This window comes from Pseudomonas sp. OF001 (assembly GCF_904426495.1).
In the GTDB taxonomy this organism is placed as follows: Bacteria; Pseudomonadota; Gammaproteobacteria; order Pseudomonadales; family Pseudomonadaceae; genus Geopseudomonas.
In genome coordinates this window covers 226,335-308,801 of the sequence record NZ_CAJGBM010000023.1, presented here as the reverse complement: position 1 = coordinate 308,801, position 82,467 = coordinate 226,335, and the positions used below count along the sequence as shown (strand labels likewise).

At 68.6% G+C, this 82,467-nt stretch carries 69 protein-coding genes and 1 pseudogene (1 of these 70 cut by a window edge); 36 read left to right on the top strand and 34 right to left on the bottom strand.

Translation table 11 applies throughout. From position 1 onward, the window contains the following. The first annotated feature begins 265 nt into the window (after positions 1–265). From RA210_RS14695 to RA210_RS22215, 16 genes and pseudogenes are all read left to right on the top strand, one after another. The gene (locus tag RA210_RS14695; RefSeq protein ID WP_201487017.1) at positions 266–1,711 is read left to right on the top strand and encodes a hypothetical protein; all 1,446 of its coding nucleotides are present in this window, start codon (positions 266–268) and stop codon (positions 1,709–1,711) included. A gap of 173 nt (positions 1,712–1,884) precedes the next feature. Continuing rightward, a complete protein-coding gene (locus RA210_RS14690; protein WP_201487016.1) occupies positions 1,885–2,400 on the top strand; it encodes a KilA-N domain-containing protein in 516 nt (171 codons plus the stop codon). A 19-nt stretch (positions 2,401–2,419) separates the two neighbouring features. Continuing rightward, positions 2,420–2,923: a hypothetical protein gene (locus RA210_RS14685; RefSeq protein WP_201487015.1), complete on the top strand. Its 504-nt coding sequence runs from the start codon at positions 2,420–2,422 to the stop codon at positions 2,921–2,923. Continuing rightward, complete coding sequence (locus RA210_RS14680; protein ID WP_201487014.1) at positions 2,923–4,644, top strand: hypothetical protein; 1,722 nt, start codon at positions 2,923–2,925, stop codon at positions 4,642–4,644. The genes RA210_RS14685 and RA210_RS14680 overlap by 1 nt, the downstream gene beginning before the upstream one ends. Before the next feature lies 1 nt (position 4,645). Continuing rightward, entirely contained in the window at positions 4,646–5,098 is a 453-nt protein-coding gene (locus RA210_RS14675) for a hypothetical protein (protein WP_201487013.1), read from the top strand. Next, positions 5,095–6,903, top strand: coding sequence for a hypothetical protein (locus RA210_RS14670; protein WP_201487012.1), 1,809 nt, complete (start codon positions 5,095–5,097; stop codon positions 6,901–6,903). Before RA210_RS14675 ends, RA210_RS14670 begins: the two co-directional genes overlap by 4 nt. Positions 6,904–6,912: 9 nt before the next feature. Beyond that, complete coding sequence (locus tag RA210_RS14665; protein WP_201487011.1) at positions 6,913–8,043, top strand: hypothetical protein; 1,131 nt, start codon at positions 6,913–6,915, stop codon at positions 8,041–8,043. A gap of 77 nt (positions 8,044–8,120) precedes the next feature. Beyond that, positions 8,121–8,375: a hypothetical protein gene (locus RA210_RS14660; protein WP_201487010.1), complete on the top strand. Its 255-nt coding sequence runs from the start codon at positions 8,121–8,123 to the stop codon at positions 8,373–8,375. Continuing rightward, entirely contained in the window at positions 8,372–9,373 is a 1,002-nt protein-coding gene (locus RA210_RS14655; RefSeq protein WP_201487009.1) for a phage major tropism determinant, read from the top strand. Before RA210_RS14660 ends, RA210_RS14655 begins: the two co-directional genes overlap by 4 nt. Before the next feature lie 4 nt (positions 9,374–9,377). Continuing rightward, on the top strand, positions 9,378–9,737 hold the full coding sequence (gene avd, locus RA210_RS14650) for a diversity-generating retroelement protein Avd (protein WP_201487008.1): 360 nt from the start codon (positions 9,378–9,380) through the stop codon (positions 9,735–9,737). A 317-nt stretch (positions 9,738–10,054) separates the two neighbouring features. After that, positions 10,055–11,074 (top strand): reverse transcriptase domain-containing protein, encoded by a 1,020-nt coding sequence (locus tag RA210_RS14645; RefSeq protein WP_201487007.1) that lies wholly within the window; start codon positions 10,055–10,057, stop codon positions 11,072–11,074. After that, positions 11,049–11,321, top strand: a complete 273-nt coding sequence (locus RA210_RS14640; RefSeq protein ID WP_201487006.1) for a hypothetical protein — start codon at positions 11,049–11,051, stop codon at positions 11,319–11,321. The genes RA210_RS14645 and RA210_RS14640 overlap by 26 nt, the downstream gene beginning before the upstream one ends. Continuing rightward, a complete protein-coding gene (locus RA210_RS14635) occupies positions 11,318–11,581 on the top strand; it encodes a hypothetical protein (RefSeq protein WP_201487005.1) in 264 nt (87 codons plus the stop codon). Before RA210_RS14640 ends, RA210_RS14635 begins: the two co-directional genes overlap by 4 nt. Positions 11,582–11,643: 62 nt before the next feature. Next, complete coding sequence (locus RA210_RS14630) at positions 11,644–12,186, top strand: glycoside hydrolase family 19 protein (RefSeq protein ID WP_201487004.1); 543 nt, start codon at positions 11,644–11,646, stop codon at positions 12,184–12,186. Then, positions 12,183–12,644, top strand: a complete 462-nt coding sequence (locus tag RA210_RS14625) for a hypothetical protein (RefSeq protein WP_201487003.1) — start codon at positions 12,183–12,185, stop codon at positions 12,642–12,644. Before RA210_RS14630 ends, RA210_RS14625 begins: the two co-directional genes overlap by 4 nt. Then, a pseudogene (locus RA210_RS22215) lies at positions 12,568–12,765 on the top strand (hypothetical protein); the annotation flags it as partial. The gene RA210_RS14625 and the pseudogene RA210_RS22215, both read left to right, overlap by 77 nt. 495 nt (positions 12,766–13,260) lie before the next feature. Here the strand turns inward: RA210_RS22215 and RA210_RS14620 are convergent. The 7 genes from RA210_RS14620 to RA210_RS14590 all read right to left on the bottom strand — a co-directional run bounded on the left by RA210_RS14620 (position 13,261) and on the right by RA210_RS14590 (position 17,265). Continuing rightward, positions 13,261–13,497, bottom strand: coding sequence for a helix-turn-helix domain-containing protein (locus tag RA210_RS14620; protein WP_201487002.1), 237 nt, complete (start codon positions 13,495–13,497; stop codon positions 13,261–13,263). Further along, positions 13,494–13,721, bottom strand: a complete 228-nt coding sequence (locus RA210_RS14615; RefSeq protein WP_201487001.1) for a hypothetical protein — start codon at positions 13,719–13,721, stop codon at positions 13,494–13,496. Before RA210_RS14615 ends, RA210_RS14620 begins: the two co-directional genes overlap by 4 nt. Positions 13,722–13,739: 18 nt before the next feature. Next, a complete protein-coding gene (locus tag RA210_RS14610; protein ID WP_201487000.1) occupies positions 13,740–14,150 on the bottom strand; it encodes a hypothetical protein in 411 nt (136 codons plus the stop codon). A 340-nt stretch (positions 14,151–14,490) separates the two neighbouring features. After that, positions 14,491–14,913 carry a hypothetical protein gene (locus tag RA210_RS14605; RefSeq protein ID WP_201486999.1) on the bottom strand — a complete coding sequence of 141 codons (423 nt, stop codon included), beginning with the start codon at positions 14,911–14,913 and terminating at the stop codon, positions 14,491–14,493. Between the two features lie 943 nt (positions 14,914–15,856). Further along, complete coding sequence (locus RA210_RS14600) at positions 15,857–16,105, bottom strand: hypothetical protein (RefSeq protein ID WP_201486998.1); 249 nt, start codon at positions 16,103–16,105, stop codon at positions 15,857–15,859. A gap of 39 nt (positions 16,106–16,144) precedes the next feature. After that, the gene (locus RA210_RS14595; RefSeq protein WP_201486997.1) at positions 16,145–16,504 is read right to left on the bottom strand and encodes a hypothetical protein; all 360 of its coding nucleotides are present in this window, start codon (positions 16,502–16,504) and stop codon (positions 16,145–16,147) included. Between the two features lie 257 nt (positions 16,505–16,761). Beyond that, on the bottom strand, positions 16,762–17,265 hold the full coding sequence (locus RA210_RS14590; protein WP_136488586.1) for a hypothetical protein: 504 nt from the start codon (positions 17,263–17,265) through the stop codon (positions 16,762–16,764). Between the two features lie 283 nt (positions 17,266–17,548). Between RA210_RS14590 and RA210_RS14585 the strand changes: the two genes are divergently transcribed. Further along, the gene (locus tag RA210_RS14585) at positions 17,549–18,697 is read left to right on the top strand and encodes a PilT/PilU family type 4a pilus ATPase (protein ID WP_201486996.1); all 1,149 of its coding nucleotides are present in this window, start codon (positions 17,549–17,551) and stop codon (positions 18,695–18,697) included. Positions 18,698–18,756: 59 nt separating this feature from the next. On the opposite strand, the gene RA210_RS14580 is transcribed toward RA210_RS14585, so the two are convergent. The 3 genes from RA210_RS14580 to xthA all read right to left on the bottom strand — a co-directional run bounded on the left by RA210_RS14580 (position 18,757) and on the right by xthA (position 21,448). After that, positions 18,757–19,035 carry a peptidylprolyl isomerase gene (locus RA210_RS14580; protein ID WP_201486995.1) on the bottom strand — a complete coding sequence of 93 codons (279 nt, stop codon included), beginning with the start codon at positions 19,033–19,035 and terminating at the stop codon, positions 18,757–18,759. 132 nt (positions 19,036–19,167) lie between these two features. Further along, positions 19,168–20,535 carry a substrate-binding domain-containing protein gene (locus RA210_RS14575; RefSeq protein WP_201486994.1) on the bottom strand — a complete coding sequence of 456 codons (1,368 nt, stop codon included), beginning with the start codon at positions 20,533–20,535 and terminating at the stop codon, positions 19,168–19,170. 100 nt (positions 20,536–20,635) lie between these two features. Beyond that, positions 20,636–21,448 (bottom strand): exodeoxyribonuclease III, encoded by an 813-nt coding sequence (xthA, locus tag RA210_RS14570; RefSeq protein WP_201486993.1) that lies wholly within the window; start codon positions 21,446–21,448, stop codon positions 20,636–20,638. Positions 21,449–21,664: 216 nt separating this feature from the next. On the opposite strand from xthA, the gene tpx reads away from it, so the two are divergent. Next, on the top strand, positions 21,665–22,162 hold the full coding sequence (tpx, locus tag RA210_RS14565; protein WP_136488582.1) for a thiol peroxidase: 498 nt from the start codon (positions 21,665–21,667) through the stop codon (positions 22,160–22,162). A 144-nt stretch (positions 22,163–22,306) separates the two neighbouring features. Beyond that, positions 22,307–23,128: a polyphosphate kinase 2 gene (ppk2, locus tag RA210_RS14560; protein WP_201486992.1), complete on the top strand. Its 822-nt coding sequence runs from the start codon at positions 22,307–22,309 to the stop codon at positions 23,126–23,128. A gap of 68 nt (positions 23,129–23,196) precedes the next feature. Here the strand turns inward: ppk2 and arcC are convergent, their stop codons facing one another. From arcC to RA210_RS14535, 5 genes are all read right to left on the bottom strand, one after another. Then, entirely contained in the window at positions 23,197–24,123 is a 927-nt protein-coding gene (gene arcC, locus RA210_RS14555; protein WP_201486991.1) for a carbamate kinase, read from the bottom strand. Between the two features lie 13 nt (positions 24,124–24,136). Continuing rightward, complete coding sequence (locus tag RA210_RS14550) at positions 24,137–25,147, bottom strand: ornithine carbamoyltransferase (protein WP_136488579.1); 1,011 nt, start codon at positions 25,145–25,147, stop codon at positions 24,137–24,139. 86 nt (positions 25,148–25,233) lie between these two features. Further along, complete coding sequence (gene arcA / locus RA210_RS14545) at positions 25,234–26,487, bottom strand: arginine deiminase (protein WP_442963401.1); 1,254 nt, start codon at positions 26,485–26,487, stop codon at positions 25,234–25,236. A 130-nt stretch (positions 26,488–26,617) separates the two neighbouring features. Further along, positions 26,618–28,354, bottom strand: coding sequence for a SulP family inorganic anion transporter (locus RA210_RS14540; RefSeq protein WP_201486990.1), 1,737 nt, complete (start codon positions 28,352–28,354; stop codon positions 26,618–26,620). Positions 28,355–28,600: 246 nt separating this feature from the next. Next, positions 28,601–28,957, bottom strand: a complete 357-nt coding sequence (locus RA210_RS14535) for a bacteriocin (protein WP_201486989.1) — start codon at positions 28,955–28,957, stop codon at positions 28,601–28,603. A 252-nt stretch (positions 28,958–29,209) separates the two neighbouring features. On the opposite strand from RA210_RS14535, the gene RA210_RS14530 reads away from it, so the two are divergent. From RA210_RS14530 to RA210_RS14500, 7 genes are all read left to right on the top strand, one after another. Then, positions 29,210–30,550: an MdtA/MuxA family multidrug efflux RND transporter periplasmic adaptor subunit gene (locus RA210_RS14530; protein ID WP_201486988.1), complete on the top strand. Its 1,341-nt coding sequence runs from the start codon at positions 29,210–29,212 to the stop codon at positions 30,548–30,550. After that, on the top strand, positions 30,547–33,639 hold the full coding sequence (locus tag RA210_RS14525; RefSeq protein WP_201486987.1) for an MdtB/MuxB family multidrug efflux RND transporter permease subunit: 3,093 nt from the start codon (positions 30,547–30,549) through the stop codon (positions 33,637–33,639). The genes RA210_RS14530 and RA210_RS14525 overlap by 4 nt, the downstream gene beginning before the upstream one ends. A 130-nt stretch (positions 33,640–33,769) precedes the next feature. Further along, positions 33,770–36,877 carry an efflux RND transporter permease subunit gene (locus RA210_RS14520; RefSeq protein ID WP_201486986.1) on the top strand — a complete coding sequence of 1,036 codons (3,108 nt, stop codon included), beginning with the start codon at positions 33,770–33,772 and terminating at the stop codon, positions 36,875–36,877. Beyond that, positions 36,874–38,349 carry an efflux transporter outer membrane subunit gene (locus tag RA210_RS14515; protein WP_201486985.1) on the top strand — a complete coding sequence of 492 codons (1,476 nt, stop codon included), beginning with the start codon at positions 36,874–36,876 and terminating at the stop codon, positions 38,347–38,349. Before RA210_RS14520 ends, RA210_RS14515 begins: the two co-directional genes overlap by 4 nt. A 110-nt stretch (positions 38,350–38,459) precedes the next feature. Next, complete coding sequence (locus tag RA210_RS14510; RefSeq protein ID WP_201486984.1) at positions 38,460–40,916, top strand: patatin-like protein; 2,457 nt, start codon at positions 38,460–38,462, stop codon at positions 40,914–40,916. Between the two features lie 173 nt (positions 40,917–41,089). Continuing rightward, complete coding sequence (locus tag RA210_RS14505) at positions 41,090–42,781, top strand: autotransporter assembly complex protein TamA (protein ID WP_236574755.1); 1,692 nt, start codon at positions 41,090–41,092, stop codon at positions 42,779–42,781. Continuing rightward, on the top strand, positions 42,778–46,443 hold the full coding sequence (locus RA210_RS14500; protein ID WP_201486982.1) for a translocation/assembly module TamB domain-containing protein: 3,666 nt from the start codon (positions 42,778–42,780) through the stop codon (positions 46,441–46,443). The genes RA210_RS14505 and RA210_RS14500 overlap by 4 nt, the downstream gene beginning before the upstream one ends. A gap of 16 nt (positions 46,444–46,459) precedes the next feature. Here the strand turns inward: RA210_RS14500 and RA210_RS14495 are convergent, their stop codons facing one another. From RA210_RS14495 to RA210_RS14485, 3 genes are read right to left on the bottom strand one after another with little or no spacing between them, the layout of a single operon-like run. After that, the gene (locus tag RA210_RS14495) at positions 46,460–48,562 is read right to left on the bottom strand and encodes a putative bifunctional diguanylate cyclase/phosphodiesterase (RefSeq protein ID WP_201486981.1); all 2,103 of its coding nucleotides are present in this window, start codon (positions 48,560–48,562) and stop codon (positions 46,460–46,462) included. Then, entirely contained in the window at positions 48,559–48,996 is a 438-nt protein-coding gene (locus tag RA210_RS14490; protein WP_136488370.1) for a response regulator, read from the bottom strand. The genes RA210_RS14495 and RA210_RS14490 overlap by 4 nt, the downstream gene beginning before the upstream one ends. 7 nt (positions 48,997–49,003) lie before the next feature. Then, positions 49,004–51,283, bottom strand: coding sequence for a sensor histidine kinase (locus tag RA210_RS14485; protein WP_201486980.1), 2,280 nt, complete (start codon positions 51,281–51,283; stop codon positions 49,004–49,006). A gap of 140 nt (positions 51,284–51,423) precedes the next feature. Here RA210_RS14485 and RA210_RS14480 point away from each other — a divergent pair, with 140 nt between their 5' ends. Beyond that, a complete protein-coding gene (locus RA210_RS14480) occupies positions 51,424–51,591 on the top strand; it encodes a hypothetical protein (RefSeq protein WP_168772458.1) in 168 nt (55 codons plus the stop codon). Between the two features lie 23 nt (positions 51,592–51,614). Here the strand turns inward: RA210_RS14480 and ftsH are convergent, their stop codons facing one another. The 4 genes from ftsH to RA210_RS14460 form a co-directional block, all read right to left on the bottom strand. Beyond that, positions 51,615–53,432, bottom strand: coding sequence for an ATP-dependent zinc metalloprotease FtsH (gene ftsH / locus RA210_RS14475; RefSeq protein WP_136488371.1), 1,818 nt, complete (start codon positions 53,430–53,432; stop codon positions 51,615–51,617). Between the two features lie 278 nt (positions 53,433–53,710). Beyond that, positions 53,711–54,829 (bottom strand): CapA family protein, encoded by a 1,119-nt coding sequence (locus RA210_RS14470; RefSeq protein ID WP_201486979.1) that lies wholly within the window; start codon positions 54,827–54,829, stop codon positions 53,711–53,713. A 59-nt stretch (positions 54,830–54,888) separates the two neighbouring features. Continuing rightward, a complete protein-coding gene (locus tag RA210_RS14465; RefSeq protein WP_201486978.1) occupies positions 54,889–57,309 on the bottom strand; it encodes a Lon protease family protein in 2,421 nt (806 codons plus the stop codon). Between the two features lie 181 nt (positions 57,310–57,490). Next, positions 57,491–58,030, bottom strand: coding sequence for an Hsp20/alpha crystallin family protein (locus RA210_RS14460; protein ID WP_201486977.1), 540 nt, complete (start codon positions 58,028–58,030; stop codon positions 57,491–57,493). Positions 58,031–58,272: 242 nt separating this feature from the next. Here RA210_RS14460 and fdhF point away from each other — a divergent pair, with 242 nt between their 5' ends. From fdhF to RA210_RS14445, 3 genes are read left to right on the top strand one after another with little or no spacing between them, the layout of a single operon-like run. Then, positions 58,273–60,369, top strand: coding sequence for a formate dehydrogenase subunit alpha (gene fdhF / locus RA210_RS14455; protein WP_201486976.1), 2,097 nt, complete (start codon positions 58,273–58,275; stop codon positions 60,367–60,369). Next, on the top strand, positions 60,356–61,393 hold the full coding sequence (locus tag RA210_RS14450) for a 4Fe-4S dicluster domain-containing protein (protein WP_136488377.1): 1,038 nt from the start codon (positions 60,356–60,358) through the stop codon (positions 61,391–61,393). Before fdhF ends, RA210_RS14450 begins: the two co-directional genes overlap by 14 nt. Further along, positions 61,381–62,223 (top strand): FAD/NAD(P)-binding protein, encoded by an 843-nt coding sequence (locus RA210_RS14445; protein ID WP_136488378.1) that lies wholly within the window; start codon positions 61,381–61,383, stop codon positions 62,221–62,223. The genes RA210_RS14450 and RA210_RS14445 overlap by 13 nt, the downstream gene beginning before the upstream one ends. 37 nt (positions 62,224–62,260) lie before the next feature. Here RA210_RS14445 and RA210_RS14440 read toward each other — a convergent pair whose 3' ends face one another. Further along, complete coding sequence (locus tag RA210_RS14440) at positions 62,261–62,749, bottom strand: CBS domain-containing protein (RefSeq protein ID WP_201486975.1); 489 nt, start codon at positions 62,747–62,749, stop codon at positions 62,261–62,263. Between the two features lie 202 nt (positions 62,750–62,951). Here RA210_RS14440 and RA210_RS14435 point away from each other — a divergent pair, with 202 nt between their 5' ends. Then, positions 62,952–63,620: a dienelactone hydrolase family protein gene (locus RA210_RS14435; protein WP_201486974.1), complete on the top strand. Its 669-nt coding sequence runs from the start codon at positions 62,952–62,954 to the stop codon at positions 63,618–63,620. 87 nt (positions 63,621–63,707) lie between these two features. On the opposite strand, the gene phaC (RA210_RS14430) is transcribed toward RA210_RS14435, so the two are convergent. The 4 genes from phaC (RA210_RS14430) to RA210_RS14415 form a co-directional block, all read right to left on the bottom strand. Continuing rightward, positions 63,708–65,417: a class I poly(R)-hydroxyalkanoic acid synthase gene (gene phaC / locus RA210_RS14430; RefSeq protein ID WP_201486973.1), complete on the bottom strand. Its 1,710-nt coding sequence runs from the start codon at positions 65,415–65,417 to the stop codon at positions 63,708–63,710. A gap of 346 nt (positions 65,418–65,763) precedes the next feature. After that, on the bottom strand, positions 65,764–67,470 hold the full coding sequence (phaC, locus tag RA210_RS14425; protein ID WP_201486972.1) for a class I poly(R)-hydroxyalkanoic acid synthase: 1,707 nt from the start codon (positions 67,468–67,470) through the stop codon (positions 65,764–65,766). 82 nt (positions 67,471–67,552) lie between these two features. Further along, positions 67,553–68,731 (bottom strand): acetyl-CoA C-acetyltransferase, encoded by a 1,179-nt coding sequence (locus RA210_RS14420; protein ID WP_201486971.1) that lies wholly within the window; start codon positions 68,729–68,731, stop codon positions 67,553–67,555. 86 nt (positions 68,732–68,817) lie between these two features. Continuing rightward, positions 68,818–69,567, bottom strand: a complete 750-nt coding sequence (locus RA210_RS14415; RefSeq protein WP_136488384.1) for a beta-ketoacyl-ACP reductase — start codon at positions 69,565–69,567, stop codon at positions 68,818–68,820. A gap of 478 nt (positions 69,568–70,045) precedes the next feature. On the opposite strand from RA210_RS14415, the gene phaP reads away from it, so the two are divergent. Beyond that, positions 70,046–70,615, top strand: coding sequence for a TIGR01841 family phasin (gene phaP / locus RA210_RS14410; protein ID WP_201486970.1), 570 nt, complete (start codon positions 70,046–70,048; stop codon positions 70,613–70,615). Between the two features lie 212 nt (positions 70,616–70,827). Here phaP and phaR read toward each other — a convergent pair whose 3' ends face one another. Further along, on the bottom strand, positions 70,828–71,361 hold the full coding sequence (gene phaR, locus RA210_RS14405; RefSeq protein WP_136488385.1) for a polyhydroxyalkanoate synthesis repressor PhaR: 534 nt from the start codon (positions 71,359–71,361) through the stop codon (positions 70,828–70,830). A 355-nt stretch (positions 71,362–71,716) separates the two neighbouring features. Here phaR and RA210_RS14400 point away from each other — a divergent pair, with 355 nt between their 5' ends. After that, a complete protein-coding gene (locus RA210_RS14400) occupies positions 71,717–73,009 on the top strand; it encodes a tyrosine-type recombinase/integrase (RefSeq protein ID WP_201486969.1) in 1,293 nt (430 codons plus the stop codon). 44 nt (positions 73,010–73,053) lie between these two features. Here the strand turns inward: RA210_RS14400 and RA210_RS14395 are convergent, their stop codons facing one another. Beyond that, entirely contained in the window at positions 73,054–73,503 is a 450-nt protein-coding gene (locus RA210_RS14395; protein WP_201486968.1) for a YMGG-like glycine zipper-containing protein, read from the bottom strand. 183 nt (positions 73,504–73,686) lie between these two features. On the opposite strand from RA210_RS14395, the gene RA210_RS14390 reads away from it, so the two are divergent. Beyond that, positions 73,687–75,132, top strand: a complete 1,446-nt coding sequence (locus RA210_RS14390; protein ID WP_201486967.1) for a SulP family inorganic anion transporter — start codon at positions 73,687–73,689, stop codon at positions 75,130–75,132. An 80-nt stretch (positions 75,133–75,212) separates the two neighbouring features. On the opposite strand, the gene RA210_RS14385 is transcribed toward RA210_RS14390, so the two are convergent. Next, positions 75,213–75,827 carry a TetR/AcrR family transcriptional regulator gene (locus RA210_RS14385; protein WP_201486966.1) on the bottom strand — a complete coding sequence of 205 codons (615 nt, stop codon included), beginning with the start codon at positions 75,825–75,827 and terminating at the stop codon, positions 75,213–75,215. Positions 75,828–75,910: 83 nt separating this feature from the next. Here RA210_RS14385 and RA210_RS14380 point away from each other — a divergent pair, with 83 nt between their 5' ends. Then, positions 75,911–76,957, top strand: coding sequence for an efflux RND transporter periplasmic adaptor subunit (locus RA210_RS14380; RefSeq protein WP_201486965.1), 1,047 nt, complete (start codon positions 75,911–75,913; stop codon positions 76,955–76,957). Next, positions 76,954–80,046: an efflux RND transporter permease subunit gene (locus RA210_RS14375; RefSeq protein WP_201486964.1), complete on the top strand. Its 3,093-nt coding sequence runs from the start codon at positions 76,954–76,956 to the stop codon at positions 80,044–80,046. The genes RA210_RS14380 and RA210_RS14375 overlap by 4 nt, the downstream gene beginning before the upstream one ends. Before the next feature lie 86 nt (positions 80,047–80,132). Here the strand turns inward: RA210_RS14375 and RA210_RS14370 are convergent, their stop codons facing one another. From RA210_RS14370 to RA210_RS14355, 4 genes are all read right to left on the bottom strand, one after another. After that, entirely contained in the window at positions 80,133–80,927 is a 795-nt protein-coding gene (locus RA210_RS14370) for an SDR family NAD(P)-dependent oxidoreductase (RefSeq protein ID WP_201486963.1), read from the bottom strand. A gap of 36 nt (positions 80,928–80,963) precedes the next feature. Beyond that, positions 80,964–81,668 carry an NAD(P)H-dependent oxidoreductase gene (locus RA210_RS14365; RefSeq protein ID WP_201486962.1) on the bottom strand — a complete coding sequence of 235 codons (705 nt, stop codon included), beginning with the start codon at positions 81,666–81,668 and terminating at the stop codon, positions 80,964–80,966. A gap of 96 nt (positions 81,669–81,764) precedes the next feature. Beyond that, positions 81,765–82,121: a 2Fe-2S iron-sulfur cluster binding domain-containing protein gene (locus RA210_RS14360; RefSeq protein ID WP_201486961.1), complete on the bottom strand. Its 357-nt coding sequence runs from the start codon at positions 82,119–82,121 to the stop codon at positions 81,765–81,767. Continuing rightward, positions 82,118–82,467: the 3' portion of a tautomerase family protein gene (locus RA210_RS14355; protein WP_201486960.1), read on the bottom strand. It continues 79 nt past the right edge of the window; 350 of the gene's 429 nt are visible here — the last part of the coding sequence; the start codon falls outside the window, past its right edge — the gene reads right to left on this strand; its stop codon occupies positions 82,118–82,120. The genes RA210_RS14360 and RA210_RS14355 overlap by 4 nt, the downstream gene beginning before the upstream one ends.

Sequence of the window (82,467 nt, the reverse complement as noted above, 5' to 3'; positions counted from 1 at the left end):
AGAACCAAGGTGGCGGCCTCGCGCTTGAACTCTGCGGAGAACGTACGTCGCTGTCTGCTCATCGAACACCTCTCTAATGGCGATGATTTTCGCCTAAATCGGTGTCCGGGATCAGTAGACCACTACAGGCGGTGCAAAGGATTTTTTCGAGCAGATTGCGCCGAAGGTTGGGCTGACGGCCGAGCAGTTCAAGAACCTGAGCGGGCCGGACGCCCTTCAGCTCTATGTGCGCGGCTTGGAAAAGGCCAATCTCACGCAGGATCAGATGATCTTCTATCTGGAGTCGCTGGCGAGCGACTCGAGTCTCCTGCTGCCCCTGCTGAGGGATAGCGGCGCTCAGTTGGAGGAGATGGGCACGCAGGCCGAGAGGCTTGGGCGCATCCTCGACGAGAAGACTACCCAGAACATCAAGGCATTCAACGGCGCGCTGAAGAACCTCGATAGCGCATCGGAGACGTTCAAGCAGCAGGCGACCGGCGTTGTCGGCCAGCTCGATACCATGACCGGGGCGTCGAATACTGCTGCCGGCTCTATTGATCGCCTCTCGCGCGGATTGAACAAGGTGTCATCTGCGGAGGCGCCTGGCTGGGTTGATCGATTCCTCAATACCTTCAAGTTACTGAGTGCGGCCCCCGTGCTTGATGCAGCATGGGGTGGAGACGCCTACAAGAAGCCCGCTGACTCGGCCAAGAAGTCCGCCAGCACCATTATCGATTCGGCCGCTGCCGTGGAAGAGGCAAATCTTCGCCTTGCCAAGTTGACCGCAGAGCGCTCGGAAGCCATGAAGGGCGAATATAAGCGACTCGCGGACTACGCCAAGGCCAGGCTGGCCGAGCTTGGCCGCGCAGAGCGCAACGCCGTTGTTGATCTGGAGAAGATCAGGTCTGACAGGCTCGCGATAGAGCAGCGCTACCAGCAGGCAATCGCCGGGCTGCAGGGTGGCGGTGGGGCCACTTATGGGGCTGCGGAGGATCTCAGGATCAAAGCGCGTCAGGCGCTGGCAGCTGGCGACATCACCGCCGCCAAGGCAAATGCGCAGGCCGCGCTCAAGGTGATCCAGGACCTGGCCGCTGCCGGGGAGAACACATACGGCTTCGAGGGCTTCATCAAGTCCCTGCAGCAGATCGAGCTGGCGGCCAACGGCGTCGAGCAGACCGCGGCCGAGGAAAAGATCCAAGCGATCAGGGCAGAGCTGGAGCACACGAAGAAGTACGCCGACCAGCTAAAGAAGATCGACATCAAGACCGAGCTGGATGCCGAGGCCATCGCCGCCACCCAGGCGCAGATGGAGCAGCTTGCCAAGCAGCTCGGCGCAACCATGCGAATCCCTGTTGTCCCAGTGGTTGCCGGTACGCTTGAGCCTATCGCGCAGAACACCAACGATGTGAGCGGGTACGCCACCGGCGGCTACATCCGCGGCCCCGGCACCGGAACCAGCGACAGCATCCTGGCCCGCCTGTCCAACGGCGAGTTCGTCATGCGCGCCGCTGCGGTCAAGCACTACGGCCCGCAACTGCTCTCGATGATGAACGGCCTGCAGCTGCCCAAGTTCGCCGACGGCGGCCTGGTCGGCAGCCTGGAGCCGTCCATGCCGCACCTCGGCAGCCTCGACCTCAACCTGGGCGGCCAGACGACCACCGTCTACGTCGAGAGCGGCGGCGCGCTCGACCTGCGCCGCCTGGCGATGAAGAAGGGCCGCACGCAACGCTGATCCAGCCCGCTCTGACGGGCTTCGCGCCGGTAACCGCAACTGCTCCACCACCAAGCCCTGGCATCCGCCGGGGCTTTTTCGTTTCAGCAGCCTAGGGCCGATCACCCGAACGGCCGGTGTCCGCTCATGCGCCGGCCTGGCTGCGCCCATTCGGCCATGAGCGAGGTATCGATATGAGCAACGTGATTCCGTTCCGTTACCGTGGGCAGCCGGTGCGCTTCAACACCGATGGCTGGATCAACGCTACCGAGGCGGCCAAGCACTTCGGAAAGAAGCCTGCCAAGTGGCTTGAGCTGCCGAGCACGCAAAGCTATATGGCGGCGCTGGCAAGCGCTCTCGGCCTTGCGAGCAATGTCCGAAATTCGGACTTTGGTCTTGTCAGGTCTCAGCGTGGCGGCAAGACCCCGGGCACTTGGTTGCATCCCAAATTGGCCGTGGCCTTCGCTCGCTGGCTGTCCGACGAATTTGCCGTCTGGTGCGACCTTCAGATCGACGCGCTGATTCACGGCGACGTGCCGGCGCAGCAGCAGTTCAACCGCGCGTGCAAGGCCCTGGCCGACGGGCATGCAGCCGCCAGCATCAGCGGCCAGAAGCTGGCCGAGTGGCGCTGGCGGAAGCCGGGGCTGGCGCGCGAGGTAGAGCACTGGCGCGAGCAGCTGCAGATGACCCTGGCGCTTGACGCTTCCTGATACTCGCCCGGAGCACCCCATGACCCACCCCCGAATCACCCTCGGCGGCGTGCCGATCGTGCTGCATGCCGGCGCGCCGACCGAGAGCATCGAGCCCATCGGCGGCGCGACCGTCCTGCGCATGAGCGACGGCGCCGCGCTCAAGCAGCAGCACTGGGAGCGGCTGGCCGGCAGCATCAGCGCCGAGGGCTGGATGCCGCCGGGGCTGTCCGGCCTCGACTACAGCGGCCCGCTCGAACTGCGCTCGACGCAGGTGCTCAACCTGGTCGGCCCGGGCCTGGTGTTCGAGCTGCCCGGCACGCCGCGGCCGGACGTTGCACCCTGGGGGCACGCCATGGTCGGTGACCAGTGGGTGCGCACCGCCTGCACCTACGCCGCCGGCGTGGCCACCCTGACCGCCGTCGCCGGCGCCACGCTGTACCAGGCCTGCTGGATGCCGCTGCTGTCGGTGTTCGCCAGCCGCCCGGCCCAGAGTCAGGGCGGCGGCGGGCACGGCTGGTCGATCAGCTGGGAGGAGGCGTGATGCTCAACGGCTCAACGCTCAACGGCTCCGCCCTCAACGGCCCCAGCGCCCGCCGTGCGCCGGCCGAGGCGGTGCGCGGCCAGGCCTACACTTGGCGGTTGCGTCTGCTGGTCGGCGGCGATGACCTGACCGCCCAGCTCACCGGCGGCGTCGACATCGACCGGGAGGAGGGCGCGGCCGGGGTCGCGGGGTTCGCCCTCTACCTGCCGCCCGGCGAGCCGGTGGTGCCGACCGACTGGGTCGGGCGCAGCGTGTCCATCGACTACATCAGCCGCAACCGCGCCGGCATCGTCACCGAGTCGCGGCGCTACACTGGCCGGCTCGAACTCCCGGCCTGGGACCCGATCAACCGCCTGCTGCGCTGCGAGTGCAGCGACGGGCTGCAGCAGCGCGTCGAGGGCATGAGCGTCGAGGCCATCGATGCGCTGGTCGGCGGCGCCTGGTCGGCCGACCTGTTCGAGCCGGCCGACGGCCGCTCGCGCTGGGACTACGCACTGGAGCGCCTGGAGAGCCGGCCGGCCAGCCTCGACTGCTCGCCGGCCGGCGCGCTGCGGGTGACCAGCTGGTACGCGCAGCCCGTGCCGCACTTCATCTTCGGCGCCGGCACCGTGATCGACGGCAGCCTGCAGATCGAACTGCAGCCGCTCGGCTCGATGACCAACTGCGTCGAGATCGAGGTCGGCTACCGCTATCCGCGGCTGTGGCAGTACAACCAGTCGTGGAGTTGGGAACACCCGGAGTACGGCAGCGACGGCCTGCAGGGGTTCTGCCTGTGGCGCGTGTGGGCGACCGAGCTGCCCACCACCGACATGATCGAGGGCGCCGTCAGCGGCGCCGGCATGCAGCTGGTCGGCGGCATCGACGGCTACCGGCTGCCGCTGACGATGGCCAACCCCTGCGGCGACGGCAACCCGTGGATCAACAGCTTCGACAACCTGTGGCTGTCGGTCGAGGTCACGGGCGCGCGCCGCTGGGTGCAGACGGTCACCGAGCAGTACACCCTGACCGTTACCGCCCCGGGAGGCGAGGCCGAGGCGACGCGGATCATCGCCCGTGACTCTGCCAGCATCGAGATCGATAGCCAGCGCGCGGACGACTGGCCTGACAGCACTCCCGGCGGCAGCCCGGGCGCGCAGGATCTGTCCGACGAGAGTCGCCGGCAGGCCGCGCTGAGCTGCCTGCTGCAGGGCGCGGCCACGACGTTGATCGCCGCGCACCGCGGCACCACCGTCAGCTGGCAGACGCCGACCGACCTCGCCCTGGGCGTGGACCTGACCCACACCCTGCGGCTCGATGACAGTGTGCGCGCCCGCGGCAAGTGCCGGCGCATCGTGGACGCCTTCGACTTCGCTGCCGGGACGGCGATCACCACCCTGAGCGTCGCCGTGATGCGCGGCGGCGGCGCCTCCGACCCGCTGGTCGTGCCGGATGCGCCTGCGACGGGCCTTGCGCCACTGTCGCCGGGAGACAGCGTGTTGCCCACGCAGCTCGGCGGACGCCTCAACCACCCGATCACGGGCGAGCCGATCCCGCCTTACGACGAGGAGCTGGCCGGGTTCAGCGGCAACTGGGACGCCAACGACGACCCGGTGGCCGATGATTTCCCGCGCGAGTTCGTGCTCGACGCTGTCGAGATCCCCGCCGAGTACACCGACGAGCGCATCGGCGAGACGGCTGCGGCCTATGCCGTGGGCATCCCCAACGACCTGCTGGAGCTGTGACATGAGCAACCAAGAGGATCGCCGCCGGGCTATCGGGCGGCGGCTGACGGACGAGCGCCGCGCCATCGGCCAGCGCCTGGTCGATGAGCGCAGGGCCATCGGCCAGGCGATGATCGATCGGCGCACCGGCCAGTCGCAGGCCGACGAGATCAACGCGCTGATCCGCGAACCCAGGAAGCGTCCCGGCCTGCGCACCCCGGAGCCGCGCGGGGCCATCGCTGCGCAGCGCGGGCGCGGAATCTACGACCCCGTGGCGGCCGGCCACTCGGGCGGCGGCGGCATCGCCAGCCCGCTGACGGAGGGCGACTATGCCGCGCGCACATACTGGGGAGAGCGGTCGATCACCAGTAGCGACGGCCTGCTGACGATCAGGGTCAAGGCGATCAAGGCCCTCACCATGACCGATGCCAGCGGCGCGGAGGTCATCCAGAAGTTTGCGGAGCCGCCGGCATGATCGAATCCCCACTGGATGGCGGTGAAGTGGTGCGCGTCGGGAATACCCTGCACGGGCTGATGAACGCGACGACCCAGCGTGTCGCGATCGGCGGCGTCGAGCGTCCGCTCCCCGACGCCTACCAGGCATGGCGCGACTTTTCCGGTTCGGCTGGCATTCAGGGGGCTGACTTCGGCGACACGCACCTGGTTCGCGTGCCTGGCGTCGCCCCGCTCGGCATGAGCCTGGAGGAACTGGCGGCCGAGCTGGCGGCGGGCCGCGCGTGGCAGAACTATGCGCTGCTTTCCGGGCCGCACCAGATGGTCTTCGGTCACCCGCTGTCGGGCTGGATCTACATCGACGAGGCCGGCGGCCGCTGGCTTGTCCGCCAGTCGGGTGGGCCGAGCATCATCAACTACGGGCAGGTCGGCGTCGCCCAGTCGCTCGGGATCACGCTGTCGATCACGCCGTTCGGCGACATCGGAGCCGAGCCGGTCAGTCCGATCCACGTCCAGGCGTCGCTGGCCGATATAGGTCAGGCAAACCCGCCCGGCGTCACCGCCGAGCGCGGGGACGTGCTGCATCTTCGCGTCACCAGCATCAGCAGCCATGGCCGGCGGGCGATCATCGCGCTCTATCCGCTGCGCATCGCCGGCACGCAGATGATCGACTACGACCCGCGCGACCTGCCGTATGGCTGGCTCAGCCTCGAGCTGTCTGGCAGCGGCCAGGCAATCGCGGCCACCCTGGCAGTGCTCCGCACGCGGACGCAGGCGCTCGGCCAGCGCATCCGTTCGACGCCGGTATCCCAGCCCCTCAAGGCCGCGCTGACCCTGACCGGAGGGTGCAGCATCAGCGGTGACCGAGTCGTCGGAAGCTGGTCGGCATCCGCCGAGCTGGTCCCGCACGGCGCCGGCCTGCCGAGCTTGATCGGCACCGACACGGGCTACTTCTACAACCACCAGCTGGAAAACAGGGACGAGTTGGATCACCGGATCGTGTGCCTGGTCTTCGACGATGCAGACGATGTGCGGGAGATATCGGTGACTGCCACAGCGGTCACGCTCGAGGTCGCATCGACGGAGCTGTCGGCCGGAGGCAGCTACGCCATCGACAGCGTCCTGATCAACGGCGTCCCGGTTTCCGGCCGGCCGGTGACCGGATCGGTATCGCTGTCGATCACGCGCGGGATTCAAAGGGATACCGAGGTCTCCATGGCGATCATGATCGACGGGGTGATCGTGGATTCCTACTCGGTCGAGTCGACAGAGTCTGCCGTCGAGTCGTACTCGGTGGAGCTGGGCAGCGAGTTCAGCGGCACCCCGGCGCAGATGTACGGCCACTACTTCGGCGGATCGGTTTTCTACGACATCAACTCCGGAACGGCAACGGACATGCGCGGCGTAAACGCCTACACCGACGCCATCCCGCCATCGCTGTTCGAGAGGGAGACGGTCGTTTCGCACGGCCAGTCGATCATCGACGCCCACGCAGACCTGGCCAGCACGCAGATCGTCGGCATCAGTGCGCCGTTCTCGCGCGTCGGGATCCGGCACAGCCGGGACGGGCTGGCGATCGAGATCATCATGCAGCGGCTGTGCAATCAGCTGCTCATGCCGCGCATCGAGCGATTCGTTGGCGCGGCATCGACGCCGTCCAGCGCCGAATCGTATGCAGTGATCACCCCGCACGGGGCAGAGTTGGCCGCGCAGCCGGGCGGCATCAGCCGGCGCCTGGTGCGTGGCAGCTACGAGCCGATCATGCGGCGGCTCTACGCGGGGCATTCCAACGACCAAGGCCAGCTCGGCTGGCACCTCTGGATATAGGGAGCATGCATGCAGCTATTCATCAACAACTGGTCGGCCTCGCTGCTGCAGCCGCTGGCAGCTGATGCGACGACACTCGCCGTCGATCCCGCCGCCGCCGTGCGGCTGGACGGACTTGGCAACGGCGACCACTACCTGCTGACGCTGGCATCGATAGACGATTCGGGGCGGGAGTCGGCGTGGGAAATTGTCAGGGCGATAGCCGCCGCGGATGGGGAAATCTCCATCGAGCGCGGCCTGGAGGGCACATCCCCGGAAGCCTGGCCGGCCGGCACGGCGATTTCGGCGCGGCTTACCGCAGGCTCAGTGGCAGCGCTGGCCGGTGGCGGCGCCGCCCGGATTGACATCGGTCGGCTGGTGACGCAGGCGCCGGACCTGGGCTACTACTTCGACGCAGACGTCGGATACGCCTTGTGGGCACCGTTCAGCGCGCTCGCCGGACTGGGCGCCTATCAGGGCCAGCCGGCGGCGGTACTCGGCGATCCCAACAGCATCGCTTGCGCGGTGGTACGGGGCGCCACAGCGGTCGACGGTGCATCCGGCGTGGTGGTGCAGGTGCCGACGGACCCGGAGAGCGAGACCTACGCAGGCACGCCAGCCCTCGTGTCCTACGGCAACCCGCTGATGGCCAGCCCGCACGCCTCCGCGGCGGTGTTCCCGGCGGACGCGGTGTACTCCAGCATCGACATGCGCGCCACCTTCGGCTACAGCGCACCGCTACCGGACGATATCGCGTTCTCGCTGTCGTTCTCGCTCGCCGGGCACAGCTTTGATCTGAGAAAGTCGGACGGGCAGTCGGCGTGGGTGATCGGCTACACGGACGAACTGGGCGACTACGTCGAACTCCCGGTACTGCCGGCCACGATGTGGAGCGGCAGCACAGTGGCCTTCCGCGCGCTGGGCTCCACAGACGGTGCCGACCCGATCAGGATCAACTGGACGATCTACCGCGACACGCTGTCGTCCGACTCCGTGGTGTCCGAGGAGGTTGCCACGCTGGCCACCGTCGATCCGGGCAGTAGCACCGACCAGCTGTGGCGCCCGAACGTCAGCGCCACGCTGATGCGCGGCGTGGACGTCACCAGTGGCGTGTTCACGTGGCGCATGCAGAGCTTCTTCATCGAGGCAATTCTCGCCTGATCCGCGCCTTCGCAGCCGTGCGCCAGTCGTTCCCCAGTGCCCGCCCCGCGCGGGCTTTTTCATGCCCGGAGAAACCCATGATCTTCGCCGACAAGACGCAATTCACCAGCGACCCTATACCCCTGCAATACCAGTTCGCCACCGAGGCCTACGTCACCGTTACCGGCCCCGGTCCCGTCTACATCGAGCTGTACGAGGAGGATGGGCAGTGGCGCCGCTTCCCCGAGCTGACTCTCTACGGCCCGACTGCCCAGCGCGTTGATCTGCCGCGCGGCGAGTTCCGCGTTGTCGTAGATGCGCCGGCGCCGACCACCGTAGGAGTGCGCGTATGACCAGCGTATCCCGCCCGGTGTCCGGCATCACCGGCCCGAGCCTGCCGCTGCTGGCCCGCTCGATCTTCGCGAAGAGCGACTCGATGCAGCCGGCATTCCAGCCATCCGGCGCCCAGCTGGTCACAACCCAGACTCTGGCTGCAACCGTCGCCGACCGCGTCCACCAGTTGCCCGCCGGCGCCGCCGTTACCCTGCCGGCGCTGGTCGCCGGCAGCGACTACGCGATTTACCTGACCCGCGATGGCCGTCTGCTCGCCGACCTCAACTGGTCGGCACCCAGCGGCGAGCCGGCCGGCTCCACCCGCCAGCTGGGCGGCTTCCATGTCGCGCTGACTGGCGAGATCTTCCGCTACTCGTGCTGGGATCTGGCCTGGCGCCCGAAATGCCCTGACCCCCGCGGCATGGTCTGCATCAACGGCATGTTCTGGGCGGATATCTACCTGCTCGGCGTCAACCACCACGTCGACGGCACCAGCCGCGCAGGCGCGACCATCGCCGACGGCAGCAGCCCGCCGAAGATCCCGGCCGCCTACAACGGCGATGGCTCTGCGGCCTACCCGAACCTCACCTGGTTCGTCGCCCAGGACGTGCTGCAGAGCCACGGCAAGCGCTGCCCGAGCTGGGCGGAGTTCTCGATGCTGGCCTTCGGCGTGACCGAGGCAACCTCGGTCGGAGCCGATCCGGTCACCACCAAGCACGACTCAGCGAGGCGCAGCCGGTGGGGAGTCGAGCAGGCGACCGGCAACATGTGGGTCTGGGGCGCAGATATCCAAGGGGTGACCGGCGAGACCGTGGCCACTGCGTATCAGGCCATCACTGGAGGCCGCGGCTCTGTCTACGCCGGCACGACGCGTGCCGTCCTGCTCGGCGCCTGCTGGTACAACGGCGCCGCCTCGGGCTCCCGCGCGGCGAGCTGGTCCGGCTCGCCCGGCAACTCGAGCGACATCATCGGCGGGCGCGGCGTCTGTGACCACCTGCGCCTGAGCGCGGAGCGATAGCGACGTGAGCGGAAACGGGTATTCGGGAAACACCAATGCGCTGGCCATCGTCGAGCGCTACGACCAGGCCGTGAACTACCTGTACCCGATCATCCAGAACCTGCCCCGCAGTCACGGCCAGTTCCGCGATCGCCTGCTGGGCACGCTGTTGGCGGTGCCGGGGCAGCTGTACACGGCCGCCAAATCCAACCAGGCCAGTCGCATCTACGTTGTGGATGCATCGCTGGCCGAACTGCGCTGGCTGCTGCGCTTTGCCGTGCACGCCCAGCGCAAGTTGATAACCCCGCACCAGCATGAGGTGGCCAGCGTCCACCTGGCTGAGACGGGAAAGATGCTCGGCGCCTGGATGAAATCCAAGCGCTGAACATGGGTAGCGCTCGGATCGATGCCGTCCTGCTCGGCGCCAACTGGAACAACGGCGCCAACTCGGGCTCCCGCGCGGCGAACTGGAACAACTCGCCCAGCAACTCGAACAACAACATCGGCGGGCGCGGCGTCTGTGACGACAGAGCAACACCACCGCTGGCTCCGTTATGGCGGACCAGGGCGACCCATGTGGTCAGCCGTGCGCTACCTCCTTCGGGGAACACACGACCAGGTCCGCGAGAGCGGGGCGTAGTGAGCCGGCAACGGCAACATCGAGACCCGCGCGCGGCGCCTCTCACAGGGACAGGGAAAGACGTGGGAAAGCGACACCGCAACCTGATCGAGCAGATCCTCGATCCCGACAACTTCCGCGAGGCCTACCGCAAGGCAGCCCTCGGCAAGCGACGCACGGCGGGATACTTGGCATTCAAGGAGCACAGCGCCGCGCATCTGGCGCACCTGCGCGAGGCCATCCGCGAGCGCCGTTACCGGCCGGCACCACCGCGCCAGTTCTGGGTCTACGAGCCCAAGCCGCGGCCGATCACCGCGCTGCAGTTCCGCGACCGCATCGTCCAGCACGCGCTGGTCTCCGTCATCGGCCCGATCTTCGAGGCGGCCATGCTGCCGCAGTCCTACGCCTGCCGCCCCGGGCGCGGCACCCATGCCGGCGCCATCCGGGTTCAGGCCATGATCCGCCACCTGGAGCGCAGTGGCCGCCCGGTCTATGCCCTCAAGACCGACTTCTCCAAGTACTTCTACAGCATCGATCGCGCCAGGCTCTGGCGGCGCATCGAGGCCAAGGTCAGCTGTCGCCACACCCTCTGGCTGATCGAGCAGTTCACCCCGCGCACCGGTGACGGCCTGCCGATCGGCAACCTGACCAGCCAGCTGTGGGCCGGCGTGTACGGCACCCAGGTCGACCGCTTCCTGTGCCAGACGCTGAAGATCCCGACCTTCGCCCGCTACATGGACGACATCGTCGTGCTGCACAACAGCCGCGCCGTGCTCGAGGGCCTGCGCGACTTCCTGGAATGCTTCTGCCTCAACCATCTGCGACTGGAGTTCAGCCGCTGGTCGATCCTGCCGGTCGAGCAGGGCATCAACTTCCTCGGCTACCGCATCTTCCCCGGCCACAAGCTGCTGCGCCGCGACAGCGTCCGTCGCGCCAAGCGCCGCATCCGCGCCCTGACCAAGGCTCGCGACAGCGAAGCCCTCAAGCGCTTCCTCGGCGCCTGGCTTGGCCATGCCCGCTGGGCCGACAGCCACAACCTCATCCGCCACCTGGCGGCAACTCGCAAGGAGATCCTGCATGCAAATCGTGCAAACCGCCCATGACCTGGAGGCGCTGCGCGCCGCCAACCCCGTCGCCTACCGCGAACAGCTGGAGCGCCTGCTGGGAGCCAGCGTTGTGCGCAGCAACGTCGCCGAGTACCCGGATGACTACGACCACAGCCTGCAGCCCGGCGACGCGGGGTACATCGCGCCGCAGTGGCAGGACCATGATGATCTGGCGGTGATCCAGCGCTTCGGCTTCGCCGATCGCGACGCCCTCGAGGTCGCCCTGGCCGAGGCGGAAGCATGATCCGCCTGGCACTGATTATGACCGCAGTGATGCTCGCCGGCTGCGACCAGTTCGACCCCGATCCGCCCAAGCGCGTCACAGACGTGTCGACCATCACCATCGACGTTGACCCACAGCTCGAGACCCCAGGCTGGGCGGAGTGGCGCGGCAACGTCTGCCGCATCACCCTGCGCCGCTACCCGGAGTGCCTGGCCCACGAGGTCAGGCACTGCTTCGAGCACGACTGGCATCCGGGGCGTAGGACTGGCGAGGACTGTTGAGCGCCACGCAACGCCAATCAGGCCGCCCATGAGGCGGTTTTTTCGTTTCTGGAGATCAACCCATGCAGATCACCGAACAGCAGCTGCGGCAGATCATGCCGCTGGCTCGCGGCCGCGCGGCCGTGTTCCTGCCGCACCTCAACGCTGCGATGGCCCGCCGCCAGATCAACACCCCGCGCCGCGCCGCGGCCTACCTCGCCCAGATCGGTCACGAGTCCGGCCAACTGCTCTACGTGCGCGAGCTGGCCAGCGGCGCCGCCTACGACACCGGCGCCCTGGCTGTGCGCCTGGGCAACACCCAGGCGGCCGACGGCGACGGCCAGCGCTACAAGGGGCGCGGCCTGATCCAGATCACCGGCCGATCCAACTACCGCAGCTGCAGCCTCGCCCTGTTCGGCGACGAGCGCCTGCTGCAGCACCCCGAGCTGCTCGAGCAACCCGAGTGGGCGGCCGAGTCGGCGGCCTGGTTCTGGGAGTCGAAGGGGCTCAACGCGCTGGCCGACGCGATGGACTTCAGCCGTATCACCCGGCGCATCAATGGCGGCCTGAACGGCCTGGCCGACCGCCTGGCGTTGTGGGGCAAGGCGCGCGAGGTGCTGGCATGACCCTAGCCAGCCTGCGCCCCCTGCTGGCGGCCGCGCTGCTGTTCGCCGCCGGCGCCGCGCTCACCTGGTGGGGGCTCGCCCCGCGCATCGATCTCCAGTCCGATCGCGCCGATCGGGCGGAGCAGATGGCCACCGATCGCCAGCAACTGATCGACCTGCAGGCTGGCGTGCTCGCCGAGCAGCAGCGGCAGATCGGCGCCGTCACCGACCTCGAGCAGCAGATGCGGCAGCTCGGGCTGACCGTCACCCGTAACGCACAGGCGCAGAGCCGCGCCATCGAGGAGCTGAAACGCCATGACCGGGAAACTGCCGAATACCTGCGTGCTGCTGTGCCTGCTGCTCTCGGCCGCCTGTACCAGCGCCCCGAAACCACCGACCCCGCCGCCTACCGTGGCCCCGATCCGCTGCCCGCTGACCCCGTGCCGCCTGCCGGCGCGGCCGCCGCTGGTGGTCAATGACGACTGGAGGAGGGCGGTCGACGAGCTGGAGGGCGAGCTGCTGGGCTGTTCTGCCCAAGTGCTTGACTGCATTGAGCGGCAGGGGGGTGGTCAGCCCTCGCCAGGCGATGCTAATCGCTGATTTCGCCCTGCGAGCATCCAGGCGTTTGCGCGCACGCCCCATCCTGGCGGCTTGGGTGCAGACGCTGCTCGTAGCAGTGCGGATCTTGTGCTCGGGTGCGCGAGCTTGCCGCGCTTGCTGGCTGCCATCTTGGCTCTGCTCTCCGGCTCTGCAGCGGCCTTCCGGCCCCGTGCGGCGGCGTCTGCCGGCACCCCAGTCCGCTCCTGTAGCAGTCGGCGCGTGCCGGAGGTCACTCGCCCAACGCCGAGCGCCTGGCGCCATCGCCAGACCGTGACCGGACCGACACCCCACCAGTACTGGATGGCCTCACTGCTCTCCGTCTGCACGGCGCGGATCAGGTCGCCTGCCAGGATCGGCGAGTGTTTCCCGGTCTTCTTGCGGCGCGGCCATGGGGTGGGCGCAGAGGTCCATCCTCCTACCTCAAGGAGTCCGTCGACAGCGTCATCGAGCCAGCCGCTTGAGCAATCTGGCGGCGAGTATGGACCTCCAAGCAGCTCAGGCTTTCTCGTCAGCATGCTCAAGATGACTGGCTTCGGCCAAGCGCTCAAGGGCGTACTGGTCAGGGTAGCGCCACCTTGAGCGGCCCTTCTGCCAGTCGCGGAGACTGGTAAAGCTGACGCCGATTTGCTGCGCGACAGCCCTCTGACTCAGGCCGTGGGCCTCCTGAGCCTTGGCAACAAGCCCGGCGATGTACTCCGGACTGTCGTTGTAGCGGGTTGCGTCTGGTGTCATTTGATCCTCATCAGTTCGCCGTTGACGTGCATTTGCTCGCGCGCACGCTCTCCTGCCGTCATTGACTTGTAGGAGGACGCCTGCACCCTCCAGGCATCGCCCAGCGTTTTTGCCTCGATACCCATCTCGGAAAGCTTGCTGTAGTCGCCATCCATCGCCGCGCAGGCTGCCAGGTAGACTGCTTCGGCGCCGTGCTCGCGGACTGCGTGCTGGATCTTGATCATGGTGTGCTCCTTGCCTGATCAGGCGGCGCGGCGGATTTGCGCGTGGCGGGCGGCGTGGCGGGCGTCATCTTCGCGGCGGGAGGCAATAGCGGCTTCCAGCTTGGCGAACAGCTTGTGGGCCTTGGTCAGCTCTGCGCCTTCCAGGGCGACGCTGATGCGGCGGTTACCGGCGGCGCCCGCGGACACGATGAAGCGGCTCTCGAAGCCTTGGGCGGTCTTGACGGCATTGAAGCGGATCGAACCGCAGATAGCGACGATTTCGGTGCCGGTGTTGGTCAGCTTGATGACCTTACCGGTCACGCTGGTAACGGTGGTTTCGTTGGTCAGGATGCGCAGGGCTGCGGCAAAAGTGACAGCGTAGTTGTCGCCGGCCTGAATGGTTTCACGGGTGAGCTTGTGGGCTGTGCGGAAGAGTTCGGACTTGGTCATGGTGGATTTCTCCGGGTGGTCGCCGCGCCGTTGTGGCTGGCATGGGTGTTACTATAGTGTCGGATTCCGGCACTCGCAAGCGTTTTTACATCCACCCCCAAATTTTGATCTTGAAGGTGCTCCGGCGCGGCTCACGACGCTGCGGGAGCGTGTGATGGCTGTTTCGGGTATTGGGGATTGATCTGCCCGGACGGGCGGAGGAGGGATCGCATCCTTGGGCCATTTTTGGGCCACTCGTGCGATTTTGAGGTGGGCAGACACCGCTGCAGGCCGTGATTTGCCTACCTCTGACCACTGCAAAACACCATCGTATACTGCATGGTGATGTTAGCGGTGGAAATCAAGAGGCTCTATCTCGCGGGTTGTAGCTGGGTGTCGTTGTGAGCTGTACCACTTTCGTACCATCCGGCGCTTTATCAGTGGGCTTGGCCGGTTCCGTATCGAGCTTGTCGAGCTCATGCCAGTCGGTCGTGGAGTCGATCCAGTGGGCGTAGGTGGACAGCAGCATCTGGACGCTGTGCCCGAGCTGGAACACGATGAACGCGGGGCTCATCCCGCTCATCAGGCACATGGTCGCGTAGGTGTGGCGAGCATTGTACTGCGGACGGTCCCGAATCCCTAATTTGGCCAGAGCCTGCTTGAAATAGCGATCAGTCGTCGACGACTGGGTGATCAACTCGGCGATCTTCGCGGGCGGGAAGGCGTAGCGCGACTCCGGGAATGCCTGGTCGCGCTCCAGCGAGCGGCTGGGGAACGACGGCAACCATGCCGAGCAGCATGAGGATGGTGCTGCTATCGACCTTGAGCGCGGGAAGTCTCCTGCTGGCGATGCGAGAGCGGGGGGGAGGATAGGCAGGACCGCGGGCGATATGCCGGGGCCTGATTTCGGCGCCGGCGAAGAGCTGCAGGGTGAGGGGTGATGCCCCGAAGTTCGGGCAAAAAAGGCCCCGCACGATGGTGGGGCGTGAAGTGACATACAAGGACGTCGTTATCGTCGTAACGAACTGATCGGTGAATGTCTTCTGATATGAATCGTGTAGAGGCGCGGCGAGCGCAGTCAGTCGCTGGACACCTTCAATTTGGTCCATCCTCGAGAGCTGAAGAATCGCCCGCTGCTGCCGAAGAGTGCGAAGCGGGTCGCATGCCAGGCTGACGATGTGCTGCGGCAGCCAAGGCTGCGGATCTTGCGGTATGCCCACTTCCATCGCTTGAGCAGCGAGGAGGAGTGCTGGGTAGAGGGTGACTGCGTTTCGGTTTTCTTGGTGTTATTGCTCAGCATGGTAGTCCCTGAAGTTCCATTTGCGGGATTCATGAAGCGTGACGAACATCCGTTCGCAACCAAGAACTATGTCACGATATCCGTTGGCATGATGCTGACGTAGATCATGGATTCTCAAACCTATCGATGTGTTGCTGCAGGTATTGCCCGAGCGGCGTGGACCAGTGCAGAGTGCGACTCACGGTGCTTCAGGGGAGCGAGGGAGGCGCAGGCGGAGTGGTCCAGCCTTGCCTGCCGGCGCAAGTCACATGGCGTCGGCGGGATGAACTGCCAACCAATCGAGGTGGAGTATGAGCAACGATCATTCCGGTATCGATCTGGACAGCCTGCTGGAGAACAAAGGCGTTCCTCGAGCGCCTTTTCGAAAAGCTGCTGCCCATGATCGAGGCTCGTGAGCAGGCGTCAGCCGAACACGATGCCGTGAAGCTCAGGGAGTTTTCTGGGCAGATGCGCGCATTGCGTCAACTAGACCTAGGCAGGTCTCAATAACCGCATCCGAGGCGACTGATGGGCCCAGCACGGCCTCAATGCGAAGCCGGTAATCTGCCAGGAGGGCATCGACCTTCTGGCGATCAGGGTGGGTTTCGATGAGGACATGCAGGACGTTGCGCATCCCTACGATCTGGGCATGAAGGTCCAGGAGAAGTGGGGCGAGGTCTTCGGTGTGGTTGGACATCTGTGCTCTTCCTTGAGTAGTGGCTGCGGCCAGCTTGCGTTACGGCGAAATGATCGCGATGTATGCCTTCATGACCCGCTCCTCAGCAGTGGTGGACGGCGAGATTCGCGCCCAGTCGCCGAGAGCCTCATGGATCGTGGCCAGCTCATTCATCTTGAGTCGCCGAATTCTTCCAGCGCTCTGCGATGGAAGATCCATGGCATAGGCGGCATCGGTCAGCGCATTGGCAGTCCGAAGCTGTTCGATGGCCGGAGTAGCAGTGCCCGGGGGCGGGCTTGGGGTGTCGTCAGCGAAAGCTGATCCGACAACGGCACCGGCGCCCACTGCAGCCTTCGTCGCTGCGGCCGTCCCGCTGTACTGCGCATGGCTGATATGCCGCCAATTGTCGCACAGGTGCATCGGCAGTTGTACGCGGGCCGATGACGGGTGTCCGGGCAGACAAGGCTGCGCCGCAGCGGTAGCGTGAGCCGGGTGTGCTGGCGAGGCAGGGAAGGCGGGGTGCGGCCCGGAGCGGGCCGGCACCTCGCCAGATATCCTTCAGCAGGAAAGGACTGCTGCCGAATCGATGAAGTAGCCCGCATGACCGACATGCAATCCCTTGTCTATCGGTTCGCCGGACCGGCCGAGGAGAAGCGGCGCGCTACTTCGCGGCATCTTCAGAAGGATATGACCTTGTAGACGATTTCGGCGAGCAGGCGATATCCGGGGGAGTCGCTCTCGTACATGTCGATGAGTTTCTCGCCGTCGGTACTGAGGATCTGCCCGTCCGCATTGATGAAGGCCTCGCAGACGAGGGTCTTGGGCTTGCCGGTGTGATCGAGGAGGCTGGCGGTTATTCGGCCGCAGATATCCCCATTGAGCACTCTGGAGGTCAGCCCGATGGCGAACTCCTTGTTGCCCAGCGTGGTGGCGAACAGGCGCGTATCGCCAGGCTTGGCGGGGGTGATGGCGAGCATTCCCGAGAAGTGCTGCGGTGCAATCTTGTGCCAGAGTTCGGCGTTCTCCTGAAATATCTGTGAGATGCGATTCCACTTTCGCTTGAATTGATCCAGCTCTTTAGCAATTTCAATGGCTGACGAGTGCCTGAGTGATTGCATAAAAGTCCCTTTCGTCTGTTTTGTCTGGTTGGAATGGCGCATTTTCAGCGCGCGCAAACTCATAGCATGGATCCAACTTTCCCCGGTATTGATCTGGGTCAGTGGGTGTCCGGTTTTTCCGGGAGGCGGTCAAGCGCGGGCTTTCCGTGACCTGCCCGGTTGTGGCGGCAGTCTCGACAGACTGGTTGCCGGCTGCGTGCTGCAGGCTTCTGCGCGGGGCGGGCGGCGGCGAATGCCGCCAAATGATCGACGGCTTCTCAATCCCGACATCTGTGACGAGAGTCACGCATTCACTTGATGCAGAATGATGGCCTTTTCAGATCAATCGGTTATGGCGGTTTTCTCGATGGACATCACGGCAATGCTGCGCATCCTGGCCAGCCAGGATGGATCGGACCTCTACCTGTCGACCGGCGCGCCGCCCTGCGCCAAGTTCAACGGAGTGCTGCGCGCCCTGAACAAGGACGTGATGGCACCCGGCGATGTGGCGAAGATTGCCCACGAACTGATGGACGCCGAGCAGCGGGCGGACTTCGAGCGCGAGCTGGAGATGAACCTGGCGATCTCGCTGCCCAACGTCGGGCGCTTCCGGGTCAACATCTTCAAGCAGCGCAACGAGGTGTCGATAGTCGCGCGCAACATCAAGCTCGACATCCCGCGCTTCGAGGATCTCAAACTGCCGCCGGTGCTGCTCGACGTGATCCTCGAGAAGCGCGGCCTGGTGCTGTTCGTCGGGGGTACCGGCTCGGGCAAGTCGACTTCGCTGGCGGCGCTGATCGACCACCGCAACCGCAACCACAGCGGCCACATCATCACCATCGAGGACCCGGTGGAGTACGTGCACCGGCACAAGAAGTCGATCATCAACCAGCGCGAGGTGGGGGTGGATACCCGCAGCTTCCAGGCCGCGCTGAAGAACACCCTGCGCCAGGCGCCGGACGTGATCCTGATCGGCGAGATCCGCGACCGCGAGACCATGGAGCACGCCCTGGCCTTCGCCGAGACCGGCCACCTGGCGATCTCCACCCTGCACGCCAACAACGCCAACCAGGCGCTGGACCGCATCATCAACTTCTTCCCCGAGGAGCGTCGCCCGCAGCTGCTCAACGACCTCGGCAACAACCTCAAGGCGTTCGTTTCCCAGCGCCTGGTCAAGACCGTCGACGGCAAGCGCCGCGCGGCGGTGGAGGTGCTGCTGGGCACCGCGACCATCCGCGATCTGGTCAAGCGCGGCGAGTTCAGTCTGATCAAGGAGGTCATGGAGAAGTCGCGGCCGCTGGGCATGCAGACCTTCGACCAGGCGCTGATCGATCTGGTCAACGAGGGCGCGATCGACGAGGAGGAAGCGGTGAAGAACGCCGACTCGGCGAACAACGTGCGCCTCAAGCTCAAGCTGCACCGCGACGGCGAGGGCAGCCAGGCCAAGCCCGACGATACCTCGACCTGGAGCCTGGCACCGACGGCGGACGAGGAAGAGGAGCCGCAGTTCTTCTGAGCCGCGGCGGGGGGACAGCGCAGGGCCGGAACCGGGAAACCGCTTCCGGCCCTGTCGTTTCAGCTGCGGAAGTACACCAGCACCAGGTGCCAGCCGAACTGGGTCTTCACCGGTCCCTGCACCTGGTGCAGCGGCTTGCGGAACACCACGTTCTCGAACGGCTTGACCATCTGCCCCGGGCGGATCTCGCCGAGGTCGCCGCCGCGCTTGCGCGAGGGGCAGAACGAGTGGCGTCGCGCCAGGGTGGCGAAGTCCTCGCCCTTGGCCAGGCGCAGCTTGAGCTGCTCGGCCTCGGCGGCGGTCTTGACCAGGATGTGGCGAGCCATGGCGATGGCCATCGGGGGACTCCTCGGGATGCTTGCGGGGCGCGCAGTGTAGCGCGCCCACCCCGGCCGGTCATGTCAGCCGGACGGAAAGAGGCCGCTGGCACCGGTGGTGGCAGCGGCCTCTGCGGCGCAGCAGCGCTGGGATCAGTACACCCAGACTTCCACGCGGCGGTTCTTGCGGCGGCCGTCCTCGCCGTCGTTGGCGGCCACCGGCAGGGCGTCGCCCAGGCCGTCGATCGAGCGCACCAGCACGCCGCCCTTGACCAGCTCGCGCTGCACGGCCATGGCGCGCAGCTTGGACAGCAGCAGGGTGCGGTCGCGGTCCTCGTGCTTCGGATCGCCGAAGCCGACCAGCGCCACCTGGCTCATCAGCTTGTCGTTGTCGCGCAGATAGCGCAGCACCCGGCGCAGGTCGCGCAGCGCCTTGTTGTCGAGCTCGGCGCTGCCCTCGGCGAAGCGGAAGTTGACCGCCAGGCGCTGGGCGTTGTTCACCAGTTCGCGGTAGCTGTCCGGCATCTCGCCATGGGCCTCGACCTTCATGGCCTTGACGGTCTGGGCGATGAAGCCGCTCTGGGCGACGATTTCCTGGCCGCGCGGGCTGTGGGCGAAGCGCACCAGCTCCTGGGCCCAGGGGTTGCCTTCACCCGGCTTCATGTAGAGGAACAGGCGCCGCGACAGCGGGTAGTCCTCGGTGGCCACCAGCTCGGTGCTCGGCAGCATCGGCTGCGAGTCGCCGGCGCTGATCGCCAGCGGCCTGGCCTGGCGGATGTAGGGCAGGCCGATGAAGCCAATGCCCTGCGGGTCCTGGCTGACCGCGTCGGACAGCCTGGTGCTCGATTCGAAGCGCTGGGCGCCGGCGGCCAGGCTCTTGCCCTGGCTGGCCAGCACCAGTTCCTTGAAGGTGTCCCAGGTGCCGGAGTTGTCGTCGCGGGCGTACAGGTGGATCGCGCCGCCGCGGCCGCCCAGTTCCTCCCAGGTCTTCACCTCGCCGGCGAACACCCGGGCCAGCTGCGCCACCGACAGGGCGGCCAGCGGGTTGGACGGATGGAGGATCACCGCCAGGCCGTCGATGGCGATCACCTGCTCGCCCTCGGGGCTCTTCAGGTCGCCGAGGCGGGCGAGGCTGGCGGCCTCGCTGTCCTTGATCGGACGCGACGAGGCGGCCAGTTCGGCGCTGTCGTTACCCAGGGCGACGAAGCCGGTGCCCGAGCCGTGGGCGGCCACCTCGATGCTGACCAGACGGCCCTTGGCATCGAAGCCGGTGACGCGCTGCTCGTTCTCGCCGCTGTTCTCGATGCGGACCTTGCTGAAGCCTTCCTTCTCCAGCAGGCCGCTCACCAGCGCCGGCCCCAGCTTGTCGCCGATGGTGTTGGAGCCCTGCATGTGCAGGGCCGCCTTGCCGTCGGCGGGCAGGGGCAGGGCGGCGAGGCTGGTGGCCGGCAGGGACAGGGCCAGCAGCCCGCCGAACAGCAGGCGGGCTGGGGAAGCGAACGGGCGGGAGAAGCACGACATGGCGGCAGGAAACCTTGTTGGTCAGGTCTGGAATGCCGCGCAGATTAAGTCAGTACGATGACCGTTCCGTTACATGGTGGCGGAATGAGCGTGAACTGCGTCACATCAGCTCGAGCCACACCGGCGCGTGGTCGGAGGGTTTTTCCATGCCGCGCAGGTCGTAGTCGATGCCGGCTGCCTTGAGGCGCGGGGTCAGGCCGGCCGAGGTCATGATCAGGTCGATGCGCAGGCCGCGCTTGGGCTGGTCCTCGAAGCCGCGGCTGCGGTAGTCGAACCAGCTGAAGCGGTCGTTCACTTGCGGGTGCAGGGCGCGGAAGCTGTCGACCAGGCCCCAGGCGTACAGGCGCTCCATCCACTCGCGCTCCTCGGGCAGGAAGCTGCACTTGCCGCTGCGCAGCCAGCGCCTGGCGTTTTCCGCACCTATGCCGATATCGAGATCCTTCGGCGAAATGTTGAAGTCGCCCATCACTACCAGGGCCTGTTCGGGGCTGAACTGTTCCTCCAGCAGGCGCTGCAGGTCGGCGTAGAACTGCGTCTTGGCCGGGAACTTGACTGTGTGGCTGCGGCTCTCGCCCTGCGGGAAGTAGCCGTTGAACACGTGCAGCGGCTGGCCCTGCGCGTCGAGGAAGGTGGCGCCGATGAAGCGGCGCTGCGATTCCTCGCCGTCCCATGGGAAGCCCTTGACCAGGTTCTGCGGCGCCTGGCGCGACATCAGGGCGACGCCGTAGTGACCCTTCTGGCCGTGGTACTCGACGTGGTAGCCCAGCGCCTCGACTTCGGCACGGGGGAACTGCTCGTCCGCCACCTTGGTTTCCTGCAGGCCGATGACGTCCGGCTGGTGGCGCTCGATCAGTTCAGCCAGTTGATGAGGTCGTGCGCGCAAGCCATTGATATTGAAGGAAACAAGTTTCATGCGGTGCGGGTTCCGTGCGAGGTGTACGGCGGCGATGCTAGCCGATCCGGCGTGCGGGCGGCCACCGCCGGTACCTGCGCAAACTGCATGGATTTGCCTGCGCTGCCGCGTGCTAGGCTTTGCCGGCACACCGCCGGCGCGCCGGGGTGAGGCATGAATTCTCGTGCGGCACTTCAGGTTCCGCGCTTAACTCTTTGAAGATAAAGGATAAAAGCAATGTCCCAAGTGACCCTCAAAGGCAACCCGGTACGTGTCGACGGCAACCTGCCGCAGGTCGGCAGCCAGGCCCCGGCCTTCCGCCTGGTGGGCTCCGATCTGTCCGACCGCACCCTGGCCGACTTCGCCGGCAAGCGCAAGGTGCTCAACATCTTCCCGAGCGTGGACACTCCCACCTGCGCCACCTCGGTGCGCAAGTTCAACCAGGAGGCGGGCAACCTGGACAACACCGTGGTGCTGTGCGTCTCCGCCGACCTGCCGTTCGCCCAGAAGCGCTTCTGCGCCAGCGAAGGTCTGGACAACGTGGTCAACCTGTCCATGCTGCGTGGCCGCGAATTCCTCGAGGACTACGGCGTGGCCATCGCCGAAGGCCCGCTGGCCGGCCTGGCCGCCCGTGCCGTGGTGGTGCTCGACGAGCACGACAAGGTCCTGCACCGCGAACTGGTCGCCGAGATCGCCGACGAGCCGGATTACGCGGCGGCGCTGGCCGTGCTCTGATCCGCCCTCTCCCGATGGGCTGCTTGGCGGCCCATCGGGTTGAGCTGCCGGGCATCCGTGATCGGCGCCTGTCGCCGGCCCCGTGCAGCCGCCGATCCATCAGCTAGCGTTTAGAGGAAAGTTCAAGCTGAAGGGGCGGAGAGAATGGCCAAGGGCAAGAAGAAGGACGTGGCGGCTATCCCGGCGGAGCGGGAAAGACTGGGTCGCAAGGAGTACGAGGAAGAGCTGCGCAAGCTGCACGTCGAGCTGGTCAAGCTGCAGCAGTGGGTGGTGGCCAAGGGCCTCAAGGTCTGCGTCGTCTTCGAGGGGCGCGACGGCGCCGGCAAGGGCGGCACGATCAAGGCGCTCACCGAGCGGGTCAGCCCGCGGGTGTTCCGCGTGGTGGCGCTGCCGGCGCCCAGTGACCGGGAAAAGACCCAGATGTACGGGCAGCGTTACCTGGCGCACCTGCCGGCGGCCGGCGAGGTGGTGATCTTCGACCGCAGCTGGTACAACCGCGCCGGCGTCGAGCGGGTGATGGGCTTCTGCAGCGAGGAGCAGGCGGAGCGCTTCCTCAACGTGGTGCCGCTGTTCGAGAAGATGATGATCGAGTCCGGGATCATCCTCATCAAGTACTGGCTGGAGGTCAGCGCCGAGGAGCAGGAGCGCCGCCTCGCCGACCGCATCCACGACGGGCGCAAGATCTGGAAACTGTCGCCCATGGACCTCAAGTCGTTCAGCCGCTGGGACGACTACACCCGCGCCCGCGACGAGATGTTCGCCGCCACCGACACCTCCTGGGCCCCCTGGTACGTGGCCCGGTCCGAGGAGAAGCGCCGGGTGCGCCTGAACATCATCAGCCACCTGCTCCAGCACGTTCCCTACAAGGATCTCAGCCAGGAAGAGAAGGTCAAGCTGCCCAAGCGCAAGGTCGGCCATTACCAGGGCGCGTCCTATCCGTTCCGGATGGTCGAGGAGCGTTTCTGAGGCGGCGGCACGCAACGGGAAGAAGGCCCGCGGGCTGATGCCGGCGGGCCTGCTCCGGGCACTGACGCTCAGCGGAAGGTCACGCCCGCGCGCTCGGTGCTGACGCGGGTGCCGGCGCGACCCTGGACGATGGCCTCGATCTGGGCCAGCGAGCCGATCACCGCCACCCGGCCGGTGAGGCGGGCGAACTCGCAGGCGGCCTGCACCTTGGGGCCCATGGAGCCGGCGGCGAAGCCGAGGCGCTCCAGCTCGTCCGGATGGGCCTCGGCGATGGCCTTCTGCGTCGGCTGGCCCCAGTCGACATAGGCCGCGTCGACGTCGGTGGCGATCACCAGCAGGTCGCAGTCCAGCTGCCGGGCCAGCAGGGCCGAGCAGAGGTCCTTGTCGATCACCGCCTCCACGCCGTGCAGCTTGCCGTCGCGGTACAGGGTCGGGATGCCGCCGCCGCCGGCGCAGATCACCACCGAACCCTTCTCCAGCAGCCACTGGATCGGGCGGATCTCGATGATCCGCTGCGGGCGCGGGCTGGGCACCACGCGGCGGAACTGGTCGCCATCGGGGGCGATGCTCCAGCCCTTGTCGCGGGCCAGGTGCTCGGCTTCCTCCTTCGAGTAGACCGGCCCGATCGGCTTGCTCGGCTTGTGGAAGGCCGGGTCGGCGCCGTCCACCACCACCTGGGTGAGGATGGTGGCGAAGGGCACCTCGGCCGGCAGCAGGTTGCCCAGTTCCTGCTCGATCATGTAGCCGATCATGCCTTCGGTCTCGGCGCCGAGCACGTCGAGCGGGTAGGGGTTGGCGGCATCGTAGGCCGCGCCCTGCAGGGCCAGCAGGCCGACCTGCGGGCCGTTGCCGTGGGCGATCACCAGCTGGTTGCCGGTGGCTACCCTGGCGATCTGCGTGCAGGCGATGCGCACGTTGTCGCGCTGGTTCTCCGCGGTCATGGCCTCGCCGCGACGCAGCAGGGCGTTGCCGCCCAGGGCTATGACTAGTCGCATGCGGCTTCTCCTCTCAGACGTCAGCCAGGGTCGCGACCAGGATCGCCTTGATGGTATGCATGCGGTTCTCCGCCTGCTCGAAGGCGATGCACCAGGGCGACTCGAAGACGTCCTCGGTCACCTCGATGCCGTTGGCCAGCTGCGGGTACTGCGCGGCGATCTGCTTGCCGACCTTGGTCTCGCTGTTGTGGAAGGCCGGCAGGCAGTGCATGAACTTGACCCGCGGGTTGCCGGCGGCCCTCATCAGCTCCGCGCTGACCTGGTAGGGCAGCAGCAGCTTGATGCGCTCGCCCCAGGCTTCCACCGGCTCGCCCATCGACACCCAGACGTCGGTATGCACGAAGTCCACGCCCTTGACCGCAGCTTTGGCATCTTCGGTGAGCGTGATGCGGGCGCCGGTCTCCTCGGCGAACCGGCGGCAGGCGGCGACGTGCTCGTCGCTCGGCCACAGCGCCCTGGGTGCGGCGATGCGCACATCCATGCCCAGCTTGGCGCCGATCAGCAGCAGCGAGTTGCCCATGTTGTTGCGCGCATCGCCCAGGTAGGCGTAGCTGATGTCGTGCAGCGGCTTGTCGCTGTGCTCGCGCATGGTCAGCACGTCGGCGAGCATCTGGGTCGGGTGGTATTCGTCGGTCAGGCCGTTGAACACCGGCACGCCGGCGTACTGCGCCAGTTCCTCGACGATTTCCTGCCTGAAGCCGCGGTACTCGATGGCGTCGTACATGCGCCCCAGCACGCGGGCGGTGTCCTTCATGCTCTCCTTGTGGCCGATCTGCGAGGAGGTGGGGTCGATGTAGGTGACGTTGGCGCCCTGGTCGTAGGCGGCCACCTCGAAGGCGCAGCGGGTGCGGGTCGAGGTCTTCTCGAAGATCAGTGCGATGTTCTTGCGCCTGAGGTGCTGCTGCTCGGTGCCGGTGTATTTGGCGCGCTTGAGGTCGCGCGACAGGTCCAGCAGGTAGCGCAGCTCGCGGCTGCTGTGGTGCATCAGGCTGAGCAGGTGGCGGTTGTGCATGTTGAACGCCATGACGGATCACCTCGTGAGAAAGCGGGAGAGGACCGGTAGGGGCTCGGAGTGGCGCGGCGGCCGGCGGGGGCCGCCACGCCGCTCCCTCAGTAGTCGACCGCGTCGCGGATGATCGGGCAGGTCATGCAGTGGCCGCCGCCGCGGCCGCGGCCCAGCTCGCTGGCGCTGATGGTCACCACCTCCACCCCCGCCTTGCGCAGCAGGGTGTTGGTAAAGGTGTTGCGGTCGTAGCCGACCACCACGCCGGGGGACAGGCAGACCACGTTGTTGCCGTCGTCCCACTGCTCGCGCTCGGCCTCGTAGGCGTCGCCGCCGGTCTCGACCACGCGCAGCTGCTTGAGGCCGAGGGCCTCGGCGACCACCGCGATGAAGTGCCGGTCCTCGCGGCGGATATCCATCCCGCCCGGCTTGCCGGGGTCGGGGCGGATGCTGAACGGCACGATCTGGTTGACCACTTCGGGGAAGACGGTGACCAGGTCGCGGTCGCAGAAGGTGAACACGGTGTCCAGGTGCATGGCGGCGCGCGACCTGGGCATGCCGGCGACCACCACCCGCTGGGCCGCGCCCTTGGCGAACAGCGCCCGGGCCACCTGGCCGATGGCCTGGCGCGAGGTGCGCTCGCCCATGCCGATCAGCACCACGCCGTTGCCCACCGGCATCACGTCGCCGCCCTCCAGCGTGGCGGCGCCATGGTCCTCGTCCGGGTTGCCCCACCAGATGTCGAACTCGGCCTTGGCGAAGTCCGGGTGGAACCGGTAGATCGCCGTGGTCAGCAGGGTTTCCTGGCGGCGCGCCGGCCAGTACATCGGGTTGAGGGTCACCCCGCCGTAGATCCAGCAGGTGGTGTCGCGGGTGAACTGGGTGTTGGGCAGCGGCGGCAGGATGAAGCTGGTGTGGCCGAGGAAGTCGCAGAGCATCTTCACCACGCTGCTGGCGCCGAGGCCCTTCTGCAGGTCGGCGGCCGAGACGCCGCCGATCAGGAAGTCGGCCAGCTGGCGGGCTTCCAGGCCTTCCAGCCAGCTGCGCATTTCCTCGCCGAAACCGACGCCGACCTGGTTGGCCGACAGCTTGCGGTCGAGGATCCACTTCAGCGCCTCCTTGTCCTGCAGGGTTTCGGCCAGCAGGTTGTGCATCTCCACCACCTCGACGCCGCGGTCCTGCATCTTGGCGGCGAAGTCGAAGTGGTCGCGCTTGGCCTGGGACACCCAGATCACGTCGTCGAACAGCAGTTCGTCGCAGTTGTTCGGGGTCAGGCGCAGGTGCGCCAGGCCCGGCGAGCAGACCATCACCTTGTGCAGCTTGCCGGCTTCGGAATGAACGCCGAGTTTTCGCCTGGACATCGAGATCCCCTCTTCGCGTGGAGCTGATGAAGAGCAAGCGTAGAGAGGGCTGGCGACAATGCCAGCAGCCACGCCACGCGGCTGACGATCGGCCCTGTCACGCCGGCCGGATGCGCGCAGGCGTGCCGGTTCAGGGCGTCCAGTCCACCCCGTGATCGGCCAGATAGTCGTCCACGCCGGCGCCCACGGTGGGCTGGAAGACGTTGTCGCCGAACACTTCCAGCAGCCCGAAGCGCTTGAACTTGTCCTTGACCGGGTCCTTCATCTCGGCGAAGTGCAGCTCGATGCCGCGCTCGCGCAGTGTCTGGCACAGCTCGGCGAGCATGTCGGCTGAGGTGACGTCGATGCTGGTGACCGGCTCGGCGGTCACTACCACCCGCCTTACCGCGCTGGGCGACTCCTCGATGGCCTCCATCAGGCACTCGCGGAACAGCTCGGCGTTGGCGAAGAACAGCGGCGCATCCCAGCGGAACAGCACCAGGCCGGGCACCCGGCGCGCGTCCGGATAGCGCTTCACATCGTGATAACCGCGGATGCCGGCGACCCGGCCGAGGATGGCGTAGTGCGGGCGCCAGCCGTCCCACAGGTACTCGAGCACGGCGATCCCCACGGCCAGGCAGATGCCGGGAATGGCGCCGAACACGGCGACTCCGGCGAAGCAGGCCATCGACAGCCAGAACTCCCAGCGCTGGATGCGAAAGATCCGCTTGAGATCGGCGAACTCGAACAGGCCGAGCACCGCGGCGATCACCACCGCGGCCAGGGCGCTGCTCGGCAGGTAGCGCATCAGCTGCGGAGCGACCAGAAGCAGCGCCGCCACGGCGAGGGCGCCGACCACGCCGGTCAGCTGGGTCTGCGAGCCGGCCGCCTCGGCCACCGGCGTGCGCGAGGAGCTGCTGCTGATCGGGAAGCCCTGGAACAGGCCGGCGGCGAGGTTGGCGGCCCCCAGGCCGACCATCTCCTGGTTGGGGTCGACCGGGGTCTGGGTGCGCGCGGCGTAGGTGCGCGACAGCACGCTGGTGTCGGCGAAGGAGACGATGGCCACGGCGCAGCCGCCGAGCACCACGGTGGCGATGTCCACGCCGCTGAGCCAGGGCAGGACGAAGCTGGGCAGGCCCTGGGGCAGGTCGCCCAGCACCTTGACGCCGTGCTTGTCGAGATTGAGGAGGCCGACCGCCACGGTGGCGAGGATCACCACGATGAGGATGCCCGGCAGCTGCTTGAACGGCTTGAGCAGCAGGATCAGCGCCAGGCTGCCGCCGCCGACGGCGAAGCTGTACCAGTTGGCCTGGTCGGTGGCTATGGCTTCGACCAGGTGCCAGAGATCGAGCAGGGGGCCTTCGCCCTCGATGGAAATGCCGAACAGCTTGGGCGTCTGGGCGATCAGCACGATCAGGGCGATGCCGTTCATGTAGCCGTAGCGGATCGGCTTGGACAGCAGCTCGGTGATGAAGCCCAGGCGCAGCAGACCGACGGCGATGCACACCACGCCGGAGACCACCGCCATCATGCTGGCCAGGGTGATGGCGCGCATCGGGTCGCCGCCGGAGAGCGGCAGCACCACGGCGAGGATGGGCGCGGCCAGCGAGGAGTCGGGGCCGAGCACCAGGATGCGGCTGGGGCCGAACAGGGCGTAGGCCAGCAGCGGCACAATGGTGGCGTACAGGCCGTAGATGCCCGGCACCCCGGAGGCCTCGGCGTAGGCGATGCCGACCGGCACCAGCATGGAGGTCAGCACCAGGCCGGCGGCCAGGTCCTTGGGCAGCCATTCCGGCTGGTATTGCCTGAGCATCAGCAGGCCGGGCAGCCAGCGCAGCCAGGAGCTGGGGGTGGAGCGGGGCGATGGCAACGGAGGCGGGGAGCGCATGACGGAAGCGTCCTTGGCGAGCACAGGGAGCCGGCTCGAGGGGCTTGGCGGTTGGGCATCGATAAGAAGGCTAGGCGGAGTTTCGCCGTCATGCCGGCTCGCCGCCCCGTGGCAGCGCGAGTTTGCAGTCGTTCAGGGGGGGCGGAATGACAAACGCCCCGAACTCTGTCGGGGCGTTTGCTGGTGGTCAGCCCTTCGGGGCTTTCACACGGCTTGTGGCGTCGGGCGATGAGCCCGGGGCGTTGCTCAACGGCCCATCTTGTTGCCGAGAGCGCCGCCGGCCGCGCCGCCGAGGCCTGCGCCGATGGCGCCGCCGGTGCTGCCACCGATGGTGTTGCCGAGCAGCGAGCCGCCGGCCGCGCCAAGGCCGCTGCCTACGGCTGCCTCGGTCTTGCGGCCCTTCTTGGCGGTCACCGCGCCGCCGGCGGCGGCGCCCAGGCCGGCGCCGACCGCGGCGCCGGTCTTGCCGCCGACCGCCTGGCCGAGGACGTTGCCCAGGGCGCCGCCGAGGCCGCCGCCGACCGCGGCACGGGTGGTGCCATCGGCCATGGCGCCTTGGGCGCACAGCAGGCTCAGGGTCAGGACGGAAAGTGCTTTACGCATGGTGCGAACCTCATGGACGAAAACCGGGTGAATTGTCCCGACCCGTCCGGCATTTGTCCAACGCCGGGCGAGCCGGATGGAAACGGGTTCACGGTGGGACAACTGCCAGGCGGAGAGGTTCGCTTTGAGAACAAACTTGTCTTGGTTGCCTGTCGTATGCCCGCCGCCGGCAGGTAAAGTGCCGGTAAAGAACCTTTGCGTTCCAACTGAGAAGCCTTATCGTTCAGGCTCCCAAGGAAAGTGACCTGCACCATGTCCGAACTCGACCTCCCGACCCGTTCTTCCCGTAACCGCTGGCTGGCCGGCGCAACCCTAGTGCTGCTGGCCGCCGCGCTGGCCGCCGCGCTGGCCTGGTGGCTGTGGCCAGTCGACGAGCAGGACGCGCAACCGGGCGGTGCCCGCGGACCGGGCAGTGGCAGCCTGAGCGGGCCGCCGGCGGGACGGCCGCGTTTCCGCGACATGGCCGGCGGCACGGTGCCGGTGCGCCTGGCGGAGGCGAAACTCGGCGAGTTCCCGGTGGAGCTCAAGGCCCTCGGCACCGTCACCGCCTACAACACCGTCAACGTGCTGCCGCGCGTCGACGGCCAACTGGTCAGGGTGCTGTTCGAGGAAGGCCAGCAGGTCAAGGCCGGCCAGGTGCTGGTGCAGATCGACCCGCGGCCGTACCGCGCCGCGCTGGACAAGGCCGAGGGCGACCTCGCCGAGCGCCGCGCCGAGCTGAAGAACGCGGAGCTGGACCTCAAGCGCTACCAGGGCCTGTACGCCGAGGACTCCATCGCCAGGCAGACCCTGGACAGCCAGCAGGCCACGGTCGAGCAGCTGCGCGGCAGCCTCAAGAGCCTGCAGGCGGCGGTGGCCGAGGCGCGCCTGAACCTCGAGTTCACCGAGGTCAAGGCGCCCATCGCCGGTCGCCTGGGCCTGCGCCAGGTCGACGCCGGCAACCTGGTCACCTCCGGCAATGCCACGCCGCTGGTGACCATCACCCAGACCTCGCCGATCACCGTCAGCTTCACCCTGCCGGAGGCCGAGCTGCCGGCTCTGCTGGCCCGCCATCGCGCCGGCGAGCCGCTCAAGGTCGAGGCCTGGGACCGCGGCGAGCGCCAGCGCCTGGCCGAGGGCATGCTGGCCAGCCTGGACAACCAGATCGACACCGCCACTGGCACGGTCAAGCTCAAGGCGCGCTTCGAGAACGCCGACGAGCGCCTGTTCCCCAACCAGTTCGTCAACGTGCGCCTGCTGCTGGAGACCCGCCGCGACGCGCTGCTGCTGCCGGCGGCGGCGGTGCAGTTCGGTTCGGCGGGCACCTTCGTCTATGTGGTGGGCGAAGGCAACAAGGTGAAGATGCGCCCGGTCGAGGTGGCCGCCAGCAACGGCGAGCAGAGCCTGATCGGCGCGGGCCTGGCCGCCGGCGAGAAGGTGGTGCTGGAAGGCACCGACCGCCTGCGCGAGGGCAGCACGGTCGAGGTGGTGGAGGGCGCGTTCAAGGAAGCCACCCCGCCGGTCGCACCGGGCAAGGCCGAGCCGGGCGCCAACCCGCGCGGCGAACGGCCGCTGCCGGCTGACGGCACTCCGGCACGGAAGCCCACCGCATGAGCCTGTCGCGCCCGTTCATCCTGCGCCCGGTGGCGACCACCCTGCTGATGGTGGCGATCTTCCTCGCCGGGCTGATCGCCTACCGCCAGCTGCCGGTGGCGGCGCTGCCGCAGGTCGACTATCCGACCATCCGCGTGCTGACCCTGTATCCCGGCGCCAGCCCCGAGGTGATGGGCAGCGCGGTGACCGCGCCGCTGGAGCGCCAGTTCGGCCAGATGCCGGGCCTGGCGCAGATGTCCTCGACCAGCTCGGGCGGCGCCTCGGTGATCACCCTGCGCTTCGGCCTCGACGTCGAACTGGACGTCGCCGAGCAGGAGGTGCAGGCGGCGATCAACGCGGCCAACAACCTGCTGCCCAATGACCTGCCGGCGCCGCCGGTCTACAACAAGGTCAACCCGGCCGACACCCCGGTGCTGACCCTGGCGATCACCTCGCGGACCCTGCCGTTGCCCGAGGTCAACGACCTGGTCGACACGCGCATGGCGCAGAAGCTGGCGCAGATCAGCGGCGTCGGCCTGGTCAGCCTGGCCGGTGGTCAGCGCCCGGCGGTACGCATCCGCGTCAACCCGCAGGCGCTGGCCGCCTACGGCCTCAACCTGAGTGACGTGCGCAGCCTGATCAACGCTGCCAACGTCAACCAGCCCAAGGGCAACTTCGACGGCCCGACCCGCGTCTCCCAGCTGGATGCCAACGACCAGCTGCGTTCGGCCGCCGAGTACCGCGACCTGGTACTGACCTACAGCGCCGGCGCCACCCTGCGCCTGGGCGACATCGCCGAGGTGGCCGACGGCGCCGAGAACGAGCGCCTGGCCGCCTGGGCCAATCAGAACGCCGCGGTGCTGGTCAACGTGCAGCGCCAGCCGGGCGCCAACGTCATCGAGGTGGTCGACCGCATCCAGGCGCTGTTGCCGCAGATCACCGCCAGCCTGCCGGCCGGGGTCGAGGTGGCGGTGCTCAGCGACCGCACCCAGACCATCCGCGCCGCGGTGCGCGACGTGCAGTTCGAGCTGCTGCTGGCCGTGGGCCTGGTGGTGCTGGTGACCTTCCTGTTCCTGCGCCGCCTGGCCGCCACGGTGATCCCGTCGATCGCCGTGCCGCTGTCCTTGATCGGCACCTTCGCCGTGATGTACCTGGCCGGCTTCTCGATCAACAACCTGACTCTGATGGCGCTGACCATCGCCACCGGCTTCGTGGTCGACGACGCCATCGTCATGCTGGAGAACATCGCCCGCCATCTGGAGGAGGGCGAGACGCCGCTCAACGCCGCGCTCAAGGGGGCGAAGCAGATCGGCTTCACCCTGGTGTCGCTGACCTTCTCGCTGATCGCCGTGCTGATCCCGCTGCTGTTCATGGCCGACGTGGTCGGGCGGCTGTTCCGCGAGTTCGCTATCACCCTGGCGGTGGCCATCCTCATCTCGCTGGTGGTGTCGCTGACCCTGACGCCGATGATGTGCGCGCGCCTGCTCAGGCATCAGCCGCAGGGCGAGCAGGGCCGCTTCTACAAGGCCAGCGGCGCCTGGATCGACTGGCTGATCGCCCGCTACGACGGAGGTCTCACCTGGGTGCTGCGCCATCAGGGCGTGACCCTGCTGGTCGCGCTGGCCACTCTCGGCCTCACCGTGCTGCTGTATCTGGCGGTGCCCAAGGGCTTCTTCCCGATCCAGGACGTCGGCGCCATCCAGGGCATCAGCCAGGCGCCGCAGAGCATTTCCTTCAAGGCCATGAGCGAGCGCCAGCAGCGCCTGGCCGAGGTGATCCTGCGCGATCCGTCGGTGGCCAGCCTGTCCTCCTACATCGGCGTCGACGGCGACAACGCCACCCTCAACAGCGGGCGCATGCAGATCAACCTGGTGCCGCACGGCGAGCGCGATCTGACCGCCGCCGAGGTGATCGAGCGCCTGCGCCCCGCGCTGGCGCAGGTGCCGGGCATCGAGCTGTTCCTGCAGCCGGTGCAGGAGCTGACCATCGAGGACCGCGTCAGCCGCACCCAGTACCAGTTCAGCCTGGAGTCGCCGGACGCCGCGCTGCTCGAGGAGTGGACGCCGCGTCTGGTCGAGGCGCTGGAGCCGCTGGCCGAGCTCAGCGATGTGACCAGCGACCTGCAGACCCGCGGCCTGCAGGCGTATCTGGCCATCGACCGCGACCTGGCCGGGCGCCTCGGCGTGACCATGAGCGCCATCGACAGCGCGTTGTACGACGCCTTCGGCCAGCGGCAGATCTCCACCATCTTTACCCAGACCAGCCAGTACCGCGTGGTGCTGGAGAGCCAGGGTGCCCGCGACCGCGGGCTGGATGCGCTGCGCGAGATCCACGTGGCCGGCACCGATGGCGTGCAGGTGCCGCTGGCCAGCCTGGTGCGCGTCGAGGAGCGTGCCACCGCGCTGCAGGTCAACCGCATCGGCCAATTCCCGGCGGTCACCGTGTCGTTCAACCTGGCGCCGGGGGTGGCGCTGGGCGAGGCGGTGGCGCGCATCGAGCAGGTCAAGGCCGAGATCGGCCTGCCGGAAGGCGTGCAGACCCGCTTCCAGGGCGCCGCCGAGGCGTTCCGCGCCTCGCTGTCGAGCACCCTGTGGCTGATCCTCGCCGCCATCGTCACCATGTACATCGTGCTCGGCGTGCTCTACGAGAGCTACATCCACCCGATCACCATCCTCTCGACCCTGCCCTCGGCCGGGGTCGGCGCGCTGCTGGCGCTGCTCGTCTCCGGCAACGACCTGGGGCTGATCGCGGTGATCGGCATCATCCTGCTGATCGGCATCGTCAAGAAGAACGCGATCATGATGATCGACTTCGCCCTCGAGGCCGAGCGCTACCAGGGCATGGACCCGCAGGCGGCGATCCACCAGGCGGCGCTGCTGCGCTTCCGGCCGATCCTGATGACCACCCTGGCCGCGCTGTTCGGCGCCATCCCGCTGATGCTGGCCTCGGGCTCCGGCGCCGAGCTGCGCCAGCCGCTGGGCCTGGTGATGGTCGGCGGCCTCTTGGTCAGCCAGGTGCTGACCCTGGTGACCACCCCGGTGATCTACCTGTGGTTCGACCGCCTGAGCCGGCGCTTCACCGGGCGCAGTGCGGCGGGGGTGGCGGTATGAGTCGGTGGTCATATGCGGGCGCAGGGGCGAAGCCGTGCGCCTGCCGGCCTGGCGCTGGGCGAATGAATTCGCCCCTACGGAGGGGCCGAGCGTGTAGGGGCGAATTCATTCGCCTGACGGGGTGGCCGGCATGAACCTCTCCGCCCCCTTCATCGTCCGCCCGGTCGCCACCCTGCTGCTCAGCCTGGCGATCCTGCTGGCTGGCGCCTTGAGCTTCGGTCTGCTGCCGGTGTCGCCGCTGCCGCAGATGGACTTCCCGGTGATCACCGTGCAGGCCAGCCTGCCCGGCGCCAGCCCGCAGGTGATGGCCTCCAGCGTGGCCACGCCGCTGGAGCGCTCGCTCGGCACCATCGCCGGCATCAGCCAGATGACCAGCCGCAGCAGCCAGGGCTCGACGCGGGTCATCCTGCAGTTCGAGCTGGGCCGCGACATCAACGCCGCCGCCCGCGAGGTACAGGCGGCGATCAACGCCGCGCGCAACCTGCTGCCCAGCGCCATGCGCAGCATGCCCACCTACCGCAAGGTCAACCCCTCGCAGGCACCGATCATGGTGCTGTCGCTGACCTCGCCAGTGCTGGAGAAGGGCCAGCTGTACGACTTCGCCTCGACCATAGTCGCGCAGAAGCTGTCCCAGGTACCGGGTGTCGGCGAGGTGCAGATCGGCGGCAGCTCGCTGCCGGCGGTGCGCGTCGAATTGCAGCCGCGCCTGCTCGAGCAGTACGGCCTGGCCCTCGACGACGTGCGCCAGGCGCTCAGCGACGCCAACGTGCGCGGGCCCAAGGGCGCGCTGGAGGCCGGCGCGCGCCACTGGCAGGTGGCCAGCAACGACCAACTGGAGCAGGCCGCCGACTACATCCCGCTGATCATCCGTCACCAGGACGGTGCGGCGATCCGCCTGGGTGACGTCGCCACGGTGCGCGACAGCGTGGAGAACCGCTACAACAGCGGCTTCTACAACGACGAGCAGGCGGTGCTGCTGGTGGTCAACCGCCAGGCCGACGCCAACATCATCGCGACCATCGAGGGCATCCGTGCCGAGCTGCCGGCGCTGCGCGCGGTGCTGCCGGCCAGCGCCGAGCTGGCGGTGGCGATGGATCGCTCGCCGACCATCCGCGCCACCCTGCACGAGGCCGAGCGCACCCTGCTGATCGCCGTCGGCCTGGTGATCCTGGTGGTGCTGGCCTTCCTCGGCCACTGGCGCGCGGCGCTGATCCCGGCGCTGGCGGTGCCGGTGTCGCTGGTCGGCAGCTTCGCCGCCATGCACCTCCTGGGCTTCTCGCTGAACAACCTCTCCTTGATGGCGCTGATCATCGCCACCGGTCTGGTGGTCGACGACGCCATCGTGGTGCTGGAGAACATCGCCCGGCACATCGAGGCCGGCGAGAAGCCGCTGGCCGCGGCGCTCAAGGGCTCGCGCGAGGTCGGCTTCACCCTGCTGTCGATGAACGTCTCGCTGGTGGCGGTGTTCCTTTCCATCCTGTTCATGGGCGGCATCGTCGAGCGGCTGTTCCGTGAGTTCTCCATCACCCTGACGGTGGCCATCGTCATTTCCCTGCTGGTGTCGCTGACCCTGACGCCGATGCTCTGCGCGCGCTGGCTGCGCGCCGAGGCGGGCGAACGCGAACCGAACCGCCTGCAGCGCCTGGGCAACCGGGTGCAGGAGCGGGTGCTGGCCTTCTACCGCGTGAGCCTGGAGTGGGCGCTGCGGCATTCGCTGCTAACCCTGCTCAGCCTGCTGGCGACCATCGCGCTGAACGTCTGGCTGTTCGTCAGCGTGCCGAAGACCTTCATGCCGCAGCAGGACACCGGCCAGCTGGTCGGCTTCATCCGCGGCGACGACGGCCTGTCGTTCCAGGTGATGCAGCCGAAGATGGAGATCTTCCGCCGCGCGGTGCTCAGGGACCCGGCGGTGGAGAGCGTGGCCGGCTTCATCGGCGGCGACGGCGGGATCAACAACGCCTTCATGATCGTGCGCCTCAAGCCCGTGGCCGAGCGCGGCGTCAGCGCCCAGCAGGTGGCCGAGCGCCTGCGCCGCACCTTGCCCAAGGTGCCCGGCGGCCAGCTGTTCCTGATGCCCGACCAGGACCTGCGCTTCGGCGGCCACCAGGGCGGCAGCTCGGAGAACGAGTACGTGCTGCTGGCCAGCGAGCTGGACGACCTGCGCACCTGGCTGCCGAAGGTGCGCGATGCGCTGAAGACCCTGCCGGAGCTCACCGACATCGACGCCAACGAAGGCGAGGGCGCCGAGCAGATCACCCTGGTGGTCGACCGCGACGCCGCCAAGCGCCTGGGCGTGGACATGAGCACGGTCACCACGCTGCTCAACAACGCCTTCAGCCAGCGTCAGGTGTCGACCATCTACGAGAGCCTCAACCAGTACAGCGTGGTGATGGAGATCGACCCGCAGTACGCCCGGCACCCCGAGGTGCTCGACCAGGTGCGTCTGGTCGGCAGCGACGGTCAGCAGGTGCCGCTGTCGACCTTCGCCCGCTGGGAGCGCAGCCTGGAGGAGGACCGCGTGCAGCACGACGGCGCCTTCGCCGCCGAGAGCATCAGCTTCGCCCTCGCCGAGGGCGTGAGCCTCGAACAGGCGACCACCGCCATCGAGCGCGCCATGGCGCTGATCGACCTGCCCACCGAGGTGCAGGGCAAGATGGGTGGCACCGGTGGCGCCTTCCAGCAGGCCCAGAGCTCGCAGCCGCTGATGATCCTCGGCGCGCTGCTGTTGGTGTACATCGTCCTCGGCATCCTCTACGAGAGCTACATCCACCCGCTGACCATCCTCTCCACCCTGCCGTCGGCCGGGGTCGGCGCGCTGCTGGCCATCCAGCTCACCGGCGGGCAGTTCAGCCTGATCTCGCTGCTCGGCCTGTTCCTCCTGATCGGCGTGGTGAAGAAGAACGCCATCCTGATGATCGACCTGGCCCTGCAGCTGGAGCGCAGCGAGCGGCTGAGCCCGCAGGAGTCGATCCGCCGCGCCTGCCTGCTGCGCTTCCGGCCGATCGTGATGACCACCCTGGCGGCGATCCTCGGTGCCTTGCCGCTGCTGCTCGGCGCCGCCGAGGGCGCCGAGATGCGCCAGCCGCTGGGCCTGACCATCGTCGGCGGGCTGATCCTCAGCCAGCTGCTCACCCTCTACACCACCCCGGTGGTCTACCTGTACCTCGACCGCCTGCGCCACCGCGTCAACCGCTGGCGCGGGCGGCCCAGCGATGCCGCACTGGAAGCTCCGTTATGACCGTCCCCGTCTGCAAACTTGCCCCCACATTGCTGCTGGCGCTCGCCCTGAGCGGCTGCGCCATCGGCCCCGACTACCAGCGTCCCGAGCTGAACACCCCGGCGGCGTTCCGGCAGGCCGAGGGCTGGAAGGCCGCCGAGCCGGCCGATGCCCTGGCCCGCGGCGCCTGGTGGGAGCTGTACGGCGACGCCACCCTCAACGAGCTGCAGCAGCGCCTGGAAAGGTCCAACCAGAGCCTCGCCCAGTCGCTGGCGCAGTACCGCGAGGCCCAGGCGCTGGTGCGCGGCACCCGCGCCTCGTTCTTCCCCTCGCTGGGTGCCGACGCCAGCAAGACCCGCTCGGGGCAGGGCGCAGGGCGCAGCACGGTGGTCGTCGGCGGCGCGCCGGTGTCCAGCGGCGTCAGCGGTGGCGGGATTTCCACCAGCTACGACCTGACCTTCGGCGTCAACTGGGAGCTGGACCTGTGGGGCAAGCTGCGCCGCCAGCTGGAAGCGGACAACGCCAGCCTGTCGGCCAGCGCCGCCGACCTGGCCGCGGTGCGCCTGAGCCTGCAGTCCGAGCTGGCGCAGAACTACCTGCAGCTGCGCGTGCTCGACGAGCAGCAGCGCCTGCTCGACGCCACGGTGGCGGCCTACGCCCGCTCGCTCAGGCTCACCGAGAACCAGTATCAGGCCGGCATAGTGCCCAAATCCGACGTCACCCAGGCGCGCACCCAGCTCAAAAGCACCGAGGCCCAGGCCATCGACCTCAGGTACCAGCGCGCCCAGCTGGAGCACGCCATCGCCGTGCTGATCGGCGTGCCGCCTTCCGAGTTCGAGCTGGCCGCGGTGGACGGCGTGCCGGCGCTGCCGCAGGTGCCGGTCAGCGTGCCCTCGCAGCTGCTCGAGCGCCGTCCGGACGTGGCCAGCGCCGAGCGCGCGGTGATGAGCGCCAACGCCGAGATCGGCGTGGCCAAGGCCGCCTGGTTCCCCAGCCTCAGCCTGAGCGCCGCCGGCGGCTATCGCGGCGATACCTTCGGCCAGTGGATCAACACGCCCAACCGCTTCTGGTCGATCGGCCCGCAGTTCGCCATGACCCTGTTCGACGCCGGGCTGATCCGCTCGCAGGTCGACCAGGCCGAGGCGCGCTACGACCAGACCGTGGCCGGCTACCGGCAGACCGTGCTGGACAGCTTCCGCGAGGTGGAGGACTACCTGGTGCAGCTGCGCGTGCTGGAGGAGGAGAGCGGCGTGCAGCAGGAGGCGCTGGACGCCGCCCGCGAGTCGCTGCGCCTGCTGGAGAACCAGTACAAGGCCGGCACCATCGACTACAACAGCGTGGTCAGCGTGCAGACCGCCGCGCTGTCCAACGAGCGCACCCAACTCGACCTGCTCGGCAGCCGGCTGACCGCCAGCGTGCAGCTGATCGCCGCCCTCGGCGGTGGCTGGGACGGGGTGGCGCAGGAGCAGGCGCAGCTCGCCGATCAGCGGTGAGGCGCGCGGCGGCGCCGGTTCTGGGCTAGCTTTGCTGGGACGGAAACGGCGCAGGGCGGCGCAACGGGCCGCCAAGCGGCCCGGACGGCTATCGGCTCCACGGGCTGACCATGAAAGAGAAAGAGCTGCGCCTGGCCCTGGTGTTCTTCGGCGGGGTGTCCCTCGCCGTCTACCAGCACGGCATCAACCGGGAAATCCTCAACCTGGTGCGCGCCTCGAAGATCTACCACGCCGGCCGCTCCGGCGAGGACCAGGCGCCGGGCGACAGCTTCCACCAGCACTATCCCGACGAGCCGGAGCGCTCCACCGGCGACCTCTACCACGAGTTCCTCCAGGCACTGGGCAAGGACATCGCCCTGCGGGTGATCGTCGACGTCATCGCCGGCTCCTCGGCCGGCGGCATCAACGGCATCACCCTGTCCGCCGCCCTGGCCCACGACCGCTCGCTGATGCCGATCAGCCAGCTGTGGCTGGAGCAGGCCGACATGCTCAACCTGCTGGCGCCGGAGGCCAAGGCGCGCATGTGGAGCAAGTGGTACTTCTGGCCGCTGCTGCGCCCGCTGCTGTCGCGCCTCGGCCGCGAGGGCCTGCTGCCGGGGCAGGCCGACGCCGAAATGGCCAAGCGCATCTCGGTGTTCCTGCGCTCGCGCTGGTTCAAGCCGCCCCTCGACGGCCGCCGGCTGAGCACCCTGATGCTCGACGGCCTGACCGCGATGCAGGGCGCCGCACCGGTCGCGGACTCGCTGCTGCCCAAGGGCGAGCGCCTCGACCTGGTGGTGACGGTCACCGACTTCCGCGGCCTGGAGCGGCCGATCTTCATCCACGACCCGCCGGTGGCCTACGAGCGCGAGCACCGCCACCTGCTGCGCTTCTCCCTCGAGCACCGCAAGACCGGCCACCTGCTCAGCGACTTCGACGCCGACAGCTTCCCCTCGCTGGCCTTCGCCGGGCGCGCCTCGGCGTCCTATCCCGGCGCCTTCCCGCCCGCCCAGCTGCGCGAACTCGACGACCTGCTCGCCGAGCGGCACATGCCCTGGCCGGCGCGCTCGCGCTTCGTCGAGGCCAACTTCCGCAACTACCGCGCACGCGGCGAGAGCCCCGAGGAGGCGGTGCTGGTCGACGGCAGCGTGCTCGACAACAAGCCGATCATGGCCTGCGTGGAAGCCATCCACACCCACGGCGCCCTGCGCGAGGTGGACCGCCGCCTGGTGTACATCGACCCGCACCCCAAGGGTACCCGGCGGCTGACGGGAACCGGGGTGCCCGGCTTCTTCGCCACCCTGCGCGGCGCCCTCAGCGACCTGCCGCGCCAGGATCCGGTGTACAACGAACTGGCGGTGATCAGCCGCTACAACGTGCAGGCGCGCCGGCTCAAGGCGGCCATCCTGCACGCCCGCCCGCAGATCGCCCGGCTGATCGAGGAGGAGACCGCCGGCAAGCTGAGGAGCGGCTTCGGCGTCGACGACCTGCGCCACTGGCGGCTGCTGTCGATCAGCCTGCTGTCCGGCACCGCCATCGTCTACGACGCCTGGATGCGCTCGCTGATCTTCGAGGCGCTGGACTTCGTGGTGCGCCTCATCGCCGCGGCCTGCCAGTACACCGCCGATTCGCCGCAGGCACGCCGGGTCGAGGAGGTGATCGAGGCCTGGGCCGGGCAGCAGGGCATCATCGCCGAGTCCTACAGGATGCCCGAGCAGCTCTACAGCAATGTCGACCTGCCGCTGTTCGCGCGGATGATCCTCGACTTCGGGCTGATCTACAAAAAGCGCCGGCTGAACTTCGTGCTGCACGAGATCAACGATCTGTATCCCGAGCATGACAGCGGCGGTGCCGCCGAATCCGAGGACCTCGACCTGCTGAAGCTCAAGCTGCACAAGTGCGTCGGCGAGCTGGCGGTCTACGACGACCTCGACTTCCTCAGCCGCCACGCGGTGAACCTGTGCCGCGAGCTGTTCATGGACGACGATGAGGGGCCGGGCCTCGGCACCGAGCGCCTGGCCAGCGAGCCCGAGGCGGGCGCGCAGATCTCCCGGCTGGTCGAGCGGCTGGCCCAGGAGTGCGACATGGCCCGCGTGGTGGACAACGTCGATGCCGTGCTGGCCTCGCCGCTGGTGCAGGGCCTGCCGGAGGCGAGCCGCCTGGCCATCCTCACCGGCTATCTGGGCTACTTCTTCTGGGACGTCATCCTGCGCCCGACCGCCAGCGCGCTGTCGCTGGAGGCCGGGCCCATCGAGGAGATCCTCGTCGACCGCATCAGCCCCGAGGACGCCGACAGCCTGGTCCTCGACGAGGGCAAGCCGGTGCTGCTCGGCAGCTCCTTCGCCGGCTTCGGCGGTTTCCTCGGCCGCGCGGTGCGCGAGAACGACTACCTGTGGGGCCGCCTGCACGCGGTGGACCGCCTGTTCGACATCCTGCTCAGCACGGTGCCGGCCAACCTGCGCACCGGCCTGGCGGTGGAGGCGCTGAAGAAGCGCGCCTTCGAGCGGGTACTGGAGGAGGAGGGCCAGCGCCTGGCTCTGGTGCCCGAGCTGCTCGCCCGCCTGCGCGAGGCGGTCGAGCGGCTCTGAGCGCGCAGGCGTGTGGCCGTTCGGCTCCGGGCGGTTGGCGGCCCTTGGCGCCGATCTCCTCCGCTTGTCCGGTAATCCGCGAGGGCCGTGCTAGGATCGGCGGCATGAAAAGCATCTTCCCGTCATCCGTCGCGGCGCTGCTTGCCCCGCTGGGCGGCATACCGTTGGCCGGCATGCTGATGTTCGGCACTCCACTGGCCGCGGCGGCCGAGCTGGAGGTCCTGATCTCGCCCCGGAGCAAGGCGCTGCGCGAAAACGTCGAGGCGCACATCGGCGATCTCGGCAAGCGCGACGCCGCCAGCCTGCAGCGTTTCTCCCGTCACGCCGAGCGCGAGGCGCTGCGGGCGCTGCAGGCCCTCGGTCACTACCGGGCGAAGATCCGCAGCGAGGTGATCGAGAGTGGCGACGAGCCGGTGCTGCGCCTGCACATCGAGCAGGGCGAGCCGGTGCGCCTGCGCACGGTCGAGATCCGCGTGGAGGGCGAGGCCGCGCAGTTCCCGCGCTTTCGCCTGCCGCGCAGCGACCGGCTGGCGCCGGGGGCGGTGCTCGACCACGGCGCCTACGAGGACGCCAAGCGGCTGATCCGCAACCGCGCGCTGCGCTTCGGCTTCTTCGACGGTCGCTTCGTCGAACAGAGCCTGCTGGTCGACCCCGACGCCGGGGTGGCCGACATCCGCCTGGTCTACCAGAGCGGCCGGCGCTACCACCTCGGCAGCGTGCAGTTCGAGGGCGATACGCCATTCGACGACGATCTGCTGGCGCGCATGGTGCCGTTCCAGCCCGGCACGGCCTACGACTCCGACCTGATCGGCGAGCTGAATCGCGCGCTGGTGTCGAGCAACTACTTCGAGGACGTGCGGGTGGACGCCACGCCCGAGAGCGCCGCGGAGCACACCATCCCGGTGCAGGTGCGCCTGCAGGCGCGCAAGCCGCGCACCCTGGCAGCCGGTGCCGGCTACTCCACCGACGTCGGGCCGCGCCTGCGTGGCACCTGGACCCGTCACTGGCGCGGCGCGGCGGGCCACCGGCTGGGCAGCGACTTCGAGTTGTCCGCGCCGCGGCAGAACCTCGGCACCTGGTACGAGATCCCCCTCGATCCGCCGCTGACCGAGAGCCTGCGCTTCACCGCCGGCTACCAGAAGGAGGATCTGGTGGACACCCGGAGCGAGCGTCTGACCCTGGGCGCCCAGTGGCAGCACCTGCCGGAGCGCGAGTGGCAGCGTATCGTCTCGCTGCGCTGGGAGCAGGAGCGCTACACCACCGGCGAGGATGAAGGACGCAGCTCCCTGCTGCTGCCGGGCATCGGCTTCAGCCGCACGGTCAGCGACCACAAGGTCGATCCCAGCCGCGGCTGGCGCCTGCAGGCCGACCTGACCGGCGCCAGCCGCAGCCTGCTGTCGGATACCGACCTGCTGCACCTGGTCATGCAGGCCAAGGGCCTGACCACCTTCGCCGGCGGCCATCGCCTGCTCGGCCGGATGCAGCTGGGCGGCATCGCCACCAACGACTTCGCGGCCATCCCGCCGTCGCTGCGCTTCTTCGCCGGCGGCGACCAGAGCGTGCGCGGCTACGACTACCAGACCCTTTCGCCGCGCGACAGCGAGGGCGAGCGGGTCGGCGGCCGCTACCTGGTGGTCGGTAGCCTGGAGTACCAGTACCCGCTGCGCGACCGCTGGCGCCTGGCCACCTTCGTCGACCACGGCAACGCCATCGACGGCTTCAGCGATCCGCTGAAGACCGGCGTCGGCATCGGCGTGCGCTGGGTGTCGCCGGTCGGCCCGATCCGCCTCGACCTGGCCCACGCCCTCGATCACGACGAGGGCTCGGGCTTTCGCATCCACTTCTCCATGGGGCCGGAACTGTGAGGAGATTGCTGCGCCGACTCGGCGCTGCCGGGTTGCTCCTGCTGGCGCTTCTGGCCGGCCTGCTCGCCCTGCCGGCCAGCGAGTCCGGCAGCCGCTGGCTGCTCGGCCGGGTGCCGGGGCTGGCGCTGGAGGACTTCCGGGGCCGGCTGCTCGGCGACTGGAGCGCGGGCGCACTGCGCTGGCAGTCGGGCGAAACGCGCGTGGCGGTTGAGCAGCTGCGGGTGGTCAACCGCCTGGCCTGCCTGCGCCAGCGCCTGCTGTGCCTCGACGAGCTGAGCGCCACGCGCCTGCAGCTGGAGCTGCCGCCGACCGAGGAGGCCAGCGCCGAGCCGCTCAGTCTGCCGGAGATCCGCCTGCCGCTGGGCGTGGCCATCCAGCGCCTGCAGCTGGGCAGCCTGGAGGTCAATGGCGTGCAGCAGCTGCACGACCTGGCGCTGGCCGCCCGCCTGGACGCCGGCGGCCTGCAGCTGTCCGCCGTCGACCTGCAGCGCCCCGCCCTGCGCCTGACCCTCAGCGAGCTGAGCCTGCAGCCGCAGGGCGACTGGCCGCTGCGCGCGCGCGCCAGCCTGCAGCTGCCGCCAGTGGACGAGCGGCCCTGGCAGCTCGACCTGCAGCTGGACGGCCGCCTGCTGCAGCGCCTCGAGCTGACGGCGCGCAGCCAGGGCTACCTGGACGGCGAACTCACCGGCTGGCTGCAGCCGCTGGCGGAAGGATTGCCGCTGGAGCTGCGGCTGAGCGCGACGGACTTTCAGACGCTGGCCAGCCTGCCGCCGAGCCTGCGCTTCACCACGCTCGGCCTGACCGCCAGTGGCACCCTCACCGAAGGCTATGGGGTGAGCGGCAGCGCCACCCTGGCCGGCGCCGGGCAGCCGCTGAGCGTGGTGCTGCGTGGCAGCGTGGATGGCGGCGGCGCGCAAGTGGAGCAACTGCAGCTGCAGGACAGTGCCGGGGAAACCCTGCAGCTCGCCGGCCGCCTCGACTGGCGCGAGGCCTTCGCCGCCGAGCTGACCCTCGCGGGTGGCGCCTTCGCCTGGCAGCAGCTGTATCCGCAGCCCGGCGTCGAGCTCGAGCTCCAGCAGCTGCAGGCGGCATTCAGCTACGCAGACAGCCGCTACCGGGGCGACTTCGACGTCCGCCTGCTCAGCCCGGCCGGGCCGCTGCGCCTGTCCAGCCCGCTGCAGGGCGACGGCGGCCAGCTGCAGCTCCCGCAGCTGCGCCTGGAGGCCGGCAAGGGCCGGGCGCAGGGCGAGCTGGCGCTGACCTTCGCCGAAGCCTTCGGCTGGCAGACACGCCTGCAGCTGGCCGAGCTCGATCCGGCCTATTGGCTCAGGGAGCTGCCCGGGCGCATCGGCGGTCAGCTGGCCAGCCGCGGCGAGCTGCGCGACGGCCACCTGCAGCTCGAAGCCGACTGGGCGCTGGACGGCCAGCTGCGCCAGCAGCCACTGGCGCTCAAGGGCCAGCTGCAGGGCGAGGATAAGCGCTGGCAACTGCCCGAGCTGGCCCTGCGCCTGGGCGACAACCGCATCGACGGCCGGGGCGCCTGGGGCGAGCGGCTGGAAGGGCAGTTCAAGCTGGCGCTGGCGCGCCTCGACCAGCTGTGGCCCGGGCTGCGCGGCCAGGCCGGCGGCGAACTCCGGCTCGGCGGTACGCCGGCCGCGCCGCAGGGCAGTCTGGCGCTGCAGGGCAGCGGCCTCGGTTATCAGGACCACCGTATGGCAGGCCTGACCCTCGACGCCCGCCTCGACGCCCGCCAGCAGGCCACGGTGCAACTGGACGCGCGCGGCCTGCGCAGCGGCGACACGGATTTCGGCCAGCTCGCGCTCAAGGGCAGCGGCAGCCTGCCACGGCACAGCGTCGAGCTGAGCCTCGACGGCGAGCCGCTGCGCCTGGCGCTGGCGCTTAACGGCGGCCTCGACCGCAGACAGGACTGGCGCGGCAGCCTGAGCCGCGGCAGCCTCGCCGCCGCCGGTTTCGACTGGCAGCTGCAGCGTCCGGCCAGCCTGGAGCGCAGCGCCGCCGGGCGCATCACCCTGGGCGCCCATTGCTGGCAGTCGCAGGAGGCCAGCCTGTGCGCCGACAGCCAGCGTCTGCTGCCCGAGCCGCAGCTGCGCCTGCGCCTGCGCGACTTCGACCTGGCGCGCCTGCGTCGCAGCCTGCCACGCGGCACCGCGCTGGTCGGCCGGGTCAACGGCGATCTGCGCCTCGACCTGCCGGCCGGCGGCCCCGACGGCGAGCTGCGCCTGGATGCCGGCAGCGGCCAGCTGCGCATCCGCGAGCGCGGCCAGTGGCTGGAGATTCCCTACCGGCAGCTGCTGCTCACCAGCCAGCTGCGCCCGCAGCGGATCGACAGCCGGCTGCTCCTGTCCGGCCCGACCCTCGGCGCGCTGGAGCTGGAGGCGCGCATCGACCCGCGGCCGCAGGACAAGCCGTTGTCCGGCAGCTTCCGCCTCGACGGTCTCGACCTCGCCCTGGCGCGGCCCTTCGCCCGCCAGGTCGAGCGCATCGAGGGGCGCATCGACGGCGGCGGGCGGCTGTCCGGCAGCCTGCTGGCGCCGGTGGTCGACGGCCGTGTGCAGCTGCGCGACGGCCACCTCAGTGGCGGCGAGCTGCCGCTGACCTTCGAGCAGCTGCAGCTGGCCCTGCAGATCGACGGCCAGCAGGCCCGGCTCGACGGCAGCTGGCGCAGCGGCGAGCAGGGGCAGGGCAGCATCGCCGGCAACCTGGGCTGGGCCGGCGCGCCGCAGATGGACCTGCAGATCCGCGGCAGCCGCCTGCCGGCGGTGGTCGAGCCCTACGCCAGCCTCGAGGTCGAGCCCGACCTGCAGCTCGGCCTGCGCGACAACCGCCTCAGTCTCGGCGGTCGGGTGGCGGTGCCGCGCGGGCGGATCACCGTGCGCGAACTGCCGGCGCAGGCGGTCAAGGTGTCCGAGGATGCGCGGGTCGTCGGCGAGCAGCCGGCGCCGTCCAGCGCACCGGATCTGCAGATGGACCTGCGCCTGGCCATCGGCGAGGACCGCCTGCGCTTTTCCGGCTTCGGCCTGACCGCCGACCTCAGGGGCAACCTGCGCCTGCGCGACAACCTCGACAGCCGCGGTACCCTGCGCCTGGAGAACGGCCGCTATCGCGCCTACGGCCAGCGCCTGACCCTGCGCCGCGCGCGGCTGATCTTCGCCGGGCCCATCGACCAGCCGCTGCTGGACATCGAGGCGATCCGCGAGGTGGGCGACGTCACCGCCGGCCTGCGCATCAGCGGCCGTGCCGACGAGCCGCTCAGCGAGGTGTTCTCCGAGCCGGCGATGAGCCAGGAGCAGGCGCTGTCCTACCTGGTGCTCGGTCGTGCACCGGGCAGCGGTGGCGACCAGAACATGGTCAACCAGGCCGCCCTGGCCCTCGGCCTGGCCGGCGGTGCCCCGGTGGCCGGGGCCATCGCCGAGCGCCTGGGCATCAGCGACTTCCTGCTGGAAAGCGAGGGTTCCGGTACGGACAGCAGCATGGTCGCCAGCGGCTACCTCTCCGAGAAGCTCAGTCTGCGCTATGGCGTCGGCGTGTTCGAGCCGGTCAACGTCTTCGCCCTGCGCTACCAGCTGAGCAAGAAGCTCTACCTGGAGGCGGCCAGCGGCCTGGCCAGTTCGCTGGATCTGTTCTACAAGCGCGACTACTAGCGCCGGCCCGGCCGTCTCAGGCGCTCTTCAGGCCGCGCAGGTAGGCTTCCAGCTGGGAGTAGGGCATCGGCCGGGCGTACAGGTAGCCCTGGAAGGCGTCGCACAGGTTGCGGCGGAGGAAATCGGCCTGTTCGGTGGTTTCCACGCCCTCGGCCACCACCTTGAGGTCCAGGTGGTGGGCCATGGAGATGATGCCCTGGGTGATGGCGGCATCGCGCTGGTCGCTGATCAGCTCGTGGACGAAGGAGCGGTCGATCTTCACCTTGTCGATCGGCAGGTCCTTGAGGTAGCTCAGGCTGGAGTAGCCGGTACCGAAGTCGTCAAGGGCGATGCCGACGCCGAGGGCCTTGAGTTCGCGGAGCAGCTGGATGGCCCGCTCGGCGTCCTTGAGCAGCACGGTTTCGGTGATCTCCAGCTCCAGCAGGTGCGCCGGCAGGCCGCTGTACTCCAGCGAGCGCTGCACGGTGCCGACGAAGTCCTGGCGCAGGAAATGCACCGCCGAGATGTTCACCGACACCACGCCGGCGGCCAGGCCCTGGTCGAGCAGGCGGCGCTGGTGGCTGCAGGCGGTGACCAGCACCCACTGGCTGATCGGGACGATCTGCCCGGTATCCTCGGCCACCGGGATGAAGCGCAGCGGCGAGATCGACCCGCGCTCGGCGTGCGGCCAGCGCAGCAGGGCCTCGCAGCCGAGCAGCGCGCCCGTGCGCGCGTCGATCTGCGGCTGGTAGTGCAGCTCGAAGTTCAGCCCCTCGATGGCCTTCTGCAGCTCGTTGCGCAGGGTCATGCGCTCGCTGACTTCCTGGTTGAGGTGCTCGGTGTACCACTGGTAGTTGTTGCGGCCGTGCTGCTTGGCTTGGTACATGGCCAGGTCGGCTTCCTGGATCAGCTTCACCGGCTGCTCGATCTCGCCGTTGCTGAGGGTTATGCCGATGCTGGCGGTGACGTGCAGCTCCAGTTCGTTGAACTGGTAGGGGCGGGCGATGCTGTGGATCAGCCGCTCGGCGACCAGCAGGGCATCCTCGCCGTGGGCCAGGTCGGGCAGCACCACCACGAACTCGTCGCCGCCGAGCCGGGCGAGGGTGTCGCCGGGGCGGATCTGCGCGGCCATGCGCTGGGCCACCTCGACCAGGATGCGGTCGCCGATGGCGTGGCCGAGGGTGTCGTTGATCGGCTTGAAGCCGTCGAGGTCGATCAGCATCACCGCCAGCTCGCGGGTGTAGCGCCGGGCGATCTGGCAACCCTGCAGCAGACGGTCCTCCAGCAGCGAGCGGTTGGGCAGGCCGGTGAGCACGTCGTGGCTGGCGTTGTAGGCCAGCTCCGACTCGAAGCGCTTGCGCTCGGAAATGTCGTTCTGCACGCCGATGAAGTGGGTCACCAGGCCGTGCTCGTCCGGTACCGGGGCGATGTACAGGTCGTTCCAGAAGGCGCTGCCGTCCTTGCGGAAATTGCGCAGCACCACGTGCACCTCGCGCTGCTCGGTCATGCAGCGGCGGATCTCGTTGACGCCCGGCTGGCGGGTTTCGCTGCCCTGCAGGAGCCGGCAGTTGCGCCCCAGCACCTCGTGGGCGCGGTAGCCGGTGATGCGCTCGAAGGCCGGGTTGACGTAGATGATCGGCTGGTCCGGGGCGAGGGCATCGACGATCACCACGCCGTTGTAGCTGGCTTCCAGGCAGCGCTGCAGCAGTGCCGCGCGGCTGTTGCTGCGGCCCAGGCGCTCGCTGGCGCTGGCGCGCTCCAGGGCGTAGCGGATGCTGCGTCCGAGCAGGCGGCCGTCGAACTGGCCCTTGACCAGGTAGTCCGCCGCACCCAGTTCCAGGGCGCGGGCATCCAGCTCGCTGTCGTCCTGGCCGGTGAGCAGGATCAGCGGCTGGTGCATGCCCCGGGCGCTGGCGTGGCGCACCAGTTCCAGCCCGGAGTCGGCGCCCAGCCGGTAGTCGATCAGGTAGAGATCGTATGCGCCCTCGTCGAGGGCGCTGAGGCCGCGCTCGAAGCTGTCCACCCAGTCGAGGACGTAGTTCAGCTTGCCGGCCTGGCGCAGCAGGTCGCGGATGATGAGGAAATCGTCCTCGTCGTCTTCGATCAGCAGCAGGTGCAGGGGGCGCTCGGTTGGGCTCATGAAGGTTGCGGCTCCGGGGGCAGTGCGTCGGTGGCCAGCCAATAGTCGCCGAGCCGGCGCACCACGTCGAGCAGACCGCTGTAGCTGCTGGGCTTGCCGATGACGGCGTCGGCGCCGGCCTCCAGGCAGCGCTGTGCCTCCTCCTCGGCGGCGGTGCTGAGGATCACCACCGGAATCCGGCACAGCCGGGCATCCCCCTTGAGGGCGAGCAGGGCCTCGTGGCCGTCGAGGCGTGGCATGTTCAGGTCGAGAAGAATCAGCGCGGGCAGCGGCTGCCTGGCATCGCTGGAGCGCTGCAGGCTGTCGAGCAACTGCTCGCCGTCCTCGGCGAAGTGCAGCGGGTTGGGCAGCAGGCTGTCGCGGAAGGCCTCGCGAAGCAGCAGGCGATCGTCGGCATCGTCGTCGGCGATCAGCACGGGCAGGGCATTCGACATGGTCGCTTCACTCCTTGTCGGACCGGTGGAAGGTGACGCAGAAACAGGCCCCCTGGCCCGGCTGGCTGCGGGCGGTGAGGCGGGCGCCGTGGCGCTCGGCGATCTTCCTGGCGATGGCCAGGCCGATCCCGGTGCCGGGGTAGGCCTGGCGGCCGTGCAGGCGCTGGAACGGCTGGAAGATGCGCTCCAGGTACTTTTCGTCGAAGCCGATGCCCCGGTCGCTGATACACAGGCTCCATTCTCCGCTGCCCTGTCGTTCAGCATAGATGCGGATAACTGGCGCTTCCCCGGGCTTGTGGAACTTGAGCGCGTTGCTCAGCAGGTTCTGCAACAGCTGGCGCAGCTGCGAGGGGTCGCCGTGCACCATGGGCAGCGGTTCGCGTTGCAGCTGCGCACCGCTGCACTCCAGCGTTCCCTCCAGGTCCTGCAGCACTTCGTCGAGCAGCGGGTCGAGCGCTACCGGTACGAAAGGCTGGCGCCGGGTGTTGAGCCGCGAGTAGGCCAGCAGGTCGCGGATCAGCGCCTGCATGCGGCCGGCGGCGGCGCCCATGCGCTGCAGGTAGTCGCGGCCCTGCTCGTCGAGGCCGCTGGCGTGGCTGGTCAGGCGGTCCGCGAAGGTCTGGATCTTGCGCAGCGGCTCCTGCAGGTCGTGGGAGGCGACGAAGGCGAATTCCTCCAGCTCGCGGTTGCTGCGCTCCAGCTCGGCCAGGGTGTTGCGGTGCTCGATGGCCACCGCGGCCAGCTGGCTGGCGGTCGCCACCAGTGCCTGCAGCTCGGCGTCCACATGCATCGGCTGGCGCCGGTAGATGGCGAAGGTGCCGAGCAGCTCGCCGTTGCCGGCCAGCAGCGGCGTCGACCAGCAACTGTACAGGCCCTCGGCCGCGGCCAACTGGTGGAAGCCTTTCCAGCGCCTGTCGTGGGGAATGTCCTCGACCAGCACGGGCTGGCGGCGGTAGGCAGCGGTGCCGCAGGCGCCGATGTCCTCGCCGATGGGCAGGCTGGCGATGGCCTGGCTGTAGCGTTCGCCGAGACTGGGGGCGGCGCCCAGGGTCAGGCGCTGGCCGCTGGGGTCGACCTGGTACACCGAGCTGAGCACTCCCGGCGCCTGCTGCTCGATCAGCAGGCAGATCTCGCGCAGGATCAGCTCCGCTGGCTGCAGGGTGGAGATCATGCCGAGGATGTGCCGCTGCCCCTCGGTGTAGCGCTGCTGCTCGGCGAGGCGTCCGGCCTGCCGCTGGGCCAGCCAGGCCAGGCGCAGGCTGAACATCAGCAGGCCGCTGAGCAGCAGGCCGCCGAGCAGCACCAGCAGCGCCAGGCGCTGGCTGTCGGCCGTATCGCGTGCGTCGTTCAGGTAGGTGGTCAGGGTCCAGCGCGGTGCCCGGGCGAGGTCGATTTCGCGGGTGCCGACCGGGGTGGCCCGCGGCGTGTCGCCTGCGGTGCCGCCGAGCAGCAGCTGTTCGCCCTCGCGGACCTCGACGACGAAGTCGCCGGTGCCGCCCGCGAGCAGCTCGGCCAGCGCGTGGTGCAGGTCGAGGCTGGCCACCACCAGCCGTACCGGCTCGCCGGGCAGGTGCAGCGGTACGGCCACCAGCGCCATCGGCGGCGTGCCGGGGCGCAGCAGGGCAGGGCTCAGTCGTGGCTCGCGGCCGCCGCGCACCTGTTCAAGCCAGGCCTGCCGGGCGGGGTCGGCGATGAAGCTGTCGAGCCAGGCGCCGGCCGAGGGCATGCGCGTCTGGCTGCGGCTGACCTGCAGGCGCTCGTCGAGGAGGGCGATCAGCGTGAAGCCGGGCAGGTCGCGCAGGTAGCTGTCGGTTTCCTGCAGCCAGAACGTCGGGGCCGGCAGCTGGCCCAGGGCTTCCCAGCGCTCGCCCATGCGCTGCAGCAGCGCCAGGCGGCTGGCGATGGCCTCGTGACTGGCGTTGTCCAGACGCGACAGCAGCAGGTCGCTCTGGTCGGTCAGGCTGCGGGCGTTCTGCAGGCCGAGCAGGTACCAGCTGCCGATCGACAGCAACACGGCGCCCAGCCCGGCCAGCAGGGTACGGCGATCCAGGCGGCCATCGCGCGATGCCGGCTGGCCGTGCCATAGCCACAGGCTGACCAGGCTGACCAGGCTGGCGGCCAGCAGGCCCAGGCCGAGATGTGCCATGCTGCTACCCGGCAGCATCAGGGGGTGCAGTGCGGGGGCGGGGCGCAGCAGGGTGTCCAGCAGGCCGAGGCCGCCGCCGGCCAGCAGGGCGAAGGCGAGGGTATGCAGGCAGGCTTGTAACAGTATGTGGCGATTATCCATCGGCGGAAAAGGAGCCTTGCGTCGCTCTCGTGGCGCCGATCATGTCGGCTTCACCTCAGGCTGGCAACCCGGATGCTCCACAGGGCCGCGGTAGCCCCGGGCGACCCGGGCAGGAACGATTCTTCAGGGAGAACCACGACATGATCGATTTCCGTTGCAAGCATTGCCGCCATTCGACGCGACTGCTCGCGTCCATATGCCTCCACTGCGGCACCAGTCGCCCTGCCGCGCGGGGCTGGCATGTTCCCGCGCTGATCGTCCTGCTGGCCCCGCTCGTCTATGGCCTGCTGCTGAGCCTCTTGCGCTGAGGCGTGCTGCCTGCCGGGCTGCGTCAGCCGGCATCGCCCGCCGCGGCCGGCCGCAGCGGCGGGAAGTCCTCGGGGGTGATGGTCTCGCGTTCGAGCAGCAGGCGGGCGCCTGCGTCCAGTTCGCTGCGCCTTTGCTGGAGAATCTCGCCGGCGCGGCGGTAGGCCTTGTCGATCAGCTGGCGGACCGCGAGATCGACCTCCCGCGCGGTCTGCTCGGAGTAGTCCTTCTCGCGCATGGCGATCACGCTGTCGCCGAGGAAGCTGTTGCTCTGGCGCTCCAGCACGGCCTGGCCGAGGTCCGGGCTCATGCCGAAGCGGGTGACGATCTGCCGGGCGATATCGGTGACCTTGGCCAGGTCGTCGGCGGCGCCGGTGGAGATCTCGCCGAACAGCAACTGCTCGGCGGCGCGGCCGGCGAGCAGCACCACCATGCGGTCCTTCAGTTCGTTGCAGGTGATCAGGAAACGGTCGTCGGTGGGCCGCTGCAGGGTATAGCCGAGTGCGCCGATCGAGCGCGGGATGATCGACACCTTGTGTACCGGGTCCATGCCGGGGAGGGCGCTGGCGACCAGGGCGTGGCCCATCTCGTGGTAGGCCACCACCTCGCGCTCGTGGGGCTGCAGCAGGCGGCCGCGGCGCTCGGCGCCGGCGACGATGCGCTCGACCGCGCGGGTGAAGTCGTCCATGCCGACCTTCTCGGCATTGCGGCGGGTGGCGAGGATGGCCGCCTCGTTGATCAGGTTGGCCAGGTCAGCGCCGGTGAAGCCAGGGGTGATGCCGGCGACCTGGTCGAGGTCGACGTCGGCGGCGACCTGGATGCGCTTGACGTGCACCCTGAGGATGGCCATCCGTCCCTTGCGGTCCGGGCGGTCGACCACGATCTGGCGGTCGAAGCGGCCGGCGCGCAGCAGTGCCGGGTCGAGGATCTCCGGGCGGTTGGTGGCGGCCAGCAGCACCACGCCCTCGCGCGGGTCGAAGCCGTCCAGCTCGGCGAGCAGCTGGTTGAGGGTCTGTTCCTTCTCGTCGTTACCGCCGAAGGCGCCGACGCCGCGTGCCTTGCCGAGGGCGTCCAGTTCGTCGATGAAGATGATGCAGGGCGCCGCCTTGCGCGCCTGCTCGAACAGGTCACGCACCCGCGCGGCGCCGACGCCGACGAACATCTCGACGAACTCGGAGCCGGAGATGGAGAAGAAGGGCACGCCGGCCTCGCCGGCCACTGCCTTGGCCACCAGGGTCTTGCCGGTGCCGGGCGGGCCGACCAGCAGGATGCCCTTGGGAATACGTGCGCCGAGGCGGCTGTATCTGGGCTGGTCCTTGAGGAAGGAGACGATCTCCTCCAGCTCGGCCTTGGCCTCGTCGATGCCGGCGACGTCGTCGAAGGTCACCCCGGTGTCGCGTTCGACGTACACCTTGGCCTTGGACTTGCCGACGCTGACCAGCCCGCCGAGCCCCTGCTTGTCGGTCAGGCGACGGAACAGGAAGCTCCAGAAGGCGAAGATCAGCACCAGCGGCAGCAGCCAGGACAGCAGGTTGGAGAGGGCGGTGTTTTCCCGGACCGCGCTGAACTTGGCCCCGGCCGCCGCCAGCTCCTCGGCCAGCGCCGGATCGACGCGGTTGGTCACGAAGCTGCTGCGATTGTTGATCGGCTCCAGCAGTTTGCCGCTGATCTGCTGGTTGTTGATGCTGAGTTCGCTCAGCTTGCCTTCCTTGAGCAGCTTGAGGAACTCGCTGTAGGCGATCGGCTCCACCGCCTGCCGCTCGGCCCACCAGCCCTGGAACATCAGCAGCATGCTGAAGGCCAGCAGGAAGTACCAGGCGTTCCATTGAAACTTCTTGTCCATGCCGCACCCCGCTCGACGCATATCGCCTGTGCAGGATAGACCCTGTGCCGCGCCGAAGGCTTGCGCGGCAGCAAGCCAGGGCACGGCACAGGGTCTCGGGAGGGTGATTTCATATTCGATGTTTAACATAATGAAATGTGGAGGAGTAAATCTATCCATCACTACGTGCAAAAAACACAGTAATCAGCGGAGTAGGGGGTAGCGTGGCGGGCGCCGGACACAGAAGGGGTGTCCGGCGCCTGAGCTGCCGGTGAGTCAGGCTGATGCCCTGCGCATGCTCACGGCGACCAACCGAGGGCGAAGGCGCCATCCTCCTGGACGTGCACGTGGCAACCGAGCTGGGCGCACTCGCGTCCGAGGGTGTCGTACAGCCAGCGGCGGTCGACGCCCTCGGCGCGCTCGATGCGCAGATGCTGCAGGCGCGTCGGTACCATCTCCAGCGCCTGCAGGCGGCCGTCGTCGTGCAGGCGGGCGAAGTACAGCAGACCCAGCTCGCCGCGGAAGGTGGCATGCCTTTCGATGCCCTCGTAATCGTTGAGGCGGTCGCCGCAGCCGTAGAGGATCAGCCGGCCGCGGTGCACCTCGATGCCCTTGATGTGGTGCGAGGAATGGCCGTGGATCAGGTCCGCGCCGGCCTGCTCGATCAGACCGTGGGCGAAGGCACGCTGCTCGGTGGAGATGGCGAAGTTCCAGTTGTCGCCCCAGTGCAGGGAGACCAGCACGCGGTCGCCGTCCTGCCGGGCCGCGCGGATCAGACCGGCCACGCGGGCCAGGCTGCGCGGCGACAGGTCGTCCAGGCGCGCCACGCCGGACTGGTGCGGACCGGCCGCCCACCAGGGGGGGATGCCGCTGTCCGGCAGGCCGAAGGCGAACACCAGCAGCCGTCGTCCGCCGGGCAATGCCAGCACGGCCGGAGTCTCGGCCGAGTTGCGATCGAGGCCGGCACCGGTGTGCGGCATGTCGTGGGCGGTGAGGGTTTCGAGGGTGTCGCGCAGCCCGGTTTCGCCCCAGTCCAGCACGTGGTTGTTGGCCAGGATGCAGCAGTTGATCCCGGCGGCACGCAGGAAGGGGAAGTTCTCCGGGGTCATGCGGTAGTTGATGCCCTTGGGTTCGGGGCGGCCGTGGCGGGTGACCGCGGTTTCCAGGTTGACCAGGCGGACCTGGGGCTGGCGACGCTGCAGCTCGGCCAGTGCATCGCCCCACACGTAGGCGAAGTCCACCGGGCGTTCGATGGGGCCGCAGTGCCGTTCGGCCAGCGCCACGTAGTCGCGGGCGTCATGCACGTAGTCCTCGTAGAGGCGCGGGTCGCCGGGGTGGGGGAGAATCTGGTCGATGCCGCGAGCCGGCATGACGTCGCCGAGAAGGAACAGGCTGAGCGAGGTGTCCGCGCTGGCCATGGGAACCTACCTTGCGGCGGTGAGTCCGCCGCACTACCGGTGAATGCGCTCCTTTCCTTTCATTTTTCGGCCTGCCCATTGCCGGCAGGACCGTCCCGTTCGGGGTGGGCGAAACTCTGGCGCAGCTCGCTCAGCTCACGCAGGCTGGCCTGTACCGCGCCGTTGACCGTGCCGGGCGGATACTGCCCCGCGGCGTCGGCCACGCCGGCCGGCAGGCCGGTGAGCAGCGCCATGGCCTGCTCGGCATGCTCCACCGCATGCACGTGGAAGCGTCCGGCGGCCACCGCCTCGACCACCTCGCGGCGCAGCATCAGGTGTTTGATGTTGCCCCGGGGGATGATCACTCCCTGGCTGCCGGAGAGGCCGCGGGCGGCGCACAGGTCGAAGAAGCCCTCGATCTTCTCGTTGACCCCGCCGATCACCTGCATGCGCCCGTGCTGGTCCACCGAGCCGGTGATCGCCAGGTCCTGGCGCAGCGGCAGGCCGGCCAGCGCCGACTGCAGCACGCACAGCTCGGCGGCCGAGGCGCTGTCGCCGTCCACGCCGCCGTAGGACTGCTCGAACACCAGGCTGGCGGCGAACGACAGCGGCATGCGCCCGCCGAAGCGGCTGGCCAGGTAGGCACAGAGGATCAGCACGCCCTTGGAATGCAGGGCGCCGCCCAGCTCCACCTCGCGCTCGATGTCGATCAGCTTGCCGTCGCCCAGGCGCGCCGTGGCACTGATCCGCGCCGGATGGCCGAAGGCATGGGCGCCGAGCTGCAACACCGCGAGGCCGTTGATCTGCGCCACGCAGCTGCCGTCGGTGTCGATGTGGCGCAGGTCGCGCAGCGCCGCCTCGAGCATGCGCTCGCGGATCTGGTCGGCGCGGTGCAGGCGCTCGCGCACCGCGCGCTCGACGTCCTCGTGGCGCACCTGCGGGCGCTGCTGCTCGCCGGCCCAGTAGTCGGCCTCGCGCATCAGGTCGAGCAGGTCCTGCAGGTGCAGCGACAGCTTCTCGCCGTCGGCGGCGTCGCGCGCCGCCTGCTCGATCAACCGCGCCAGCGCGGCGCGGTCGAACGGGCGCAGCTGCTCGCGACGCTGCAGGGTGGCGATCAGCTGGGCGTAAAGGCGGGTGTTCTCCGTGCTGCGCGGCAGATCCTCGGCGAAGTCGGCCTCGACCTTGAACAGCAGGGGAAACTCCGGATCGTACTGGGTCAGGAGGTAGTAGAGCAGGCGGTCGCCGATCAGCACCACCTTGACGTCCAGCGGGATCGGGTCGGGCTCCAGCGAGATGGTGCTGGCCAGGCTGAGGATCTGCTCCAGCGACTGGATGCGCAGCTCGCGGGCCTGCAGGGCGCGCTTGAGCGCCTCCCAGGCGAACGGCTGGGTCAGCAGCTTGCGCGCGTCGAGCAGCAGGTAGCCGCCGTTGGCGCGGTGCAGGGCGCCACCCTTGATCAGGGTGAAGTCGGTGTGCAGGGTGCCCATCTGCGCCTGGTGCTCGATGCGGCCGATCAGGTTCTGGTAGCTGGGGTAGTCCTCGTAGACCAGCGGCGCGCCCTGGCTGCCGCCGTTGTCCACCAGCACGTTGACGAAGTAGCGGTTGAACGGGGTCAGGCGCTGGCGGTCGAGCAGCTTCTCCGCCGGCGCCGAGCCGAAGATCTCCAGGCCCTTCTCGATGATGTCGCGCTTGACCTCGTCGAGGAACGCAGGCACCCCGGCCAGTTGGGCGTGGCGCGCCTCCAGGTCGATGAACTGGCGCTCCACCGTGGCGCGGGTGACCGCTTCGTTGAGCTGGTCGACCTCCTGCTCGTGCGTGCGGCTGGCGGCGGCGGCCTGCTGCAGGGCCTGGCGCAGCACGTGGCGGATGCGCTCGGTACGCTCCTCGATCTGCTGCTTCTCCTCGTCCGGCAGCTTGTCGAAGGCCTCGGCATCGAGTACCTCGCCCTCCTTGAGCGGCGCCAGGGTGAAACCGGCGGGCGTGCGCAGCAGGATGATGCCGGCGGCGCGCGCCTGGCTGTCGACGCTGCCGAACAGCTCTTCCTCGCGGGCCTTGAAGCGGTCCTTGAGGCCCTGCATGGCGTTGCGGTATTCGTCGCTGTCGAAGGCCGCCGGCAGGGCGGCCAGCAGGCTGCGCACCAGCGCCCGCATGTCCGCCTGCAGGCCGCAGCCGGCGCCGGCCGGCAGGCGCAGCACGCGCGGCTTGTGCGGGGTGCGGAAGTTGTTGATGTAGCACCAGTCGCTGGGCGGCTCGATCTGCGCCGCCTGCTGGCCGAGCAACTGACGGACGATGGCGTGCTTGCCCAGCCCGGGCGAGCCCATCACGTACAGGTTGTAGCCCTCGTGGTGGATGCCGACGCCGAAGTGCAGGGCACCCATCGCCCGCTCCTGGCCGAGGCTGGCCTGCAGGTCGGGCAGCTCGGCGCTGCTGTCGCACTCCAGGGCGTCAGGGTCGCAGGCGTGGTAGAGCTGCTGGGCAGTCAGTTCGTGGGCGCTGGGCAAGGTACGCCTCCATTGCCTTGTATGGCTCTCACTGAGCATCTGCCATCCATTAAAGAACATTGCTGTCGTTTCGCCGGATATGCCTGACCTGCGGGCACGACTGGGCCGGCGTCTGCGAGGGTGCGGCAATGCGGGGGGGAGGGCGGTTGCCCCGCCCGGCAGGGCGGGGCGGGCGGGGCGGTCAGTTGGTCTTGATGTTGATGGTCTTCTCGGCCTGCCTGGACTCGGGCTTCTTCGGCAGTTTCAGGGTCAGCACGCCCTTGGCGAAGTGTGCCTCGATCTTGTCGGCATCGACGCCCTCGGGCAGGCCGAAGGTGCGCTGGAAGGAGCCGTAGTGGCGTTCGGATAGGTAGTAGTCCTTCTTCTTCTCCTCGCGCTCGTCCTTCTTCTCGCCGGTGATGGTCAGGTTGCCGTTGCTCAGCTTGACCTGCACGTTCTTCTCGTCCATGCCCGGCAGCTCGGCGGTGATCTCGAAGGCGTCGTCCTTCTCGATGATGTCCACCGCCGGCATGCCGGCGAAGCTCAGCTCGCGGCGCCAGAACGGCTCGATCTCGAAGCCGCTGCGGGAGAACGGCAGGTGCCAGCCACGATCGAAGTCCTCGAACAGCCGGTCGACCTGACGGCGCAGGTTTTCCAGCGGCCGCATCGCCGTGGACAGCGGGCTCTGCCTGGCGGATTTCTCCTCGGTTTCCACCGCAACCTTCTTCTCGTTCTCAGCCATCGTGAAGTGCTCCTCTGTGGGTCCGATCGGGACTGAATCTGGATTCGGTCAGCGCCAGCGGACGCGCCTCGCGCATGTTCGAGGCGCTGGCCGGGGGGCGCCCGCGCAGGAGGGCCACCCCGGCTGGCGGCAGTGATACCAGTCTAGGTCATCCGGGAAATTTGCAAGTTTCCGACCGGGGTCAGGTGCTCCGGGCGGCGGGCGGTCTAGCCTTCAGGGAGACGGGGACGGGGGAGCCGCCGATGCAGGTGATTCCAAGCATTTGCACCTTCTGCGGGGTCGGCTGCGGCATCGGCCTGCGCGTCGAGCAGGGCCGGGTGGTCGGCGTCGAGCCGCAGCCCGGCCATCCGGTGAGCCAGGGCCAGCTGTGCAGCAAGGGCTGGTCGACCAGCTTCGCCATCGACGCGGCCGGGCGCCTGACCCGGCCGCTGATCCGCGAGGCCGATGGTTTCCGCCCGGCCAGCTGGGACGAGGCGCTGGGGCGGGTCGCCGGTGCCTTCCGCGACGCGCTGGCCGAAGGCGGCCCGCAGGCGGTCGGGGTGATCAGCTGTGCGCGGGCGACCAACGAGGATAACTACGCCGCGCAGAAATTCGCCCGCGCGGTGCTCGGCACCCACAACGTCGACCACTGTGCGCGCATCTGCCACAGCCCCTCGGTGGCCGGGCTGTCGCTGACTCTGGGCTCCGGGGCGATGACCGGCTGCATGACTGACGTCGACGCGGCCGACCTGATCCTGCTGATCGGCACTGACACCACGGAAAACCACGCCATGCTCGGCGCGCGCATCCTGCGCGCCCAGGCCCGCGGCGCGCGGCTGGTGGTGGTCGACCCGCGCAAGACGCGCCTGGCACGGCTGGCCGACCAGCACGTGCAGCTGCGTCTGGGCAGCAACATCGCCCTGCTCAACGGCCTGCTGCACATCATCTTCGCCAACGGCTGGGAGAACCGCGCCTTCCTTGACGAGCGCTGCGAGAACGTCGAGGTCCTGCGCCAGCATGTGGCCGCCCTGAGCCCGGCAGTGACCAGCGCGCAGACCGGCGTGCCGGTGGCCGAGCTGGAGCCGCTCGCCCACGCGGTGAGCCATGCCGGGGCCGCCTTCATCGCCTACGGCATGGGCATCACCCAGTTCCAGAGCGGCACGAACAATGTGGTGGCGGTTTCCAACCTGGCCCTGGTGTGCGGCCAGGTCGGCCGCCCCGGCGCCGGCATCTATCCGCTGCGCGGGCAGAATAACGTGCAGGGCGCCTGCGACATGGGCTGCCTGCCCAACGTCTACCCCGGTTACCAGAGCGCGGCCAGCGAGGACGTGCAGGCCAAGTTCGCCCGTGCCTGGGGCGTGCCGATGCCGGCGGCGCCGGGGCTGACCTCGCTGGGCATGACCCAGGCGGCGCTGGCCGGCGACTTCAAGGCGCTGATGATCATGGGCGAGGAGCCGGTGCTCACCGACCCGGACCAGCACCACGTCGAGCGCGCGCTGCGCGCGCTGGACTTCCTGGTGGTGGTCGAGCTGACCCTGACCGAGACGGCGAAACTGGCCGACGTGGTGCTGCCGGCGGCGTCCTTCGCCGAGAAGGACGGCACCTTCACCAACTGCGAGCGCCGCGTGCAGCGCATCCGCCGCGCCGTCGCGCCGCCCGGCGAGGCCTGGACCGACTGGCAGATCCTCGCCGCGCTGGCCGCGCGCATGGGCTACCTGGGCATGCTCTGGCCGGATGCCGAGGCGGTGTTCGCCGAGATGGCCGACCTGACGCCGAGCTTTGCCGCCATGAGCTACTCGGCGCTGGACGCCCACCACGGCCTGCACTGGCCGTGCGACTACGTGCATCCCCGGGGCTCGCCACGCCTGCATGCCGAGAGCTTCCCGCGCGGGCGCGGGCGGCTGTTGCCGGTGTCGCAGGTCGATCCGGACGAGACGCCGGATGCCGACTACCCGTTCTTCTTCACCACCCAGCGCCTGCACTTCCACTACGGCGGCGGTTCGATGACCCGCAAGTCGCCGCTGCTCGAGCGCGAGACCCCGGCCGGCCTGCTGTTCATCCACCCGCAGGACGCCGCCAACCTGCGCCTGCAGGATGGCCAGGGCGTGCGCCTGCGTTCGCGCCGCGGCAGCCTGGAAACGCGCGCCAGCCTCACCGACGACGTGCCACCGGGGACCCTGTCGATGCCGTACCACTTCCGCGAAGCGCCGTGCAACCTCCTTACCAACAGCGCCCAGGACCCGCAGAGCAAGATGCCCGAGCTGAAGGCCTGCGCCGTGGCCCTCGAGCCGCTGCCGCCGGGCGTGGCGCCACGCCTGGCGGCAGCGCTGGAGCAGGAGATCAGTGATGGCAGCATTTGAGCCCAGCTGTTACGAACTGGACAGCGTCGAACGCCTGCGCGCGCAGCTGGCCGGCGGCCGGGTGCTCTACGAGGTCCGCGAGGACGGCCAGGGCGGTCGCCACTGGCAGGCGGTGACGGCCGACGACCCCAGTCCCTTCGTGGCCGACCCCGAGCCGCCGCCGTTCTCGGCCAAGGCGTTCTTCTTCGCCGAGCGCGAGGCGGTGTTCCGCGTCGAGGGTGACCGCTTCGTCGCCTGCCTGCCCGAGGTGGCGGACCAGGTACTGTTCGGCCTGCACGCCTGCGACCTGGCGGCGGTGAGCTACCAGGACCAGTTCTTCGCCGCCGATCCCCACTACCGGCGGCGCCGCGCGGCGACCCTGCTGGTCGGCATCGACTGCCGGCACAGCTGCAGCCAGGGTTTCTGCACCCAGGTCGACAGCGGCCCGACCGTGCGCGCGGGCACCGCCGACCTGGTGCTGCTGCCGCAGGACGACGGCGGCTGGCGGCTGCTTAGCCTCTCGCCGGCCGGCGCGGCGGCGGTGGCCGGCCTCGGCCTGCCGCTCGCCAGCCTCGACTGGCAGGCCGAGCGCGCCGCCATCCACAGCCAGGTCGCCAGCGAGCAGGGTGACGCCCGCTGGCTGGAGGACGGCGTGGCGGCCATCAATGCCGGGCGGGTCAGCCAGGCGAGCTGGGACAGCCTGGGCCTGCGCTGCCTGGTCTGCTCCGGCTGCACCACGGTGTGCCCGACCTGCTCCTGCTTCGCCCCGCTGGAGCGCCCACTGCCGGGCGGCGCGCTGGTGCACGAGCGGGTGTGGGACTCCTGCCTGTACGAGGGCTTCCAGAAGGAGGCCAGCGGCCACAATCCCAGCGCCGCGCCGGGGCAGCGGGTGCAGCGCTTCTGGCAGCACAAGTTCGGCGAGGGCTTCCGCCAGCAGTTCGGCCGCTACGGCTGCGTCGGCTGCGGGCGCTGCGACCGGGTCTGCCCCGGCGGCATCGGCGTGCATGCGGTGATGGCGAAGGTGGGCAAGCCATGCTCGAACTGACCCCCAGACCGCTGCGCCTGCTCGGCAGCTACGCCGACGGCCGCGACGCCCGGCACTTCCGCCTGCGTCTGGAGCAGCCGCTGGAGAGCGACCGGGCGACGCTGCCCGGGCAGTTCTTCATGCTCGGCGTACCGGGGCAGGGCGAGGCGCCCTTCACCTACGTCAGCGCGCCGGATGCAGCCGGTGAGTTCAGCGCACTGATCCGCCGCAGCGGGCGGCTGACGGCGCGGCTGTTCGAGCTGGAGACGGGCGCGCTGCTCGGCTGTCGCGGCCCGTTCGGCCGCGGCTGGCCGGAACCGGACGGCTCCAAGTCGGTGCTGGTGGTGGCCGGCGGCTGCGGCCTGGCACCGTTGGCTGGCTGGATCGCCGCGGCCAGCGAGCGCCCGGAGCTGGCCCTGCGCGTTCTCTATGGCGCGCGCAGCGCCGAGCATCAGGTGCTCGGCCGCGAGCGGGCGCGCTGGCGGAGCATCCTGCCGCTGATCGAGACCCTCGACGAGGGCGGGCCGGAGGAACTGCGCGGCTCGCCGCTGGGGCAGCTGGATCGCCTGTGCGCCGAGACGCTGCCGCACAGCGTGCTGTGCTGCGGCCCGGAAGCCTTCATGCTGGCCATAGCCAAGGCCTGCGTGCGCCGCGGCGTGGCGGCGGAGCGCATCTGGCTGTCGGTGGAGCGGCGTATGCATTGCGCGGTGGGGCTGTGCGGCCACTGCTACATCGCCGACAGCTATGCCTGCGTCGACGGGCCGACCTACCGCTACGACCAGTACCGGGCGCTGCTGGCCCGGGGCAACCTGCGTGGCGTGCTCGGCGCGGCGGACGTCGGGCCCTGCTGAGGGGCCTGCCGCTGGGGGCAGCGGCAGGCGGTCGAGGTCACATCCCCAGGTCGTCCATCACCGCCGGCAGGCTCGGCGAGGTGATGTCGTTGAAGGCCTCCAGCGCCTCGCGCCAGTCTTCCGGGGCATCGCGCACGCTGCCGCCGTGCAGGGTCAGGCGATGGAGGATGTCGGACATGGCGATCATGCCATGCAGCTCGCCATCGGCGCCCACCACCGGCAGGCGACGCACCTTCTTCGCCGCCATCATGTGCAGAGCCTCGTGCACATCGGTGTCGTCGTGGCAGGTGTACAGGTCGTGGCGGCCGGCCAGCTCGCCGGCCTTGAGTTCCCACAGGGGCTTGTGCCGCTCGGCGGCCAGCAGGGCGATGTCGCGATCGGTGACTATGCCGATCGCATGGTTGCTCTGGTCGACCACGGCGATCGCCCCGCAGTCGCACCTGGCCATCATTTCTGCCGCCTGCTCCAGGCTGTCGCCGGGGTGGCAGCACTGCACCGGCTTATGCATCACGTCGCTGACGTTCATGATCCCGCTCCACAGAGACGGCCGCGCTCCGCTTCCCGTGCCGCACCGACCGCATGGACCGACGGCTCATCCTCCGGATGAGCATGGATACAGCAAGACATTAGACGCCCGCCTGCCCGGCGGGGCAACGACCGTCAGGCAGCTCGCCGGTCGGTTGCCTGCGCAGGACTAGACTGGAGTGACAGATCCTGGGAGGTGCACCATGAGCGACATACGCAAGGTTCCGCAGCGCAGTCTGCGGCTCGACCTGAAGGATGGGGTGCTGCATGGCGAGCTGGCCGTTCCGGAGGACGCCGAGGGGCTGGTGGTGTTCGCCCACGGCAGCGGCAGCAGCCGCTTCAGTCCGCGCAACCAGCAGGTGGCGCGCTTCTTCAACGACCTCGGCCTCGGCACCCTGCTGCTCGACCTGCTCACCGAGGACGAGCAGGACATCGACGAGGCTACCCGCGAGTTCCGCTTCGACATCCCGCTGCTGGCCCGCCGGCTGGTCACCGTGGTCGACTGGCTGCACGGGGACGAGCGCCTGCAGGAGCTGGTGGTGGGCCTGTTCGGCGCCAGCACCGGCGCCGCCGCGGCGCTGATCTGCGCCGCGCAGCGTCACGAGCTGGTGGCGGCGGTGGTCTCCCGCGGCGGGCGTACCGACCTGGCTGGGGATGCGCTGGAGCATGTGCGCGCCCCCAGCCTGCTGATCGTGGGCGGCGAGGACGGCGTGGTGCTCGCCCTCAACCGCGAGAGCCTGATGCGCCTCGCGGGGATCAAGCGGCTGGAGGTGGTGCCCGGGGCGACCCATCTGTTCGAGGAGCCCGGCAAGCTGCTCAAGGTGGCGGAACTGGCTGGCGAGTGGTTCCTGCGCTATCTGCGGCGCATCTGACGGCTGCGGTGCTGCCGCTGGTCCGGGGCCAGGCCGCTCGGGATCGGCACGGCACCGGCCCGCACGCGGCGGGTCGGGCGGCAGGACTCAGTCGCGCGCCAGCACGTAGCTGCCGGGTGCCGCTTCCAGCGGCGGGTAGTCGGCCGAGCCGAGGCTGGCCGCCGGCTTGCCGCGCTTGCCGGCGTGCTGGCCCAGCCAGTTGGTCCAGTCGACCCACCAGCTGCCTGGCTGCTCGGTGGCGCTTTCCAGCCACTGTTCGGGATCGGTCGCCGGCGCTTCGCTGGTCCAGTAGCTGCGCTTGTTCTTCGCCGGCGGGTTGATGATGCCGGCGATGTGCCCGGAGGCGCCGAGCACGAAGCGGGTCGGGCCCTTGAGCAGGCGGGTGCTGGCGAAGGCGCCGCGCCACGGCACGATGTGGTCCTCGCGGGCGCCGACCAGGTAGGTCGGCATGTCCAGCTGGCCGAGGTCTAGGGTTTCGCCGCAGACCTGCAGGCTGCCGCTCTTCAGTTCGTTCTGCAGGTAGGTATGGCGCAGGTACCAGCAGTACATGGCGCCGGGCAGGTGGGTGTGGTCGTTGTTCCAGTACAAGAGGTCCAGCGAGCGCGGCTTCTGGCCCTTGAGGTACTTCTCTACGCCGTAGTTCCACCACAGCTCGTTGGGACGCAGCAGGGAGAAGGTGTTGCCCATGTCCTCGCCGCGGAACAGGCCGAACTTGCCGCCCTCGCCGCCGATGGTGCGCTCGCGGTAACGGACGATCTCCTCGTCGACGAACACGTTGAGGATGCCGGTGTCCTCGAAGTCGAGGAGGGTGACCAGCAGGGTCAGGCTGGCGGCGGGCTTGATGCCGCGGGCGGCGAGCACGCCGAGGCCGCAGGCCAGCAGGGTGCCGCCGACGCAGTAGCCTAGCAGGTTGAGCTGCTGCTCGCCGCTGATCGCCTGGGTGACCCTGATCGCCTCGATGATGCCCTGCTCGACGTAGTCGTCCCAGGTGGTGGCGGCCAGGCTCTGGTCGACGTTGCGCCAGGACATCAGGTACACCGGATGGCCCTGCTCCAGCGCATAGCGCACCAGCGAACTCTCCGGCTGCATGTCGAGGATGTAGAACTTGTTGATCGCCGGCGGCACCAGCAGCAGCGGGCGCCGGTACTGGGTGTCGCTCTGCGGCCTGTACTGGATCAGCTGGAACAGCGGGTTCTGGTAGACCACCTGGCCGGGGGTGTTGGCCAGGTTGACGCCGACCTCGAAGGCCGCGCTGTCGCACTGGCGCAGCTTGCCTTCCTTGAGGTCGCTGGCCAGGTGCAGCAGGCCGCTGAACAGGCTGGCCCCGCCGGTCTGCACGGCGCGTTCGAGCGCTTCGGGGTTGCTGCCCAGGCAGTTGCTCGGTGCGCCGGCGGCGACCAGTTGCTCGGCCAGGAACACCAGGCGCTTGCGCAGCTTGGCCGAGTCGATCGGCAGCAGGTCGATCAGGCGCATCAGAAAGCGCGAGTTGAGCAGGTAGAGCGCGGCCAGCGAACCGAACAGCGGCTGGCTCCAGGCGTTGCCGGCAAAGCGCGAGTCGCTGAAGGCGAAGGGCTGCTGGGTCAGCATCTGCATGCCGAGCCTGGCCCATTCGCCGTTGTATTCGCTCTGCAGGGCGTCGAGCGCCGCTGCGTCGACCTCGAACCAGGCGTCGGTGTCCTGGCTCTGGAACCAGAGGCTCTGGCGGACCCAGAAGCGCAGGGGCTCCAGGGCGGCACGGGCGACGAAAGGCAGGTTGGCCGAGAAGAAGGCCGAGAAGGGCGGTACGTTGTTGTTCATTGTTTACCCGGTGTTCTGCAAGTAAGGCAGCCCTGCCGCAGTGACGGGACCGCGTGCTGGGCGTGGCTGGGCAGCGAGGTCATGCAGCTTCGCTTGTCGGGCAGGCAATCTACGGAGCTGTGCGCGCGCCTGCTTCGCATCCGGCGACAGGCGTTTCTCAATGCATGACAGTCATCCGTGCGGTAGCGGATGGAGAGCGTTGCCTGACACGCAGGGAGAAGTGCCCGGGCCGGTGCGAGGGCAGCGAGGTGGCAGGCGAGGGCAGACGGGCGAAGGGCGCCGAAGGGAACGGCAGGATCGGGCGGAATTGCCCGGCCCGCGCAGGGCGGACCGGGCAACGGGCGGGTCAGTCGCGTTGCAGGACGTACTGGCCGGGCGCCGCTTCCAGCGGCGGGTAGTCGGCCGAGCCGAGGCTGGCTACGGCCGGACCGCTTTCGCCGGCGTACTGGCTCAGCCAGCTGTTCCAGTCGCCCCACCAGCTGCCGGGATGCTCCTCGGCGCTGCTCAGCCAGGCGTCCGGATCGATCGGCAGCGTATCGCTGGTCCAGTAGCTGCGCTTCTTCTTCGCCGGCGGGTTGATGATGCCGGCGATGTGCCCGGAGGCGCCGAGCACGAAGCGGGTCGGGCCTTTGAGCAGGCGGGTGCTGGCGAAGGCGCCGCGCCACGGCACGATGTGGTCCTCGCGGGTGCCGACCAGGTAGGTGGGCATGTCCAGGCTGGACAGGTCGAGGGTCTCGCCGCAGACCTGCAGCCGGCCGCTCCTGATGTCGTTCTGCAGGTAGGCGTGGCGCAGGTACCAGCAGTACATCGGGCCGGGCAGGTGGGTGTGGTCGTTGTTCCAGTACAGGAGGTCCAGCGAGCGCGGCTTCTGGCCCTTGAGGTACTTCTCGACGCCGTAGTTCCACCACAGCTCGTTGGGACGCAGCAGGGAGAAGGTGTTGCCCATGTCCTCGCCGCGGAACAGGCCGAAGCTGCCGCCCTCGCCGCCGATGGTGCGCTCGCGGTAGCGGACGATCTCCTCGTCGACGAACACGTCGAGCACCCCGGCGTCCTCGAAGTCGAGGAGGGTGACCAGCAGGGTCAGGCTGGCCGCCGGCTTCTGCCCGCGCGCGGTGAGCACGCCGAGGCCGCAGGCCAGCAGGGTGCCGCCGACGCAGTAGCCGAGCAGGTTCAGCTGCTGCTGGCCGCTGATCGCCTGGGTGACGCGGATCGCCTCGATGATGCCCTGCTCGACGTAGTCGTCCCAGGTGGCGGTGGCGATGCTCTCGTCGGCGTTGCGCCAGGACACCAGGAACACCGGGTGGCCCTGCTCGAGGGCGTGACGGACGAACGAGCTTTCCGCCTGCAGGTCGAGGATGTAGTACTTGTTGATCGCCGGCGGCACCACCAGCAGCGGCCGCTGGTACTGGCTCTCGCTCTGCGGCGCGTACTGGATCAGCTGGAAGAACGGATTCTGGTAGACCACCTGGCCGGGGGTGGTGGCCAGGTTGCCGCCGACCGTGAAGGCGCCGCTGTCGCACTGGCGCAGCTTGCCTTCCTTCATGTCGCTGGCCAGGTGCAGCATGCCGCTGAACAGGCTCGCGCCCTGGGTCTGCACCATGCGCTCCAGCGCTTCGGGGTTGCTGTTGAGGTAGTTGCTCGGTGCCCCGGCGGCGATCAGCTGCTCGACCAGGAAGGTCAGGCGTTGGCGCATCTTGCCGGACTCGATGGGCAGCTCGTCGAGCAGGCGCATCAGGAAACGCGAATTGAGCAGGTAGAGCGCCGCCAGCGAGCCGAACAGCGGCTGGCTCCAGGCGCTGCCGGCGAAGCGCGGGTCGCTGAAGGCGAACGGCTGGTGGGTCAGCATCTGCATGCCGAGCTGCGCCCACTCGCCGCCGTACTCCGCCTGCAGGCGGTCAAGGATGGCACTGTCGACCTGGAACCAGGTGTCGGTGTTCTTGCCCTGGAACCACGGGTTGTGGCGCACCCAGATGCGCAGCTGCTCAAGGGCTGCACGGGCGACGAAGGGCATGTTGGCCGAGAAGAAGGCCGTGAAGGGCGGGGAGTTATCCATCTCTTGTATCCGCTGATCTGGTGGCTGCTGTATCCGACAGGCGACGCGGCCACCCCTCATGGGTGGCCGCGTTCAGACCATATCAGCGTTCGACTGCCAGGGCCACGCCCTGACCACCGCCGATGCACAGGGTCGCCAGGCCCTTGCTCAGGTTGCTGCGCTGCAGTTCGTGCAGCAGGGTGACCAGGATGCGGCAGCCGGAGGCGCCGATCGGGTGGCCGAGGGCGATGGCGCCGCCGTTGACGTTGACCTTGCCGGTGTCCCAACCCAGTTCCTTGTTGACGCTCAGCGCCTGCACGGCGAAGGCCTCGTTGGCCTCGACGCGGTCCAGGTCGTCCAGGCTCCAGCCGGCCTTCTCCAGGCACAGGCGGGTGGCCGACACCGGGCCGATGCCCATGATCGCCGGGTCGACACCGGAGCTGGCGTAGGCCTTGACCCTGGCCAGCACCGGCAGGCCCAGTTCGGCGGCCTTCTTCGCGCTGGCCAGCAGCACCACGGCGGCGCCGTCGTTGATGCTGGAGGCGTTGCCGGCGGTGACGCTGCCGTCCTTGCTGAACGCCGGCTTGAGCTTGGCCAGGCTGTCGTAGGTGGTCTCGCCGCGCGGCTGCTCGTCGGTGGCGAACACCAGCGGGTCGCCCTTGCGCTGCGGGATCAGGATCGGGGTGATCTCGTCCTTGAAGGTGCCGGCCTCGATGGCGGCGACGGCCTTCTGCTGGGAGGCGGCGGCGAAGGCGTCCTGCTCCTCGCGGCTGATCTCGAAGCGCCTGGCCAGGTTCTCGGCGGTGATGCCCATGTGGTAGTCGTTGAAGGCATCCCACAGGCCGTCCTGGATCATGCTGTCCTGCAGCTGGGCGTGGCCCATGCGCAGGCCGGTGCGCGCCTTGGGCAGCACGTAGGGCGACAGGCTCATGTTCTCCTGGCCGCCGGCGATGATCAGCTCGGCATCGCCGCAGCGGATGGCCTGCACGGCCAGCTGCACGGCCTTGAGGCCCGAGCCGCACACCTTGTTGAGGGTGAGTGCCGGAACCTCGTGGGGCAGGCCGGCCTTGATCGCGGCCTGGCGGGCAGGGTTCTGGCCGGAGCCGGCGGTGAGCACCTGGCCGAGGATGACCTCGTCGATGTCCTGCGGCTGGACGCCGCTCAGTTCGAGCACCTGACGGATGACCGCGGCACCCAGCTCCGGGGCGGGAATGCTGCTCAGGGCGCCCTGGAAGGAGCCGATGGCGGTACGGGTGGCGGCGACAATGACAACATCGTTCATGGGTGAACCTCTGCTGCAGAAAACGGGGAGGAGGGCGCCTGCCCGCGGCGAGCTGCGGGCAGGCGCAAAGGGTCGGCCGGGCCGACTCAGGCCATGTTCAGGCCGCCGTTGACCGAGAAGTCGGCGCCGGTGGCATAGGCGCCTTCCTCGGAGGCCAGCCAGGACACCATGGAGGCGATTTCCTCCGGCTGGCCCATGCGGCCCACCGGGATGCCGGAAATGATCTTCTCCAGGACGTCCTCGCGGATCGCCGCGGTCATCTCGGTGCGGATGTAGCCGGGGGAGATGGTGTTGACGGTGATGCCCTTGCTGGCCACTTCGCGGGCCAGCGCCATGCTGAAGCCGTGGATGCCGGCCTTGGCCGCCGAGTAGTTGGTCTGGCCGAACTGGCCGCGCTGGCCGTTGACCGAGGAAATGTTGATGATGCGACCCCAGCCACGTTCGAGCATCGGGTCGATGACCTGCTTGGTGGTGTTGAACAGGCCGTTGAGGTTGGTGGAGATGACCGCGCTCCAGTCCTGCGGGGTCATCTTCCTGAAGGTGGTGTCGCGGGTGATGCCGGCGTTGTTCACCAGCACGTCGATCTGGCCGATTTCCGCGCGGACTTCGGCGAAGGCCCGGGCGACGTCGTCCCAGTCGGTGATGTCGCAGGCCATGCTGTGGAACTCGAAGCCTTCCTGGCGCTGCTGCTCCAGCCAGGCGTCCTTGCGGGTGGACTGGGCGCTGCAGCCGACCACGACGATGAAGCCGTCGCGGTGCAGGCGCCGGCTGATCGCCGTGCCGATGCCACCCATGCCGCCAGTTACCAGTGCAATGCGCTTGTTGTTGTTGGTCATGTTGCAGTCACTCCATTCGATAAATGATGGTGAAGCGGAACAACACATGCCGGAGGTCGGGCCCCGCGGGCCCCGGTCGACTGTCCGGCAGACGGGCCTGTTCTGTGCCTGCCCGATGTACCTACCTTGCTAGCGAAAGATTGCGTTTTCTTGACGAGAATTTCCGTGGCTCTCGCGGGCGTCTGGCTGGGCCTCCTGCTGCTTTGCACAATGATTGCTGTGGGTTTTCGTCGAATCGACACGGATGCGACATGTGGATGTCATTGATCTGTGTCATGTGTAGCTGTCTGTGCTTGATTTTTCGGGCGGTACGCTCCTTCGGCTGGAGGTGTGACAGTTCGAAATTTTTTTGTGCAGCGCACAAAAAGTGCTTGCGCAATGCATGCCGATCGCCAAGAATGAAATTGCAGGTCGCGTGCAGCAGTGGCACTCGCCGGCACAGGTTTTCAGCCATTCTCATCCTCGGGAGACTTCATCCATGTCCTTCTTCGATTCTGAAAAACTGCAGGCTGCCCAGAAATCCAACCTCGAGCTGCTGCAGCAAATGAACACCAAGTTCCTCAAGGGCCTCGAACAGCTCGGCCACCTGCAGATCGCCACCCTGCGTTCGGTCAGCGAGGAAACCTTCGAGAACGCAAGCAAACTGCTTGCCGCTCGTGATCCGCAGAGCTTCACTGCGGTCATCGGTTCCCTGGCCCATCCGGCCAACCAGGCCGAGCGCGTGATGGAGTTCAACCGCCAGGTATACGACCTGATCTCCAGCACCCAGGCCGACATCGCCAAGCTCGGCGAGCGTCAGGCTGCCCGCAACGCGCAGCAGGTGCAGGAACTGGTAGACGAAATTGCAAAGAACGCGCCAGCCGGCTCCGAGTCTGCCGTGGCCGTGCTCAAGTCCGCCGTCGAGACCGCCGGCAACGTGCTGGAAAGCGCGCAGAAGACCGCCAAGCAGGCCGCTGAAATCGCCGAGAACGGCATCGCTGCCGCCGCTTCGGCCGCTGGCCAGGCTACCCGCGAGGCCACCAAGGCCGCCGGCGGCGCGCGCAAGTAAGGCTGTCCGGGGAGAGAGGGCTCGTCGAGCCGGAGGCGGAGCAGGGCGGTCATGGATCGTCTTGCTCCGCCTTTCCTGTCATGCCGATGACCGAGGTCGTGGCTCAGGCGGCACTCTGTAACTCCCAACGATCAGATGTGCAAAGGCTCGCAGATAGCGGGCCTTTGCACAATGGTGGTGCGGGATGCCTCACGGCGGCTCAGCGCGGCGGCTCAGCTGGCGTCGCCATCCTTGTCCTTCTTGCCATCCTTGTCGCTGCGGCTGGCGGTACCCGGGAAACCCGGGAACATGCCGAACAGGTTCTGCGTGCTCAGGTACAGCTGCTTGGATTGCTCGACGTACTGGCCCATCAGGTCCTGCATGACCGGCAGCTGGCTGCGCATGAAGTCGCTCCAGGCCTGGGAGGACTGCTGGCCGGTCTTGGCCTGCACGTCGATCACCGCCTGGATGCTTTTCTCCAGATAGTTGCCGAGCATGCCCTGGAACGGGCCGTAGAAGCGGATGATCCCCTTGAGCATCTCGCTGGAGAAGATCGGCTCGCCGCCGCTTTCCGCTTCCTGGATGATCTGCAGCAGGATGCTGCGGGTCAGGTCTTCGCCGGTCTTGGCGTCGACCACCTGGAAAGGTTCCTCCTGGATGACCAGCTGACGTATATCCTGCAGCGTTATGTGCGTGCTGGTCTGCGTATCGTAAAGACGACGGTTGGCGTATTTCTTGATCAGGCGGACATGCTTCCGATCAGTCATGCTGCGGACTCTCGCGGACGATATTGTGCCGACCATGTTAACTCAAAGCGCGGCGGGCTGGCCGTTCAATGCTGTGCCACCGAGAGTGCCGCGAACGCGCAGCAGACGTGTTCCGTCTGGTCGGCAGCATCGACGGCGGACTGGAATCGTCAGCGACTGACCCAGCACGGCAGGTGGCGGGTCGCGGGTGCGGACGAGAATGACGATTCGGGCGGAAGGGTGCGTTTCAAGGATATGCAATATCCGATAACGACCAGACCCGGAAATTGCATATAATGTGTTTCAGCGCCCGGCAAGGTCACTTCGCGCGCCCTTGCCGATTCAACCAGATCCTTCCGACACCGGAAAGCTCGCCATGCCCACGACGCCGTTGCCCCTGTTCGAAACCTACAGCCGTTTCCTTGAGCTGAACTTCCTGCAGATCAGCGAGGAACTCCCGGTCGTCCGCGAATACCTCGCCAGCTTTCCTGCCGAGCTGCAGGCCATCGACGGCTATCTCGCGGTCCGCGGCTTTCTCAAGTCCTACGCCGGCAACGAGCCCACTTTCAATTCCTACCGCACTCATGTCGAGCGGCTCTTGCTCTGGGCGCTGCTGGTCGCCCGCAAGCCGCTGCTCGAGTTGCGTCGCCGGGATGCCGAGGCCTTCATGGAGTTCTGCCTGCGGCCGCCCAGGGACTGGATCGGGCCGATGGTCCGCTCCCGCTTCGTGCGCATCGGCGGCCGCAAGAAGCTCGAGTCCGACAGCTATGTGGTCAACGAGGACTGGCGCCCGTTCAGCATCACCGTGCCCAAGCGCAACCGCTCGCTGGACGGATCCGCCGCGCCGGGCAGCGACAGCCGACCCTACCGGATGTCCCAGGGCTCGGTGGCCCAGGTCTTCGCCGTGTGCGGCAGCTTCTTCCAGCACGCCACCGACGAGGGACTGACCGAGGTCAACCCGTTCCGGGCTGTCAAGCAGAAATCGGTCTACAAGCAGCGCAACACCCTGGATGTCTCGGGACGCTCGCTCACCCAGTTGCAATGGAGCTACGTCATCGAGACCGCCGAGAAAATGGCCGACGAGGACGAGGTCCACGAACGCACGCTGTTCATCCTGGCCACGCTGTTCGCCATGTACCTGCGGGTATCCGACCTGGTCGGGCGCGACAACTGGGAGCCGACCATGGGCGATTTCCGCCGCGATACCACCGGCAACTGGTGGTTCCACGTGGTCGGCAAAGGCAACAAGGCGGCGAAGATCAGCGTGCGCGACGACTATATCCAGACCTACCTGACCCGCTACCGCCGGCACCTGGGCCTGCCTGCCCTGCCCTCGCCCCACGAGACGCATCCCCTGCTCTCCACGCTCAAGGGGCGCGCTGGCCTTTCCGACCGTCACCTGCGCCTGCTGCTGCAGCAGGTCTTCGACCGCGCGCTGGAGCGGATGGTCGAGGAAGGCTGGAGCAACGACGAGGTCGACCACCTGCGCTCGGCCTCGCTGCACTGGCTGCGGCATACCTCTGCCACCTTCGACGCCCCCCACCGGGACATGAAGGACCTGCAGGCCGACCTGCGTCACAACAGCCTGAGCACCACGCAGAACACCTACTACAACTCGCTGGATGAACAGCGGGCACATTCGGTGAAGCATCTGCGGATCAAGGAGTAGCGACCAGGTTCGGCGCCTGAACCCGCGGAGGCACCCTTCCCTGCTCAGGGCGTGACCTGGTAGCCGCGCTGCTGCATGCAGCTGGTGTAGGCCGACGAGGTATTCTGCTCGGCATTGCGGCGATCCTGGCGCCGGTCCTGGCGCTGGCGCGAGCCGCCCACCACCACGCCGGCCGCTGCGGCTTCCCTGGCCTGGTTCTGCCGGTATTCCTGCTGGACGTCCTCATCGAGGCGGTCATACACCTCCTCGTGCTGGCGGCCGCGTACTCCCGCCGCGGCGGCGCCGGCCGCGGCTCCGGCGACGGCACCCCGTGCCCGACCGCCGGTCTGCGGGCTGCTGGTGCTGGCGCTGCCGGCCTGGGCCTGGCAGGCGCTGATGTCCTGCTGCATGGTTTCCGGCGACTGGCCCTGCAGCGGGGTGACCGTCTCGGCGAGTGCGCAGGCACTGGCGATGGCCAGCCCGCTGGCGAGGCAGAAAGAAAGGCATCTTGGCATGGTGGCGAGCGCTCCCGTGGGTGGCTGGGCGGCCAGTTGCTGACCCGAGAAGCATAGTCCGGCCCCGGACCTGCCCCGCTGCCTGTGGTCGGCTGGCCAGGCGGCCTGTGGTTCCGTAACATCCCCGCCCCTTTTTCGCCAATCCCTGCAGCCGGCTGCGCCGGCCTCCACCTCAGGATCGCCATGAAACCCACACGTCTGCGCGCCGATGTCCTGGCCGGACTCACCACCTCCTTCGCGCTGGTGCCCGAGTGCATCGCCTTCGCCCTGGTCGCCCAGCTCAATCCGCTGATGGGCCTGTACGGCGCCTTCATCATCTGCACCCTCACCGCGCTGTTCGGCGGCCGGCCGGGCATGGTCTCCGGCGCCGCCGGCTCGATGGCCGTGGTCATCGTCGCGCTGGTGGTACAGCACGGGGCCCAGTACCTGCTGGCCACCGTGCTGCTCGGCGGCTTGATCATGGTCGCCTTCGGCCTGCTGCGCCTCGGCAAGCTGATCCGCATGGTGCCGCACCCGGTGATGCTCGGCTTCGTCAACGGCCTGGCCATCGTCATCGCCCTGTCCCAGCAGGAGCACTTCAGGGACGGCGAGGCCTGGCTGAGCGGCACGGCGCTGTACCTGATGCTGGGACTGGTGGCGCTGACCATGGCCATCGTCTACCTGCTGCCGCGCCTGACCCGCGCGGTGCCGCCGGCGCTGGTGGCGATCCTCGGCGTCGGTGCGGCGGTCTACCTGCTCGACCTGCCGACCCACACCCTCGGCGACATGGCCAACATCGCCGGCGGCCTGCCCGCCTTCGCCCTGCCGGACATCCCCTGGAACCTGGAAACCCTGGCCATCATCGCCCCCTACGCGGTGCTGATGGCGCTGGTCGGCCTGCTGGAAACCCTGCTGACCCTCAACCTCACCGACGAGATCACCGAGAGCCGCGGCTATCCGGACCGCGAGTGCACGGCCCTCGGCGCAGCCAACATCGCCTCCGGCCTGTTCGGCGGCATGGGCGGCTGCGCGATGATCGGCCAGACCATGATCAACCTCAGCTCCGGCGGTCGCGGCCGGCTGTCCGGGGTGGTCGCCGGGGTGATGATCCTGCTGTTCGTGCTGTTCCTCTCGCCGCTGATCGAGCGCATCCCGCTGGCTGCGCTGGTCGGCGTGATGTTCGTGGTGGCCCAGCAGACCTTCGCCTGGGCCTCGCTACGGGTGCTCGGCAAGGTGCCGCTCAACGATGCGCTGGTGATAGTCGCGGTGACGATGATCACCGTGTTCACCGACCTGGCCACCGCCGTGCTGTGCGGGATCGTCATCGCCGCGCTGAACTTCGCCTGGCAGCAGGCCCGCGAGCTGTACGCCGACAGCGATCTGCAGGCCGACGGCAGCAAGCTGTACCGGGTGCACGGCACGCTGTTCTTCGCCTCGACCACGCCGTTCCTCAACCAGTTCGATGTGGCCGGCGACCCGGCCCAGGTGACCCTCGACTGCCGCCACCTGAGCTTCGTCGACTACTCGGCCATCGCCGCGCTGAAGACCCTGCGCGAGCGCTACGCCAAGGCCGGCAAGCACCTGCGCGTGCTGCACCTCTCCGAGCGCTGCAAGCAGCTGCTCAAGCGCGCCGGGGTGCACCACGACTGAGGCGCGGTTGCTGAAGGCTGGCCCACCCCGGGGCCGGCCTTCGATACGATCAGCCCACTCCTTGCTCCCCTGCGGCGTCTTCAGACATGGCTCGCCAGGAAGGCCGCCAGCACCCGGCGAGCATGCTGCCGGCAGTCCTCCTCGCTGCCCCGCTCGAGCGGCACCCGGTACTGACCACGCAGCAGGTCAAGCCCCATCACCATGCCCAGCAGCATTTCGGCACTCGCCAGCGGCTCGGGACATTCGATCAGCCCGCTGTGTGCCGCTGCCTCCAGATACTCGGCAAGCAGGCGCTGGGTGTTGGCTGGACCATTGCGGTACACCTCGCCCAGGTCTTGCGCATCCTGTGGGATCGTTCCCAAGGCCTGGATCAGGCGCTGGTGCCGCTCGCTGGCGATGAAGGCGGACAGCGCCTCGATCAAGCCCGCCAGATCCTTGCACAGCTCCTCGCGATTCGCGGGAGTACGGTCGAGGGTCTGGTTGATGGCGAACGCCTCGCTGCTCACCACCGCCCGCAGCAGGTCGTAGCGATTGGCATAGCGGGCATACAGCGTCGCCTTGGAGACGCCGGCGAGGCTGGCCACCCGGTCCATGGTGAGGGCCTTCGGTCCTCCCTCGAATGCCAGTTCCCGCGCGGCTTCGAGAATGTCGCGATCCTTCTGCTGATCGACGGGACGTCCGGCTTTTGCTGACATGGCTGGGAACGCGCTCCGGCTGTTGGCTGTGTCAAAAACATTACTGTACATTACCGTACAGTAAGTCAGGGAAGCCACCGGTCATGCGTGTTTCGTCGCTGTTGTTCGCTCTATGCCTGCCATTTCTCGCCGCCTGCAAGGAGGTACCGGAGTCGCCAGCGACGACCGCCCCGCCGCCGGTCAGGACCGTAGCGGTAAGCGACGACACCGCGACCACGCTCGGCTTGTCCGGCACGGTGCGTGCGCGAGTCGAGTCGCCGCTGGCGTTCCAGGTCAGCGGGCGCATCACCCGGCGCCTGAGCGACGCCGGCGAGGCGGTACGCGCCGGACAGACGCTTTTCGAGCTGGACGTCCGCGACCTCGAGCAACAGGTCCGCGCCGCGGCGGCCGACCAGGCGGCGGCCAGCGCGGCGCTGGCTACTGCCGAAGCCGACCTCGCCCGCCATCGCCAACTGCAGACGAAGAACTTCGTCAGTGTCCAGGCTCTGGAACGTGCCGAACTCGCCCGCCATGAGGCCAGAACCCGCCATGATGCAACCTCGGCTAGGTTGGCCCAGGCCCGCAATGCCCTCGACTACGGCCACCTGCAGGCTCCGGCCGCAGGCGTGCTGATCGACGTGACCGGTGAAGCCGGCCAGGTGGTCGCCGCCGGGGATCCGGTCGCCCTGCTCGCCCAGGCCGGCGAACGCGAAATCGAGGTGTTCTTTCCCGAAGGCGTGACCCCGCTGCCGAGCGGCGAACTGGTCGCCGCGGACGGCACGCTCCTGCCGCTGCACCTGCGCGAAACCGCCGGCGCCGTCGATGCCCAGGGGCGTACCCTGCGCGCCCGCTACACGGTGCTGGAAGGTGCGCAGGGCCTACAGCTCGGCGCGGTGCTGCGTACCCGCTTCGCCGCGGATGCCGCCGCTGGCGCCTTCTCGGTGCCCATCGGTGCCATCGACGAGCGCGGCCAGGGCGCCCAGGTCTGGCGTCTGCTCGACGGCCGCGTGAAGGCGGTCGCGGTCAGCGTGCTGGAGGTCAGTGGCGAAACCGCGCGGATCCGCGGCCCGCTGGCGGTCGGCGAACGTCTGGTCGCCCTCGGTACCCACCTGCTCAGCGAAGACATGGCAGTGCGGGAGCTGGCCCGATGAGCTTCCCCAACCTGTCCGCGCTCGCCGTGCGTGAGCGCGCGCTGACCCTGTTCCTGCTGGTCCTGGCAGCCCTGGCCGGCGTCCAGGCCTTCCTCAGTCTCGGCCGCGCCGAGGATCCTGCCTTCACCGTGCGGGCCATGCTGGTCACTGCCATGTGGCCGGGCGCCACACCCGAGGACATGCAGGCCCAGGTGGTCGACCGCCTGGAGAAGCGCATCCAGGAAGTGGAAAACCTCTATCGGATCGAGACCACCATCCGTCCCGGTCAGGCCACCCTGCAGGTCGAGTTCCAGGATTACATCCCGCAGGACCAGGTCCCCAAGCTGATCTACGAAGTGCGCAAACGCATGCAAGACGAGGCGGCCAGCCTGCCACGCGGGGTGATCGGCCCCATCGTCCAGGACGACTTCGGCGACGTCTATTTCACCCTGATCGCCCTGACTGCTCCGGGCCTGCCGATGCACGAACTGACCCGCGATGCCGAGGCGATCCGCGACCGCCTGCAACGCGTTCCCGGTGTGCACAAGGCCTTGCTGCTGGGCGAGCGCACCGAGCGCCTGTACGTCGAATTCGACAATGCCCGGCTGAGCAACCTCGGCATCGACCCGCAGGCGATCTTCGCCGCCATCGACGCCAGCAACCGCCTGCTGCCGGCCGGGCGCATGGAGACCGACGGGCCGCGCCTGCACCTGCGCCTGGATGCAGACCTCTCCGACCCCGAACAGCTGGCCGGCGTGCCGGTAAGGGTCGGCGACCGCGTGATCAGGCTCGCCGACATCGCCGACATCCGCCGCGGCTATGAGGACCCGCCCAGCTACCTGGTGCGCTCGCGCGGGCAGGATGCACTGCTGCTCGGCGTGATCATGAACAAGGGCGAAAACGGCCTGAGCCTGGGCGAGCGGCTGGCCGCCTTCCTCGACGCCGAGCGCCAGCGACTGCCGCTGGGAATGTCGCTGGAGGCGCTGACCAATCAGGCGGAGGCCATCGACCAGGCGGTCAGCCTGTTCCAGATCAAGTTCCTGGTGGCGGTGGCCGTGGTGGTCGCGGTCAGCGTGCTGGCCATCGGCCTGCGCGCCGGCCTGATCGTCGGCATCGCCGTACCGCTGACCCTGGGCCTCACCTTCCTGGTGATGATGCTCATGGACATCAACCTCGACCGCGTGACCCTGGGGGCCCTGATCATCGCCCTGGGCTTGCTGGTCGACGACGCCATCATCGCCGTGGAAATGATGCTGGTGAAGATGGAACAGGGCTGGGACCGCGTCCGTGCCGCGGCACATGCCTGGACGGTCACCGCCGCGCCAATGCTGTACGGCACCCTGGTGACGGTGGCCGGCTTCTTCCCCATCGGTTTTGCCCGTTCGGGCGTCGGCGAGTACGCCGGAAACATCTTCTGGGTGCTGGCCATCGCGCTGCTGGTGTCCTGGCTGGTCGCGGTAGTGTTCGTCCCCTACCTGGGCGTGAAGCTGCTGCCGGCCCGCCCCAGCGGGACCGAGCACGGCCACGGCGGACTCTATGACACGCCGCTGTACCGGCGCCTGCGCGTTCTGATCAGCTGGTGCGTGACCTGGCGCAAGAGCGTGGTTGCCGCGACCGTGGCACTGCTGGTGCTGTCGGTGGCCGGCATGGCCCTGCTGGTGGAGAAGCAGTTCTTCCCCGGCTCGGACCGCCCGGAGGTTCTGGTCGCCGTGTACCTGCCGCAGGGCAGCAGCATCGGCGCCACGGATGCCACGGTGCGAAAGCTCGAGGCGATCCTCTCCCCGCTGGCGGAGGTGCGCAGCCTGTCCGCCTACGTCGGTGCCGGCGCGCCGCGCTTCTTCCTCGGCGCCAACCCGGAACCGCCCTCGCCTGCCTTCGCCAAGCTCATCGCCGTGGCGCAGGATCCCGCGGCGCGCGACAAGGTCATGGCCACCCTGCAACGGCACATCGCGCAGGGCGAGTTCCCCGAGGCGCGGGTGCGGGTCTACAAGCTGCTCTACGGCCCACCGGTGATCTGGCCGGTCGCCTTCCGGGTGTTCGGTCCCGATCCGCTGGTGCTGCGCGACATCGCCCACCGGGTACGCACGGTGATGGCGGCCGATCCGCACGTGGTCGATCCGCACCTGGAGTGGGACGAGCGCGCCCCGGTACTGCACCTGGTCATGGACGTGGAGCGCCTGCGCCTGCTCGGCCTGACCCAGCAGGAGGTGGCCCGTCAGCTGCAGTTCCAGCTCGACGGCGTGGCGGTCACCCAGCTGCGCCAGGATGTCCGCAGCGTCGAGGTGATCGCCCGCGGCAGCAGCGACGGCCGGAGGCTCGACGCCGACAGCCTCTCCAGCCTGGAAGTGCTGGGCGGTGACGGCCGCAAGCTGCCGTTCAACCAGCTCGGCCGGGTCGAGGTGCGCTTCGAGGACCCGCTGATCAAGCGCTACAACCGCGAAGCCGTGCTGACCGTGCAGGGCGACGTGCAGGGTGCCCAGCCCAACGACGTCACCGCCACCCTGTGGCGGGCGCTGGCCGAGGTCCGCAGTGAACTGCCGGAGGGCTACCGCATCGGCATCGCCGGCGCGGTGGAGGAATCGGGCAAGGCGGACGCCTCGATCCAGAAGCTGCAGCCGGCGATGGTGGCCTTCATGCTGATCCTGATCATGCTGCAGATGCGTTCCTTCTCCGGCACCTTCATCGTGCTGGCCACCGCCCCGCTGGGGCTGATCGGCGCGGTGCTCGCCCTGCTGCTGTTCGACCAGCCGTTCGGCTTCGTCGCCCTGCTCGGCCTGACCGGCCTGGCCGGCATCCTGATGCGCAACACGCTGATCCTCACCCAGCAGGTGGCCGACAACTTCGCTGCCGGCATGCCGGCGTTCGAGGGCGTGGTGGAAGCGGCGGTGCAGCGCGCCCGACCGGTGCTGCTCACCGCACTGGCCGCCGCCCTGGCCTTCATCCCTCTCACCCAGGACAGCTTCTGGGGGCCACTGGCCTACGTGCTGATCGGTGGCGTGGCGGTCGGCACGGCGATCACCCTGCTGTTCGTGCCGGCGCTGTATGCGCTGTGGTTCCGCCTGGAGCCGGTCCGGCACAGCGCCACCAGCGGCCTCAGCCGGTCGACCTAATGACAGGCTGAGGCCCGGCGCTTTCGCCGGTCAAGCCGGCCGGACAGCCCCGCCTGCGGCCACTCGGTCTTCGTAAGCACCCCTGATCAGGCGATGCTCTCGACTATCCCGCCATCGACCCGCAGCGCGGCGCCGGTGGTGGCGCTGGCCTGCGGCGAGGCGGCGTAGACGCACAGGCTGGCCACCTCCTCGGGGCTGGCGAAGCGACGGATCAGTGTCGAGGGGCGGTTCTCCTTGAGGAACAGCGCCTCCATTTCCTCCAGGGATACGCCGCGCTCCTTGGCCATCTGCGTGAAGAAGGTGGTCACCCCCTCGGTGCGGGTCGGTCCGGGCAGGATGGTGTTGACGGTCACCCCAGTGCCGGCCAGCGACTTGGCCAGACCGCGGGACAGCGCCTGCAGCGCCGCCTTGCTGACGCCGTAGTGGACCATCTCGGTGGGGATGTTCAGCGCCGACTCGCTGGAGATGAACTGGATCCGCCCCCAGCCGCGTGCCTGCATGCCGCGGGCGTAATGGCGCGACAGACGCACGCCGCTCATCACGTTGATCTGGAAGATCTCCTCCCAGTCGGCATCGCTGATGTCGCTGAACGCCTTGACCCCGTAGACGCCGAGGTTGTTGACCAGGATATCGGCCTCGGGCTCGGCGGCGATCAGCGCCTGGCAACCGGCGGCGGTGCCGACATCGGCCACCACGCCACGGGCCAGCTTGCCGGCGCGGGTGTCGCGCAGGCGGGCCAGGGCGGCGTCGACCCGGCCCGCCTCGCGGCCACAGACCACCACGCTCGCACCGGCGTCGGCCAGCCCCCTGGCGATGGCCAGACCGATGCCGCCGGTGGAGCCGGTGACGATGGCGGTCTTGCCGGAAAGGTCGATGATCATCAATGAACTCCTGTAATTGTGGGTGAGTGAACGGCTTCAGCGCGCCAGCGGCAGCAGCCGCTCGTCATAGTCGGCGAGGCTGGGGAAGCGCAGCGCTTCGAGGTTGTCGAGTGTAGCGAGGTGCTGCCGGTAGTCGGCGAGGATCTGCCCCCGCGCCTCGGTGCTGACGTAGGGCACGTGGTAGCCGATGAACGGCGGCAGCACCGCGAAGCCGCAGTAGGCCAGGCTGCCCTGCAGCAGCGGGCGCAGCAGGGTATGGATCTCGCCGTGGATGGCCCCGGCGCCGAACATGTGTTCGCGCCCGCCGAGGGTCAGCGTCACCAGGGCACGCTTGCCGCACATGCCGCCGCGGTCGTAGATGCGCTTGCCGCCGTAGAACACCCCGGAAATCATCACCCGGTCGATCCAGCCCTTGAGGATCGCCGGCGTGGAGAACCAGTACAGCGGGAAGTTGAGGATCAGCAGGTCGCACCACTGCACCTTGGCGATCTCGGCGGCGATGTCCGGCGCCAGGGTGCCGGCCTCGTAGTTGTGGCGCTGCTCCAGGGCGTAGACCAGGTAGTCCGGGTTGGCCCGCGAGCCGAAGTCAGCGGCGCTGGCCACCGGGTTCCAGTCCATCGCATGGAGGTCGGAGACCTGCACCTCGTGGCCGGCGGCGCTCAACTGCTCGACGGCGCAGTCCTTCAGCGCGCTATTGAACGAGCGCGGCTCGTTGTGGGCGTGGACGATCAGTACCTTCATGCGCGCTTCTCTCCTGTTGGCGAATCGGTCCGAGGGCAATCATGCGGTGGCGAATTCATTCGCCAAAGTACCCCGAAAAGACGAATGAATTCGCCCCTACAGGGTCAGGTGATTTCCCGGCGCTTTGGTCGGCGCCAGCGGCATCGAGCCCTTGCACACCGCCTTGTGCAGCTTGCCCACCACTTTCAGGCTCAGGTCGCTCTGCGCCTGGATGCAGCAGGCCAGCACGGTGCCGTGCTCCTGCTCGTCGAGGCTGACATGCCCGCGGCTCATGGTGCGGGTGGTGCGGTAGTCGCCGCTGGTGACCTGCACCTTGCACACCCCGCAGCCGCCGCCGCGGCAGCCGACCGGAATACCCTTGCGGCCGAGCCTGGCCATACCGTTGAGCACGGTTTCCTGCTCGTCGCAGGCGTAGCGCTCGCCGGTATCCTCGATATGGATCTCGTGTTTCATGCGACGCCCTCCCCGGCTGCGGCGCGTGCCGCCACTTCCTCGGCGCGCAGCACGCTGGCCGGCGCGCCGCCGATGGACCAGTCCTCCGGCGCCACCCGCTGGCAGCGGCCGCGCACCAGCTCGCGGCGCACGCCGAGCACCTCCACCAGCAGCTCGGTGAAACCCCGGTGCAGGCGCTGGCGATCCTCCAGCGCACGGCCGTCGAGGACGATGAATTCGAAGAACGGTGCGTGCAGGCCGTTGCTGCTGCACGGCGCACCGGCGACAGCGAACTGGCTGGCGGGATAGGTGGTGATGAACGCCCGCACCCGCTCCATGGGTGCCTTGAGCACTTCGCTGTAGAGGC

Bases quoted from the DNA above. Each gene is read 5' to 3' on its own strand.
- RA210_RS14695 (WP_201487017.1), top strand. From the start codon at position 266: ATGATCTTCTATCTGGAGTCGCTGGCGAGCGACTCGAGTCTCCTGCTG.
- RA210_RS14690 (WP_201487016.1), top strand. From the start codon at position 1,885: ATGAGCAACGTGATTCCGTTCCGTTACCGTGGGCAGCCGGTGCGCTTC.
- RA210_RS14685 (WP_201487015.1), top strand. From the start codon at position 2,420: ATGACCCACCCCCGAATCACCCTCGGCGGCGTGCCGATCGTGCTGCAT.
- RA210_RS14680 (WP_201487014.1), top strand. From the start codon at position 2,923: ATGCTCAACGGCTCAACGCTCAACGGCTCCGCCCTCAACGGCCCCAGC.
- RA210_RS14675 (WP_201487013.1), top strand. From the start codon at position 4,646: ATGAGCAACCAAGAGGATCGCCGCCGGGCTATCGGGCGGCGGCTGACG.
- RA210_RS14670 (WP_201487012.1), top strand. From the start codon at position 5,095: ATGATCGAATCCCCACTGGATGGCGGTGAAGTGGTGCGCGTCGGGAAT.
- RA210_RS14665 (WP_201487011.1), top strand. From the start codon at position 6,913: ATGCAGCTATTCATCAACAACTGGTCGGCCTCGCTGCTGCAGCCGCTG.
- RA210_RS14660 (WP_201487010.1), top strand. From the start codon at position 8,121: ATGATCTTCGCCGACAAGACGCAATTCACCAGCGACCCTATACCCCTG.
- RA210_RS14655 (WP_201487009.1), top strand. From the start codon at position 8,372: ATGACCAGCGTATCCCGCCCGGTGTCCGGCATCACCGGCCCGAGCCTG.
- RA210_RS14640 (WP_201487006.1), top strand. From the start codon at position 11,049: ATGCAAATCGTGCAAACCGCCCATGACCTGGAGGCGCTGCGCGCCGCC.
- RA210_RS14635 (WP_201487005.1), top strand. From the start codon at position 11,318: ATGATCCGCCTGGCACTGATTATGACCGCAGTGATGCTCGCCGGCTGC.
- RA210_RS14630 (WP_201487004.1), top strand. From the start codon at position 11,644: ATGCAGATCACCGAACAGCAGCTGCGGCAGATCATGCCGCTGGCTCGC.
- RA210_RS14625 (WP_201487003.1), top strand. From the start codon at position 12,183: ATGACCCTAGCCAGCCTGCGCCCCCTGCTGGCGGCCGCGCTGCTGTTC.
- RA210_RS14620 (WP_201487002.1), bottom strand. From the start codon at position 13,497: ATGACACCAGACGCAACCCGCTACAACGACAGTCCGGAGTACATCGCC.
- RA210_RS14615 (WP_201487001.1), bottom strand. From the start codon at position 13,721: ATGATCAAGATCCAGCACGCAGTCCGCGAGCACGGCGCCGAAGCAGTC.
- RA210_RS14610 (WP_201487000.1), bottom strand. From the start codon at position 14,150: ATGACCAAGTCCGAACTCTTCCGCACAGCCCACAAGCTCACCCGTGAA.
- RA210_RS14600 (WP_201486998.1), bottom strand. From the start codon at position 16,105: ATGTCCAACCACACCGAAGACCTCGCCCCACTTCTCCTGGACCTTCAT.
- RA210_RS14595 (WP_201486997.1), bottom strand. From the start codon at position 16,504: ATGCACCTGTGCGACAATTGGCGGCATATCAGCCATGCGCAGTACAGC.
- RA210_RS14590 (WP_136488586.1), bottom strand. From the start codon at position 17,265: ATGAGTTTGCGCGCGCTGAAAATGCGCCATTCCAACCAGACAAAACAG.
- RA210_RS14585 (WP_201486996.1), top strand. From the start codon at position 17,549: ATGGACATCACGGCAATGCTGCGCATCCTGGCCAGCCAGGATGGATCG.
- RA210_RS14580 (WP_201486995.1), bottom strand. From the start codon at position 19,035: ATGGCCATCGCCATGGCTCGCCACATCCTGGTCAAGACCGCCGCCGAG.
- RA210_RS14575 (WP_201486994.1), bottom strand. From the start codon at position 20,535: ATGTCGTGCTTCTCCCGCCCGTTCGCTTCCCCAGCCCGCCTGCTGTTC.
- xthA (WP_201486993.1), bottom strand. From the start codon at position 21,448: ATGAAACTTGTTTCCTTCAATATCAATGGCTTGCGCGCACGACCTCAT.
- tpx (WP_136488582.1), top strand. From the start codon at position 21,665: ATGTCCCAAGTGACCCTCAAAGGCAACCCGGTACGTGTCGACGGCAAC.
- ppk2 (WP_201486992.1), top strand. From the start codon at position 22,307: ATGGCCAAGGGCAAGAAGAAGGACGTGGCGGCTATCCCGGCGGAGCGG.
- arcC (WP_201486991.1), bottom strand. From the start codon at position 24,123: ATGCGACTAGTCATAGCCCTGGGCGGCAACGCCCTGCTGCGTCGCGGC.
- RA210_RS14550 (WP_136488579.1), bottom strand. From the start codon at position 25,147: ATGGCGTTCAACATGCACAACCGCCACCTGCTCAGCCTGATGCACCAC.
- arcA (WP_442963401.1), bottom strand. From the start codon at position 26,487: ATGTCCAGGCGAAAACTCGGCGTTCATTCCGAAGCCGGCAAGCTGCAC.
- RA210_RS14540 (WP_201486990.1), bottom strand. From the start codon at position 28,354: ATGCGCTCCCCGCCTCCGTTGCCATCGCCCCGCTCCACCCCCAGCTCC.
- RA210_RS14535 (WP_201486989.1), bottom strand. From the start codon at position 28,957: ATGCGTAAAGCACTTTCCGTCCTGACCCTGAGCCTGCTGTGCGCCCAA.
- RA210_RS14530 (WP_201486988.1), top strand. From the start codon at position 29,210: ATGTCCGAACTCGACCTCCCGACCCGTTCTTCCCGTAACCGCTGGCTG.
- RA210_RS14525 (WP_201486987.1), top strand. From the start codon at position 30,547: ATGAGCCTGTCGCGCCCGTTCATCCTGCGCCCGGTGGCGACCACCCTG.
- RA210_RS14520 (WP_201486986.1), top strand. From the start codon at position 33,770: ATGAACCTCTCCGCCCCCTTCATCGTCCGCCCGGTCGCCACCCTGCTG.
- RA210_RS14515 (WP_201486985.1), top strand. From the start codon at position 36,874: ATGACCGTCCCCGTCTGCAAACTTGCCCCCACATTGCTGCTGGCGCTC.
- RA210_RS14510 (WP_201486984.1), top strand. From the start codon at position 38,460: ATGAAAGAGAAAGAGCTGCGCCTGGCCCTGGTGTTCTTCGGCGGGGTG.
- RA210_RS14505 (WP_236574755.1), top strand. From the start codon at position 41,090: ATGCTGATGTTCGGCACTCCACTGGCCGCGGCGGCCGAGCTGGAGGTC.
- RA210_RS14495 (WP_201486981.1), bottom strand. From the start codon at position 48,562: ATGAGCCCAACCGAGCGCCCCCTGCACCTGCTGCTGATCGAAGACGAC.
- RA210_RS14490 (WP_136488370.1), bottom strand. From the start codon at position 48,996: ATGTCGAATGCCCTGCCCGTGCTGATCGCCGACGACGATGCCGACGAT.
- RA210_RS14485 (WP_201486980.1), bottom strand. From the start codon at position 51,283: ATGGATAATCGCCACATACTGTTACAAGCCTGCCTGCATACCCTCGCC.
- RA210_RS14480 (WP_168772458.1), top strand. From the start codon at position 51,424: ATGATCGATTTCCGTTGCAAGCATTGCCGCCATTCGACGCGACTGCTC.
- ftsH (WP_136488371.1), bottom strand. From the start codon at position 53,432: ATGGACAAGAAGTTTCAATGGAACGCCTGGTACTTCCTGCTGGCCTTC.
- RA210_RS14470 (WP_201486979.1), bottom strand. From the start codon at position 54,829: ATGGCCAGCGCGGACACCTCGCTCAGCCTGTTCCTTCTCGGCGACGTC.
- RA210_RS14460 (WP_201486977.1), bottom strand. From the start codon at position 58,030: ATGGCTGAGAACGAGAAGAAGGTTGCGGTGGAAACCGAGGAGAAATCC.
- fdhF (WP_201486976.1), top strand. From the start codon at position 58,273: ATGCAGGTGATTCCAAGCATTTGCACCTTCTGCGGGGTCGGCTGCGGC.
- RA210_RS14450 (WP_136488377.1), top strand. From the start codon at position 60,356: ATGGCAGCATTTGAGCCCAGCTGTTACGAACTGGACAGCGTCGAACGC.
- RA210_RS14445 (WP_136488378.1), top strand. From the start codon at position 61,381: ATGCTCGAACTGACCCCCAGACCGCTGCGCCTGCTCGGCAGCTACGCC.
- RA210_RS14440 (WP_201486975.1), bottom strand. From the start codon at position 62,749: ATGAACGTCAGCGACGTGATGCATAAGCCGGTGCAGTGCTGCCACCCC.
- RA210_RS14435 (WP_201486974.1), top strand. From the start codon at position 62,952: ATGAGCGACATACGCAAGGTTCCGCAGCGCAGTCTGCGGCTCGACCTG.
- phaC (WP_201486973.1), bottom strand. From the start codon at position 65,417: ATGAACAACAACGTACCGCCCTTCTCGGCCTTCTTCTCGGCCAACCTG.
- phaC (WP_201486972.1), bottom strand. From the start codon at position 67,470: ATGGATAACTCCCCGCCCTTCACGGCCTTCTTCTCGGCCAACATGCCC.
- RA210_RS14420 (WP_201486971.1), bottom strand. From the start codon at position 68,731: ATGAACGATGTTGTCATTGTCGCCGCCACCCGTACCGCCATCGGCTCC.
- RA210_RS14415 (WP_136488384.1), bottom strand. From the start codon at position 69,567: ATGACCAACAACAACAAGCGCATTGCACTGGTAACTGGCGGCATGGGT.
- phaP (WP_201486970.1), top strand. From the start codon at position 70,046: ATGTCCTTCTTCGATTCTGAAAAACTGCAGGCTGCCCAGAAATCCAAC.
- phaR (WP_136488385.1), bottom strand. From the start codon at position 71,361: ATGACTGATCGGAAGCATGTCCGCCTGATCAAGAAATACGCCAACCGT.
- RA210_RS14400 (WP_201486969.1), top strand. From the start codon at position 71,717: ATGCCCACGACGCCGTTGCCCCTGTTCGAAACCTACAGCCGTTTCCTT.
- RA210_RS14395 (WP_201486968.1), bottom strand. From the start codon at position 73,503: ATGCCAAGATGCCTTTCTTTCTGCCTCGCCAGCGGGCTGGCCATCGCC.
- RA210_RS14390 (WP_201486967.1), top strand. From the start codon at position 73,687: ATGAAACCCACACGTCTGCGCGCCGATGTCCTGGCCGGACTCACCACC.
- RA210_RS14385 (WP_201486966.1), bottom strand. From the start codon at position 75,827: ATGTCAGCAAAAGCCGGACGTCCCGTCGATCAGCAGAAGGATCGCGAC.
- RA210_RS14380 (WP_201486965.1), top strand. From the start codon at position 75,911: ATGCGTGTTTCGTCGCTGTTGTTCGCTCTATGCCTGCCATTTCTCGCC.
- RA210_RS14375 (WP_201486964.1), top strand. From the start codon at position 76,954: ATGAGCTTCCCCAACCTGTCCGCGCTCGCCGTGCGTGAGCGCGCGCTG.
- RA210_RS14370 (WP_201486963.1), bottom strand. From the start codon at position 80,927: ATGATCATCGACCTTTCCGGCAAGACCGCCATCGTCACCGGCTCCACC.
- RA210_RS14365 (WP_201486962.1), bottom strand. From the start codon at position 81,668: ATGAAGGTACTGATCGTCCACGCCCACAACGAGCCGCGCTCGTTCAAT.
- RA210_RS14360 (WP_201486961.1), bottom strand. From the start codon at position 82,121: ATGAAACACGAGATCCATATCGAGGATACCGGCGAGCGCTACGCCTGC.